Here is a 110138-nt window from a genome sequence, read left to right on the forward strand (position 1 = left end):
CCCGGTCGAACAGCAGCGCCACCTTCTCCGCGAAGCCCAGCGGCAAGGCGGCGAACGCCTCCGCGAGGTCCGGCGGCAAAGCGGGATCAAAGGCGAGCCGGCCGGAGGCAATCACCGCAGTGGACACCGTGACCACCACCGCCCGGCAGGCGATCGTGCCGCGCTCCGTCTCGATGGCGAGGCGACGGCCACTGCGATCGATGCGACGGACGGGACAGCCGAGCGTCACCTTCAGGTCGCCGGCCACCGCCAGCACCAGCGCGCCGTAGCCGTCGAGCACCGGCCAGTTGTCGTCGGTGTCGCGATAGAGCGCGAAATCCACGGACGAGATGTCCGCCGGCCCCGCCGCTGACATGAGCTCCAGCCAGTGCCGTGTGAGGACGCCATAGCGCCCGGTGCCCTGCTCCGAGATCACCTCGGCGGCGGAAATGTCCCGGCCAGCTTGGCCGGCGGCATAAATGGCGTCGAAGACGGCATCCACCTCCGCGTCGGCGGCATCCTTCTCCGCATCGGTGGAGAAGCGGTCGCCAAGCAGGAGACGCCGGCGCATCGGCGCGCCGCGCCCGACACGGAAGCCGCGCGCATCAGCGAGGGCGGTGAAGGGGTTGTCCCGCGCATCGTGCAGCCAGTGGCAGCCGAGGTCGAAGGGAACGTCGAGCGTTGTGGTGTCGGTCGCCGCCCGGCCGCCGGCGATCGGGGCGGCCTCGATGACCTCGAAGGGAATGCCCGCGGTCCTGAGCCGCGCCCCGGCCGCGAGGCCGGCGGCACCGGCCCCGATTACGACCACATCGGTTTCAGCGGTCACCCGGGCGGTCCGGCCGGCTACTTCTTGTTGCGGAAGACGTCGAGCTGCACCACCTGCGCGCCGCCGGCGGGCTTGTCCTCGCCCTCGGCGGAGGACACGGCGCTGGCCAGCGCCGGCTCGGAGGCGGCGCCGGGCGCGGGCTTGAGTGGGGTCGGGGCGTTCGAGGCGATGGGGGTCGAGCCGGGCGCATTGGCCGAGACAGGCGTCTCCAGCGGAGCGTCGTCGGTCTCTTCTCCGTCCGCGTCGGCGGTGAGGGTCTCGAACTGCAGGCCGAACTTCACGGCCGGATCGAAAAAGCCCTTCAGGGCGGTGAAGGGCACGAGCAGCCGCTCGGGAATGCCGCCGAAGGAGAGGCCGACCTCGAACGAGGTTTCGGTGACGATCAGGTCCCAGAACTGGTGCTGGAGCACGATGGTCATCTCTTCGGGATACTTCTCCTTCATCCGCTGCGAGAGCCGGACGCCCGGCGCGCGGGTGTCGAAGGAGATGAAGAAATGGTGGTCGCCCGGCAGGCCGGTCTTGGCCACGTCCGTGAGCACGCGGCGCACCACGGAGCGCAGGGCCTCCTGGGCGAGAAGATCGTAGCGGATGTGATCGACCGTCATGTGCCCGCTTAAGTCCCCTCCGGCCTGATGACGAGCCAGGCTCCGGAGACCTTCCGAATGGACCCGCGAACGGGTGGCCCCGCGGACGGCGCCGCAGCCGAAAGGACGAACGAAGGAGCGCGCTTCCCCCCTTCGGCCGGTCGGGAGGGAAGTGGAGGCTTCTGTTGCCAGGTGCCTCCGAACCCCGCCTATCCAGTGCTACCCGGTAGGACTTTGATTTCGATCGTCAAACCGCTCACGCGGCCTGAGCAACCGGAGCATAGTTGTCGTTGGCAACTATAAGTTTAGCCCGATAACGGCGGTACAATGCCGAGCGAAAGAATGCTCTTTACACCCTCGTCGATCCTATTTCGCCCCCGCCGGAGCCCGTCTCCCGGTGAGGGGATACGGGCTTTGGTGGAGGCGCCGGGTACCGCCCCCGGGTCCGAAAGGCTTATTCCAACACCGATTTATCGCCATAGCCGACTTGCGCCGGCCCGCTGAATATAGGCGCCGCCGCCGGCCGATGAAAGGGGCGCGGGGCAGAATGTCCCGCTCTGTCCCCGGTTCCGCGTCGCGGTGCCCACTGCCTCACGCCCATCCCCCTCAGGCTTTGGCACAGTGGCAGCCTTCCAGATGATCATCCACGAGGCCGCACGCCTGCATGGCGGCATAGACGATGGTGGGGCCAACGAACTTGAAGCCCGCCGCCTTGAGGCGTTTGGACAGCGCCTTCGATTCGGCCGTCTCTGCGGGGATGTCGGCGATGCGCCGGGGGCGGTTCACCTTCGTCTCGCCGTCCACCGCGTCCCACATGAGATCGGCGAAATCGACGCCCTTGTCCCGGAGGTCCAGATAGGCGCGGGCGGAGAGCACCGCGCCCTCCACCTTGGCCCGGTTGCGCACGATGCCGGCATCCTGCATCAGCGCCTCCACCTTGGCGGCGTCGTAGCGGGCCATGGTCTCCGGCTCGAAGCCGTCGAAGGCGCGGCGAAAATTTTCCCGCTTGCGCAGGATGGTGATCCAGGAGAGGCCGGCCTGGAAGCCGTCCAGCAGCAGCTTCTCGAACAGGGCGCGGCTGTCGCGCTCGGGCACGCCCCATTCATCGTCGTGATAGGCCATGTAGAAGGGATCGGTGCCGCACCAGAAGCAGCGGGCGTGCCCGTCTTCGTGCGCGATCAAGGGCTGGCGCACGGGCTTCGGCGCGGCATCATCCATTCTGTCCGGCTCCTGTGACTTGGAAAAATCAGGTGGGCTTGAACTTGGCGTCCAGCGCGCTGACCTTCTTTTCCCAGTCCAGCGGGAAGGTCGCCCATTCGGGCTTGCGCAATTCCACCTCCACCGCCCCGGCGGTCAACGGCACGCCCTCGGCGCGGGCGTCGGTGGCGCGGTCGAGGCGGACGGTGGCGATGCCCCGCCCCTCGGTGACGGAGGTGAGCTGGCCGACGCTCTTGTCGCCGGCCACGATCTCCTGCCCCACCGCCAGTGGGGCGGGGAAGATCACTTCCACCAGCCGGTTGCGCGGGGTGGAGCGGTGCTCCATGCGGCTCACCACCTCCTGCCCCACATAGCAGCCCTTCTTGAAATCCACGCCGCCGAGCTGGTCCATGTCGGCCTCGTGGGGGAAGGTGTCGCCATAGGTGAAATCGGCGCCGCCCTTGGGGATGCCGAGCGCGATGCGGTGCGCCTCATAGGCGGCAAGGTCGCTGGAAAGCCCCTCCGCCGCCGCCTTCTCCAGCACCAGCCGCTGGCCGAGGCCGGGATAGCGCGGATCGGTGAAGAGCCGGCCTTCCGGCAGGGCGCCGTGATCGCCGAACACGGCCGCCACCGCGAGGTCGGCCGCCACCTCGAACGTCACCTTGGCCCTGAGGCGATGGAAGATCAGCCGCTTGAGGAGATCCTCCGCCCGCTCGGCCGGGGCATCGAACAGGAAGCTCTCTTCTGCGAGGCAATAGAACAGGAAATCGGAGATGATCTTGCCCTGCGGGGTGAGCAGGCCGCCATAGCGGGCGTCTCCCGGCGCCATGGTCTTGACGTTGCAGGTGATGACACTGTGCAGCAGCTTCACCGCATCGGGGCCATCGGCACGAATGAGGGTACGATCGTTCAAATGAATGAGCGGCATGGGGGCCGTCCTTGTCAGCAAAATAAAAACCAGATTTAAGGCCGCCTGCCTGTCCCCTTCAAGAGCGAGCCCGTCCCATGCCCGTGACTTTCGATCTGCTGCTCAAGGGCGGCGCGGTCGCGACCCCCGCCGGCATTGCCGTTCAGGATATCGGCGTCACGGGCGGGCGCATCCGCGCCATCGGCGATCTTTCCGCCGCGAGCGCGGGCGAGGTGGTGGATGCCACGGGCCTGCACATCCTGCCGGGCGTCATCGACACGCAGGTGCATTTCCGCGAGCCGGGGCTGGAGCAGAAGGAAGATCTGGAGACCGGCTCCCGCGCGGCCGTCATGGGCGGCGTGACCGGCGTGTTCGAGATGCCGAACACCATTCCCCAGACCACCAACCCCTCCGCGCTGGAAGACAAGATAGCCCGCGGCACGAACCGCATGCACTGTGACTTCGCCTTCTACGTGGGCGGCACCCATGACAATGTGAAGGACCTGCCGGAGCTGGAGCGCCTGCCGGGCGCCGCCGGCGTCAAGGTGTTCATCGGCTCGTCCACCGGCTCGCTGCTGGTGCCGGACGATGACGGCGTGCGCAACATCCTCAAGGTCATCCGCCGCCGCGCCGCCTTCCATTGCGAGGACGAGCCGCGCCTGCAGGAGCGCAAGGGCCTGCGCGTGCCGGGCGATGCCTCCTCCCACCCGGTGTGGCGCGACGAGATCGCCGCGCTCACCGCCACCCGCCGCCTCGTCAATCTCGCCCGCGAGACCGGCGCGCGGGTTCATGTGCTGCACGTGACCTCGGCCGAGGAGATGGATTTCCTCGCCGATGCGCGCGACGTGGCCTCGGTGGAGGTGACGCCCCATCACCTCACCATGGCCGCGCCCGAATGCTACGAGCGGCTCGGAACGCTCGCCCAGATGAACCCGCCCGTGCGCGGCGAGCGCCACCGCGACGGGCTCTGGGCGGCGATCAGCAACGGCGTGGTGGACGTGCTTGGCTCCGACCACGCGCCGCACACGCTGGAAGAAAAGAGCAAGCCCTATCCCGAAAGCCCCTCGGGCATGACCGGCGTGCAGACGCTGGTGCCGCTCATGCTCGATCACATCGCCGCCGGCCGCCTGACGCTGGAGCGCTTCATCGACCTCACCAGCGCCGGCCCGGCGCGCCTGTTCGGCATCGCGCGCAAGGGGCGGATCGTGGTGGGCTACGACGCCGACTTCACCGTGGTGGACCTGAAGCGCCGCGCCACCATCACCAACGGCTGGATCGCCTCGCGCGCCCAGTGGACGCCCTACGATGGCAAGGAAGTCACCGGCTGGCCCGTGGGCACCTTCGTGCGCGGCCGCAAGGTGATGTGGGAAGGCGAGCTGACCGGACCGTCGAGCGGCAAGCCCATCGGCTTCCTGGAGACGCTTCAGCCGCAGGGGTGAGACGCCCCATCGAGACATTCAAATACCGTCGCCCTCCGGCTTGACCGGAGGGCCCACCGTTCCGCTTGGGGAAGCTTTCGAAAACTGGGGCGGACGGCACCCTGGGTCCTCCGGTCAAGCCGGAGGACGACAGCGCGTAAGACACAGGAAAAGGCGGAAGCCGCCCTTCACCCCTGCCGCGGCTGCTCGCGCACGCGGGTCAGCACGGCCTCGGGGCTGGCATAGGCTTCCTGCAGGTCGACGCTCCAGTACCGCAGCTCGTCGAGCGGAATGGTCTGCCCGGTCACGGCGCAGCGCACGAAGCTGCCGGGCCGCAGGATGCGGAATTCACCATCAAGGTAGCGCACTTCCGCCTCGCCATGGGGCTCGGGGAAGCGTTCGAATCTGTTCATCACCTGGGGAGCGTCCCGAAAACTGGTTTGTGACAAGGATAGCCCTTTGCGCCGCAACGCGAAAGGGGCGCACCATCAGGGGTCGAAAAGCGTCGGCCCCTCTACCTTCTTTGGCTTGCGCCCGGGGGCGCGAGGCGCCGGCCGGGGCGTTGCCTCCGGCGGGGGCATACCTTCTCCAGCCCGCACAGCGACGCGGCCATCGGCGAATTCGAGGCTCAGCGCCGCCCCCTCCGCAATGTCCGCCGCCCGCCGCACAGCATGACCACCGGCATCGCGCACCAGCGCGAAGCCGCGCCCCAGCACCTCCTTGTAGGAGAGTGCCTTGAGCAGTTGGGCAAGCGAGGCGAGGCGCGCTGTGCGGCGCTCCTTCTGCACGTCGAGCGCCCGCCGCATGCGCCCGTCCAGCGCCTCAAGGCGTTCGCCCGCCCGTGCCAGACGCGTGCGCAGCGCCTCCGGCGACAGGCGCGCGCGCACCGCCGCGAGCTGGAGCCGGTGGGCGGAGGCGTTGGCCCGCAGGGCGCGCGGCAGCCGCTCGGCGGCGAGGTCCAGGCGCTGGCGCGGCTGGGCCAGCAGGGTTTCGGCCGCCGGCAGGAGCCGGGCGAGGCCGCGCAGATCCGCCCGACGCCGGTCGAGGAGGCGCAGGGGCGCGGCGACGAGGCGCGCGCCGAGGTCTTCAACCGTGGCGATGAGATCGGTGCGCACCGGCACCACCATCTCCGCCGCAGCCGTGGGGGTTGGCGCGCGCACGTCGGCGGCGAAATCGATGAGCGTCACGTCGGTCTCGTGGCCCACGGCCGAGACCAGCGGGATCATGCTCTCCGCCGCTGCCCGCACCACCGCCTCGTCGGAAAAGCCGAGCAAATCCTCCAGCGCGCCGCCGCCCCGCGCCACCACGATGACGTCCGGCCGGGGAATGGGCCCGCCCTCGGGCAGATCGTTGAAGCCGCGGATGGCGGCCGCCACCTCCGCCGCCGAGGTCTCGCCCTGCACCCGCACGGGCCAGACCAGCACCCGCCGGGGGAATCGATCGTTGAGGCGATGCAGGATGTCGCGGATCACCGCCCCGGTGGGCGAGGTGACGACGCCGATCACCTTGGGCAGGAACGGCAGCTCCTGCTTGCGGGCGGGATCGAACAGACCTTCGGCCGCAAGGCGGCGCTTGCGCTCGTCCAGCATGGCCATGATGGCGCCGGCACCGGCGAACTCCAGCGCCTCGATGACGATCTGGTAGCCGGACTTTCCCGGATAGGTGGTGAGCTTGCCCGTCGCCACCACCTCCAGCCCTTCCTCGGGCTTGAGGCGCAGGCGCTGGAAGGTGCCCTTCCAGATCACCGCATCGAGCCGCGCGCCGGCATCCTTCAGGCAGAAATAGGCGTGGCCGGAGGAATGGGGGCCGCGATAGCCGGAAATTTCGCCCCGCACCCGAACGTGGCCATAGGCGTCCTCCACCGTCCGGCGCAAGGCGGCGGACAGCTCGGAAACGCTCCATTCGGGCGCATTGGCCCTGACTTCGGCATCATCGGTCATGCGAATCGAAACCCGGATGGGTGGCCAACCAGCATAACGGGAAGGTGCCCCATGCGGCGAGCGCAGAGCCCTGCCCCTTGTTTGCGCGGCCTTGAGCCGATAGGCGATGAGAGCAGAAAACCAAGATCGTCGGAAACCAAGACCGCCGGAAACTCGGGGGAGGCCGCATGAACATCCTGCTGCTCGGTTCGGGAGGGCGTGAGCACGCCCTCGCCTGGAAGCTGGCGCAGAGCCCCACCATTGGTCAGTTCTACGCCTTGCCCGGCAATCCGGGCATCGCCGAGTTCGCGGACGTGGTGGAAGGCATCCCCCTGTCCGCCCACGACACCATCGTGAAATGGTGCCAGGAGCACACCATCGACCTGGTGGTGGTCGGCCCCGAGGCGCCCCTTGTGGCCGGCCTCGTGGATCGGCTCGCCGCCGCCGGCATCCTCGCCTTCGGTCCCACCGCGGCGGCCGCCCGGCTGGAGGGCTCCAAGCTCTTCACCAAGGAATTGTGCAAGGCGAACGACATCCCCACCGCCGCCTTCGGCCGTTTTACCTCCACCGCCGAGGCTGCCGCCTACATCCGCGCGCAGGGCGCGCCCATCGTGGTGAAGGCGGACGGGCTGATGGCCGGCAAGGGCGTGGTCGTCGCCCTCACCGTCGAGGAAGCGGTGGATGCGGTGGAGCAGGTGTTCGCCGGTGGCGGCACCGAAGTGCTCATCGAGGAATTCATGGAGGGCGAGGAGGCGAGCCTGTTCGCCCTCGTGGACGGCGAAACCGTCGTCGCCTTCGGCAGCGCCCAGGACCACAAGCGCGCCTATGACGGCGACCTTGGCCCCAACACCGGCGGCATGGGCGCCTATTCACCCGCTCCGGTCCTGACGGAAGAGCTGGAGCGCCGGGCGCTGGAGGAGATCCTGATCCCCACCGCCCGCGCCATGGCCAAGGCCGGAACGCCCTATCGCGGCGTGCTCTATGCCGGGCTCATGCTCACCGCCACCGGCCCCAAGCTGGTGGAATACAATTGCCGCTTCGGCGATCCCGAATGCCAGGTGCTGATGCCGCGCTTTGCCGGGGACCTTGTGGAGGTGCTCCACGCCACCGCCGCCGGCCGCCTCGCCGAGGTGACGCCGCAGTGGGCCCCCGTCTCCGCCATGACGGTGGTCTATGCCTCGCGCGGTTATCCCGGCCCGCACCAGATCGGCTCGCCCATCGGCGGCCTCGGGGAGGCGTCGGCGCTGGAAGGCGTCACCGTGTTCCAGGCCGGCACGCGGATGAAGGGCGGCACGCTCGTCTCCAACGGCGGGCGCGTGCTGAACGTGACCGGCACCGGCGCCACGCTCGCCGAGGCCCGCGAACGCGCCTATGCCGCCATCGCCCGGATCGACTGGCCGGACGGCTTCTTCCGCTCCGACATCGGCTGGCGCGCGCTCGGAAAGGCCGGCTGATGGCCGAAAAGGCCCCCCTCCCCGTCCTCGACGACTTCCCGGTGAAGGCGCGGGATACCATCCGCTATGGCGACACCGACATGCTGGGCCATGTCAACAATGCGGTGTTCTCGACCTTCCTGGAGACGGGGCGCACCCACCTGCTGCTGACGCCGCGCCGGCTCGCCCCGCAGGGCATGGGCTTCGCCCTGGTCCGCCTCGTGCTCGACTACCGGGCGGAGATGCACTGGCCGGGCGAGGCGGAGATCGGCACGGGCGTCATCTCCCTCGGCCGCAGCTCGGTGGGCCTCAAGCAGGCCATCTTCCAGGATGGCCAATGCATGGCAACGGCCGAAACGGTGGTGGTGCTGTTCGATCTTACCGAACGCCGCGCCGCTCCCCTGCCCGACGACATGCGCGCCGCCCTCGAAGCGCTCCGGATGGCCTGACCGGCCTGAACGCCTGAACCGATCGCATTTGCTTTCGTAGGAGATGTCTTTCCGCGCGCTAAATTCACATATAAATTATGTTTTTGACGTGGATTCACATTCGATATTAAATTCGGCGAAATAGTCGAAAGTGAAATCCAAGAGGCCCACCATGACAGCGGTTCGCGGACAGGTCCTGCGGGACAGCCTGCTCTTCCTCACCGCCTACGGCATCATCGTCGCGGCGGTCATCTTCGGCTGAAAGGCCTGAGCTTAAACGGCTTTCGGCCGGGTAAGGCCGAATCGCGCGGCGAGGCGGTCAAAAGCCTCGGCGGTGGCGGGATCGATGGGAATGCCGTCCCGGCGGCGCTCGTCTGCCACCTTCCATTCCCGGTCGCCCGGCGCCATCACCATATCTCCCGGCGCCGCACGTGAATTGCGCAGGGTGTGCCGATAGCGCTGCATGGCGGCGTCGAACTCCTCCACCGGCAGGAAGGCCCCCGGCTTCATCGCCATCACGAAGGCCCCGACATTGCGCGGGGTGCCGAAATCCGGACCGCCCATGGGCGCGATGTCGAACGACAGCCGCGCGCCGGCCAGAACCGCGCTGAACACCTCCACCACGCCGGCCAGGGCCGCCCCCTTGAAGCCGAAGGCCGCCCCCAGCGGCGCCAGCATCTCCACCTTGTGCGGATCGGTGGTGTCGAAGCCGTCGCCATCGGAGGCGACTTCCGGCGGCAGGGATTGCTCCAGACTGCGGTAGAGCAGCACGCGGTTATAGGGGACAGCGCTGGTGGCCATGTCGAGGAACCACGGCGCCTCACCCTTCACCGGAACGCCCATGGCGATGGGATTGGTGCCGTGAAAGCGCTCCGCGCCGCCGTGCAGGCGCACGAAGCTGTCCGAATTGCAGAAGGCGAGACCGATGAAGCCTTTTTCCGCCGCCGCCAGCGCATAGGCCCCTGCAGCGCCGAAGTGGGACGAATTGCGGATGGCTACTGCGCCGATGCCGTAGAGGGCAGCGTTTTCCATGGCCCGTTCCATGGCCGCATAGGCAGCGCGCGCGCCGTGGCCGTGGCCGGCATCAAGCGTCGCCACCGCCGCCGCGCCCGCCCGGAAGTCGAGCGTGGGACGACCGTTCACCCGCCCGCCCTCGATGACGGTCACATAATGGTCGAGCAGCCGCACACCGTGGCTGTCCACCCCGAACCGCGAGCCGTGCAGCATGGCGCGGGCCGCCGCCTCGGCACTCGCCGGATCCGCCCCCGCCGCCGCGAGGGCCGCCGTGCAGAAGGCGAACAGCGCGTCCTCCCGGTGCCGTTCGAGGGAGCGGACAGGCGAGGGCGCGGGAGCAGGCGCGGACATGAGGGCAATCCTTGGGGGCAAACTTCGGGGTGGCGCTCAGACGTCGCCACTCAGTGTCTTATGTATGCACTGGACAGTAGAGGTGTAAACTTCTTTCATACCGCACTTGGTGCGGCATCGGGTCAGCCGGCAAACCATCGGGCAACCCGTTGGATAGCTTGGCACTTGCCCGTTGGTGGGGCACCTTGCCGCCGGGCCGTGACCGGTGCGGCGGAAACGACGGATGAGAGGCGTGAGCGGACGGAACGCGATGACTGACACCGCCACCGCGGCCCCGGCCAAGCCGACGCCCGGTGACGAAGGCCCCGCGCGCCCCGTGGCCGGCATCGCCCCGCGCCTGCACGAACGTGCCTTCGACATCCTCGCCGCGCAGATCGCCTCCGGCGCGCTCGTCCCCGGCGAGCGGCTGCTGGAATCCCGCGTGGCCGAGCGATTCGGCATCTCCCGCGCGCCGGCGCGGCAGGCGCTGGCGCGGCTGGAACGGGTGGGGCTGGTCAGCCGCAGCGACGGCCACGGCTTCGAGGTGATGCCCCTTGCGGGGCCAGCGCCCGCCGTTTCCTCGAAGGGCGTCAATGATGAGGCGCCGATCCAGCTCGCGCCCGAATCAACCTGGCAACGCATCTATGCGGACGTGGAACAGGAGGTGGTCTCGCGCACCGCGCTCGGCGCCTTTCGCGTGGTGGAGAACCATCTCGCCGCTTATTACGGCGTGAGCCGCACGGTTGCGCGCGAGGTCCTGTCCCGGCTCAACCAAAGGGGCGTCGTGCGCAAGGACAGCCGCCTGCACTGGTACGCCCCGGCGCTGACGCCCGCCTATGTGGCGGAGCTGTTCGAAATGCGCGCCATTCTGGAGCCGGCGGCGCTGCGGCTCGCCTTCCCGCGCCTTGCTCCCGGCCAGGTGGCGGCGCTGCGGGCAAACCTGCGCGATGCCGCCGCCCATCCCGACGCCGTGGACGGCGCCCGCCTCGGCGCGCTGGAGAACGAACTGCACGTCGGCCTGCTGGGCCGCTGCGGCAATGCCACGCTGATGGAGGCGCTGGCCATCTGCCAGACGCTGCTGGTCGCCCTCACCTTCCTCTATGCGCGCGCCCCCCAGCCCCACGGCCGCGAGCCCTTTATCGGCGAGCACCTCGATGTGGCCGAGCGTCTCGCAGCGGCGGACGTGGAGGGTGCTGCGGACGCCCTGCGGGACCATTTGCGGGGATCGTTCGGCCGCGCCGTGGAGAGGCTCGACCGGGTGCGGCGGGAGTTCTCCCCGGGCCCCCTCCCCTATCTCTCGCCGCTCTGAGCCCCTCACATCGCCGTGACAGGTCTTCCGATCGCGCCAAAACGGAACATTTCTTGATTTGAACGGGTGGCGAAGCGCGCGAACCCGGGTAAGATCACATTGTTCGTCGGCGCATCGGTCGCACCATCCTTTCGGAAATGTGCGGAAAACATGAGCTCCGGCGTGGTGGTGGAGGATTAAATGTCGTCCCTCGTTGCCGGTTCCGCCCTCGTCCTCGCTGGTCTTGCCGCGGTTGCGCTTGCGCAGCTCGCCGCCAAGCAGAGGCAGATGGTACCGGTGCGCGTGCGCGCCCGCCGCACCCATCGCTGAGGCGCGACGCGTCCGAACCTTCCGCCGTGACCCCGGCAGCCGGGCCTGATCCCGCAGGCTTCCCCATCGAGATTCGCGTCGAGCGGGTTCCGCAGCTCTTCAATATGCTGGACCCGTTTCCCTTCCGGGAACGCGACCTCGATACGGAGGCGGAAGCGTTCATCGTCGACTGGGCACGCGAGCTGCCACGTGGCGCGGCCCTCTCAATCGTCGTCCATCTGCCGCACGACGAGGCGGCAACGAGCGAGGCGGCGGGCCTGCCCGACGCCATCCGCGGCTATTTCGCCCTGAGGGCGCGGGCGCTTTCGGCGGAGCTGTCCGAGTTGTTCCGGGTCGGCCGCGTCTCGCTTGCCATCGGCATCCTCGTGCTGGCGCTCTGCCTCGGCATCGCCCGCCTCATCGCCGAGCCGCGGCTGGAAAACCTCGCCAGCCTTGCGACCGAGGGCCTGGTCATCCTCGGCTGGGTGGCCCTGTGGAGGCCAATGGAAATCTTCCTCTACGAGTGGTGGCCTGTCGCCGGGCAGCGCCGCCTCTACCAGCGCCTTGCCGCGGCCAGCGTCATCGTGCGCCCAGTGCCCTGATCGGGCACCGGGAGGAACAAGGCCGGCGGCAGGCGATTTCCCCTTGGACACGCGGGGCTTCCCCCCGCGACAAGGAGGCCCCCATGGCGCTCAACGCAGCACCCGACGACGATCTCGTCACCCTCAGCATCTCGCCCGAAACCGTCTGCTACATCATCGTCAAGGCCCGCGCCCGCGACGCGAAGGATGCGGTGACGGACCCCGATCCCGGCTCCGACGGCCCGGACGACGGGATGCGCGAAGTGCTTGAGGACCACCCCGACGACCCGGTGGACGAGGAACTGGCCGGCGCCATCACCGCGCTGAACGAGGACCAGCAGATCGATCTCGTCACCCTGGCTTGGCTCGGCCGCAGCGACGAGGATGTCTCCACCTGGGACGCCTTGCGTGCCGAGGCGGCGGCAAGCCGCGACGTGTCCGCCGCGCGCTATTTGCTCGGGATGCCGCTGGTGGGGGATTATCTGGAGGAGGGCCTCACCCGCCTCGGCTATTCCTGTGCCGATATGGAGCTTGGCCGGCTGTGACGCCGGCCGCTCTCGGCCGGTTCCGCGTCAGGCGACCGCCATTGCGTTGCGGGCATGGCCACGAATGCGCTCGACCATGGACCTCAGCCCGTTCGAGCGCTGCGGCGTCAGATGCCCCTCTAGGCCGATCTGCCGGAACACGCCGAGGATATCGGTCTCCATGATCTCCTTGGGGGTGCGTCCGGAGACAAGCGCGAGCAGCACCGCCACGAGGCCGCGCACGATGTGCGCATCGGAGTCGCCCTCGAACTCCAGCAGCGGGCCGGATGGGGTCTGCTTCACGTGCGAGATCAGCCACACCTGGCTGGCACAACCCTGCACCTTGTTGATGTCGTTGCGCTCGGCCTCGGGAAAGGGCGGCAGCTTCTTGCCAAGCTCGATCACATGCCGGTAGCGGTCTTCCCAATTGTCCAGAAATTCGAAATCCGCAATCAGATCGTCAGCGTTCATGAGGCCAATTCCTCGTCACCAGTTGACGGCCGGGAAAAAAGGCGCGGCCGCCTGTCCTTGCGCTGCAGCATAGCACAGCCGGCAAGCAATGCCTGCCTAATCCACATCCCGAACATGGTACCGGATTGGCACGGCGCAAGCCTTCGTGCCGGCGTCCTCAAGCCGGACGGCGGGGCGGCAGCGGCGGCAGGGGCGTCGGGGTCATGGTCTGCGCCGGCTGTCCGGCCACGGGCTGGAAGCCCTGCGGCACCACGAGCTTGGCCGCGTCGCCCCCGCCCCACAGGGGCATGAGATCCTGCGGCGTCAGATCGAGGGCACTGCCCTTCTCCGCCGAGCCTTTGGCCGGCTGGGCCGGTGCCGCGCCGGAGACAGGCGCGGGAGGAGCGCCTTCGTGATGGCCGATGGACTCATAAACCCAGCGCACGCCCACCTGGGCCTTCTCCACCAGGTGCCCGGCCATCTGCCCGCCCACCGCGCACGCCTGAGGCTGGCGATCGCAGAAGCCGCGCAGGTCCGCCACCAGCGCCTGGGCGGCGCCGAAGGCGTCGAACACGCTCACGTCCCGCCCGTCCGTGCCCTTGAGGCCGAAGGGGAGGAGGAGCAGGACGAGGCCGACCCAGAAGGCAAGGCGGAACAGGAAGAACATCGCTCCCTCGTGAAACGGCCGCGAAGCTGAATTCGCACCCTTCGACATTACCACCGGCGCGTCCGCGCGTGAGCCGCCGCGCGCCGGTCATGCCCCGACTTTTCAAGACATCGTTAACGCTGACGGCGCGCGATCCGCGCCGGCTTAGCGTTCGCTTAAAGCCCGCCGTGGCAGGATTTTGCGAAACGTCATGCCAGGGCGGCGACGCGCGCTGGCGAATTACGGCACTTGACAGGGGGCGACGTGGCTCACGTCTTCGGCGATGCAGCGGCCGGTGCGCGGCCCGTCCCGGCCCGCGACGGCGGGGACCGGGAGGCGCTGCCGCGCCTTGCCGGGCTCGGCCGGCTCACCGGCGCGGTGCTGAGCGGCCTCGGCCTGCTCGGTCTCGGCTCCGGCGGGCTGGTGCTGCTCGCCGAGGTCTCGGGCCTTGCCACCGGCGGCCTTCTCAACGCCACCACCCTGCTCGCCAGCGGCTTCGTCTGCGCGGCCCTCGCAGCGGTGGCGGGCGGCCTCTCCCGCGCCGCCACCAAGGCGAGCGCCGCTCCACCATCGGACATGCTGCTCGTGACCTGCCATGGCCCGCGCGGCGAGGTGGTGCGGGTGGAGCGCCAGGGCGGCCCCTTCGCAGCATCGCCGGTCGCGGCCCTTGAGGGCATGGCCCTGTTCGAGCGCGTCCTGGTAGCCGATCGTCCCGCCTTCCTCTCCGCCGTGGAAGCGGCCTCGCGCGGCCGTGCCGCGACACTGGAGCTGCGCCTGCGCTGCGATGCGGCCGGCGACGGCGCGCCCGCCTTCCTCGCCGCCGAGGTCCGGTGCCGCGCCATGCGGGGCGGCATGGTGCGCGTCTCCTGGCGGGCCCCCTGGCAGCAGGCGCAGACCGAGCAGATGAAGGCGGAGCGGCAGAAGGCCGACGCTGCCGCCCGCGCCCGCGCCGAGGCAGAGGCCGCCAATGCCGCGAAAAGCCGCTTCCTCGCCGCCATGAGCCACGAGCTGCGCACGCCGCTCAACGCCATCCTCGGCTTCTCCGAATTGCTCGCCACGCCCACCGGCACCCCGCTGGATGATGCCCGCAAGGCCGACTATGCCCGCATCATCCACGAGAGCGGCCAGCACCTGCTCGGCCTCGTCAACGACATCCTCGACCTGTCACGGGTGGAGGCCGGCGCCTATGTGCTGGAACGCGAGGCGGTGGATGTGGGCGCCCTGGTCGCCGGCTGCGCCGAGATGGTGGCGCTCGATGCCGAACGCACCGGCGTGAGCGTGAAGACCAAGGTGCCGGCGCGCCTGCCCCTGCTCGACGCGGACAAGCGCGCCCTGCGCCAGATCGTGCTCAACCTGCTCTCCAATGCGGTGAAGTTCACGCCCGCCGGCGGGCGGGTGCAGGTGGGGGTGCGGCTGCAGGGAGACGAACTCATCATCCGCGTCCGCGACACCGGCCCCGGCATGCGACCGGAGGATGTGGCGCGCCTCGGCGAACCCTTCTTCCAGGCCGGCGACTGCATCCAGAAGTCACGCGGCTCGGGCCTCGGCATCGCAGTGGTGAAGGGGCTGGTGAAGCTGCATGACGGCGACGTGCGGGTGGAAAGCGCGCTCGGCCGGGGGACCAGCGTTTCGGTGAGCCTGCCGGTGGCGGCAACAGCTGAAGCGAGGGGACAGGGACAGGGGGTCATTGCGCCGTTTCCGGCGCGGATCGAAGACACACGGGCAAAGAGGACAGCATGAAGCTGGAAACGGCCACCGCAAACGCAGCGCCCCCGGAACTCGCCGAGGCCGCCGAGGCGGAGGAGACCGCGCGGCAGGCGCGCCGGCTGCGCCGTCTCGACGTGATGGCGGCGCTGGTGGCGCTGGCGGGCAGCGGCGCCTTCCTCGCTAACGTCCTCGTCCTTCAGACGGCGCCGCCGAGCGCACCGCTGCCCATGGCGCGTCCGGCCGGAGCCGGCAAGATCAACCACACCACCGTCCCGCTCACAGCCACGGGCACGGGAACCGCGACCGCCTCCGCCCCGGCGCCCGCGGGCGGCGCCACCAGCGGCTCGCTCGGGTATCTCTCCATCCGTACCTCGGTGACGGGCACCGCTGCCCCGCTTGTCCCGGCCACCGGCGCGCGCTCCGCCGATGCCCGCAGCGAGCCGCCTCCCGCCCGTCCGCCCGCCGGGCTCGCGCCGGCCGGAGACATCACCGGGGCCGTGCGCCCGCCGGCGGACGTGGGTGCCTCGCCGCGCATCCTGTCGGTGCAGAAGGCGCTGGCGAAGCTCGGCTACGGCCCGCTGAAGGTGGACGGCCGGCCCGGCGGCGAGACCCGGGCGGCCATCGTGCGCTTCCAGCGCGATCGCAACCTGACCGCCGACGGCGAAATTACCGACAAGCTGGTGCGCGAACTGGGCGCTGTTTCCGGCATGGCGCTGAACTGATGGCGCGTCCCTGAATGCGCCTCAAGAGCGCGATCTTCGTCTCCGCCCTCATCCGCCGCTGCCAGGTGGAAGGGGCTTTCGCGGCCCTGCTGCGCAAGGGAGCGGAGGAAGCCGGCGCCATCTTCGTGAAGGTGGCCCGTCTCGACGGCACCGCCGCGCTCTACGGCCCGGCGCCGCAGACCGCCTTCGATGACGCCTTCCCGGCGGACCGCAGGTTCTCCGTCCTGGTCGCACCCGGCAGCCCGGAGGCGGATGCCGACGCCCGGATCGCCCGGGAGGCGAAGTTCGATCCCGACATCTTCGTGCTGGAGATCGAGGACCGCGCGGGGCGGCACTTTCTGGACCTGGTGGACTAGGAGGGGTCGCCCCTTCCTTAACGGCCGGTTCACCAAACGTTAAGCTTCACGAAACCATAAGGACCGCTGCGACGTTGTGATCACGGCTCTCGATGGAGGATCAGGGCATGAACACGGTCATTGCGTTTCCCGACACGGCCCGCCAGCCGGCGCGGCGCGGATCGTCCCGCCCGGATCGCGGCACCAGCCGACCGGAAGGGGCGGAGATCGTCATCCTGCCGGTGGTTCGCATCGAGCGGCACGTCTCGGCGCTGCCCGGACCGACGCCCGAGACGGGCTCCCTCTTCCGGCCGCGCCTCAGCCACTGAATTCCGGCAAACGCCGCGTCAGTTCAACGGCGCGCAGGTCGCGGCTTCGAGCTGCCGGCGTACCAGTTCCCGCATCCCGCGCTCGCGCACGAACGCGCGCACCGCGACGATCCCCTCACGCGAGGGGGATTCGATCACCAGCCGGTCGGCGGCGGTGATTTCTTCATCCTCGGGCAGGGCCGCCTTCTGCTTGGTGGTCATCAGGTCCAGTTCGATCACCTTGCCGGCCGCCTGGTCGCTCAGCGCATAGAAGGCGAGCGCCTCCGAAGTGTAGAAGGAGACGGAGGTGTAGTCGGCGGTCGCCGGCACGCGCACCTTCAGCGGCGCCCCCGACAAATCATAAAGACAGACGGCCGAGATGAAGGCCGGGTCCGTCATGGGCAGCGCCTGCTCCTGCGGGGTCGGGTCCGGCAGCAGGGTCAGCACGTTGGATTCCATCAATTCGGAGAGCCGCGCATAAGCGTTGCGCTCGGCCAGCGCCGGCATGGCGAGGATGGAAACGATATGGGCGATGGCGCCCAGCACCACCGAGAAGGCGATGAACAGCAAAAGCTGCCCCGGCGTGCCGAGGCGCGGCCGCACGAAGCGTGGCCGCGCGACGTGCGGACGCGGCAGCCGCGAGAACCAGCGGCCGATGAGCCGCCCGCCGCGCGCCGCGACCTCGGATGCCTCCCCCCGCAGATCACCGAGGGTGGTCACAGGCAGGCCTCCCGCGTGATGCGGGGCAGCACGGCGGCATCGGCGCCCGAGGTGAAGGAGAAGGGCGCATCATAGAGCCGCAGCGCCACTTTCAGCCGCGGCCGAGCTCCGGTGGGCAGCCAGTTGCCGGTGCGCGCGCGGGGCGAGAGCCGTACGTCGATGGCGCCGTTGTCGCGATAGACCACCTCGGCGCTGGTGAAGCCGAAGCGCCCGGCGTCGTTGGGAATGAGATTGCCGTCCTGGTCGGTGACGGTGAGCGTCCACAGCCGCGCCTGCGGCAGCACGCCGACAATGCGGGTCTCGCAGCGCCCGTCCAGCGGGTTGCCGGCATCATCCGTGGTGGCGAGGAAGACGAGGCCGTCGGCGAGTTCCAGCGGCAACTCCCCCGACCGCGCGACGAAGGCACGGGCATAGGGGTCGGCCTTCGAGGTGCCGGACCGCGGCCAGCCTTCCCAGGCGCCGACGCGCACGCTGTCGAGCCCCCGCGAGTGGGTCACGGAAAACCACGTGACGCCCAGCCCGAGGATGGTGGCGATGAGGAGCGTGAAGGCGAGCGGCAGTAGGCGCACGGGAGGTCCGAAGCTATCCGCCCCTATCTAGCCCACAAAGCTGGCGCGGGCAAAAGCCGGTGCCGGGCGGGCCAGACTTGCCCTCGAAGCTCATTTGCCCTCGAAGCGCGGCGGCGTCTTCTGCACGAAGGCTTTGGCGCCGGCGGCGAAATCCTCGGTGCGGGCGCTGGCGATGAAGGCGTCGCGCTCGGCATTGAGCTGCTCGGAGAGGCTGTGGCCGAAGGACGAGCGCAACAGGTGCTTGATGCGGCCATAGGCCAGCGTCGGCCCCTCGGCGAGGCGCTTCGCCAGCTTGTCGGTCTCCGCTGCGAGTTCGGCGGCCGGCACCACCTTGTTCACGAGGCCGAGCCGCAGCGCCTCGTCCGCCTCCACCGTGTCGGAGAGAAGCGCGATCTCCATCGCCTTGCGCAGCCCCACCACCCGCGGCAGCGAGAAGGTGGAGGAGCCGTCCGGCGAGGTGCCGATGCGAGTGTAGGCCAACGTCATCTTCATGTCGTCGGAAGCGATGGCGAGGTCGGCGGCCAGCGCCACCGAGACACCCGCCCCGGCCACTGCGCCGTGCAGGCTGGCGATCACCGGCGCCGGCATGGCGGCCAAAGCCAGAATCGCGTGGTGGAACGGCTCGATGATCGCGCTCACCACCTTGGGCGCATCCGGCCCCGCCGCGTGAAATCGCGCCACATCGCCGCCGGCGAGGAACGCCCGCCCCTCGCCCGAGAGCACCACGACGCGCACGGTTTCGTCTCGACTCACCTTGTCCACCGCCGCCGCGAGGGCCAGCACGGACGCCTCGTCCAGCGCATTCAACACGTGGGGACGGTTGAACCGGATGCGGGCAATCCCGTCCGCGATATCGAGGCGGACAGGGCTGTTCTCGGGCGTCATGGGCTGTTCCTCGGACGATTCTTGTCTGGCCGCGCGGGCGCGGGCCATCCCGCCAAGCTGCCAAAGGTACCCGCGCGCAGCAAGCCGGACCGAGGGGCGGAACCGCGCACCTTTTAAGTCTACTAATTCAGTCGATTTTACAATGTCGTGTGTGGGTTATTTCCCTATTGCGCATCAAAACGCGGTAATTTAGATTAAGACATAAGTTTTCTGGATAATTAGCGCTCTCCCGCTGTGAGTTGGGAATATGGGGCGCACGGAGCACGCCATGACCTCGCCTTTGCAGCGCAAGCTGAAGATCGCCGGCCCCACAGTTGTCACCGCCAACCGGCTCGCCGATGGCGCGGTGGTGTGGCTGAGCCCCGCCGGCGGCTGGACCGACAGCATCGGGGCGGCGGCCGTGGGTTCCACCAGCGAGGACGTACTCCGCCTGCTCGACATCGCCCATGGCGACGAGAACACAGCCGTCGGCGCCTACCCGGCCCCGGTCCGCATCGCTGCGGATGGCACGATCGAGCCGGCGAACCTGCGTGAGCGCATCCGTGTGAGCGGCCCCACCGTCGCGTTGCCGGCCGGCGCCTCCGCGGCCGCCTGAGGCCAGCGCACCGCCGCTCCCGCATCTGCCGATATCGAGCCCCGAGCCCCATCATGTATGTCTATGACGAGTTCGATCGCGCGTTTCTTCAGGAGCGCGTCTCCGAGTTCCGCGATCAGGTAGAACGTCGCCTCGCGGGCGAAGTGAACGAGGAGGAGTTCAAGCCGCTCCGCCTCATGAACGGCGTCTACCTTCAGCTCCACGCCTACATGCTTCGGGTGTGCATCCCCTACGGCACCCTCTCGGCGCGCCAGCTGCGCGCGCTGGCGGCTGTGGCGCGCAAGTATGACCGGGGCTACGGGCATTTCACCACGCGGCAGAACATCCAGTTCAACTGGATCAAGCTCGCCGAGCTGCCGGACGCCATGGCCGACCTCGCCGAGGTGGGCATCCACGGCATCCAGACCTCCGGCAACTGCATCCGCAACACCACCACCGACCCGTGGGCCGGCGCCGCCGCCGACGAGGTGGAGGACCCCCGCCTCTATGCCGAGGTGATCCGCCAGTGGTCCACGCTGCACCCGGAATTCACCTACCTGCCGCGCAAGTTCAAGATCGCCATCACCGCGGCGAAGCACGACCGCGCCGCCATCCGTGTCCATGACGTGGGCCTGCGCCTGCACAAGCGCGACGGCAAAACCGGCTTCGAGGTGAGCGTAGGCGGCGGGCTCGGCCGCTCGCCCTATATCGGCAAGACCATCCGCGACTTCCTGCCCGAGGAGGACCTGCTCTCCTATCTGGAAGCGATCCTGCGGACCTACAATCTGGGCGGCCGGCGCGACAACATCTACAAGGCGCGTATCAAGATCCAGGTCCACGAGATGGGGGCCGAAGCCTTCGCGCAGAAGGTCGAGGCCGAATGGGCCGAGATCCGCGACGGCGCGCTGAAGCTGGACGCGGCGGCCCTCGACGCCATCCGCGACCGCTTCCTGAACCCCGCGCTGGAAGATCTGGACGACGCGCCGGCGGCGCTGACCACTGCGCTGGCCGATCCGGACTTTGCCCGCTGGCACGCCAATTCCGTCGCCCCACACAAGGCGAAGGGCCACGCCATCGTCACCCTGTCGCTGAAGCCCGTAGGCGGCCCGCCCGGCGACGCGACGGCGGACCAGATGGACGCCATCGCCGACCTCGCGGATCAGTACGCCTATGGCGAGATCCGCGTCGCCCACGAGCAGAACCTCACCTTCCCCTATGTGCGCCAGAAGGATCTTCCGGCCCTGTGGGCGAAGCTGAAGGCCATCGGCGTCGCGACCCCGAACGTCGGGCTCATCTCCGACATCATCGCCTGCCCCGGCCTTGATTACTGCTCGCTGGCCAATGCGCGCTCCATTCCCGTCGCGCAGAAGCTCACCGAACGGTTCGCGGACGATGCCCGCATCGCCGACATAGGCCGGCTGCATCTCAATATTTCCGGCTGCATCAATGCCTGCGGCCACCACCATGTGGGCCACATCGGCATCCTCGGGGTGGAGAAGAAGGACGAGGAGTTCTTCCAGATCACCCTCGGCGGCAAGGGCAATTCCAAGGCCCGCATTGGTGAACTGATCGGCCCGGCCGTGTCCGAGGGCGAGGTGGTCGACGTGGTGGAGCGACTGGTGGAAACCTATCTCGACCTGCGCACCTCGCCCGCCGAAACCTTCATCGCCGCCGTCCAACGGCTCGGCATCGACCCCTTCAAGGAGCGCGCCTATGCCCCTCGTTAAGAACGGCGCGCCCGCCGCGGACCTCTTCACCGCCGTCGCCGATGACGCGCCCCTGCCCGACGGGCCGGTGCTTGTTTCCGCCGAGCGCTTCCTGAAGGAGGCCGACGCGCTCGTCGCGCGCAACGACGAGATCGGCGTGCTGTGGCCCAACAACAAGGATGTGGCGGAGCTGAAGCCCTACCTCTCCCGCCTCTCCGTGGTGGCGCTGACCTTCCCCAAGTTCCGCGACGGCCGCGCCTACAGCCAGGCCCGTCTGCTGCGCGAACGCTACGGCTTCAAGGGCGAGCTGCGCGCCGTGGGCAACGTGCTGCGCGACCAGGCGCTGATGATGGCGCGCGCCGGCTTCGATGCCTTCGCCTTCGAAAAGTCGGCTGACGCCGAAGCCTTCAACAAGGCGCTTGCCACCTATTCCCACTTTTACCAGCCGACCGGCGACGGGCGGGCCACTGCCCGCGACGTGCGTGTCGCGCGTGCGGAGGGATGATCTGAGATGAACGCCCTTGAGCGGGCCGCTCCCCGCCTCGATCTCGACGCGCTGAACGCGCGGCTGGAAAACGCCTCGCCGCTGGACGTGATCGCCGCCGGCCTCGCGGCCTTTCCCGGCCGCATCGCCGCGGTGTCCTCGTTCGGCACGGAATCGGCCGTGCTGCTGCACATGATTGCGCAGGTGGATCAGGCGACCCCGATCCTCTTCCTCGATACCGGACACCTGTTCGAGGAGACGCTGGCCTATCGCGACACGCTGGCCGGCCACCTCGGCCTCACCAACGTGCAGACCTTCTCGCCCGATCCCGCCGCGCTCGCCGCGCGCGATCCGGAGCGGGGCCTGTGGTCGGACAATGCGGACGCCTGCTGCGCCCTGCGCAAGGTTGAGCCGCTGGCGCGGGCCCTCGCCCCCTACGGCGCATGGTTCAACGGCCGCAAGCGCTACCAGGCCTCGACCCGCACCGCCATCGCCCTGGTGGAACAGGACGGGGAGCGGGTGAAGTTCAATCCCCTCGCCGCCATGGGCCGTGACGAACTCGTCGGCTACATGGACGCCCACGGACTGCCGCGCCATCCGCTGGAGAAGCACGGCTTCGCCTCGATCGGCTGCATGCCCTGCACCTCCCGCGTCCAGCCGGGCGAGGACCCTCGCGCCGGTCGCTGGCGGGGCAAGGCAAAGACCGAATGCGGTATCCATTTTGGCGATGGGATTTGAATTTAATTCCATCGAATTTGTGATATATGGGTTGACCAGTCGTCAGGCGGGTGCAATTGTTCGTCATATCGAACGATTGATCTAAATGACGAACGAACTCGCCGGAGGTCTTCCCATGTCGTCTCGCCGCACGTTCCTGCGCACCGGCCTTGCCGCCGCCACGGCGCTCGCGCTTTCGGCCGGCGCCGTCGCCGCAGCGGACATCACGCTGCTGAACGTCTCCTACGACCCCACCCGCGAGCTTTATGTGGACGTCAACAAGGCGTTCGCGGCCGAGTGGGCGAAGTCTCACCCCTCCGACACGGTGAAGATCAATCAGTCGCACGGCGGCTCCGGCAAGCAGGCACGCTCCGTCATCGACGGGCTCGAGGCCGACGTGGTGACGCTGGCCCTCGCCTACGACATCGACGCCATCGCCGAGAAGGGCTACCTCGCCGCAGACTGGCAGAAGCGCCTACCGGACAATGCTTCGCCCTACACCTCCACCATCGTCTTCCTGGTCCGCAAGGGGAACCCCAAGGGCATCAAGGATTGGGACGATCTGGTGAAGCCCGGCATCAAGGTGGTGACCCCCAATCCGAAGACCTCGGGCGGCGCCCGCTGGAACTATCTCGGCGCCTGGGGCTACGCGCTGAAGAAGAACGGCGGCGACGAGGCCAAGGCCAAGGACTTCGTGAAGGCGCTCTACAAGAACGCCCCCGTTCTGGACACCGGCGCCCGCGGCGCCACCGTCACCTTCGTCGAGCGCAACATCGGCGACGTTCTCATCGCCTGGGAGAACGAGGCCTATCTCTCGGTGAACGAGCTTGGCCCCGACAAGTTCGACATCATCACCCCCTCCGTCTCCATCCTCGCCGAGCCGCCGGTGGCCGTGGTCGACAAGGTGGTGGACAAGAAGGGCACCCGCGCCATCTCCGAAGCCTACCTGAAGTTCCTCTACACCCCGGCCGGCCAGGAGATCGCGGCGAAGAACTATTATCGCCCGCGCGACGAGCAGGTGGCGGCCAAGTACAAGGACAAGTTCGCGAAGGTGGACCTGTTCACCATCGATCAGGTCTTCGGCGGCTGGCAGAAGGCGCAGAAGACGCACTTCTCCGACGGCGGCGTGTTCGACCAGATCACCGGCAACTGATCCTGCCAACCATCCATCCTGCGGCCGCCACCTTCGATCCTGAGGGCGGTGGCCGCGGCCTTTAGAACGAGCGACGCAGAAGCGTCGCCGGATTATAAGCCTTCCATGAGCGCCTCATCGTCCCGCCTCAGATTCCGGCAGCCGAGCGTGATCCCGGGCTTCGGCCTCACGCTGGGCCTCACCTTGACGTGGCTGGGGCTCATCGTCCTGCTGCCGCTGTCGGCGCTCTTCATCAAGACGAGCGAACTGTCGCTGGAGCGCTTCATCGCCATCGTCACGGCGACGCGCACGCTCCATGCGCTGCAGGTGTCGTTCGGCCTCGCCTTCGTCGCGGCCCTCATCAACATGGTGTTCGGCGCCATCGTGGTGTGGGTGCTGGTGCGCTACGACTTCCCCGGCAAGAAGGTGGTGGACGCGCTCATCGATATCCCCTTCGCGCTGCCCACGGCGGTGGCCGGAATCGCGCTCACTTCGCTCTATGCGGAAAACGGCTGGGTCGGCGCGCTGCTCGCGCCGCTCGGCATTCAGGTGTCCTTCACCCCGCTCGGCATCCTCGTCGCCCTCGTCTTCATCGGCCTGCCCTTCGTGGTGCGCACCGTGCAACCGGTGCTGGCGGACCTCGACCAGGAGCTGGAGGACGCCGCCGCGAGCCTCGGCGCCACGCGCACGCAGGCCCTGATCCGCGTTGTGCTGCCCTCGGTCTGGCCGGCGCTGCTCACCGGCTTCGCCCTTGCCTTCGCGCGGGCGGTGGGCGAATACGGCTCCGTCATCTTCATCGCCGGCAATTTGCCGGGCGTATCGGAGATCGCGCCCCTGCTCATCGTCATCCGGCTGGAGGAGTTCCGCTACGCGGACGCCACCGCCATCGCCACCGTGATGCTGGTCGCCTCCTTCCTCCTGCTGCTCATCATCAACCGCCTGCAGCGCTGGGCGGAGCTGCGCGGGAGCAAGCACGGATGAACGCCCTCGATCAGACCTCCGGCCATGCCGTTGCTCACGGCGCCAGCGAGGGCCTGCCCTCGGCACTGGAGCAGTCCCACACCTATGCCACGCATCGCGGCCGACCGGTGCGCACCGAGCCGCGAGCAGTGCGGATTGCCCTCACCGTCATCGCCCTCGCCTTCCTTGGCCTGTTCATCGGCCTGCCGCTGGTGACGGTATTCTACGAGGCGCTGAAGCGGGGCTGGCAGGCCTATGTGGCGGCGCTCGTCTCTCCGGACGCCCTGGCCGCCATCCAGCTCACGGTCATCGTCGCGGCGATCTCGGTGGTGGCCAACCTGCTGTTCGGTCTCGTCGCCGCCTGGTCCATCGCCAAGTTCGAATTTCCCGGCAAGACCTTCCTCATCACACTCATCGACCTGCCCTTCTCCGTCTCGCCTGTCGTGGCGGGCCTCGTCTATGTGCTGCTGTTCGGCTCGCAGGGCCTGTTCGCCGCCTACCTTCAGGCGTGGGACATCAAGATCATCTTCGCGCTGCCGGGCATCGTGCTCGCCACCATCTTCGTCACCTTCCCCTTCGTGGCGCGCGAATTGATCCCGCTGATGCAGGAACAGGGCACGGCGGAGGAGGAGGCGGCCATCTCGCTCGGCGCCTCGGGCCTCTCCACCTTCTTCCGGGTGACGCTGCCCAACGTGAAGTGGGCGCTGCTCTACGGCGTGCTGCTTTGCAACGCGCGGGCCATGGGCGAATTCGGCGCGGTCTCGGTGGTGTCCGGCCATGTGCGCGGGCTTACCAACACCATGCCGCTGCACATCGAGATCCTCTATAACGAGTACCAGTTCGTCGCCTCCTTCGCGGTGGCGTCCCTGCTGGCGCTGCTGGCGCTCGTCACGCTGATCGCCAAGACCATTCTCGAACACCGCCTCGCCGAGGAAGACAGATGACCATCGACGTCGTCGGCGTCACCAAGCGCTTCAAGACCTTTGCCGCGCTCGACAATGTGAGCCTCACCATCCGCACCGGCGAGCTGGTCGCCTTGCTCGGCCCCTCGGGCTCGGGCAAGACCACGCTGCTGCGCATCATCGCCGGCCTCGAATGGCCGGATTCCGGCGAAGTCCGGTTCGACGGCGAGGATGCGCTCTCCCGCTCGGTGCGCGAGCGCAATGTGGGCTTCGTGTTCCAGCACTACGCCCTGTTCCGGCACATGAACGTGTTCGAGAACGTGGCCTTCGGCCTGCGCGTGCGCCGGGGTGCGGACAAGCTGCCAGAAGCGGCCATCCGCGAGAAGGTCAACGAGCTGCTCTCTCTGGTGCAGATCGACTGGCTGGCCGAGCGCTACCCCGCCCAGCTCTCCGGCGGCCAGCGCCAGCGCGTCGCGCTCGCCCGTGCGCTCGCCATCTCCCCCAAGGTGCTGCTGCTGGACGAGCCGTTTGGCGCGCTCGATGCCAAGGTGCGCAAGGAGCTGCGCCGCTGGCTCCGCCACCTGCACGAGGAACTGCCCGTCACGTCCGTGCTCGTCACACACGATCAGGAAGAGGCGCTGGAGCTGGCCGACCGTGTGGTGGTGATGGGCCATGGCAAGATCGAGCAGGTGGGCTCCCCCGGCGAGGTCTACGACAATCCCGCCACCGCCTTCGTCCACGACTTCATCGGCGAGACCATCGCGCTCCCCGGCGAGGTGAAGGGCGGCGCGCTCTATCTCGGTGGCCGGCCGCTTGGCCTCGATCCGCAGGGCGTCGCCGACGGGCCGGCCCGCATTCTCGCGCGGCCGCATGACGTGGATCTGGCGGACCCCTCATCGACCGCCATCTCCGGCAAGGTGCTCTCCGTGCGCACCTTCGGCCCGACGCGGCGTGCCGATGTGGAACTCAGCGGCAGTTCCGGCCCGGTGGTGGTGGAAGCCGCAGTGCCCCACGGCCAGGACCTCGCGCCCGGCACCGAAGTCGGCCTCAAGCCGCGCCGCTACAAGGTATTCGCCGCCTGAGCGGGCGGCCGCGGCACGTTTTCGCCATCACGACGTGCTGACGTACGGAGCATGGGGCGCACAATCGCGCCCCCTGACCGGAGTTTCCCGCCGTGCCGCCGTTCGTCGTCGTTGCCCTGGGTGCCATCGGCGCCGTGGCGCTCGCCAAGCTGATCTCGTCCGAGACGCGCCGGATCAACGAGGCCCTGGATCGCCGCCGGAAGGCGGAGGCCGGTGACCTGAAGACGGTGCGGCTGGAGCGCGATCCCGCCACCGGCGAATACCGCCCGCGCGGCTGACGCGCCCGCCGTCCTCTCTTTCGATCTGATTTCAGTCCCGAGACGGCGCGCAGGCTGCGGCCGGCTGGCAGCTGCCCGTGGCGAGACCGACGGCAGTGAGCTTGCGCTCGTCCTGCGCCGCGCGCCGCGCCGCACGGCTTTTCGCATGCTCGCGCTGGATGGCGTAGAGCCCCGCCCCCACCACCAGAACCATGCCGACGCTGGTCCACGCATCCGGCAGATCACCGAACACGAAGTAGCCCGAGACAAGCGCGCCGAACACGAGGAGGTAGCGCATGGGCGAGAGGGAGGCGATGGGCGCGTTTCGGAAGGCGAACACCAGCATCAGCGTGCCGCCGCCAAACGCCACGGCGGACGCGACCACATAGGCCAGCACCGGCGTGGAAGGCACCTTCCAGCTTTCGAACGGCGCGAGCAGAGCGGCTGCGAGGCAGAAGACCACGGAGCCGGTGAGGCCCACCACCGCGCCGGGAATCTCCGGCCCGATGCTGCGGGTGGAGATGTCGCGCGCCGCGCCGGTGAGGGCGGCCATGAGCGGCAGCAGGGCGATGAGGCTGAAGGTGGCGGGGTCGGGCCGCGTCACGATCACCGCCCCGCAGAATCCGACGATGATCGCCGACCAGCTGCGCCAGCCCACCTTCTCGCCCAGCAGCGGCACGGCCAGCGCCGTGGTGATGAGCGGCGTCGCCATGTAGATGGTGGTGGTGGAGGCGATGGGCATCACCGCCAGCGCGGCGACGTAGACGAAGGTGGTCACGGTATCGAGCGAGGAGCGCACCAGCACGCTGCGCCGAAACATGTAGCGCAGCGCCAGGAGATCGCCCGAGGCCACGATCAGCCCGAAGAACAGGAAGCTCACCATGGCGGTGCGCAGGCCGAGCCCCTCGCTGAGGGGCACCTCGCGCAATGCGAGCTTCATGAAGGTGTCGTTGGTGATGAACAGCGCCATGGAGCAGACCATGGCGATGAGGCCCTTCACCGCCGAGACCGGCAGGTGGGTGGCAGGGCGCTGCGCGGCCGCCTGGATGCTCATGCCCTCACTCCCGCGCCGGAGCGGCGAACGGAACGAACCATGGCGCCGGCGCAATCCCGGGGCAGTGTCACGTCGAACCTCGTAGATAGCGGGCGTCGGGGTGCGCCCCAAAACCGGCTTCAGGCCGTTGATTTATCTTCTCGGCCAGATGTAGCTGATTTCGGGTAAAGACGCCCTGCGCTTTGCGCCGGCTCTCGCACGGGAGCCCCTCGCGTGCGGCATGGCGCCGCCACCTCTTCGCCGCAATCTCGGCGGAACGCGCCGCCGCGCTTCAGCCGCCGGTGGTGCTCATGTGCCGCCCAACCGCGGGCTGGCGGGTCTTGCGGTCGATCACGAAATCATGGCCCTTGGGCTTGCGGAAGATGGCGTCGTCAATGGCCCGATGCAGCAGGGCGTCGTCGGCAGAGGCACGCAGCGGCGCGCGCAGGTCGGCGGCATCCTCCTGGCCGAGGCACATGTAGAGGGTGCCCGTGCAGGTCACGCGTACCCGGTTGCAGCCCTCGCAGAAATTGTGCGTCAGCGGCGTGATGAAGCCCAGCCGCCCCCCGGTCTCCTTCACCTCCACATAGCGGGCGGGACCGCCGGTGCGGTAGGCGATGTCGGTGAGGGTGAAACGCTCGGTAAGCTTTTCGCGCACGGCGGAGAGCGGCAGATACTGATCCACCCGCTCCTCCCCCACTTCTCCCAGCGGCATCACCTCGATGAGGGAGAGGTCGTGGCCCTCGCCATGGGCCCATTCCATCATGGAGCCGATCTCGTGCTCATTCACGTCCTTGAGCGCGACGGCGTTGATCTTCACCTTGATGCCGGCCGCCTGCGCGGCCTTCACGCCCTCAAGCACGCGGGCAAGATCGCCCCAGCGTGTGATGGCGCGGAACTTGGCCGGGTCCAGCGTGTCGATGGAGACATTGATGCGCTTCACCCCGCAGGCGGCAAGATCCGCCGCGTGCCGGGCAAGCTGCGAGCCGTTGGTGGTGACGGTCAATTCGTCCAGCCGGCCACTTTCAATGTGGCGGGAGAGGCTGCGGAACAGGGTCATCACGTCCCGCCGCACCAAAGGCTCGCCGCCAGTGAGGCGCAGCTTGCGCACGCCGCGCAGCACGAAGGCGCTGCACAGGCGGTCCAGCTCCTCGAGCGACAGCAGATCCTGCTTGGGCAGGAAGGTCATGTGCTCGGACATGCAATAGACGCAGCGGAAGTCGCAGCGGTCGGTGACGGAGACGCGCAGATAGGTGACGGCGCGGCCGAACGTGTCCACGAGCGGGCCGGCCTGCTGTGCGGCGGCCACCCCCGGACGGTCGATCAGATCCCTGAGAAGATCACTCACCACGCCACTCCCGAACCAGCCTTGCGTCTCCCGCGCCTAACCCTTCCCGCCGACTTGAGCCGGTCTCGAGGCAGCCCAGCGCCCCGGATGCGGCAGACGGCGGGCTTCGACGCTCGCCCTATATATCGTATGCAGGAGCGAGATGGATAGGGTCGCCGCCCGAACACGATGCCGTGTGAAATCAAAAGGCTCGGCCTTTCGCCCGATCGAAAAAGGACATCACGAAATGGCTCCCGCCTCTGCCCCCGCCGCCGCTCCCTGGCCCACCGAACTGCGCGTCATCGACGACCGCCACACGCTCTCCGTCACCTTCGAGGACGGGGCGAAATTCACCCTCCCCGCCGAGTATCTGAGGGTAGAAAGCCCCTCCGCCGAGGTGCAGGGCCACCAGCCGGAGGAGAAGATCACCGTACCCGGCAAGCGGCAGGTGCGCATCGCGCAGGTGGAGCCGGTGGGCAATTACGCCGTCCGCCTCATCTTCGACGACGGCCACGGCACCGGCATCTACACCTGGGACCTGCTCTACAGCTACGGCGTGAACCAGGAGGACAAATTCGGCGCCTATCTCAAGGCCCTGGAGGCGCAGGGGCTCGCGCGCGGGTGAGGGCCGCATGCACGATGCCGTGAGGGCGTAACCCGCAGGCACCGCAGGACGAAGGAGGACCGGGAGCGCCCGGTGGAAGCCTCATGTGGGCGGCATCCCGCAGGAGCCCCGCGCCATGGCCGAAACCCCCTCCACCTCCTCGCCACCGCCGCGCGAACCGCGCCGTCCGCCTCACGCGAAATGGGCTGCGTTCGCCGCGGGCGCGGCCATTCTGGCGTCCCTTCCGTGCGGCCCCGCCTCCGCCGAAACGCGGCAGAAACTCACGGTGGTGGAGCTGTTCACCAGCCAGGGCTGCTCCTCCTGCCCGCCGGCGGACGCCAACCTCATCGCCCTCACCCGCCGGCCGGACGTGCTGGCCCTGAGCTTCAGCGTGACCTATTGGGACCGGCTCGGCTGGCGCGACACATTCGGCAAGCCGGAATTCACCCAGCGCCAGTACACCTACGAGCCGATGCTCGGCGAGCACGGCCCGTTCACGCCGCAGATGGTGGTGAATGGGCGCCTCAGCCGCGTCGGCTACAGCCTGCCCGACATCGAGCGGGCGATTTCCTCCGCGGGTCCCGTCGTCGGGCCGGAAGTCGTCATCGGCCCCCGCGAGGTGGCGATCGGGTCCGGAACCGCGCCCGCGACGCCGGCGGACGTGTGGCTCGCGGAGTACGAACCCGGCGTCATCGAAGTGCCCGTCCGTCGCGGCGAGAACGCCGGCCGCACCCTGCCCCATGCCCGCGTCGTGCGGCGCCTGGAGCGGCTCGGCGGCTGGACCGGCACGCGCGCCCATTACCCCCGGCCGGAAGCCGCGCCCGGCCTGCGCACCGCCATCCTCGTACAGGCCCCGTCCGGCGGCCCCATCCTCGCCGCCGCCACCGAATGAAAACGGGCGGCCCAAGGGCCGCCCGTTCGATCTCTCAGATCTGAGAACTACGTCTCACTTCACCCGTTCGAGGATGGAGACGTAGTTGGCCACGGCAGCGCCGCCCATATTGAAGACGCCGGCCACCTTCGCGCCGTCGATCTGCATGTCGCCGGCCTCGCCCATGAGCTGCATCGCCGAGAGGACGTGCATGGAGACGCCGGTGGCGCCGATGGGGTGGCCCTTGGACTTCAGCCCGCCCGAGGCGTTCACCGGCAGCTTCCCGGTCTTCTCGGTGATGCCCTCGCGCACCACCTTGTAGCCTTCGCCGGGCTTGGCGAGGCCCATGGCCTCGTACTCGATCAGCTCGGCCACGGTGAAGCAGTCGTGGGTTTCGACCAGGCTGAGATCGTCCAGCGTGAGGCCGGCCTTCTCCAGCGCCTTCACCCAGGCGCGCCGGGCGCCCTCGAAGGCGATGGGATCGCGGCGCGACATGGGCATGATGTCGTTGACATGGGCGCGCGAGCGGAAGGCGACGGCGCGGCCCAGCGTCTCCGCCACATCAGCCGAGGCGATCACCAGCGCCGCGGCGCCGTCCGAAACCAGCGAGCAGTCGGTGCGGCGCAGGGGACCGGCGACGTAGGGGTTCTTCTCGGAGATGGTGTTGCAGAACTCGAAGCCGAAATCCTTGCGCATCTGCGCATAGGGATTGGCGACACCGTTCTTGTGGTTCTTGGCGGCGATGCGGGCGAGCTCTTCCGAGCGATCGCCATAGCGCTGGAAATAGGTCTGGGCGATGCGGCCGAACACGCCGGCGAAGCCGCCTTCGATGTCCGCCTCTTCCTTGCGGTAGGAGGCGTTGAGCAGGATGTCGCCCACCTCGGCGGTGGGCTTGGCCGTCATCTTCTCGGCGCCTACCACGAGGGCGATGCGGCCCTGCCCGCTCTCGATGTAGTTGAGCGCCGAATGGATGGCGGCCGAGCCGGTGGCGCAGGCGTTCTCCAGGCGCACGGCCGGCACATGGGCCAGCTCCGGCACGGAGAGGGCCGGCATGGCACCCTGGAAATCCTGCTTCTGGAAGCCGGCGTTGAACACGCCCACGTGGATGGAATCCACATCCTGCGGGGACAGGCCCGCATGCTCGATGGCGGCACCGGCCACCCGGCTCATCAGGGCCTCGGTGTCCGCGTCCTCAAGCTTGCCGAAGGGCGAATGCGCCCAGCCCACGATGGCGGCCTTGCTGTCCATGCTCGTCTCCCGCGGCGTGACACCGCTTTGGTTTTGATGGCGTTCAGATAGGGATGCGCGGCGCCTTGTGCCACCGCCGCGTTGAGATCACGACAGGCCGGCGATGAAGCCGTCCGGCATCACGAAGATGTCGTGGGCAGCCGGCGCGGAGGGCAGGCCCGGCATGGTCATGATGTCGCCGGCGAGCGCCACCACGAAGCCGGCACCGGCGGACAGGCGCACCTCGCGAATGGGCAACGTGTGCCCGGTGGGCGCATTGCGCGCGGAGGGATCGGCGGAGAAGGAATACTGCGTCTTCGCCATGCACACGGGCAGGTCGCCGAAGCCCGCCAGCTCGTATTCCTTGAGCTTTGCCGTCGCGGTGGAGGAGAATTCGACCCGCTCGGCCCGGTAGATCTCGCGGGCGATGGTCTCGATCTTCTCCCTGAGCGGTAGCTCCGAGGGATAGAGGTATTCAAACTTCGGCCGGCGGGCGAGAAGGTCGAGGACGGCGCGGGCGAGGTCCAGCGCGCCCTCCCCGCCCCGGGCCCAGTGGCCGCAGGGGAAAACATCGACACCTTCCGGCGCCAAAGCGGCGCGCACCGCCTCCAGCTCCTCAAGCGTATCGCCGGTGAAATGGTTCAGCGCGACCACCACGGGCAGGCCGAACTTCTTCAAATTCTCCACGTGCCGCTTGAGGTTGCCGCACCCGAGCGCCACCGCGGCCGCATCCGGCGTGCCGAGCTCCTTGAGCGGGACGCCGCCGTGCATCTTGAGCGCGCGCACGGTGGCCACCACCACCGCTGCCGAGGGCACGAGCCCGGCCTGCCGGCACTTGATGTCGAGGAACTTCTCCGCGCCCAGGTCGGCACCGAAGCCGGCTTCCGTCACCACCACGTCGGCGAGGCCGAGGGCGGTGCGCGTCGCCATCACCGAATTGCAGCCGTGGGCGATGTTGGCGAACGGTCCGCCATGGACGAGAGCCGGCGTGCCCTCCAGCGTCTGGACGAGGTTCGGCTGGAACGCGTCCTTGAGCAGCGCCACCATGGAGCCGACGCCGCCCAGTTCCTCCGCCCGCACCATGCGGCGGCCGCGGGTCTGGCCGATGACCATGCGCGAGAGACGCGCCTCCAGATCGGCGAGGCTGTCGGCGAGGCACAGGATGGCCATCACCTCGCTCGCCACCGTGATGTCGAAGCCGTCCTCGCGCGGATAGCCGTTGGCGGGGCCGCCGAGGCCGATGGTGATCTGGCGCAGCGCCCGGTCGTTGAGATCCATCACCCGGCGCCAGCTGATGCGCCGGGCGTCGAGGTCGAGGGCATTGCCCCAGTGGATATGATTGTCGATCAGCGCCGACAGCAGATTGTGCGCAGCGGTGATGGCGTGCAGGTCGCCGGTGAAATGCAGGTTGATGTCCTGCATGGGGATGATCTGCGCCCGTCCGCCGCCGGTGGCGCCGCCCTTGGCGCCGAACACCGGGCCAAGGGAGGGCTCGCGCAGGCAGACCGCCGTCCGGGTGCCGAGCCGCGAGAGGGCGTCGCCGAGGCCGATGGTGGTGGTGGTCTTCCCCTCCCCCGCCGGCGTGGGATTGATGGCGGTGACGAGCACGAGCTGGCCGCGGGGGCGCGATTCGGCCTCGGCCACGAAGTCGAGGCTGATTTTCCCCTTGTGCGGGCCATAGCGATAGAGCGCGTCCGCCGGAATGCCGAGGGTCGCCGCCACGTCCTCTATGGGGCGCGGCGTGACGCTCGCGGCAATGGCCGCGTCGGATGTGGGGTCGAGCGGTCGGGCGCTTCTGTCATGCATGGATCGGTCCCCAAACGGGCGCCGACCCTAACGGCTCGGCCCGCGACTGAAAAGCGCGGGCCGGGGCAAAATTGCCTTGCCCCCGGTTTCGGCGCGCGTTCCCGGGGACGATTCCGGGCGGCCAGGGCCACCCGTCGCGCCGCAGAGGGGCTCAACCGCCCTTCTGCTGCTCCTCGGCCTTGCGGACCGGCGCGGGCTGATCGACCGAATCGAGTCCCTTGTCGATCTTCTGCACGATCTTGGCGAGGTCGTCGGGCTCCGGCTTCAGGTCGCGGGCGTGGTTCCACTGGAAACCGGCCTCGAGCTTGCGGCCAACCTTCCAGTAGGCGTCGCCGAGATGGTCGTTGATGACCGGATCCTGCGGCATCAGCTCGATGGCGCGCTCAAGCTGCACCACGGCCTCATCGTAGCGGCCGAGCTTGTAGTAGGCCCAGCCCAGGCTGTCCACGATGGGGCCGTCGTCGGGCCTCAGCTTCACCGCCTTGCGGATCATGTCGACGCCCTGATCCAGGTTGATGCCCTGGTCCACCCACGAATAGCCGAGATAGTTCAGAACATGGGGCTGGTCGGGATTGAGTTCCAGCGCCTTCTTCAGGTCCGCCTCGGCCGCCGGCCAGTTCTTGGAGCGCTCGTTGCAGACCCCGCGGAAGTAGAACAGGGCCCAGTTGTTGCGCGAGGGCTGGGGGATGAGGGCGATGGCCTTGGAATAGGTGCCGGCGCACTCGGAGAACATCTTGCGCGTCTGCTGAATCTTGCCCAGCGCGATGATGGCCTCGATGTCCTTCGGATCGGCCGCGATCATCTTCTCCAGCTGCGCGCGGGCTTCCTTGTCGTGGTCCGTCGCGTCGAGGTTGACCGCGAGCTGCACCTGCGCGTTGCGCTTGAGCGGCGAGGAGTCCGGAACGGTCTCGTAGACCTCGATGGCCTTCGCCGGCTGCTTCAGCTGCTCGTAGAGGTCGGCCAGCGTCAGGCTGGCGAACGGGTGCTCGGGATAGAGCCAGATGGCGAGCTGGAGATAGACGAGGGCGAGATCCTCGCCGCCCTGCCGGCCGAGCGTCGCGCCGAGGCCGTAGAGCACCTCGGAGGAGCCTTCCTGCGCGGTCTTCACCAGCGGCGGCAATTGCTTGCCGGCCTTCAGCTCCTTGATCGCCGCGAGGACGATGGGGTGGTTCGGAAGCTGCCTGTCAAATGCGGCATAGGCGGCGAGCGCCGCCTCGGTATTGTCGTTGCGCGAGGCCCAGCGGGCATAGGCATCGATGGCGCGCAGGGAGCCGGGATCCGCCTTCATGGCCGCTTCCAGCCGGCGTCCGGCCTCCTTCTTCTGCCCGGCGGCGTCGAGGATAAGACCGGCGTGCAGCTCCTTCATGGGCGCGTACCAGTCCGGTCCCTCGAGCCGGTCGATCAGCTCCACCGCGCCCTTGGTGTTGCCGGAGCCGAAGAAGGTCCAGGCGGCCAGCAGCGTGGCGGTGAGATCGCCGATGGGGCCGCGCACCGAGAGTGCGAGGTTGGTGCGCGCAGTCTGGTAATGGCCCTTCTTGATCGAACGCACCGCGAGCGCGAGCCGCGCGACGCGATGGGTGCGGTCGATCTTCACCAGCCGGTCGGCGAGCTTCATCGCGTCGTCGATCTGGCCGTCCATGAGCATGGCGAAGAAGGTCCGCTCCAGGATCTCCTCGTTGCGCGCATCGAGCTTCATCAGGTTGCGCAGATAGACGACGGCCGCGTCCTGGTCGCGCTCGGTGCTCGCCAGCCGGGCGGCGAGGTAATTGCCGGCCAGCGACGTATCGAAATCAGGCACAGCCTCGGCCCGGGCGAGGCCCGGCGACAGAGTGAGCACCGCAGCAAGGCCGGCCGCCAGGGCCGCGGAGAAGGTGGGGCGTCGTGTCGTCACCGATGATCTGTCCTGAAAGCCGGGCCCTGCGGGCGGAATAGCGCGAAATCCAAGCGGGGCGAGATGGCGGGAGGATGGCGGCTTTCCTGTGGCACCGCAAGTTACGTGGGAGTCATGAATCGCCGGTGTTCCCAAGGGCCGGTTGCGGCGACGTGTGCGGCGCGGCATAAGCCGGCCATGGAAACCTTGCGCACGCGCGCCCCGGCGAAGATCAACCTGACCTTGCGCATCGTCGGACGGCGCGCGGATGGGTTTCACGATCTCGCGAGTCTCGTGGTCTTTTCCGGCGCCGCGGATCTGCTCTCGCTCACGCCTGACGCAGCGCTATCCCTTGTGGTGAAGGGCCGTACCGCTGCGGCAGCGGGGCCGGACGCGGACAATCTGGTGCTGCGAGCGGCCCGCGCCTTCGCCGCCCAGGTGCCCGGGGCGCAGCTTGGCCATTTTCTTCTGGAGAAGCGGCTGCCGGTGGCAGCGGGGCTCGGCGGCGGCTCGTCCGATGCCGCAGCCGCGCTGCGGCTGCTGGCCCGTCTCAACGGCCTTGCCCCCGATGACCCGCGCCTGTTCGCCGCAGCCCGCGCCACGGGGTCCGACGTGCCGGTGTGCCTCGATCCGCGGGCCCGGCTGATGGAAGGGGTCGGCGATGTGCTTTCCCCGCCCCTTGCTCTGCCGCCGCTCGCGGGGGTGCTGGTGAATTGCGGCGTGGCGGTGCCCACCGCCGCCGTGTTCCGACAGCTCGGCCTTGCGCCCGGCGCGGCGTTCGATGGCCCGTCCCTACCCGACGCCCTGCCCGCTGGCCGCGCGGAGCTGATGGCGGCCATCGCTGCCGTGCCTAACGATCTGGAACCGCCCGCAGTGACGGTGGCGCCGCAGATCGCGGCGGTCATCGACCGCCTCGCGGTCCAACCAGAGGCGCGGCTGGTGCGCATGTCCGGCTCGGGCGCCACGGTCTTCGCGCTGACCAACGACTGTCGCGCCGCCGCCGCGCTGGCACGGCGGGTGCTTGCCGAGGAGCCCGGCTGGTGGGTGAAGCCCACCATCCTGCGATGACCCTGCCGGAAAGGTGAAAGCCATGGCGCTGCCGCTGTCGACGCTCATCGCCTTCGTGGTCGCCGCCGTGTGCGAGATCGCCGGCTGCTTCGCCTTCTGGCAGGTGGTGCGCCACGGCGTGACGCCCCTCTGGCTGGCGGCGGGGCTTTTGAGCCTTTCGGCCTTCGCCTGGGCGCTGACCTTTGTGGACTCGGAAGCCGCGGGCCGCGCCTTCGCCGCTTATGGCGGCATCTACATCATCGCCTCGCTGGCGTGGCTGTGGAGCGTCGAGGGCGTGCGGCCCGACCGCTGGGACGCGGCCGGCGCGCTGCTGTGCCTCGCGGGGGCGGCGGTCATCGTGTTCGGCCCGCGCGGGTAAGCCTCAGGACGGGTCAGGCGGGGCTCCGCCCGGCGCCGTGGCAACCTTCTCCCGCGCCAGCAGGCGCTGGTAGACCCAGCCCATGGCCACCAGCACCAGCCCGAGGCCGATGAAAGAGACGGCCCGCAGCACGCCTTCCAGGTCCGCCATATCGGAGAGGAAGACCTTCAGCACGGTCGCCACCATCACCGCAGCCGAGGCGAGGCGCAGAGTGCGCGAGCCGCGCCACAGGCCGAGGGCCAGCAGCACCATGCCGAACACCAGCCACGCCGCCGACCACGCATACCATTCGGCGGAGGAGATGGCGTCGCCCGCCAGCACCGGCCCTTGGAACAGGCGGCTCACCTCCAGCGTGACGTAAGCCAGCGCCAGCACGCCAGCGATCACCCGCGCCGTCGTCCGCACCCGGGGCCGCGCCTCTGGCTGAGTCGCGGCGAAGGCCACGGCGAGGCCCGCCGGAAGCGCGTAGGCGATGAGGAGATCGTTGAACACCGGACCGCCGACGGCTTCGCCCGTGGTGAACGGGTTGGTCTCGAACAGGCCGTTGAGGGCGCAGACCGTCGCCGCGGCTGCGACGATGTCCGAGAACAGCCGGTAGAAGCCGCGCCCGGTGACGTTGGCGAGGCGCGAAAGTCCCACCGCATAGGCGCCATAGACCACCGCCAGCAGGCCGGTCTCAAATAGCCGGGTGCCGACCGCATAGATGTCGCCGCCATGTGCAAGGTGGCGCACCTCGGTGGCTGCCAACAGCATGGCGAAGATGAGGGCAAGGCACTCATGCACCCGCCGCGCCCAGTCATCCTTTCCTTTGGCGAGGAACCAGGCCGCGCCGGCGAAGGCGAGGGCCGGCACGCCATAGCCCCACAGCAGCCAGTTGAGGATGGGCGTCTGGCCCGGCTCGACGGCGATGGTGGGCAGCCAGATGATGCGCGACAGCACCACGACCCCGAGGGCCGCCGAGAACTGCCGCAGCCCCGGCAGGGGGCGAATGGTGGAAACCCAGGCGACGCCGCAGGCGGCGAGCGCGAGGCTCACCGTGAGCCAGCCCTTCTCCAGCGCGAAGGTGAGCGCCAGCGACAGACTCACCACGCCGGCCGCGGCGAACACGGTGGCGGCGTGGGTGCGCGCGGCGTTCAAGAGCCGTTCCGCCCCGAGGGTGAAGAGGAAGGCGAGCGCCAGCGCCAGCGCCGCAAAAGGCAGGCTGCGCTCCAGCTCCGTGAGGCGCGCATAGGCGGCGATCAGCATCAGCACCGGGCCGACCGTTGCCGTGACCGCCCAGCCAAGCACCGTGCGGCTGCGTCCACCCCGCAAGGCGCCGAGCGCGCCGGCGGACAGCATCAGCGCGCCCATGGCGAAGGCGAACACCATGAAATGGCCGATGGACAGGTGCTCCGGCTCGGCCACCGCTCCGGCCATGGGGCCGGCGGGCGCCAGGGTGGAGCCGGCATCGGGCGGGAACACCCATTGGGTGAGGATGGCGGGGGCCAGCAGCGCCACCGCGAAGGTCGCGAAGGTCATCGGCCGAACCCGCCATGCCAGGGCGAGCACCCCCACGGCGCCAACGACGAAAACGGCAAGCGGCCCGGCAGCCACGTTCCCGTCCACCGCCGCAGCCGCCGTGACCACAAGCGCACCCACGGCCCCGAGGATGGAGACCGGCTCCGGCCGTTCCCCGGCCTCCGGCCCCCACAGCAGTCCGGGCGCCAGAAGCGCGGCGGTGAGCGCCAGCAGGACGAGGCCGAGGGCGCCGGAGGCGGTCACCGCCTGCGGCACCTCGAAGGCGATCAGGGTGAGGCCCCAGGCCACCATGCCGGCGATGGCGAGGAGCGCGAGCCCCCGCCAGCGGCGGATTCGCGCGACACCCAATGCACTCGCCCCGACCACGGCGATGAGCAGCGCCACGCCCCAGGCGTTGGGCTCACTGGTGGTGACGAGGAACGGAGTCAGTGCCGCGCCGACAAAGCCCAGCGCGCCCAGCGCCGGCCCATGCAGCAACGCCGCGAGAAGCGTGGCAACACCGGTGGCGGCGAGCAGCAGGAAGGCCGCCTGCGGCGGGATGAGGTGATAAAGCTCATAGGCAGCGAAGATGCTGCCGAAGGCGGTCATGGTGCCGGCGGCGGTGAGCACGCTCGGCACGTCTGGCACCAGCCCGCGCAGGCTGGTGATGGGCGCGGCCGGGTCCTTGCCCTCGCGCCGGCGCAGCCATTCGCCGGCACCGAGCAGGAAGAGCGCCAGCAGCAGGCCGAGGCTGACGCGCATCCCCGGCCCGATCAGGTCCTGCTCCACCGCGAAACGCACGAGGAAGACGCCACCCAGCGCCAGCGCCAATCCACCCACCCACACCGCCCAGCGCGCGCCGACCTTTTCCTCGAAACCGGCCAGCCGCTCCTTGAGCTTGGCAGCATCGATCGCGTGCGCAGGCGGAAGGGCGGTCTGCGTCGATTCGGGCTGCGGGCGTGCGGGCGGTACGGCGGGAGTCTCGCTCCCCTCCGCGGCAGGAGCGACCGGCGCCGAAGGCTCGGGCGGCCGGACGAGCCGCGCCAGCGGGCTTTCCTTCGGCTGAGGCATCTCAGCCGGCGGCATGTGCGTCCATGCCGGCGAGGCGGCGGCCGGCGCAAGCCCCGCATGGGCCTCGAGCGCCGCGACCCGCGCCTCCAGCAGGCGGATGCGCCCCCGGCTGCGCAACGCCATGATGAAGCCCACGAGGGCCATCACCGGAAAGGCGAGGACCACCAGAACAAGAAGCGCCCACTCATCCATCGCGACCAGCCCGGTTGTGACCGGCGCAACCGTAACGTCAGCGGTGCGTCGTGGCTAGACACCTCCGGCTAAGTGCAAACAGCAAAAAGAAAAATCCGGGCAGCCGCGCGATGGTAGGATGGCGCCTCCCTCGACGGTCATGCGGCGACTCTATAATCTCCGCCGCCACCACACCCTCGGCAACGAACGGGTCTTCCGCGACACGCGCCTCCACCTCAGTCCGGGAGGCGGCGGTGGCGAGGATGGCCCCGCCGGCCTTGGGCTCGATGCCGCCCGCGAGCAGGAAGCTTCCCTCCTCGAACCCCTTCCGGAGCCAGGCATTGTGCCCCTCCATCAGGCTGGGGGCAGCGGCGCGGTTGGCGGCGAAGCGGAGCAGGACGACGAACATGGTTTCCCCCTTGTCTGTTCAGGCGTGGGCGGCGGGACGGCGATGGGCGGCGACGAAGCCGCGCATCTCGGCGACCTCGGCATCGATGAAGGCCGCGTCACCGATGGAACTGGCGAGGGTCGCCACCCCCTGGCTGCGGGCGAGGAGGTGCATGGCGACGCGGTCGGCCTGCTCCCCGCTGTGCCCAAGCGCGCGGAACTGCCGGGCGAGCCAGTCGCGGAACAGGGTGAAGAGCCGCGCGGCGTCGGCGCCCGCGGCATGGTCGAGCTTGGCGAGTTCGTTGCAGAGCGTGCCAACCGGACAGCCGAAACGCATGATCTTGGCGCGGTTGGCGATGAGGATGCCGATGAAGCTCAGGATGCGCGCCTCGGCATCCGCCCCATCTTCCTCCCATCGCTCCAGCATCTGCCGGGTGCGCTCCAGCCGCAGCGCGATCACGGCGGCGAGGATCTCGTCCTTGCTCTTGAAATGGTAATAGAAATTGCCGCGCGAGAGCTTCACCGCGGCAGCGATGTCCGCGAACGAGGTGGACGCGAAGCCGGTCTCGTAGAACAGCCGGTCCGCCGCCTCGACGATGGCGGCACGGGTGTCGCTCGCAGGCATGGAAAATCCTAGGTCGAATGTCCTAATGCAGGATTTAGGACATCTGACCTAGGGCCGTCAAGTTCGCCGTCCTAGACCTCGCGGAAGCGGTTGGTGATGGGATAGCGGCGGTCGCGGCCGAAGTTGCGGCCGGTCACCTTCACGCCCGGCGCGGCCTGCCGGCGCTTGTATTCGGCGCCCGCCAGCAGGCGCGCCACGCGGGCCACGGTGGCGGGGTCGAAGCCGTCGGCGACGATCTCGTCCACCGCGCTTTCTCCCTCCACCAGCCGGGCGAGGATGGTGTCGAGCACGCCGTAGGGCGGCAGCGCGTCCTCGTCCTTCTGGTCCTCGCGCAGCTCCGCGCTCGGCGGCTTGTCGATGAGGCGGTCGGGGATGACGGTCCCGTCCGGCCCCAGCGCCTCCGCCGGCTTCCAGCGGTTGCGCAGGCGAGCGAGGCGCACCACCTCGGTCTTGTAGAGATCCTTGATGGGGTTGAAGCCGCCGTTCATGTCGCCATAAAGCGTGGCGTAGCCCGTGGACAATTCCGATTTGTTGCCCGTGGTCAGCACCATGGCGCCGAACTTGTTGGAGACGGACATGAGGAGCGTCCCGCGCACGCGGGCCTGGAGATTTTCCTCGGTCACGTCGCGCGCCGTGCCCTCGAACAGGGGCGCCAGCACCGCTTCCAGCCCCTCCACCGCAGGCGCGATGGGCACGACCTCGTAGCTCACTCCCAGCGCCTCCGCCACGGCTGCGGCGTCCCTGAAACTGTCCTCCGACGTGAAGCGATAGGGCAGCATCAGGCAGCGCACCCGCTCCGGCCCCAGGGCATCCACCGCCATGGCCGCGCACAAGGCGGAATCGACGCCGCCCGAGAGGCCAAGCACCACCCCGGGAAAATCGTTCTTGTTCACATAGTCCCGAAGGCCGAGGACGCAGGCGGCATAGTCCGCGTGATCGCCCTGGAGGGGCTCCACCAGATTGCCGCCGACACAGCGCCAGCCGTCCTCGAAGCGCCGCCATCTGGTGAGACGCACGCGCTCGACGAAGCTCGGAAACTGCAAGGCAGGGAAGCGATCAGAATTGAGGACGAAGGAGGCGCCATCGAATACGAGTTCGTCCTGCCCGCCCGCCTGGTTCACGTAGAGCAGCGGCAGGTGGCTTTCCACCACGCGCGCGACGACCGTGTTCTCGCGCTCCGCGTAGACCGAGCGGCGATAGGGCGAGCCGTTTGGCACGATGAGGATTTCCGCGCCTGTCTCGGCGAGGCATTCCACCACGTCCGGGCCCCAGATGTCCTCGCAGATCGGAACGCCAAGGCGCACGCCCTTGAACGGGATCGGTCCCGGCAGAGGCCCCGCGACGAATACCCGCTTCTCGTCGAACACACCGTAATTCGGCAGATCGACCTTGTGCCGCACGGCGGAGATCTTCCCCGCCTCCAGCAAGAGCACGGAATTGAAGAGCTGCCCCTCCTCCACCCACGGCGCGCCGATGAGCACTGCGGCGCCGATGGCGGTTTCGGCGGCCAGCGCCTCCACCGCCTCCTGGCAGGCGGCAAGGAACGCCGGCTTCAGCACCAGATCCTCGACCGGGTAGCCCGAGATGAAGAGTTCCGGGAATACCACGAGGTCGGCCCCCGCCTCGCCCGCCATCGTCCGTGTCCGGCGGGCAATGGCGAGGTTGCCGGAGACATCGCCGACGGTGGGGTTGAGCTGGGCAATGGCGATGCGGAGGGTATCGGCGGGCTCGGTCATCCGTCGGGTGTAACCTCGCCCCGGACAAGGCGAAAGGGCAAGAAACCGGCAAGCGCCGGTTCTGCCTTATCAATCAGCAAAGAGCCGGGCGCGCCGGTATCCGGGCAAGCAACAGGTGGCTCGCGTGACCACGCGCGGCACAGCGCAGGGCCACGCAGCGGTTCGCTCTCGGCCTGCCGCGCGCCTAGATCCCCAGCCGGCTCCACAGGGCGCGTTCCTCCACCGCCGCGGCGGCGCCCAGCGCAGCTTCGCGGGCGAGCGCGCCGGCAAAGCCCGTGGGACGCTTCGGCAGGAAGCCGGAGGAGCCCTGCACCAGCTTCAGGGTCACGTCCGTCCCGTAGCGCGCTTTCAGGATGCCGCGCACGTCACCGAGGCCATCCACGAGGCCGAGGCCCACGGCCTGCGTCCCCAGCCAGAACTCGCCGGAGAACAGCGTCTCGTCATCCCCCACCAGCGCATCGCCGCGGCGCGACTTCACGAGGTCGGCGAACACCGTGTGCAGTTCCTTGAGCAATTGGTCGAGCCGCTCCACGTCCTCCGGCTGGGTGGGGCGGAAGGGGTCGAGCGTCACCTTGCGCGCGCCGGCGGTGTAGACGCGCCGCTCGATGCCCAGCTTCTCGATGGCCCGGTCGAAGCCGAAGCCCGCCGTCACCACGCCGATGGAGCCGACGATGGAGCAGGGATCGGCGAAGATCTCATCCGCCGCGCAGGCGATCATGTAGCCGCCCGAAGCCGCCGCATCCTCGATGAAGGCGAAGACGTGCTTCTCCTTCTCCTCCGCCAGCGCGCGGATGCGCCGGAAGATGAGGTGGGACTGCACCGGAGAGCCGCCCGGCGAATTGATGAGCAGCGCCACGGCGGGCGCGTCCTTCATGGCGAATGCCTTCTCCAGCGCCTGCGCCGTGCTCCCGAGCGACATGCTGCGCGAGAAGGGCGAGGTCATGCCGATGGGGCCGGAAAGCCGCACCACCGGCACCACGGGCGCATCCGAGCGCCATTTTCTGGGAAGGAGACCGCGAGCGCGGCGCGACAGGGAGGAGAGGAATTCGGCCATGCCCGAGATGTAGGGGCTCCAAATGGCGCGCTCAAGGCGCCACTCCGCGCAAAGACCGCGCCCTGATCGCGCTTCAGCCCAGCGCGGCTCCGTCGCGCAGCACCGCCTCGGCCTGCGGCATTGGTGCGCCGTCCGCTCCGGCGAGCACGAGGCCGGGCAGGAGCGCGGGGGGCGTGCGCCGCCCCTTCACCGCCCGTATGAGGAGGCGCACCGCCGGCCGGTCGGGACGCGGATGGACGGGCAGGATCTCCACCGCACCGAACCCCCTGGCCAGCGCGGCGAGAACCTCCGCAAGCGCCTCCGGCCGATGGATGAGGCAGAGCACGCCCCGCGCGCCCAGGCAGCGGTCGGCAGTGCGCCCCCATTCCGAGAGGAGGTCGGCATCCGCCATGTGGGCGCGGGCGCGGGCCGCATCGGGTGACGTGCGGTGGCGGGCGTCGGCATTGAACGGTGGATTGGCGAGCACAAGGTCGGCTGCGCCTTTCTCCGGCCACGGAGGGCCGGAGGGCCGGCCGAGGGTGGCCACATCCGCCACCACCACCTGCGCCCGCGTGTCGAAGCCGTTGAGGGCCACATTTTCCGCTGCCAGCGCAGCGAGGGCCGGATCGATCTCCACCAGCGTCGCGCGCGCGTCCGGCACACGGGCGAGGAAGGCGAGGCCGGCACTGCCCACCCCCGTCCCCAGGTCCACGGCGACACCCCGGTCGGCCGGCGCGAAAGCCGCGAGCAGCAGCGCGTCGTGACCGACTCGGTGCCCGGAAACCGGCTGCCGTAGCGTCAATTTTCCACCCAGCACGCTGTCGGTGGAAAAGGCGGAGGCTTCAGTCGGCATCGCGCAGGGCCGCGCCGAATCCCGCCTCCACCAGCAGGCGGCGGGCACGCGTTACATCCTCGTCCACAACCAGCAGGCGGCGCGGAAAAACCCCGATGGAGCCTTCCAGCACGCTCATATGGGCATCCGCGACCATGTGACCGATATCGGCCGACGTGAGCAGCGCCTCTATGGCGCCGAGCAGCACGAGATCGTTGGTCCGCACCATCTCCTGCATCGTAAAGACCTCCGATCGCGGCGACGTGCGCGCCCGGTGCAGCCGAAGGCCGGCGGCCAAAGCTTGCACGGGACCCGTCCGCATCCCTATGGTGCGCCCCAAAGATTGACAAGCGGGAGCGTTTCTTGGCCGTCGTCCTTCCGTTCGAGCCCAACGAGCCGTCGCTCGAGGCGCTGGTCGCCTTGGTGAAGACGGACATGGAGCGGGTCAACGCCGTCATCCTGGCGCGGACCGGCTCCGACGTGGCCATGATTCCCGAGGTGGCGAACCACCTCATCTCCTCCGGCGGCAAGCGCTTGCGGCCCATGCTGACGCTCGCCTGCGCCGCGCTTGCCGGCTACCGGGGCGAGGGCCATGTGAAGCTCGCCGCCTCCGTGGAGTTCATGCACACCGCCACCCTCCTCCACGACGACGTGGTGGACGAGAGCGACATGCGCCGGGGCAAGCTCGCCGCGCGCAAGCTCTGGGGCAACGAGGCGAGCGTGCTGGTGGGCGACTTCCTGCTCGGCCAGGCGTTCAAGATGATGGTGGAGGTGGGCTCCATGACCTGCCTCGACATCCTGTCCACGGCCGCCTGCGTCATCGCCGAGGGCGAGGTGATGCAGCTCGCCGCCGCCAAGAACACCGCCACCTCCGAGGACGACTATCTCGCCGTCATCCGCGGCAAGACCGCCGAGCTGTTCGCCGCCGCCTGCGAGGTGGGTGCCGTTCTCGCCCAGCGGCCGAAGGCCGAGCAGGCGGCCTGCCGCTCCTATGGCATGAATCTCGGCATCGCCTTCCAGCTGGTGGACGACGCGCTCGACTACGGCGGTTCGCAGGCCAAGCTCGGCAAGAACGTGGGCGACGATTTCCGCGAGGGGAAGATCACCCTGCCGGTGCTGCTCGCCTTCCGCCGCGGCGACGAGAAGGAACGCGCCTTCTGGCAGCGGTGCCTGGAGAACAGCGAGGCGAGCGACGCCGACCTCGACCAGGCCATCGGGTTGATGACCAAGCACCGGGCCATTTCCGATACGGTGGAGCGCGCCCGCCATTATGGCGCCATCGCCAAGGATGCCCTCGCCCTCTTCCCCGCTGGCCCGGCCAAGGCGGCGCTGATGGAGGCCGTGGACTTCTGCCTCTCCCGCGCCCACTGAGGGCGCGGACCCTTCACGCAAAAAGGCCGGCTCCTCGCGGAGCCGGCCTTTTTGTTGTGTCGCAGAGATCAGGCGATGGCGGTGCGGCGGGTGGGCAGCAGCGCAGCGGGCTTCACCGCGAAGGCGCCTTCACCGGCCAGCGCCAGCACGATCTGGCCCACGATGAGGAAGGCGGGATATTCCCAGCCGCCACCGGGCGCCGAGAAGACCCAGCCGTTGGGCAGGTGATAGCTGAGCGCGCCGAGCATCATCGGAATGAGCAGGATGGCGACCTGCCGGGCATAGACGCCGCCGATGAGCAGCAGTCCGCCGACGATTTCCACGGCGATGAAGGGAAGGGCGAGAGCGCCGGGCAGGCCCATCTTGCTGGACAGGAAGCCGGCGAAGCCGGGAACGGTGAAGATGAAGATCTTCATCAGGCCGTGCGAGAGCCACATGATGCCGAGGGCAAGGCGGAGGATGAAGAGGCCGTAGGGAGCGGTGCGGGTGTCAACCATGGGAGTGAACTCCGGTTTAAGGTGGCACCACATCTAGCTTTCGCGCTCATGCACGGCCATACTCATCAAATCCTGATCGAGTTTGCATCGACGCAAATCACTTTCCCGAGGGTTGCCACTCCATGATACCGTGGGACGATTTCCGGCTGGTCCGGGCCATCGCCGAAACCGGCTCTTTGGCTGGCGCCGCCGAGCAATTGGCTGTCAACCACTCCACCGTCTTCCGCCGCCTCGGCACGCTGGAGCAGCAATTGGGCGCGCGGCTCTTCGAGCGGGCACGGGCGGGCTACGTGCCGACCCCCATGGGCGAGGAGATGGTGCGCCTCGCCGAGCACATGGCCGACGAGGTGCTGGCGGTGGAGCGCCGCATCACGGGACAGGATCTGCGTCCCTCCGGCGAACTGCGCGTGACCACCAACGACACGCTGCTGGTGCATATGCTCACGCCCATCTTCGCCTCGTTCCGGCAGGCATATCCGGAAATCCGCCTGGACGTGGTGATCTCCAACCAGTCGCTCAGCCTCTCGAAGCGCGACGCTGACGTCGCCATCCGCGCCAGCGACCGGCCGGGCGACACGCTGGTGGGGCGGCGCATGGCCTCCATCGCCTGGGGCATCTACGGCAGCGCGGCGCAGGACATCGCCGGGCCGCTCGATCCGGCGGACCTGAGGCGCCACGACTGGATTGGCTTCTCCGACAATCTCGGCGCCATCAAGCCCGCCAAATGGCTGCGCGAGCGGGTGGGCGAGGAGAAGATCATCTATCGGGTGAATACCGTGCTCGGCCTTGCCGAAGCTGCGGCGGCGGGCATGGGGCTGGCGCTGCTGCCCTGCTTCATCGCCGCGGTCACGCCGGGGCTCGTCCAGCTGATGGGGCGGCAGGCGGAGCTGGAGTCAGGTCTGTGGCTGCTCACCCATCCCGACATCAAGGCCACGGCGCGGGTGCGCACCTTCATGGAGCACGCGGGCCGCGAGATCGGCAAGCTCCGGGGGCGGATCGAGGGCGTCGAGGACCAGCCCGCGGCGGCCGTGGGCTGAGGAGGCGCAGTAAGACAAGCCTCAGTCGGCGGAAGCTTCAGCCGGGCCGCGACGGGACTTGGAGCGGCGCGAGGCCACCTGCTGGCCGTCGCCGCTGGTGCCGACGAATTCGCACCACATGGTCTGGATGCCGGCGAGCGAGCCGCGGAAGGAGTTCTGCCCGGTCTTCACCAGATCGAAGCAGGGCTCGAAGGTCATGCCCTTGACGAAGCCGCAGACATTCTCGCCGCGCACGCGCAGCGTATTGGGCGGCAGGCGCACAAAGCGCGGCGGCGCGTCGCGCAGGGTAATCATGCCGGCGACGGAGCCATCGGCGTAGACGCGCCCGGCCCCCTTGGAGCCTTCAAAGCAGGTGAATGAGAAGGTGCGCCCGACCACGAACTCGCGCGCCTGATCGGCCGAGAGCTGCTGCTGGGCGGCGGCGGGAGCCGGCGCCAGCGCGACCGGGAGGAAAGCGGCAAAGCCCAAGGCCGCGACGACGATGCTGCGCATGGCTTGTTCGCGATTGTCCGTTTGATCTTCGTTCACGTTGCGCAGACACCACCGGTTGTTGTCAAGGGCGGGAACAGTCAGGGAACACCGGCGCCGTGCGCACGGTGCCGAATCTTCCGGCACCGTGTTCCCAGAGTCGCGCTCAGACGGTTACCGGCCGATGAACAGGACGTTCCCTTATGGGCAGATTGATGGCCGCAGAGGCAAAGGAGAGCGCGACGGAGAGCCACCACACCCAGTCGTAGCTCTTGGTCGCCTCATAGATCTCGCCGCCGAGATAGACGCCGAGGAAGCCGCCTACTTGATGGGAAAAGAAGGCGAAGCCGTAGAGCATGGCCATGTAGCGCGTGCCGAACATGAGCATGACGAGGCCCGAGGTGGGCGGCACGGTGGAGAGCCACAGGAAGCCCATGGCGGCGCCGAACACGTAGCAGCTGGTGGCCGTAATCGGCGACAGGATGAATGCCGCGATGGCGATGCCGCGCCCGGCATAGATGAGCGAAAGCAAGACCTTGCGCGACATACGGTTGGAGAGGTAGCCGGCGGTCAGCGAGCCGAGGATGTTGAACAGGCCGATCAGCGCCAGCGTGTACGCGCCCACCGAGAGGCTCATGCCCTTGTCCACCAGGAAGGCCGGCATGTGGACGGTGACGAAGGCAAGCTGGAAGCCACAGGTGAAGAAGCCGAGCACCAGCAGCACATAGCTTGGATGCCTGAGCGCCTCGTTCAGGGCCGCGCCGATGGTCTGCTGCGGCGCCTGGGCCGCGCCGGCCGCAGACGGTGCCGCCGGGCGGGTGGCCAGCGCCAGCGAGAAGGGCAGCACGATGAGCAGCGAGGCGCCGAACACCAGCAGCGTCTCGTGCCAGCCGATGGTGTCCATCAGCCCGCGCGTGAGCGGCGGGAACAGGAACTGGCCGAACGAGCCGGCCGCGGTGGCAAGGCCGAAGCCGAGCGACTTCCATTCGTTGGGGAGCAGCTTGCCGAACGCCGCCAGCACCAAGTTGAACGACGCCGCCGACAGGCCGAAGCCGATGAGCACGCCGGCCGACAGGTGCAGCAGGCCGGGCGTCGTCGCATAGGCCATCAGCGCCAGGCCGGCCGCATAGATGAGCGCGCCGCAGCACAGCACCCTGACCGTGCCGAAGCGATCCGCCAGCGCCCCGGCGAAGGGCGAGCCCACGCCCCACAAGAGGTTCTGGATGGCGACGGCAAAGCCGAACACGTCGCGGCCCCAACCGAACTCCTGCGACATGGGCAGCAGGAACAGGCCGAACACCGAGCGCGGCCCGAAGGTGAGCAGGGCCACCGCCGAGCCGGCAATGAGAATGAGAATGGCTGGAACAGCGCCGCTCCGGCCGGAGGCGGCGGGCGGGGAGGTCGGGGCGGACATCGGGGTCGTCTCGCGTTGGGAGATGCACACGGGCGGTGCACGTTGATCCCATTCTACGAGCAGCCAACGTCCTTTGGAAAATCAATAATCGTCAACGGGCCCATGAGCCGCTCTCATGAATCGGCCTCTCACTACCTCCGAGAAATGGATAGGCGGAGCGGCCGAAGCCGCCCCGCCAGATCCGGTCTCAGTCGCGCGCCGGTCAGCCGCGACGCGGGCCATCGGCGTTGGGACCGCCATGCGGGCCGTGATGCCAGCCCCCGCCCATGCCACCGCCCATGCCTCGGAACTGCTGGTGCAGCACCATGTTGAGGCGCTGCTTCTGCGCGGTGTCCAGGGTCTTGTAGAGCGGGTCCGCCGCATCGGCGATCTTGCGCAGGTCGGCGGCACGGGCGTCCATGCGGTCGGCAGCCGCGCGCATCCGGGCGATGGGATCGGCGGGCGTGCCGGCCTGCCGCGCCTCGCGGGCGGCCTTGCGGTCGGCGGCCATCTGCTCGCGGCGCTGGGCCGCCTCTTTCGCCACGGACTTCAGCGTCTGCTCCACGCCCGGCCACAGCTTCTCCTGGTCGGGGGTCAGCTTCAGCGCGGTCTTGAGCGAGACGATACGGGCGTCGGTGAGGATCGCGCGATCTTCGGCGGTCGGCTGCCAGCGGTGCGGCGCATCCCCCGTCGCGTTGGTATTGGCGGCGTAGGTGGCCGCGGAACCGGCGATCAGCGCAGCGGCGGTTGCGGCAAAAAGAGCGCGTTTCATTCGTGGGTCCTCCTTCAGGGACGAAGGAAGCATCGTCCTCAACCCCACGCCGGGCAACTTAAACTTCGGTAATAGACATCTTGATACAAGTTGTTGCAAATAGATTATTCGTGTGACTTACGTCACGACACGCCCCACATTCTGCCACAACTTTCAGGCAACGGCGCCAGGCTCGAATAGTATTTGCGTGCCGAGGGTCGAAATACCCTCCGAATCCCTCGCGTAACCGCGCCGTTCCATTTCGCAGCGCCAGGCCCCCGGGCCGCCAGAGATACGGTAAAGGCAATATCCGCCGGCGCCGCGCTCATCCTGCGGCCCGGCCGAGGCGGAGGGTACGCCCACCACCGGAATGGGACCGACAGCGGAAGGGATATAGCCGAGGGAGGCGCGGTGGTCGTGCCCGTGCAGAACCAGCTCCGCTCCCGCCTGTGCCAGCACCGCGCGCACCTCCTCCGCATCGCGCAGGTCGCGGTGGAAGGGGCGTTCGCCGACCGGGGGATGGTGGATCATCACCACCCGGAACAGCCCTTCCGCCTTCAGTTGCTCCAGCAGCGCCGAAAGCCGGCCGAGCTGCGCCCGCCCCGCCTTCCCGCTGGCGAGGAACACGGCCGTGGGGATGGCCGTGGACACGCCCACCACCGCCACCTCGCCGCGCCGCCTGACGTAAGGGAATGAATCCACGTCCACCGGCGTATGGGGATGGCTGTCATCGCCCGCGAGAAACGGGGCCCAATGCTCCAGGTGGTAGTGCATGGCCGAGCGGACATAGGCGTCGTGGTTCCCCGGCACCACGCTCACCTGCGCGGGCGGCCCGAGGGAGGCGAGGAAGGTGGCGCCGGTATCGAACTCGGCCGGCAGGCTGACGTTCACGAGGTCGCCGGTGACGCAGATATGGTCCGGCTGCTGGGCGAGGAGGTCCGCCGTCAGGGGCGCCAGCGTCGATGCGCCGAAATTGCGCCGCCGCGCGCCGATCCAGTTCATCATCCCGAAGAAGCGCTTGCCCAGAAGCTCGGAGACGCGCGCCTCCGGGATCGGGCCGAGATGCGGGTCTGAGAGGTGGGCGATCACGGGCATGAGGCGGACCTTGGTGCGGCGGGAATGCGGCGCTTATAGCAGATCGCGTCGCACCCGCTCCGGTTCCCGCGTGCGATGCGGCAAGGCGCGCGGCCCGGGCCGGGTTGATGTTGCCGAAGCCATCCCGCACCCTGCATGCTGCAATGCGTCGATGTCCTCAGGCCAATGGCGAGTGAAGTCCGTGCGTCACGTTTTCGTCCTCCTGCTTCTTGCGCTGGTCCTCTCCCCTGCCCTCGTGCGGCAGGCCAAAGCCTCCCAGGTGGCGGTGCGCGGAACCGAGATCCTGGTGGATGGCAAGCCCTTCATTCCCCTCGGTGCCAGCGGAGAGGGGCGCTTTCCCGAGTTGAAGGCCCTCGGCGCCAATACCATCCGGACCTACGGGCAGGAGCCCGGCGAGATTCTGGATGCGGCGCAGCGGGCGGGGCTGAAGGTCATCGTCGGCTTCTGGCTCGCCCATCCGCGCCTCGGCTTCAATTATGCCGATCGCGGCGCGGTGACGGCCCAGCTCGACGCCCTGCGCCACATGGTCGAGCGCTACCGCACACATCCGGCGCTGCTCATGTGGGCGATCGGCAACGAAGTGGAGGTCGAGCTTCAGCCGGAGGAGGCCCAGGCCGTCTGGCCGGCGATCGAGGAGGCTGCGCGTCTCGTCAAGACGCTCGATGGCCAGCACCCCACCATGGCGGTGCTGGCCGAGGTTGGCCAGGACAAGGCCGCCATCCTCAAGGACAACGCGCCGGACATCGACGTGCTCGGCATCAACGGCTATGGCGACGGCCTTCTCACCGCCGCCGGCCGGGCGCGGGCACAGGGCTGGACCGGCCCCATCATTCTCACCGAGCTGGGCGCGCAGGGCCATTGGGACGCCCCGAAGGCCCCGTGGGGGGCGCCCATGGAGCCCACCTCCTCGGACAAGGCCACGCGCGTGCGGCGCTACCTGATGACCGCCAAGCAGGCGGGGGTTGGTGCCATGCCCTTCCTGTGGGGGCAGAAGCAGGAGGTGACGCCCTCCTATTATTCGCTGCTGCTGCCCACCGGCGAATGGACGGAGACGGTGGAGGTGATGGCCGATTTGTGGGGCGGGAAGGTGCCCGGCGGCCCCAACCGGGCGCCGCGCATCCTCGCGCTCTCCCTCATCGGCCCCGCCCGCTTCCCCACCGACGGGCAGACCGTGGTGCGCCTCGCCGCCACCGATCCCGATGGTGACCCGCTCAAGGCCGAATGGCAGATCATGGCTGAGACCACCGCCCGCAGCGTCGGCGGCGATCCCGAGCCGGTGCCGCCGAGCTTCCCCGAGGGCCTGCACGATGCCGCGCCGACCGGCGTGCGCATCTTCGGCCTGCCGCCCGGCCGCTACCGCGTATTCGTGACCCTGCGCGACGGGCGCGGCGCGGCGGCGACCGGCAACATCCCTTTCGAAGTCCAGTAGATCTTTTCAAAACGCCTTTTCAGCACAGCATTTTGCGGAGGATTTCATGCCCAGGATCGACCGTCTTCTGGTGGGAGAGGCCCTGGTGGGCGACGGCAACGAGGTGGCGCACATCGACCTCATCATGGGTCCGCGCGGTTCCTCAGCCGAGATCGCCTTCGTCAACGCCCTCACCAACAACAAGGACGGATTCACCGCGCTGCTCGCTGTGGTCGAGCCCAATCTGATGGTGAAGCCCGCCACCGTCCTCTTCAACAAGGTGACGATCAAGGATGCCCGCCAGGCGGTGCAGATGTTCGGGCCGGCGCAATATGCGGTCGCCAAGGCGGTGGCGGACTGCGTGGCGGACGGCATCATCCCCATCGAGGAGGCCGACGACATCTTCATCTGCGTCGGGGTGTTCATCCACTGGGACGCCAGCGACGATGCGCGCGTCCAGGCCTTCAACCACGAGGCGACGCGCCTCGCAATCACGCGGGCGGTCAGCGGGGCACCGAGCCCGGTAGAGGCCGTGACGCGCCGCGATACGGCGCGTCACCCGCTCGCTGTAGACTGACCGAGCCGCGATACGGCGCGTCACCCGAGGGAGGCGGCCGGCGACGGGCCGGCGCTGCGCAAGGCGCTATTGCGCGCCGTCCCCGCCCTCATGCGACAGGTCAAGGGCGAGCCCGCGGGCGAACCAGGCGCCCGTGCCGGCAAGCGCCGCGCCCGCGAGAAATGCAAGGGCGGTCCAGTGCGCCGCGGCGAGGCAGATCCCCACCAGCAGGCCGGAGAAGGAGCAGGCCATGGCCACGATCATGACCGAGGCGCGCTCGCGCGCGCCTGCGTCGCCCGCTGCCATGCCATGCGTCGTGAGCTGCCTGTGTGCCGTCAACTGCCCCAGCGAGCCCCCCGCAGGACCCGCAGAGGGCGGATGCGACCGCCTGTTTGATTGAAATGCCACGATCTTCCTCCCGCGCCGCCGACTGTCCGGCGGTCATTTGGAGGGATAGTAAAACAGAAAAGCTTCACCTCTTCATCAGGCGGAGACGCTGCTGGCTAAATTTTTCTTGTCCCAGCGTCATTGCACTGCAGCAAAGGGCCGAGATGCGGCCGAAAAGCGAGCATCAGCATCGCGCCGGCGAACACGATGGCCGCCAGCGCCATGAAGCCGGCATCGAACCGGCCGGTCGCCTCCCGCACGAATCCAACGAGATAGGGCCCGGCGAAGCCGCCGAGGTTGCCCACCGAATTGATGAGGGCGATTCCCGCTGCCGCCGCCGTGCCGCGGAGGAACTGCGGCGGCACCGACCAGAACGGCCCCAGCGCAGCATAGATGCCCATGGAGGCGAGGGAGATGGCGGCGATGGCCGCCATGTGCGTGGGCGCCACCACGCTGGCGGCCAGCCCCGCCGCCCCAGCGATGGCCGGAACCGCCACATGCAGCACCCGTTCACCGCGCCGGTCGCTGTGGCGGCCCACGGCGAGCATGGCGAGGGCGCTCAGCGCATAGGGAATGATGAGGATCAGGCCCACTTCGTGGGTGGAATAGCCCATGGCACGCACGATCTGCGGCAGCCACAGGCCGATGCCGTAGAGCCCCACCACGAGGCCCAGATAGACGAGGCAGAGCACGACGACCCGCACATCCTTCAGCGCCGGCAACAGAGCCTCGTGGGTGCCGGCGGGATGTGCCTGGTGCGCCGCATCATGGGTGGCATGGTCAGCGGCGAGACGCGCGGCAATGGCGGCCTTCTCTTCCGCCGACAGCCACCGGGCCTGTTCAGGACCATCCGGGAGCAGGGCGAGCACCACCAGGCCGAGCCCCACCGCCGGCAAGCCCTCGATGATGAACAGCCACTGCCACCCGGCGAGCCCGAGGAGCCCGTGAGTGTCGAGGATCCAGGCCGACAGCGGCGCCCCCAGCGCGCTGGAGATCGGCACCGCCGCCATGAACAGCGCCACGTAGCGCGCCCGCACCGAGAGCGGGAACCAGTAGCCGAGATAGAGGATCATGCCCGGCAGGAAGCCGGCCTCGGCGGCGCCGAGCAGGAAGCGGGCAATGAAGAAGCCGGTCGCGCCCGTCACGAAGGCGGTCGCCGCCGAGATCAGGCCCCATGTGACCATGATGCGGCAGATCCACAGCCGCGCGCCCACCTTCTGCAGCACCAGGTTGCTCGGAACCTCGAACAGGAAATAGCCGAAGAAGAAGATGCCGGCGCCCCAGCCATAGACCTCCGGCGAAAGGCCGAGGTCGGCATTCATGGTCAGGGCCGCGAAGCCCACGTTCACGCGGTCGAGGAAGCTCACCACGTAGAGCACCATCATCAGCGGAATCAGCCGCCGGACCGCCTTGGCGAAGGCGCGCGCCTCCACCGTCTGCTTCTCCGCCACCACGCGCCCCTCCCCTGCTGGCCGGGTTGTGGCGGCGGGCGCGGCGGGCGTCAACCGCCCGAAGGAGGGATGGCACCTGGGTCCGTTTGACTTTCGTCATGTTGGCGTCGCGCGCCGGGTGCGAGGAGATGCACGACTGCAACGCAAAGGGGCTTGCCCATGTTTTCGCTGAAGGGCCAGAAGGCGCTGGTGGTGGGCGTGGCCAACGACCAGTCCATCGCCTGGGGCTGCGCCAAGGCCCTGCACGAGCAGGGGGCGGATGTCGCCATCACCTATCTCAACGAGCGGGCCGAGGCGCACGTCCGTCCGCTCGCCGAGAGCATCGGCGCCGAGTTGATCCTGCCCCTCGATGTGAGCATTCCCGGCCAGCTCGAAGCGGTCTTTGGCGAGATCACGGCCCGCTGGGGCCGCCTCGACACCCTTTTGCACTCCATCGCCTTCTGCCCGAAGGAGGATCTGCACGGCCGGGTGATCGATTGCTCGGCGGAGGGCTTCGCCAAGGCCATGGACGTCTCCGTCCATTCCTTCCTGCGCATGATCCGCCTCGCCGAACCGCTGATGCGCGAGGGCGGCACCTGCATGACCGTCTCGTTCTACGGCGCGGAGAAGGTGGTCGAGCATTACAACATCATGGGGCCGGTGAAATCCGCCCTTGAATCCGTGGTGCGCTATGCGGCGGCGGAGATGGGCGAGAAGCGCATCTCCGTCCATGCCCTTTCCCCCGGCCCGCTGAAGACCCGCGCCGCCTCCGGAATCCAGGACTTCGACGAGTTGCTGAACGAAGCCGCCGAGCGGGCGCCGACCCACCTCCTTGCCTCTATCGAGGACGTGGGGGCTTTCGCCGCCTTCCTCGCCAGCCGCGAGGCCGCCAACGTCACCGGCGGAGTTCACCAGATCGACGGCGGCTACAGCATCATCGGCTGACGACGCCGGCCCTGCCCCTGCGGGACGCTTCCCTCTGCCGGATTCGGGCACTACCCTTGCACCTGCGGGCACGACCCGCCACGGCCGGACAGCAACGATCCGGCCGCAGACAACCGGCGATGGCCGGACGGAGGAACGCTCCAGCGCATCGGCCCGCCTGGCGGGCACGCGCGTGCGCCTGTCTTCGCCCGGCTTCCGCAAGGAAGGAGAGCGACCCCATGAATCTCGCAGCCAAGCTCCGCGCCCGCGCGGCCGAAGGCCGGCCGGTGCGCGTCGGCCTCATCGGCGCCGGCAAGTTCGGCTCCATGTTCCTGTCGCAGGTGCGCACGACGGTGGGCATGCACCTGATGGGCATCGCCGATCTTTCCGTCACGCGGGCGAAGGATGCCCTCGCCAACACCGGCTGGCCGGTGGACGACGCGCTCGCGACCGATTTCGACGACGCGCGCCGCACCGGTCGCACCGTCCTCACCGAGGATGCCGAGGCGCTCATCAAGGCGGACGGCATCGAGGTGATCGTGGACGCCACAGGCAGCCCGGCAGCGGGGCTCAGGCACGCGCTGCTCGCCATCGCCGCGCGGCGCCACATCGTGATGGTGACGGTGGAGGCGGACGTGCTGGCCGGCCCGCTCATCGCCCGCAAGGCGTTGGAGGCGGGCGTCATCTATGCGGCGGCGTATGGCGACCAGCCGGCGCTGGTGTGCGAGATGGTCGACTGGGCGCAGGCCTGCGGCTTCACCGTCGTGGCCGCCGGCAAGGGCACGAAGTATTTGCCGGCCTACCACGCCTCCACGCCGGATGACGTGTGGCACAATATCGGCCTTACCCCTGAGCAGGCGGCCATCGGCGGGATGAACCCGCAGATGTTCAACTCCTTCGTGGACGGCACGAAATCCTCCATCGAGATGGCCGCCATCTCCAACGCCACAGGCCTCAAGGCGCCCCGCGACGGGCTTCTCTTCCCGCCCTGCGGCGTGGACGACCTGCCCACCATCCTGCGTCCCCGCGACGCCGGCGGACTGCTGGAGGAGGCCGGGCAGGTGGAGGTGGTGTCCAGCCTGGAGCGGGATGGACGGCCGGTGTTCCGGGATCTGCGCTGGGGCGTCTATGTGGTGATCGAGGCCGATCCCTCGGCGCGGGGCGACTATGCCCGCCGCTGCTTCCGCGAATACGGCATGGCCACCGACCCGAGCGGGCGCTACACGGCGCTCTACCGGCCCTACCACATGATCGGGCTGGAACTCGGCATCAGCGTCGCCGCAGCGGCGCTCAGGAACGAGGCGACGGGCGCGCCCATCGGCTTCTTTTCCGACGCCGTGGCGGTGGCGAAGAAGGACCTCATCCCCGGCGAGATGCTGGATGGCGAGGGCGGCTACACCGTGTGGGGTCGCATCATGCGGGCGGAGGATTCGCTGGCGCGCGGCGCCCTCCCCATCGGCCTCGCCCACAAGGTGCGCCTCACCCGCCCCATCGCCCGCGGCGAGGTGGTCGGCTGGGCGGACGTGGAAATCGCCGACAGCGACACCGTGCGCCTCCGCCGGGAGATGGAACGCGCGTTCGCCGCCCCCGCCACGCGCCCCGCGGCAGCCTGAGAGGCAGGCCTGCCGCGACCGGCGCGGCGCGAGACCGCACCGAAGACCATACCGTTTTGCCGGCGCGGCGCGAGGCCGCACCAGTTTGGCCGGCCTGCGGCGAATGGGAATATTGATCCAGATCAAATGTCCGGCGAAGGATCGCCGGGTTCCGCACTGCGGGACGAGCCTAGACCCATGCGACCGGACCCTGCCCCATGCGAACCGCCACGCGCGCCGTGCTTCATGTTCCCGTCTTCGGCTGGCTTCTGCGCGATGCCATCTACGGGCTGCCCGACGCGAAGTATTTTTTCATGGCGAACCTCGTGTTCGCCTTCGGGTACCTGACCTATTTCTTCGGCTACGCCTTCATCATCATCTATGCGCTGACGGCGACCGCGCTCGCGATGACCGCGCTCATCGTCCTCACCGCCTCCGACTTGCTGGCCACCATGGCGAAGCGCAAGGCGGTGCGGCTCGCCCGCGGCATGTAAGCGACGGGGCGACAAGTCAGAGGACCGGCTCGGCCCTCAGTTCCCCGCCCAGCGCCAGCGCATGTAGTCCACGGCGAAGGGGGCCATGGCGGGGGTCAGGTCGGCTTCGCTCCGCACCACCGCCACGTCGGCGAGTTCCGGGTTCGCTTCTGCGGCGATGAAGGCGCGGATGCGCGCGGCAAGCACCTCGGCCGGCGCATCGAACACCAGGCGCCCGAGGAGCGCGACGCGCGGTCCGTCAAACAGGCCGGTGAAGCCGCCATCCCGAAGGATGTCCGAGGCAGAGAGGCCGGTTTCCTCCTCCAGCTCGCGCAGCATGGAGGCGTGGAGATCCACGCGGCCGTCCGGCGTGATGTCGGACGGGTCAGGGGTGCCGCCCGGGAAGTAGATGCGGCCGGCAGAGGCCGTCTGCGGCCCCATGACGCCCAGCACGAAGCCGCCGTCGGAGCCTTCGATGGCGCCGAGCGCGAAGGCGTTGACCATGCCCTCGTCCTTCCAGCCTTCGTCGCGCCAGAAGGTAAAGGCCGCGAAATCCGTCTGCCGGAAGGCACCGGAAAGCACGCCGTCCGAAAATCCGTGGCGGGCGAGGAGCAGGATCGGCCCGTTCCACAGATGTGGGTTATCGGCCGCCCGGCGGGCGAAATGCGCCTCGATCTCGGCCCGGCGCGGCGCCATCTCGGTCCAGCCGCCCGGCTCAAAGGCAAGATCGAGCCGATGGACCGGCGCAATGCGCCGGTCCACGGTCCAGTCCTGACCCCAGCCACCGCTCACGCGGCGGCGTCCTTCAGGGTCGGGTAGTCGATATAGCCCTTGGCGCCGCCGCCATAGAGCGTGTCGCGGTCCAGCTCGTTGAGCGGCGCATCGCGGCGCAGGCGCTCCACCAGATCGGGATTGGCGATGAACGGCTTGCCGAAGGCCACGAGGTCGGCCTTGCCTTCCCTCAGCACGGCGTTGGCCAGCGCGAGATCGTAGCCGTTGTTCACCATCCAGGCGCCGCTGTAGCGCTTGCGCAGCTCCTCGAACGAGAAGTCGGGCGCCACATCGCGCGGGCCGCCGGTGGCGCCTTCAACAACGTGGATATAGACCGGGTGGCGCTTCTCCAGCTCGTCGACCACGTAATTGAAGAGCGCCTGCGGGTTGCTCTCCGAGACGCCATTGGCCGGCGATACGGGCGACAGGCGCAGGCCCGTGCGGGTGGCGCCGATCTCGGCGACGATGGCGTCCATCACCTCCAGCAGGAAGCGGGCGCGGTTCTCGATGGAGCCGCCATAGGCGTCCGTGCGCTGGTTGGAGCCGTCCTTAAGGAACTGGTCGATCAGGTAGCCATTGGCGCCGTGGACCTCCACACCGTCGAAGCCAGCCTTGATGGCGTTGGCGGCAGCGCGGCGATAGTCCGCGATGAGACCGGGGATTTCGGACAGCTCGAGCGCGCGCGGCGCGGAGGTCTCGGCGAAGCCGTTGTTCACGAAGGTCTTGGTGGCCGCGGTGAGCGCGGAGGGAGCGACCGGCGCGCCGCCGTTGGGCTGCAGCGAGGTGTGAGAGACGCGGCCCACGTGCCAGAGCTGAATGAAGATGCGGCCGCCCTTGGCGTGGACCGCATCCGTCACCTTCTTCCAGCCTTCGACCTGGGCGTCGGTATAGATGCCGGGCGTGTCCTGATAGCCCTGGCCCTGCTGGGAAATCTGCGAGGCCTCGGTGATGAGGAGGCCGGCGTCAGCGCGCATGGCGTAATATTGCGGGGCAAGGTCGCTGGGGACGAAGCCGGCGGCGGCGCGGTTTCGCGTCAGAGGCGCCATGACGATGCGGTTGGGAAGCGTCAGATCGCCGAGGCGAAAGGTGTCGAACAGGGAGGTCGCGCTCATGAAGGGTGTCCTCTGGCTTGGGGCCGGGAGTGCTGCGATGCGGCAGACATAGGCGCGATCATGCCACTGCCAAGCCCGGGCGCCGGTGAAAGCGGGCCCAAATACGGCCTTCGACCGTGAGTAGTTTCAATGCCACGTATTGGCGACGCTCAATGATGGTGCCTTACCCATTGGCATCCTTCAAATATGCAGCACACCCTCGGCGATCACCACCGCGCCGCCGCCGATGGTGGCACCGGTGACCTGCCCGGCCTTCACCGTGAAGCCGAGATCGACCCGGCTCGGCCGGCCCATCTCGAACCCCTGGTCGATCCGCACCTTGTGATGGCCGTCCACACGGTTCTCCGCGTCCAGCAGCACCCAGGGGAAGGCGGCGGCGGCGGAGCCGGTGGCCGGATCCTCCTCCGTGCCGAGGCCCGGGGAGAACATGCGGGCACGGAAGTCCGCGTCGCCTTCCTCATCCAGCGTGTAGAGATAAAGCGCCTCGCCGAAGCCGCCGAGGGAGGCGATGAAGGCGGCTTCGTCCGGCCGCGCGCGGGCAAGCGCCGTCAGGTCGGCCAGCGGCACGAACAGGAAGGGCACGCCGGCATTGGCGACGATGGGGCGGTGGGCGTCGAAGCCGATGTCCCCCTCGTCAAGGTTCAGGGCCTCGGCGCAGGCGGCGCGGGAAATGTTCACCTCCTCGATCTCGCCCTTGCGCGGCGCGGTGAACACCGCCGATCCCTTGCGCGCGCCGGCCGGCGTCGCGCCCTGCGTCGTCACCTCGCAGGTGATGGTGCCGATCGTCTCCTCGATGCGCAGGGTGCCCGTGGCGAGCTTATCCTCCAGCGCCAGGAGCACGGCCGCGCCGACGGTCGGATGGCCGGCGAACGGCATTTCGTGAGCGACGGTGAAGATACGGATGCGGGCGCGGTTCGCCTTGTTCTTCGGCGGCAGCACGAACACCGTCTCGGAGACGTTGAACTCCCGCGCGATCTGCTGCATGGCCGCGTCGTCGAGCCCCTGCGCATCGAGCACCACGGCCAGCGGATTGCCGCCGAAGGGGCGGGTGGTGAACACGTCCAGGGTCACGTACCGGCGCGGCATCTCAGCTCTCGAACGCTACAAGAGCACCCGCGCCCCCACGCCGGCCTCTCTACTCTCTGCCACAATTTAGCCTCAGATCGGCGAGGCCGGGAAGAGCTGGGAGGGGGTCACGAACTCCTCCTGCGCTTCCACCAGCAGCAATTCCCGAGACTGTGCTTTTTCGGTCCGCGACAGCACCCCGTAAATGGAGGATGCGGCAAGGGAAACCGCCTGCGCCGTAGAGCCCGTGCGCAGCACGTGGAAGAAGAACAGCGCGGCGATCGCATCGCCCGCGCCGTTGAGCGAGACGGCGAGGCGCGGCGTGCGCACCAGGAAGCGCCCGTCCGGGCCGCAGGCGAGAAGGTCGATGGAATCGGGTGGCGTCTCGCCCACATGCAGGCTGGTGACGAGGATCACCTTCGGCCCCAGCGCATGCAGCGCGTCGCAGGCGGCGATGGCCTCCGGGAGCGTCGCGCAGGTGCGGCCGGTGAGCAGCTCCAGCTCGAACTGGTTGGGGGTGATGACATCGGCGGCGGGCACAGCCTGTTCGCGCATGAATTCCGGGATGCCCGGCCGCACGAAGATGCCGCGGCCCACGTCGCCGATCACCGGATCGCAGCAATAGGCGGCATTGCGGTTCGCCGCGCGCACCCGCGCCACCGCATCGAGAATGGCGGCGCCGATATCGGCCGAACCCATGTAGCCGGAGAGCACGCCGTCGCAGCGCGACAGCACGCCGCGCTCGGCGATACCCTCCACCAGATCGCCGATGGCGGCGGCCTCGAACACCTGCCCGCGCCACGCACCGTAGCCAGTGTGGTTGGAAAACTGCACCGTATTGATGGGCCACACCTCCACGCCCAGCCGCTGCAGCGGGAACACGGCGGACGCATTGCCCACATGGCCGTAGGCGACGTGCGACTGGATGGAGAGGATGTTCATGGGGCCGTTCCGGGGAGCGCTGGAACAGCCGGTTAACCCGATGGAGCGTCCGCCGACAAATGGAATCTGTTGATGCACCCCCGCGGCCCCGCTGATGTTTCCCCGCGCAACAGCAAGTGACCGGCACCCCATCGTTCGGCCACTGGAAATGCGCCGCGCACAGGACTAAGCCGGGGCGCCGCCGTCCGATGGCGACGCTTTGTGCCGGTGACGCCTTGCCCTCGACCCGACTGCCGCTCCGTCCCCTCCTCGCCGCGCTGGCGCTTGCTGCGCTGGCAGTGCCCGCTTACGCCGCCGGCCCGGCCTGCTACCCGCCCCAGGCCCTGGCGGCGAAGCCGGGGGAGGAGATCGTTCGGCCGCACACCGGCGGGCCGGGTCAGCTGCCGGACATCTCGGTGCCCACGGCGGCGCCCGTGCCAGCCGCCCTGCGCGGCTCCATCCGCCGGGTGGACCTGCCGCCGGGCGTGAAAATGGTGGCCCTCACCTTCGACCTCTGCGAGGCCTCCAGCGAGACCTCGGGCTATGACGGCGCGCTCGTGGATTACCTGCGCAGCGAGGGCGTCGCCGCCACCTTCTTCGCCGGCGGCAAGTGGATGGTGAGCCATCCCGAGCGCGGCGGGCAGCTCACCGCCGATCCCGGCTTCGAGATGGGCAACCACACCTGGTCCCACGCCAACCTCACCGTGAAGACCGGCGAAGCCATGCGCCGGCAGGTGGACGACGCCGACATCGGTCTCGCCCTCGGCCGCAAGCAGGCGGAAGCCAAGGGCTGCATGCTGCCGAAGCCTCAAGCCATCAGCCTGTTCCGCTTCCCCTATGGCTCGTGCAGCGCCGAGTCGCTGAACTATGTGAACGACACCGGCCACCTCGCCATCCAGTGGGACGTGGATTCCGGCGATCCCGCCTTCATCGGCGCCAAAGGGATGGCCGACGACATGCTCCGCGGCATCAAGCCCGGCTCCATCGTGCTGATGCACGCCAACGGCCGCGGCAAGCACACGGCCGAGGCGCTGAAGATCCTCATCCCGGCACTGCGCGCCAAGGGCTACCGCTTCGCCACCGTCGGCCAGCTGCTCGCCGCCGGCACGCCGGTGATCGCCCAGACCTGCTATTCCCTCAAGCCCGGCGACACCCGCATCTATGACGAGGCCGCAAGGACCGGAAAGCGCATCCTGCCGGTGCAGTAGGCGGCCCCTCGGCAAGCCCCGACGGGGCCGGAACGGCCGCGCTCGCGCGGCGAAGGCGCGGACGTGCAAACCGAGCCCCATTGAGCCGCCGCAGCGGCCGGGCCAAGATCGCGGACACGACGCGATCACGTTCCCCTCCCCGCCCGCCGGAGATGCCCGTTTGACTGCCCCTGCCCCAGACCCCGACGCCCGCCGGTCGGCGCCCGCGACGCTCAAGAACCGCGGCCCCATCGGCGACCTTCTGCTGCCGCTTTTGCCCCGCTCCGGCACCGTGCTGGAAATCGCCAGCGGCACCGGCGAGCATGTGGTTCATTTCGCCCGCCGGGCGCCGCATCTCGTCTTCCAGCCGTCCGATCCCTCCCCCTTCGCCCGCGCCTCCATCGCCGCCTGGACCGCCGCCGAAGGTCTTTCCAACGTGCGCGAGCCCCTCGCCCTCGATGCGGCGGGCGAGGACTGGCCGGTGGGCAAGGTGGATGCCGTCGTCTGCATCAACATGATCCACATCAGCCCGTGGGAAGCGACCGTGGGCCTGATGCGCGGCGCCGGTGCACGCCTCCCGGCGGACGGCATTCTCTTCACCTACGGCGCCTATCTGCGCGACGAGGTCGAGACAGCGCCCAGCAATGTCGCCTTCGATGCGGACCTCAGGCGGCAGGACCCGCGCTTCGGCCTCAGGCACCTCGCGGAGGTTTCGGCCACGGCCGCGCAGCACGGCCTCGCTCTGGCTCGGGTGGAGGAAATGCCGGCGAACAATCTTTCACTGGTCTTCCGCAAGGTCGCGACTGTTTCGCCGCGCGGTGTCCCTGTGCCATAGTCGACACTGGCGCTTGCCAGAGGCCGGGCCTGATTCTCCGGCCTTTATCCCCGTGGAGGGCTTCCCGAGCGGAGGCGTTGCCGGGGCCCTTCAGCGTTCGAGGGACACACTCGCTCGGGGAGAACCATGGCGCGCGTCGTCGATCCGTTCATCAAGCTGTCCTCGCCCCGCATCTTCCTGGTACGGATGCTGGTGTTCCTGGCCCTGTGCGCGGCGCTGGCGGCCGTGCTGCACCGGCAGATCGTTGCCGCCTTCCTCAACAATCCCGGGCTGAACGGCGTCATCTTCGGCGTGCTGGCGGTGGGCATCATCCTTTCCATCAGGCAGGTGTCACGCTTGTTCCCCGAGGTGGACTGGGTGAATTCCTTCCGCCTCGCCGATCCCGGCCTTGCGGTATCGCGCCCACCGACGCTGCTTGCGCCCATGGCCGCGCTTCTGGGCGAGCGGCTGGGCCGGATGGCTATCTCGCAGGCCACCATGCGCTCCATCCTCGATTCCATCGGCACCCGCCTCGATGAGAGCCGGGACATGGGGCGCTACCTCACCGGCCTGCTCGTGTTCCTCGGCCTGCTCGGCACCTTCTGGGGCCTTCTGGAGACGGTCTCCTCCATCGGCGCGGTCATCGGCGCGCTGCAGGTGGGGCCGGACGTGGGCTCCATCTTCGAGGACATGAAGAGCGGCCTTGCCGCCCCCCTCGGCGGCATGGGCACGGCCTTCTCGTCCTCGCTGTTCGGCCTTTCCGGCTCGCTGGTGCTGGGCTTCCTCGACCTTCAGGCGGGCCAGGCGCAGAACCGCTTCTACACGGACCTGGAGGACTGGCTCTCCACCACCGTGCGCGACCTCGATGACGGGCCGCGCGACCGCGCCCTCGCCGCCGATCGCGAGGCCGCCCCGCGCGTGCCGGCTGCCCCGGCGCAGATCGCTGCTGCCGCGCCGCTGGCGCTGCCTCCGCCGGTGCTGGATCTCGATCCATTGGTCTCGGCCATGGGGCGGCTGGAGAAGACCATGACGGAGGCCGGCTCCCAGCGTGTGACCTCCGCTCTGGCGCAGCTTGCCGAGAGCCTGCAGGGCCTCGTCACCCACATGCGCTCGGAACAGGCGCTGCTGAAGCAGATGATCGAGCAGCAGCAGGCCCAGCAGGAGCAGATGCGGCGCCTGCTGGCGCGGGTCGAGGACGACGCCGGTCCGCGGCGCAACTGAGCGGAGGCGGCACCCATGGCCCTCGGAAGGCGCGGCCGCGACCGCCACATCGATTACTGGCCGGGCTTCGTGGACGCCCTGTCCACGCTGCTGCTCGTCTTCACCTTCCTGCTGTCGGTGTTCATCCTCACCCAATTCTTCCTCACGCAGGAAATGGCGGGCAAGGACGACGTGATGCAGCGCCTGCAGGCGCAGATCCGCCAATTGACCGACCTGCTCTCACTGGAGCGGGCCAACATCCAGTCGTCCGAGAGCGAACTTGCCTCCGTGCGTGCCTCGCTCGAAGCCAGCGAGAGCGAGCGCGACAAGCTGCGCGGGCAGGCCGTCGCCGTGCCCGCCCCCTCCGATACGGGCCGCGCCAACGCTTTGTCCCGCGAACTCGACAGCCAGAAGGACCTCGCCGCCCGCGCCGCCGCGCAGATCGAGCTTCTGAACCAGCAGATCGCGGCCCTGCGCCGGCAGATGGCGGCGCTGGAGGAGGCGCTCAACATCTCCGAGAAGCGCGATCAGGAGAGCCAGGCCAAGATCACCGACCTCGGCCGCCGGCTCAACGTGGCGCTGGCCCAGCGGGTGCAGGAATTGACCCGCTTCCGCTCGGAATTCTTCGGTCGCCTGCGCGACATCCTCGGCAACCGGCCGGACATCCGCGTGGTGGGCGACCGCTTCGTGTTCCAGTCGGAAGTGTTCTTCGATGCCGGCTCGGCGGTGATGAAGCCGGAGGCCATCGCCTCCCTCGACAAGCTGGCGGGGGCCATCCTCGACCTTGAGAAGTCCATCCCGCCGGACATCTCCTGGGCTCTGCGCATCGACGGCCACACCGACAACAGGCCCATCTCCAACGCCCAATTCCCCTCCAACTGGGAACTCTCGGCGGCGCGCGCCATCGCGGTGGTGCAGTATCTCATCGCCAAGGGGGTCAGCCCCAACCACCTCATCGCCGCCGGCTTCGGCGAATACCAGCCCCTCGACACCGGCACCTCCGACGAGGCCCGCGCCCGCAACCGCCGGATCGAGCTGAAGCTGACGGAGCGGTAGTCCTTTTCTTGCCAACGTCATGGCCGGGCTTGTCCCGGCCATCCGCGGGGCGTAGCCGCGAACACCATCAGGCATCGTCCCATCGGCCCGACGTGGATGCCCGGCACAAGGCCGGGCATGACGGCGGTGAGGGGGGAACGGCCTCCGATCCTCACCCCCGCGACGGCCCAGCCGTCGCCGTTCCCCGGACAAGCGACGGCGCAGCCGGAGCGCCGATCCGGGGTCCAGCGCGGGACTTCCGCGCAGCGGGGCAATGCCTGAGGGCGGTGGGGTTCGGAAGCGCCTGCGGCGGGTCGTTGCGCTGGGCACCGGCTCTCCTTCCCCTGCGCTACGCTCCGTTTCAGTCGGCCGGGGCGCGAGGGTGGCATAGGTGCGGGGGCTTGCGGATGGGGGAGAAGGTGGCAAGCTGGGAAGTTGCAACTTTCACTAGTCCGTATCGCTGCGGGAGCTGATCGAGGGCAAAGCGAGAAGCAGGAACTTGCGGCATAAGTCGCTGAGAACGCTTGGCGGGCGCAGAAGGCGGGGTGAGCAATAAGCAATGAAAGCACTTACCTATAGGGTGACTAAACACACCTTACCCAATTGCGCCCCTTTGCACGAAAAATGCCCGCGAGGGATGGCATATGAGACAGACTCTCATTTCGTGCATGTTTTCGGCGAGGATCGTGGCCTCTGGATTGTATCGCCTGGCCTCACTGTGACCGAGGCCCGCTCAGGCACATTACCCGAGTGGATTGATAGAACTTTCGGCGCCACCGATGTAAAAGAGTCGCTCAACGACGTAGGACACTCCGTGCGCGGAGTTTGGCGGCCAGGACTATTATTTCCAAACGAAATATTACAGGGACTCGACACAACAGATGCTTCCCTTCGGAGAGCGGAACAATCATTAATTATTTTAATTGATAAACTAGACGAAATTTTTCTATTTGTTGAGCCATCAGACAAAAATCTGATGGCATTCAGTCATAAAATAAGGGAGCTATTAATATTGTCCGCGACTGAAGCCGAGAACGCATGGAAAGATTTCTTAAGAATTTCAAATAGTTCACCGCCAGCGAATGGGCACTTCAATACAAATTCCTATGTTAAGCTTGCTGATCCGCTCTATTTGGCCGAATTCCAAATACCCTTTCCTCAGTACGAGGAAATCCCGCCAATTCGACCTTTTTTAGGCTGGTCTGCCGCCAGCCCTACAGGCTCTTTAGTCTGGTATGACGCGTACAATAAAACAAAACACGATAGAAACAAGTCATTCTCTGACGCCACGCTTTTATCATGCATTCAGGCCGTTTCAGCCAATATTATATTGCTCACCGTTCGATACGGTCCGTTTAAGTTATTTAACGGAGGTGGACGGCTGTCCACCCTAATAAATCATCTTATCAAACTTGATCTCCTAAACAGCGATCCGGCGTCTTTTTACATTCCTCAAATACGACTCGACCCGAGGCAGAGGCCCGATTTGATTTGCTACGGCGCTCACGAAACAATTTGCCCTTGGGTAGTTGATCCGCTGAAATTGTAGAGGGGGGCTCTTATAGTCCGAGAGAGCCCCCTCCCTCACCTCACCGCGAAAACTTCTTATACTGAATCCGCTTCGGGATCACCGAATCCGTCCCCAGCCGGCGCTTCTTGTCCTCTTCGTAGTCCGCGAAGTTGCCCTCGAACCATTCCACGTGGCTGTCGCCCTCGAAGGCGAGCATATGAGTGGCGACGCGGTCCAGGAAGAAGCGGTCATGGGAGATGATGACGGCGCAGCCGGCGTAATCCTCCAGCGCCTCTTCCAGGGCGCGCAGGGTGTCCACGTCGAGGTCGTTGGTGGGCTCGTCGAGGAGCAGCACGTTGCCGCCGCGCTGGAGCACCTTGGCGAGGTGGACGCGGTTGCGCTCACCGCCGGAGAGCATGCCCACCTTCTTCTGCTGGTCGCCGCCCTTGAAGTTGAAGGCCGCGCAATAGGCGCGCGAGGGAATCTCCTTCTTGCCGACGTAGATCACCTCGTTGCCGTCGGAGATTTCCTCCCACACGGTCTTCTTGTCATCCAGCGCGTCGCGGCTCTGGTCCACATAGCCGAGCTTGACCGAATCTCCGATGGAGATGGTGCCGCCGTCCGGCTTCTCCTGCCCGGTGATCATGCGGAACAACGTGGTCTTGCCCGCGCCGTTCGGCCCGATGACGCCGACGATGCCGCCCGGCGGCAGCTTGAAGGAGAGATCGTCGATGAGCATCTTGTCGCCGAACGCCTTGTTCAGGTGATCGAAGGCGATGACGTTCTGCCCCAGCCGCTCGGCGACAGGGATGACGATCTGGGTGGCGGAGGGCTGGCGCTCGGACGCGCGCTGCAGCAGTTCCTCGTAGCGCTGGATACGCGCCTTGTTCTTCGCCTGGCGCGCCTTGGGGCTGGCGCCGATCCACTCCTGCTCGCGGGAAAGGGCGCGCTGGCGGGCCTCGTCCTCGCGGCCCTCCTGCTGGAGGCGCTTCTGCTTCTGGCCGAGCCAGGAGGAATAATTGCCCTCGTAGGGAATGCCGCGGCCGCGATCCAGCTCCAGGATCCAGCCGGTCACGTTGTCGAGGAAGTAGCGATCGTGGGTGACGATCAGGATCGCGCCCGGATAGGTGCGCAGGTGGCCTTCCAGCCAGTTCACCGTCTCGGCGTCGAGATGGTTGGTGGGTTCGTCGAGCAGCAGCAGTTCCGGCTGCTCCAGCAGAAGGCGGCACAGAGCGACGCGGCGGCGCTCACCGCCCGACAGGCGCGTCACCTCCCAATCGTCCGGCGGGCAGCCCAGCGCGTTCATCGCCTGCTCCACCTTCGAATCGAGATCCCAGAGGCCCTGCGCCTCGATCTCGTCCTGGAGCTGGGTCATCTCGTCCGCGGTCTCGTCCGAGTAGTTCATGGCGAGTTCGTTGTAGCGCTCCAGAATGGCCTTCTGCTGGGCCACCCCGTCCTCAACGTTCTGCCGCACGGTCTTGGTGGGATCGAGCTGCGGCTCCTGCGGCAGGTAGCCCACGCGCACGCCTTCGGCGGGACGCGCCTCGCCCGTGAAATCCTTGTCGATGCCGGCCATGATGCGCAGCAAGGTGGACTTGCCCGCGCCGTTGTTGCCCAGCACGCCGATCTTGGCGTCCGGGTAGAAGGAGAGGTGCACGTTATCGAGCACCTTCTTGCCGCCGGCATAGGTCTTGGTCATGCCGTGCATGTGGTAGGCGTACTGATAGGGGGCCATGGGCCGCCATCTCCTGAAAAGGGGTGCGGGAAAGTTGGCGCCGTTCTAGCCTCGCAGGCGAGGCGCGGCAAGGTTTGCGAGACGAAAGCGACCGGCGCGCTCTGGAGGAAAAGATGGGTTCCGACCACCACCACAAGGACTGGCGCACCGACGGCGTGCAGGTGATCCCCGGCGACAGCCTCGATCCCAACACCGCCCAGACCCCCGGCATGAACCGCGCCACCGCCATCAACCGCGCCCGCGCCGGCGCCGAGAAGATCTGGGCCGGCACCGTCCACATCCACCCGGATGCCAAGACCGGCGCCCACCACCACGGCGATCTCGAAAGCGTCATCTACGTGGTCAAGGGCCGCGCCCGCATGCGCTGGGGCGAGAATCTGGAGTTCGTGGCCGAAGCCGGGCCGGGCGACTTCATCTTCGTCCCGCCCTATGTGCCCCACCAGGAAATCAACGCTTCCGCCGACGAGACGCTGGAATGCGTGCTGGTGCGCTCGGGGCAGGACCCGGTGGTGGTGAATCTCGACATCGAGCCGGCGGAGAAGCCGGAGGCGGTCAAGTGGATCGACCCGATCCATCGGGAGTGAATGCGCGTGCAGCCTTGTGCTGCAAGGCTTTTCGGCCGCGCTGCGGCCAAGCCATCCACAGGCCGGCGGAGAAAGAATGCAAAGGGGTGTTGCATTCGCCGCCGGCATTTTCTATAGAACCGCACCTGCCGCCGACACACTGTCTCGCCGGCAAATGGATGCGGGTGTAGCTCAGGGGTAGAGCACAACCTTGCCAAGGTTGGGGTCGTGGGTTCGAATCCCATCGCCCGCTCCATAACTCTCAAAATAATCAATAGTTTATAGCGATGCCGCCGAGAGGCGGTTTTGCCGTTTTCGGCTTGGTGACCACTTGGTGACCACCGATGTGGGAGTGTCCACCATCTCTCCCCCTGTGGAGAACTGCGCGCCTCTATCTCGAAACGAGGTGGCTCGCAACCTCACACAGTTAATACCGCCTGTCATTGCAATCAAACCGGCCGCCAATCCCGCTGTCGGCGACTCTCGGCCCTACGAGTTCATCTGCAAATGCTGAACAAACGAGCCGGATCGATTCAGGCTCAGTCCCATCCATCAAATGCCAGCACTGAACACCTAAAGGCTCCAATAGTCGACGAATTGCGGGCTGGCGGCGCTCGCCGGCCGCCAATCCCCAACGTCATGCCAACCCGGCCACGAGCCCGTAGATCAACCCCAGCGCCGAGCAGCCCGCGAGCACCGTCAGCACTCCAAGATGGAAGCGGAAGACGGCGATGATGGCGGTCAGCGCGAGGAGCAGGGATGCAGGCCGGATCGAAGAGAGCACTGGCACGTCCAGGCTCAGCCCAAGCGCATCCAGAGTGGTCATCTCCCGGAACAGCACGTGCATGGCGAACCATACCGAAAGATTGAGGATCACACCGACGACGGCGGCGGTAATCGCAGAGAGCGCTGCCGACAGCGCCTTGTTGTTGCGCATGTTCTCCATGAACGGCGCACCGAGAAGAATCCACAAAAAACAGGGAACGAACGTCACCCAGGTCGTCAGCAATCCCCCCAGCGTGCCGGCGAGCAGAGGGCTCAATGCCCCCGGTGAGCGATAAGCGCCGAGGAAGCCGACGAACTGCGTCACCATGATCAACGGGCCGGGGGTTGTTTCAGCCAAGCCGAGACCATCAAGCATTTCGCCAGGCTTCAGCCAACCATAGTGCTCGACCCCTTGCTGAGCGACGTAGGAAAGAACCGCATAGGCGCCGCCGAAGGTGACCATCGCCAGTTTGGAAAAGAAGATGGAAATGTCGGTGAAAACATTTCCTGGCCCGAGGAACACCAGCAGCACGAGGACCGGCCCGCCCCAGACCAGGGCTCCGACCGCGGCGACCTTGAACGACCAAGAATGAGGAGGACGAGCATGGTCGGGAACTCCTTCGCCGAGCGCGGTGTCGATGTCCGCGACCTGTTTGCCGCTGAATTTGCGGTGGCTCCCGCCGACGAGAAACGCCTTCCATCCGGCCCGCCCGCCGACATAGCCGATCAAACCTGCCCCGAAAACCACGAGGGGGAACGGTGTCTGGAAAACGGTCAAGGCAATGAAGGCTACCGCCGCAAGTCCGATCAGGACATTGTTCTGGAGAGAGCGCCCACCAATGCGAATAACGGCTTCGAGAACGATCGCCAGCACCGCGGCTTTCAGTCCAAAGAAGAGGGCCTGAATGGTGCCCACATTGCCAAAAATCACATAGATCCAGCTCAGCGCCATGATGGCAATCGCGCCCGGCAGCACGAACAGGATTCCGGCGACAAGGCCGCCCTTGGTCTTGTGCAGGAGCCAGCCGATATAGATGGCGAGCTGTTGTGCCTCTGGCCCCGGCAAAAGCGTGCAGTAGTTCAGTGTGTGCAGAAAACGCGTGTCGCCGATCCAGCGCTTCTCCTCGACGAGGATCCGGTGCATCACCGCGATCTGCCCCGCCGGCCCCCCGAAGCTGAGGGCAGCCACTCGTGCCCAGACGCGGCAGGCCTCGCCGAAGGAGATGCCGTGCCCCGCAGGGGCGGTCTGAGGGGGTGCTTCGTTGCGTCCCTGGCCCGGCACAGCTGGGCTCAGGGCCGACGCCGGAGCGGCGCCGTCCAGATTGGCCATGATGTCTCTCCCTGGGTCTGCGCGCTTGCCGCTAGGGGCGCCGGGCGCGGAAATAGTCGTAGAGCGTGTCGAATACTCCAGCGCCCTTGACGAGGCGCAGAGCGTCATCCGGCTCGCTCAGGGCGATGCCGGCGATGAGGCTCGAGATGCCGCCGGCCTCCTCGCGGCCGAACTTGCCGTCCTTGAGATCAATGTCGTGGACGATCTCTCCGACCGACTGCAAAGCGGGATCAGCAAGGCCGGTGCGGCCGAGCAGCACCTCGAAGCTGCAGCGGTCCCCCTCATGGGTGATCTCGCCCTCGAACATGTCGAAGCGCAGCTCTCCAGGCTTCGGCACATAGCCCTTGCCGGGAACGAAACGGATCTGGGCATCTGGATCGATGAAGCGCCGGATCAGCCAGCCGCAGGCGATGCGGTCCACATGCACGTCGCGCCGCGTCACCCACACATGCCTCTTAAGGGCGGCGAGAGGATCGGGATCGGCTGGGACGATGGCAGACGGGGGTGCCATGGGTGTGTCCTCCGCGGTTCGGGCCTCAAGGGCAGCGATGAGGCCTTCAGCGACGATGCGGCCGGTAGAGCCAAAAAAATCGATGGTGGCGATGTCGACGATCCGCCGTCGCAGGCGGCCGGTCTGGGTGCGCGCCTCGGCCCGCTTCTCGGCCCCGGCGTCCGCATCGAGCGCGGCGGCGATGCCGCGCGCCTCTTCCGAGATCGCGCTGTAGTCCGTGTCCCGCGCCGCGTCGAACAGGGCCCTCACCTGGGCGTCGGTCAGGCCGTCCACGAGCCTCGCCTCGCAGACCATCGCCTCACCGCCACCGGCCGCGATCTCCTTCACGAGCCACTGGAAATCCTCCTGCGTCTCAGCCGATGCCGGCAGCGCATACACCGAGCTCTTCACCGCCACGGCGCCGATGCCCTGCAGCCGCCGCCAGATCTTCACGCGGAAGTAGGCCGGCTTGGTCGGGAGCTGGTGGATCAGCAGCAGCCAAAGCTGCCCGGAAGGGGTCTCATCATCGCTCATGAGAAAATCGTATCATCTAAAATTGAAAATGCAACACTTGTATCATAACATATTCGGACGTAGCCTTCATCTCGTGCCCTGAGCGAGGACGCCATGCACCGGATCCAGCCATTGCCGTTCAAGCCGCCCCGCCTCGACGGGCTCTCCGAGCGGCTGTTGGCGAGCCACTACGAGAACAATTACGGCGGCGCCGTCCGGCGCCTGAATGCCATCGAGCGCCGCCTCGGCGAGTTGGACTGGGGTACAGCTCCGGTCTTCGATATCAACGGCTTAAAGCGAGAGGAGCTCGTCGCGGCCAATTCGGCGATCCTGCACGAGATCTATTTCGACGGGCTCGGCGGTTCGGGGGATGCGGCCGGTGATCTCGCCGCGGCCCTGGAGCGGGACTTCGGCAGCGTCGCCAGCTGGCGTGCCAAATTCACGGCTTGCGCCAAGGCCCAGGCGGGCGGTTCGGGCTGGACCTTGCTCGCCTGGTCGGAGCGCCACCAGCGCCTCATGATCCAATGGGCGGCAGACCACACGAACTGCCTCGCCGGCAGCGTGCCGGTCCTGGCGCTCGACATGTACGAGCACGCCTACCAACTCGATTTCGGGGCCAAGGCGGGGGCGTATGTGGACGCCTTCATGAGGAACATCCATTGGGAGCGGGTCGGTGCGCGCTTCCGGCGCCTGGCCGAGCGGCGATCCGAGGTGCCGTGGATCGAGCCAGCGGCGGGCGACGACGGCGTTGCTCCCGAGGACCTGCTCGGCCGCCTCGATCGGCGGGAAGATCTCCTCGTGCTCGATGTCTGCCTCGCCGAGGATCTACCGAAGCGTAGCGACATGCTGCCAGGCGCGCTTCTGCATGTGTCGGAGACGATAGCCGACTGGGCCGACGCCCTGCCCAGGGACAAGCCGATCGTCGTCTATTGCCTCTACGGCTTCCAGGTCAGCGGGGATGCCGTTGCCGAACTCCGCCGCCGTGGCCTCGATGCGCGCATGCTCCGCGGCGGGATCGCCGCCTGGCACGCCATCGGCGGGCCGACCGTCCCCTTCACTCGCGGCGACGGGAGGAGCGCGTCATGAAATGGACCACCCACGTGCCCATGCCGAAGGAAGGGCCCGTGACCCTGCGCACAGTGATCGCATCGGCACTAGCGCTTGCCGCGGTGACTGGCCCGGCTTCCGCCGAGACGATCACCTTCGCCGGCGCGCAGCCTGACGCTCTCCCCCAGGCATTCGTCTCCGCGCTGACGGGGAGTGGCATGCCCGGCCGCTGGGCCGTGGTCGAGGACGCCTCGGCCGAAGGCAACCGGGCCTTGGCCCAGTTGAGCGAGGACAGGACTGACAACCGCTTCCCCCTGGCCATCTACACGCCGACCTTTCCGGGCGATCTCGAGGTCCGCATCCGCTTCAAGGCGGTTTCCGGAGCCGTCGATCGGGCCGGCGGCGTGGCGCTCCGGCTCCAGGATGCCCGGAACTATTATCTCGCCCGGGCCAACGCGCTCGAGGACAATGTGCGCTTCTACCGTGTGACGGATGGCTGGCGCGAGGAACTGGCGGGGGCGAACGTCAAGGTCACGGCCGGCGCGTGGCATACCCTGTCACTTTGGGCGCAGGGGAGCCGGTTCATCGTCTCCTTCGACGGCACGGTGCTGATCGACGCGCGGGACGAGACCTTCTCGACGCCAGGTCAGGTTGCCCTGTGGACCAAGGCGGACAGCGTGACCCGCTTCGACCGGATCGAGATCATGCCGCTGGCCGATGGAGCGAAGCCATGAGGGGGCAGAGTGGATCTCGTGTCGAGAGCCCCCGGGCCCCAATTCCGGCGTGGGCCGCCACTGCCGGGCTCCTACTGGCCCTCTTCGTCGGCATGGGCCCGTCCTATGCCGGCGATGCCTTCCGGCAGCTCAAAGGGGCGCGGATCCGGACCGCGTTCTCCGGAATGGAGTTCACCGACGAGGTGCACTGGGTCGATCTTTATCGCCGCGACGGAACGCTTTCCTCGGCTTCGATGGGGCTGAAACGCACGGGGCGCTGGCGGCTCGATGGGGACAGCCTCTGTCTCGAATGGAAGGATGAGGAGACGCGCTGCTACGAGGTCTGGATTTCAGGCAAGTCGGTACAGCTTCGCCAGCCTGGTCACCCTGTGATTGACGAAGGCATCCTCCGCCCGCCCGCCGGACAACACTGACCGGTTCGTACTGGGTGGGTGAATCTCGCCTCTCGCAATGGCATCCGGCGCCGGCGCCGTGTGCCGGCACCACTACTGCCCTTTTGGGCTCGATCAGGAAACGCATCATGAAATGGCCGGCTTCCGCGCTGGCGATCACTGGCACCGTGGTCGTGATTACACTGGCTCATGGATCGGCCGCACATGCGCAGGCCGACTTCAAGCTGCTGGCCGAGAAGGACATTCGAGCCCGGGTCGTCGGTAAGGACATCACCGATTCCTCGCATTGGGCAAGCTATCTCCGCCCGGATGGCAAGCTCCTGAGCGATGAAATGGGTCGCACGTGGAGCGGGGTCTGGGAAATCCGGAAAGGCAGGCTCTGCATGTCGAATCCGACCAGTGCCACGCTTGATTGCTACGAAGTCTGGATGTCCGGCCCAACGATCCGGCTCCGAGGAGACAAGGGGGAAGAAACCCTCGACGCCGTCGTGGAGAGGCATCAAAGCCGCGATTGAAGCATCCAATAGGAGACTGCCCATGAAATGGATCACCCGCGCCCGTCCGGTCATCGACCGCATCGCCTGCCCCTGGCTCATCGCGCGCTTCATCGACGCGGCGCCGGAATTCCTGTTCGCGCCGCCTGAGGATGTGATCCGCAAGGCCGAGGAGACCGGCGCGACGCCGTTCGACCTGCCCGGCGTCGCCTTCGGCCATGCGGGGGACAAGTGCAGCTTCGATGCCTTCGTCGCAAAGTACGGGCTCGATCGTGACCCGGCCATCGTTGCCCTCGCCGACATCGTGCGCGGCGCCGACACCGGCCGGCCGGACCTGACGCCCCAGTCGGCGGGCCTGCTCGCCATCTCCAAGGGCCTGCGCGAGGTGACGCCGGACGACCACGACCTCTTGAAGCGTGGTTTCGTCATCTACGACGCGCTCTATGCCTGGGCCGGCGGAAAGAGCGCGACGTATCCGGCTGCGGCCTGAAGAGGAATTGGTGCGGTGCCCCGAGCCCTGAACAATCCGGCGGCCGAGGATGAAGGCCTGTTCTCTCCCGTCTCGTCGCTCTATGCCGCGCGGGCGCTCCGGGATTTCGGCGACGGCTTCGTCGCCGTTCTCCTGCCGGTCTATCTCTCGGCGCTCGGGCTCGGCGCATTCGAGATCGGCGTGGTGGCGACCGCTGCGCTGTTCGGCTCGGCGCTGATGACATTCGCCATCGGCTTTCTTGGCCATCGCATCGACCGGCGCACGCTGCTGATCGCCGCGTCGGGGCTCATGGTGACGACGGGGCTCGCCTTCACCCAGTCGGCAAGCTACGGGGCCGCGCTGCAGGTGGCCTTCTGCGGCACCATCAATCCGTCGTCCGGCTCGGTCAGCATCTTCGTGCCCATCGAGCACGCAACGCTGTCCCATCTGGTGGTGGACAAGGCGCGGACCTCGGCCTTCGCGCGCTACAGCCTCGTGGGGGCCCTTGCCGCCGCGGTGGGCGCGCTGGCGGCCATGAGCCCGGACCTGATGGCGCAGTTCGGCCTCTCGCGCCTCGGCGCACTGCGAGCCATGTTCGCGCTCTATGCGCTGCTGGGCGTGGCCGGCGGCCTCTTTTATGCCCGCATCCCGCGCGCACCCGCCACCGAAGACAGGCCTGCCGCGGCGCTCGGTCCGTCGCGTGGTATCATCTACCGGCTGGCGGCATTGTTCTCCATCGATGCGTTTGCTGGCGGGCTGGCGGTGCAATCGCTGCTCGCGCTCTGGCTGTTCACGCGCTTCGGCCTGTCGCTCGCCGAGGCGGGCACGTTCTTCTTCGTCTCCGGCGTGCTGTCCGCCTTTTCCTTCCCGGTGGCGGCGTGGCTTGCCCGTCGCATCGGGCTCGTGAACACCATGGTGTTCACCCATATTCCCTCCAGCCTATGTCTGATCCTGGCCGCAGTGGTGCCAAGCCTCGAGGTGGCGCTCGGCCTGCTGCTGGTGCGCTCCGCTCTGTCGCAGATGGATGTTCCGACCCGCTCGTCCTACGTGATGGCGGTGGTAACACCACCCGAGCGTCCGGCCGCCGCCAGCATCACCTCGGTGCCGCGCAGCCTTGCGGCGGCCCTAAGCCCCGCGCTGGCCGGCGCCCTGTTCGCCGCCGGCCATGAGGCATGGCCATTCATCCTCTGTGGGGTGCTGAAAATCCTCTACGATTTCGCTCTGCTCTGGGCCTTCCGGCACATCAGGCCGCCGGAAGAGCAGTAGCAGCGCAGGCTAGACGCCTGGCAGAGCGATCCGCTGTGCGAGCAGCTTGTCGATCCGCCGGCCGTCCATGTCGACGATCTCGAAGCGCCAGCCCTCATGCTCGAACTGTTCTCCGGTCTCAGGCAGGTGCCCGAGGCGCGCCAGGGCGAAACCGGCGATGGTGTGGAAGTCACCAGCCCCGGCGTGCGAGCGGAAGCCGAGGCGCTCAAAAGCCTCGTGGGCGGGCATCATGCCGTCGATCAGAAGGGAGCCATCGTCCCGCGCGATGATGTCCGGCTCCTCATCCTCGGTAGCCGGAAGATCGCCGGCGATCGCCTCCAGGAGGTCGGTCTGGGTGACGATGCCGTCGAGGCCGCCATATTCGTCGATGATGAGGGCGAGACGGACCGGCGCCGTCTTGAACTGCTCCAGCACACGAAAGATAGGCGTCCCCTCCTGGACCACCACCGGCTCCCGCATGGCCGCCAGCGGGTCGAGCGGCTTGCCATCCAGCACCTGGTCGAGGAGATCCTTCTTCAGGATCATGCCAAGCGGCTCGTCTACGTCTCCCCGCCCCACCAGCAACTGCTCGTGCCGGCAGGCGCGGATGGTGCTCAGGATTTCGTCCTGCGGGTCGTCGGCGTCGATCCATTCCACGTCGCGGCGCGGCGTCATGATGTCCCCAATGGGGCGGTTGCCGATGGTCAGGACGCGTTCGACCACCTCCTGCTGGGCGTGCTGGAGCAGGCCCGCCTCCTGGCTCGCCGCCACCAGCAGCTTCAGCTCTTCAGGGGAATGGAGGGAATCTTCACCCGTCCCAGGACGCAGGCCCGCCAGCCTCAGGACGAGATTGCCGAGGCCGTTGAGAGTGACGATGGCCGGGCGCAGCATGAACAGAAACAGGCCCAGCGGTCGCACCACCCATAGCGCTGTACCCTCGCTGCGCTGGAGCGCGAGGCTCTTTGGCGCCAGCTCGCCGAGCACGATGTGCAGCGTGGTGATGATGATGAAGGAGATGACCACGGCGACGGCATGGGAGCCGGCGGTGGCGAGCGCGCCCGGCAGTGCGTCGAGCAGCGGCGCGATCAGGTGGGCGATTGCCGGCTCGCCGATCCAGCCGAGGGCGAGGGAAGAGATGGTGATGCCGAGCTGGGTCGCAGCCAGATTGGCGTCGAGATTGTCCACCGCCCGTTGCAGGGCCGAGGCGTTCATCCGCCCGGCGGCGACGAGTTCAGCCACCCGGCTGCGGCGAACGGCGACGAGGGAAAATTCAGCCGCGACGAAAAATCCATTGGCGGCCACGAGAACAAGCACCGACACGATCCCTAGGATATCGGCCAAGCTACTACTGCCATCCCTGCTGGGCATGGTCTCCTCTCGAGTTGGCAGCGCGAACCGCGCGCCGCTGGCATGAAAAAGGCGGCAACCCCGAGGATGCCGCCGCGACGAGAATGCCGCTGGGAGCACCGGCGGCATGACTTCCATGATAATGGCTCCGGACGCCCAGGGATAGACCACCGAGGCTTTCGTCCCGGCTGGTGGAGTGGACACGGCCCCTCCCTGCTCTCGCTGTCGGAAGGTTCTCCGAGGATGCCGCGAAAGGATTGGCAACCGCGTTTCGCGTCCTCATCGAGGGCGAAGGAAGGCCCGCTCGTGGACCCGGAACTTCGGGGGGAGCAGCGACGGCTTCGGCCTCACGTCTCGGCAACGATCTTGCCAATGTCGGTGATGTCGTACCCACCGATGCTCTTGAATTCGTTCTGGAACCGCTCCGAGCGCAGGATCTTGAGCATGGTCGCCACCTCCGGCGTGTCGAGCTGCTCTTTCCTGACCACGAGGTCGTAGCGTTCCCTCTTTAACGGGATGAAATCGACGTTCTCCACCTGGCGGGCGACCTTCTCCATGCCCACCGCCACGTCGGCGTCGCCGCGCCCAACCGCGCTAGCCACGGCGAGGTGGGACTGGTTCTCGTTGTCGTAGCCCTTGATCCGGCTGCCGTAGAGACCGTCGAGCTTGAGGTTCTCGTCGAGCAGCACCCGTGATCCCGCGCCCTTCTCGCGGTTGATCAGGGTGATGTCCCCGCGCGCGAGGTCCTGCCACGTTTGGATGGCCTTCGGGTTGCCTTTGGCGACATAGAGACCCTGCATGCGGTAGGTGACGTTGACGATCGCGCAGCGGATGCCCGGTAGCAGGGCGCGGACATAAGGCACGTTGTAGTCGTCGCCGGCGCTGTCCCATAAATGTGCGCTCGCCACTGAAACCTTGCCGTAATAGAGCGAGACGAGGCTGTCGTAGCTGCCGATATAGGCCCTGAGCGCCATGACGCCGTGCAGGCGCATGAAATTGGACAGGATGTCGAGGATGAGGTCCTGGCCGCAGATGATGAAGCCGTCTCCGGCCCGGCGCTCCGCCGAGAGGTCGAAATACCGGTTCTCGTCGAATGCCGGGCGGCCTATCGGCTCGGGGGAGCGCGCGGCGGTGCCGGAGCGCTCGATATAGTCGCGCACATGGGCCTCGGTGAAGCGGATCTTGCGGCCGACTTTGTAGAAGCCAATCCCGCCATTCTTGATCAAGGCGTAGATGCCGCTGCGGCTGACATTGAGCCGCTCGGCCACGTCCTCGACCGTCAAAGCATTGCGCGTGTCCATGGGAATGTCCCGCATATCACTTCATATCATTTCGTCCAGTTTAGTACAAAGATGCGCTCATGAGCCATCGCCTGGATTGCATTGCCTTGGCAAACGCATCGATATTCGCAACATCTGACACCGAAGGCCAAATCATTGCCCATTCATCATTCATTTTAGTTCATTTTCATATCAGTTCGTGCCTGACGACGGCTTCGGCCGGACGCTCATGGCCCGGAGGCTCGTCCATGTCCCATCAATCTATTCCGCTGCCACCGGATCGTGCGGACGCCGGCAACGTGCTGGGTTCCGCCCCCGGCCCCCGGCCAGTGCCGGCCTTCACCGGCGGCGCGGCCATCGGGATGCTCGGCGGCCTCATCGGCCTTGGCGGCGCGGAGTTCCGCCTGCCGCTGCTCATCGGCCCCTTCCGCTTCCGCGCGCTCGAAGCCGTCATCCTGAACAAGGCCATGAGCCTGATCGTCGTCGCCTCGGCGCTCCCGTTCCGCGCCGCCGCGGTGCCGTTCGGAGCGATTGCGGACAATTGGGCGATCGTCGTCAATCTGCTGGCAGGCAGCCTGCTCGGCGCCTGGCTCGGCGCCGGTTGGGCGATGCGCCTCAGCTCCCGTACTCTCTACCGGGTACTGGCGGTGCTGCTGGTGCTGATCGCTGTCGCGCTCCTCTTCGGGCACGGATCAACCACGGCGTCTGCGTTGCTTTCGGGACCCTGGCTGATCGTCGCCGGAGTGGTGGCGGGATTCGCCATCGGAGTGGTCGCCTCGCTCATGGGCGTCGCCGGTGGCGAACTGCTGATCCCGACGCTGGTGCTTCTCTTCGGCGCCGACATCAAGCTCGCGGGCAGCCTGTCGCTGGCGGTGAGCTTGCCCACCATGCTCGTCGGCTTCACCCGCTACAGCCGCGACAGCGCGTTCGCCACGGTCGCGCGAAACAAGGTGTTCGTGGCCGTGATGGCAGTCGGCTCCATCGTGGGGACCTTCATCGGCGGGCATCTCCTCGGCCTCGTTCCCGACCAGGTGCTGCTCCCCATCCTGGCGCTGATCCTCGTCGTCTCGTCGGTGAAAGTGTGGCGGCACGGATGAAGCTCTTTGGGCGGAACCTGCGGACCCATGGGTTCATGCCGGACAACCGTCATTTTCGAGGGCCGCCCTGAGCCAACTCGTGGGCATCCCCATCAACCCTCAGTCCCGCTCTATGAACGGACGAGAGGCCAGAGGCCGAGCAGGATCACCGCAAGGGCCGCCCCAACCTCGAGGATGTGCCCGGTCCGGGCCCGCAGCACTTCGGTCCGCGCCAACAGCGGCATGAGCCGGGTGCGCAGCAGCACCGCCAGCAACGGGAACGACGCCACGGTGACGATCATGCCGACAGCGAAGGTGCCGGAGAGGACAAGGCCCGACACCAGCACGCCATGGGCCAGCGCATAGGTCATGATGAAGGTAGTGAGGGGGCATGGCACGAGGCCTGTGACGAAGGCGAGCGCCGGGCCGGACCGGTCGTGATCATGCGAGTGCGGCCGCACGGCGCGCCACAGCAGCCACAGGCCCACCAGGACGATCAGCATCTGGCTGGCCTGCTCCAGCATGGGCGCGCGGCCGGCACCGCCGATGGTGTTCCGCAGCACGGCGAACCCGCCGAGCACCAGAAGCACGGCCGAGCCCACATGGGTGAGGATGAGAACCGCGCTTGCACCGAGTGCGCCCAGGATGCGTCCGTCGCCGGCATAATGAGAAGCAAGCACCGCCTTGCCATGGCCAGGCAGGAGCGCGTGCAACATGCCGAAGCCGAAGGCGGCGCCGATGAGCGCCGGCAATCCGCCAATGCCCACGGTGCGCAAAGCGTTCAGCGCGTCAAGGGCGCCGCCATAGAGCCAGCGCTGCAAATCGAGAAGTGTTCCCATCAGAAGGAGCCTTGCCAGCCCGTGATGGCTGTCTCGTGACAACGTCTCATGCGAGTTGAAGTGTGAGTATGGCCAACACGAGATAGCGCCCGATCTTGGCGACGCCGACGAGGAGAAGGAACATCGGTAGGGGCTCTCGCAGCACGCCAGCAACCACGGTCAGGGGGTCCCCAATGATCGGCGCCCAGCTGAAAAGCAGTGACCACTTTCCGAAGCAGCCATACCAGCGCTGGGCCCGCGCGAACGCCGCCTCGCTCACCGGGAACCATCGCCGCCCCCGGAAGCGCTCGATCCCCCGGCCGAGCAGCCAGTTGATCACCGATCCAAGCACGTTGCCTGCGCTCGCGGTGGCAAGCAGCGGTAGGGGAGCGTAGCCAGCAATCAGAAAGCTCGCGAGCAGCGTTTCCGACTGCATAGGCAGAATGGTCGCAGCCGTGAGCGCAACAAAAAAGAGCGAGGCATAAACGGTAAAATCCACCATGGGGACGATGATTGGCGCAGCAGTTTCGGTGTTTTCCATGAACGGACGGGCGGCAGAAAGTGATTTCGCCGCCCGCGGATTTGTCACAGGATCGGGCTCCGATTGAACGAGCCGGTCCGCTTTAAATCACCTTAGCCGCGCGTGCCCGCGTGGCCATGGGCTTCGGAATGATGGGCCGCATGGGGTGCAGCCGTGACCGCGGGGCTCGGAACCCGAGATTCGAACTCCCCGCTGAAGATCTTGCCGCCAGGATAGTTCTCCGTCTGCACATGATAGAACTCGTGACGCTCTTTTTCGCGGTCACTTATCGTCGAGGGGTAGGTGTCTGCCTGCGCGGTGAATGACACGAAGGCAGCGGCACACACGATAGCAAAGCGTTTCATGTTCATCTCATTTCGTTTGATTGAAGGTATGGGAGGTGAACGCGCTCATGTACCGGGGTGGCGGAGTTGGTGTCTCAGACTGCCACGTCTTAGGCGCCCACCAGCGGGATGCCCAATCCTCACCCGCGCGGGGGAAATCCGAAGTCCATGTCGATGCAGGCAGCAACGTGTGAATGCAATGGCAGGCGATGCCTGCGCGCGGGTCCTCCTCTGGCTCCTCGTCGGCTTCTGCGCTGGTGGACAGCCAGGAGGACACCTGCACAGAGAATTTAGCCTCGGGGCCGGCGGATCCGGCACTTGCCAGCATAGACAGCAAACCCGCCGCCATCAGAACTATCAGCCAGCCGTGCAAGGCCACAGACCAGCCGTCCCGTCCTGGCTTTTTATCCCTCCTTCTTGCCAGCATTTCTGCATGTCCTCGATTTGCATATTCACATATTTTATAGATTAATTGATATTTCATTCCTATATATGTGTCGTATTTCTATTATTAAACAATATTACATTGGCGCTTTCGCTGAGGCAATCATACCCATCAGCATATCGTGTCGCTCATCGTGAAATCTAACATACGCCATCACGTCATTTGGGATGGACTGCGTGCACCATGCTGAAATGAGTTGCTTTTCGCGCTCCCGATCAGCTTGGTAAAATCGTCTGATTGCCATGAGTGCACCCGCCCTCGCAGCGTCTGCCGAGCGTTGGACGACAAGACCCGCTTCCTCTGGCGGCAGACCATCGATAATTTTTTCTCTAATGTGCTGCGCGAATTGAGATATGTCGCCCTGCTTTCCCGTTGTTATTCGCAGAATTTCGGGGTTGAACTGGGCGCAATAGATCGTGAGATTTTGAGCCACGAAGGCTCTTGTCAAGATGCGGACCAGAGTCTCATCATTTGCCGCCAAAGACTGATCCGCGCTGAACGTGATGAGCATCATAGCGCAGAAGTGCTTCCATCGTGGCGATATGCGGATAACTGACATGGTGGCACCTCAGCTTCCGTTCCACAGGCGCATGCATTGATCGAACCGAATATTGCAATGCGTAATTTCATGCGGCCTAACTCGGCGATTTTGATCGTAGCAGTCGCTACGCGTCTTGAAGCAAGAACGCTGATGCTCCGCCTCATTGCTGTGCGAGCAAAGTATATCGAGTGGCCTGGAGCGGGTGGGCGTCGCAGCCGCGGGCGACGGATCGGCGGGATGCGTAACCCCCCGCTGCACGTCGCGAAAGACATGGCGTTGCCGCTCGCGGTAGCCCTTAGGCATGATCCCATCGGCAAACGAGACGGGAACCATGGTGACCCACACCGTGGCGGCGAGACCCGTGATGCACAGCATCTTCCGACAATTCGAATAAAACGTCTGCATGGCAGATCCTTTCCATGGGGCTTGGAGAGCGGCCTTCTCCCGCATACGACACGGGAGAAGGAATGCGCTCACGGCAGGTCAGTGGGAGGCGATCGGCGCTGCCGCCGGCTGCTTTGTCTGCACCTTCTTGCGGGTGCGGCCTGGCTGATGGACCAGGCGGTAAAGCGCAGGCAGGACGAACAGCGTGAGCAGCGTCGATGATGCGATGCCGCCGATGACCACCGTCGCGAGCGGGCGCTGGACTTCCGATCCGGCACCGACATTGAAGGCCATGGGAATGAAGCCGAGGCTGGCGACAAGCGCGGTCATCAGCACCGGACGCAGGCGCGTCAAGGCTCCCCGCCGGATCGCCGCATCCAGGTCGAGCCCCTCTTCCAACAGGCTCTTGATGAAGGAGATCATGACCACGCCGTTCAGCACGGCGACGCCGGACAACGCGATGAACCCCACGCCGGCCGAGATGGAAAGAGGCATGTCCCGCAACGCGAGCGCCGCAATGCCGCCGGTCAGCGCCAGGGGCACACCCGAGAAGACGATGGATGCATCCCTCAGCGATCCGAACAGGCCGAGAAGGAGCCCGAAGATCAGGATCAAGCCCAGCGGCACGACGACCTGGAGGCGTTGAGCCGCCGAGATAAGCTGCTGGAAGGTGCCGCCATATTCGGTCCAGTAGCCGGCGGGAATCTTCACCTTGTCCCGGACACCCGCCTGCACCTCGGTGACAAACGACCCGAGGTCGCGGCCGCGCACGTTCGCGGTGATGACCACCCGCCTCTTGCCGTTCTCGCGGCTGATCTGGTTCGGCCCGACCACCGTCTCGATCTCGGCGATCTCCGAGAGCGGCACGAAGATGCGGGTGCCTTCACCGTTGCGCGCCGGCAATGGAATCCGCAGGCGGCCGATTTCATCAGCCTTCGAGCGCTGCTCCTCTGGCAGGCGAACGATGATGTCGAAGCGCCGGTCGCCTTCGAAGATGCGTCCCGCCTGCGTGCCGCCGATGGAGGCCCGGATCACGTCCTGGACATCGGCGACGTTCAGCCCATACCGCGCCATGGCCTTGCGGTTCGGCGTGATCTGCAGGACCGGCAGGCCGGTGAGTTGCTCGACCTTGGCGTCCTGTGCCCCGTCCACCGCGGCGAGAATGCCTTCGATCTCGTTGCCAAGGCGCAACAGCTCATCCAAGCTGTCGCCAAACACCTTCACGGCGACGTCGGAGCGCACGCCCGAGATGAGCTCGTTGAACCGCATCTGGATCGGCTGGGTGAACTCGTAGTTGTTGCCGGGGATCTTCGCGACAGCGGCCTGCATCTGCGCCACCAGGTCGAACTTCGGCTTGCGTGGATCGGGCCATTGCTCGCGTGGCTTCAGCATCACGAACGTGTCGGCGACGCTGGGTGGCATGGGATCGGTCGCGACCTCGGCCGTGCCGATCTTGGCGAAAACCTGATCGACCTCGGGAAACTCCTTGAGCCGCGACTCGATAGCCGCCTGCATGCCGATGGCCTGCTTCAGCCCGGTGCCGGGCACGCGCAGCGCGTGAAGGGCGATGTCGCCCTCGTCGAGGTTGGGGATGAATTCCGAGCCGAGCCGCGTCGCCAGATGCGCAGACCATCCGACCAGCACCACCGCGAGGACCACGGTGAGCCAACGGGCGCGTAGCGCGACTTCGAGCGCAGGACGGTAGAGCTTTCGCGCGCCGCGCATCAGGAAACTGTCCTTCTCGCTCACCTTGCCGGTGATGAAGAGGGCCACGGCGGCGGGAACGAACGTGAGCGACAGCAGGAGCGCCGCAGTGAGCGCGATGACCACCGTGAACGCCATGGGGTGGAACATCTTCCCTTCGACGCCGGTGAGGGCGAAGATGGGCAGGTACACGATGGTGATGATGAGCACGCCGAACAGGCTCGGGCGGATCACCTCCGCCGTCGCACTTCCCGCGAGGGCAAAGCGTTCGTCGCGGTTCAGAAGGCGGCCGTGATGGTGCTGGGCTTCCGCGAAACGGCGCAGGCAGTTCTCGACGATGATGACGGCGCCGTCGACGATCAGACCGAAATCCAGCGCGCCCAGGCTCATGAGGTTGCCGGAGACCTTGCCCTGGACCATGGCGGTGATGGTGACCAGCATGGCGAGGGGGATCATCGCCGCCGTGATCAACGCTGCCCGCAGGTTGCCGAGCAGCAGCAGAAGGACGACCACGACGAGCAGCGCGCCTTCGGCGAGGTTCTTCTCGACCGTGCTGATAGTCCGCTCCACGAGCACAGTGCGATCGTAGACCGGCTTGGCAATCACGCCGGCGGGCAGCGAGCGGGCAGCCTCCTCGAGCTTGGCGGCGACAGCGTGGGAGACAGTGCGGCTGTTCTCCCCGATCAGCATGAACACGGTGCCGAGCACCACTTCGCGCCCATTCTGGGTGGCGGCGCCCGTCCTCAGCTCCTCGCCCAGAATGACGTCGGCCACGTCGCCGATACGGATCGGCACCCCGCCACGCTGCTCGACGACGATGTTGCGCAAGTCCTCGATGCCGGCTGCCTGACCGGCGACGCGCACGAGCTTCTGTTCGCCATAGCGCTCTACATAGCCCGCGCCCACGTTGGTGTTGTTGCGCTCCAGGGCGTTGATGACGTCGGTCATCGTCAGCCCGTAGGCGGTGAGCCGCTGGGGCCACGGCGTGACGTGATACTGACGCTCGTAGCCGCCGATGGTGTTGACCTCGGTCACGCCCGGCACGTTGCGCAGCTGCGGCCGGATCACCCAGTCCTGGAGGGTCCTCAGATCCTCGGCCGTCCATGCCGCACCATCGGGGCGGCGAGCTCCTGGGCTCGGCTCGATGGTGTACATGAAGATCTCGCCGAGGCCGGTGGCGATGGGTCCGAGCGAGGGATCGACTCCCGACGGCAGCTCGCTGCGGACACTCTGCAGGCGCTCGTTCACGAGCTGCCGCGCGAAATAGATGTCCGTGCCATCCCGGAAGATGACGGTCACCTGGGACAGGCCGTAGCGCGAGATGGAGCGCGTGTATTCGAGCCCCGGTAGGCCGGCGAGAGCCGTCTCGATGGGGAAGGTGATGCGCTGCTCCACCTCCATCGGGGAGAAGCCCTGCGCCTCGGAATTGATCTGCACCTGGACGTTGGTGATGTCCGGCACGGCATCGATGGGCAAGCGCTGGAAGCTCCAGATCCCCAGCGCCGCGAACCCCAGGACCGCCGCCAGCACGATCCAGCGAAAGCGGATCGACAGATGAATGATGCGTTCAAGCATGGGCCCCTCCTCAATGGTCGTGGGAGGCGCCGGACTTCTCGACGTCGGCGCGGATGAGGAAGGCGTTGTCGGATACGTAGACCTCGCCTGGATCGATGCCGCCGAGCACTTCCACCCATTCGGGCGTCCGGCGGCCGAGCTTGAGCATGCGAACCTCGTAGGTGTCGCCGACCTTGGCGTAGACCACCGTGAAGTCGCGGAAGCGCTGGAGGGCGCGTGTGCGGACGGCGAGCGGCACCTTGTCGGCAGCGACCGTCACGATCCCCTCGACGATCATGCCCGGGCGCCAGACGCCCTCGGGATTGGGCAGTTCGGCGAAGATGGAGGTGGTCTGCGTGGCGAGGTCCGTGCTCGGCAACAGCATCTGGATGGTGGAGCGTGCCGTCTGGCCGGCGAGGCCCTTGATCTCGACCGCCTGACCGGGCCGCAGAAGCTCCGCATCGCGCGGGAAGGCGAAGAAGGCGGCCTGGAGCCGGGAGGTGTCGGCGATCACGTAGATCGCTTGTGTCGCCACATCTCCGACATTGGCGTTGCGCTCGGTAATGACACCGGAAATGGGTGCCGTGATCGGATACGTGCGCAGCGTGTCGCTCGCCTCGATGCGGACCAGCACGTCGCCCTGCCGCACCGGCTGGCCGATGGACTTGGTCATCTCCACGATCCGGCCGGGATACCAGGCCCGCACTTCGGCCCGCGCCTGGGGATGCAGCATCACGCGCCCGGAGAGGTCGACGACCTCCTGGATCACCGCGGCCCCCGCCGGCTCAGCCTTGACCCCGCCCGTTTCGGCAGCCGCGGCCTCGATGGTGGTGCGCCCCTCGTAGGACGAGAAGGACCAGTCGTGCGTCTTCCCTTCATAGTCGGCCCGGATCGCGACATCGAAGGAGTGTGGCTCCTTGACCGCGCCATCTCCCCGCAGAAATTCGCCATCCGGCTTGAAGTCGATCGTATCGACGCGGCCGCCAAGGCGTGAAAGGGTAATTCGTGCCTTCACCAGCGCCGGATCGAGGGGCCGATCGCCCTGGAATGGATAGAGGTGGAATTCGGGTTCCTGGCCTTCCTCGAAGATGGTGAGCTCGAGAGCGAGGTCGCCGGAGCGCAGGAGGCGCCCGCCATGCGGGCCGCGCTCGTACTCCGCGCTTGCCGCCGCAGGCGCTTCTGCCGTGCCCGCGGACTTCTGAGCCTCGCCCTGGCCGCATGCCGCGAGCGCGAGAACGAGCGCCATCATGGCCGGAACGGCCTTCAGACGGGGATTCATCGGGTCAACCCTTGATGTTCAGACGGGAATGCCGGCCGGTCAGGCGGCTCACCGTCGCGTTGTCCTGGTGAAAGGCGCGCAGGGCTTCGATGCGCCTCAGGCGGGCATCGTTGAGGGTGCGCTGCGCATCCATGAACTCGACATAGCTGAAGGCGCCGCGCTCCATCCCTTCGCGGATCAAGCGGACCGCCTGTTCCGCCTTGGGGACGACTTCGCGCTGGATGCGACGCGCCTCCGCGGCGCTGGCAGCAAGCCGGGCCCCGAGCCGGGTCAGCTCACGCTTCAAAGTGGCGCGGGCTGCCTCCACGTCGAGCTCCGCCGCCTGCCGCTCGGCGCGGGCTTTCTCGATGTTGTCCTGGTTGGTGTCGAAAAGCGGCAGCGGAATTGCGATGCCGGCCACGAGGGCACCGTCGTTGGTGTCGGCGAAATGCCGGACGCCAAAGCGGAGCGCCGGGTCCTGCACCGCGCGGGCCTGCTCCAGCCCGATGCGGGCCGTGGCGACCTCCCGTTCCGCTTCCAGGAGCGCGACATCGGCGTTGAACGGCTTGCTTTCGGCGCCGACAACGGCGTTCTCGAAGGCAGGCAGGTCCACGGCGAAGTCGGGACTGCCGCGCCAGTAGCCTGCGAGGTTTGCGCGGGCGATCCGCGCGTTCGCCTTGGCCTGGTCGACCGCGATCTGCTCCAGGGCAACCTGGGCCTCGGCGCGGCTCTGCGTGAACAGCGGATCGCGTCCGGCATCCGCCCGGCGGGCGATTTCCGCCTGGAACTGCTGGGCGATGACAAGGCGTTCCTGCGCGACCTTTTCCTGGGCGGCGGCAACCAGCACCTCGATCCATGCGAGCTCCACCTCCCGCATGAGATCGAGGACCCGCACGGCGCTCCGCGCCCGCGTCGCTTCCAGCTCCGAGCGTGCGACGCCGGTTCGGGCGCCAGCCTTGTCCCCGAGCTCGAAGGTCTGCTGGAAATAGACCGTGGTTTCGGGCTGGTTCAGTGCCTGGTAGGGGCCGGATCCGGCGAAGTTCTCGCTCTCGATGCCCACGGTGGGGTTCGGGCCACGGCCGGCCTGCCGGATTCCCGCTTCACCCGCCTGGACGCGCGCGCCGGCGGCGGGCAGCGCAAACCCAGCGTTTACTGCGCGTGTGATCGCGTCGGATACCGTCAGAGGCTTCTGGGACTTGGCGTGCGCGGGCATCACGCCGCATGCGAGCACCACCGCCACGACGAATCCCTTTCGCCGCGCGCGAGCGCCCGCACCCGCGAAGGTGCGTTTATCCATTGAGAAATGCCTTGATCGTCGAGAGCTGGATCAGGCCACGAAGGCCTGCGCTAAGGACAGATCAGGCTCTGGGGGGACGATCGAGAGCGCTCGGGCCAAGCCCTTGGGCAAAGAGGCCGTGCATCGGCCAGGATAGGCCGCTCTTCGCGAAGGAGGCACCAATGCCGTGACCCGACGCAGCCGTGAAACCGGAAGACGGGTCGCCATGGTGATGATGCGAGGCGGCGCGACCGTCGCCGTCATGCGGCTGCCGCTCACATCCCTCGGAAGACATCTCGCAATAATGCACGATGTCCTCTCCGGTGGAGACGGCATGGGCAAGCTCGAGAGCGTGGTCGAGATCCACAGTAGAGGCCGAGATCGCCCGCATGGGCGACAGGCATGCTGCCACCATGCAAAGCATGGCGATCAAGCGCCTCAGGCCTGTCATGCGGGAATCGATCACGCGTACATCTCCTCAATGACGCCTTCTACATGATGTTGAGTTCGCGGGCAACGCCGGCGCAGGCGAGTGCGCGGATCCAGTTAAAGAAACGCAAAACTACAGGTGGCGGGCTACTCGCGAACGTCGAAGCTGGCTAGAAATCCTTCTCGATGATGGATTTGTTGCTTCCAAGCTCTGTCAGGGCCATCTGGAGGCGCGCGACAATCGAGCGCACAAAGCTTCCTGTCATTTTGCATTTGGCCAAATTGTCGGCTGTATCCTTTTGCAGCGCTTCGGCTGTCGCCTGACCGACCGGAGCCGCGATGAGCCAGGCTCGCTCCACGTCGATGCCGACGTCCCGAGCGGCGGTGTCCGCATTGGCCGTGATCCGTTTGACATCGTCGAAGCTCACCGATGGCAGAAACTCGGGCTTGGAAAGATCGCGCGCAGCCGTCGTGCAGCCCCTGACGGCAAAATACATCGTATAGAGGAACCTCAGGTCGCCCTCGACGGCCTTGCGGCGATCCGCGGCGGCGGACGGTTGGGTTCCTTCCTGGGATGATGCCGGCGGCGCGGCGACAGCTGTTGTCGCTGGGCCGGCGAGGGCAGCTAACAGCGCAAGCGTGGGAGACAGGGACGTAGACATGGCGATACCCATCGGGCTTTGACAGGGGGAACGCGCGGCGGCGCCGCGATGCGAGAAGCGCGCACGGCGCATCCCGAGTTTCAGGAGCTTGGCCTATTCGACCCATCGCCTGGAGCGCGCTCGCGGCTCGGCGTCGTTACATCACGAAGGGACGCAGACTACTTTGCGGCGGCAAGGCCTTTGCGCCATGCGTGAGCGCTCCGCACCTGGAACGGCGCCTTTTTCAACGCCATAGGCGCTGAACGCAGAAGCAGGTTGGCGACGATCGGCGCGAGGGCAGATCAGGCTTTCGGGGGGCGTTCCGGGGCAATCTGGCCGAGGCCCCTACCCATCGCGGCGGGGGTGGACCAGCCGGTGGCGTTCACCGACAAAGGCCCGGCGGGGGCCACAGACGAGACAGCCACACAGCCGGAAGCCGTGTCGCCATGGTGGTGATGGGAGACGCCGCCGGACTCCTCATGCGCCGGCTCGCGCTCACATGTGGGCGCCACGTCGCAATAATGCACCACGCCGCCCACATCCGCGGCATGCGCGAGCTCAAGGGCATGTTCAAGGTCGGAATTGGCAATAGAAACTGCCCGAAGCGGCGACAGACAGACCACCGCCATGCAGATCATGGCGATCAAGTCTCTCAGGCCGATTGTCCGGACATTCGTCACGCGCACGACTCCCTAGAAACGGCTTCTACATGACGCAACGTCGGCCGACAACGCATAGACAGACTTCTGCCGGAAGACCTCGCCTCATCCCGCCCTCGGCCATTCGGAATGGTGGCTGTCGATGACGAAGGCATGGCTGTGGCGCCGCCCATCACCCGCTCCCATGGCGCCTGCAAGATGCGGATGGTTGGCGTCGAGCGTCTCATGAATATGCTCGATCTCGTCCGGATCATTCGACGGCCACAACCGGATCGCCACGAAGACGGCTGCGGCTGCGATCAAGCCGAGCACCGCGAAGGTGGAGGGCAAGCCGGCCTTCGATCCCAGCCACCCCGCCACGGGATAGGTGATGAGCCAGCACACGTGCGACAGGGCGAACTGCGCGGCGAACAGCGAAGGACGGTCTTCCGGCTGGGAGGAGCGGCGCAGCAGGCGTCCGGATGGGGTCTGGGTCAACGAATAACCGAGACCCAGCGCGAACCAGAGCGGCAGCAGAAGCCCGTAGCCCGGCACGAAGGCTCCGATGAACAACCCCGCGGCGAGCACAGAGGCGCCGGCGAGCATCGCCCGCCGGTCGGGGATCGTGTCGAGGAGACGCGGCAAGAGGAGCGCGGCGATCATCGACCCGCCGCCGAAGGCGGCGAGCGCAATCGCCGTCGCGCGCTGGCTGAGACCAAACCCCGCCTGCACCAGCACCACCGTGTTGACGATTACCATGGCGCTCGCGGCAGCCACCGCGAGATTGAGCGCCAGCAAGCCACGCAGGCGCGGCGTGGCGAGATAGATCTTGAGCCCTCGGGTCGTGCGATCGTAGATGCCACGATGCTCGCTCGCCTTGGGGCTCGGCAGCACGACGGAGACCACCAGTGCGGCGGAAGCCAGAAAGCCGACGGCGGTGCCGGCGAAGAGGCTGTGGAAGTTGATGAGGGTGAGAAGCCCGGCGGCCAGCATCGGGCTGGCGACGCTTTCGAGGTCATAGGCCAGCCGGGACAAGGAGAGCGCCCGCGTATAGTCCCTTTCGTCCGGCAGCACGTCGGGAATGGTCGCCTGAAAGGTGGGCGTGAAGCCTGCCGAGGCGGACTGCAGCAGGAAGATCAGCACATAGACCTGCCAGACCTCGGTCACGAAGGGCAGGAGCACAGCCACCGCCGCCCGCACGAGATCGAGGCAGACGAGCATCGTGCGCCGTGGCAGTCGCTCGGCGAAGGCAGCCGCCACTGGCGCCACCCCCACATAGGCGACCATCTTGATCGCGAGCGCGGTGCCGAGCACCGCCCCCGCATCCGCTCCGGCGATATCGTAGGCGAGAAGGCCAAGCGCCACCGTGGCAAGGCCAGTCCCGACCAGCGCGATGACCTGCGCGAGGAAAAGATGGCGATAGGTGCGATGGCTGAGAACCTGCAGCATGGCGAAGGACTTTCGGTTCCATTCCCATTGGCGTTCGTCGATCGAGGGCGATATCAGACTCCCGGGATCTTCACCCGGAGCAGCTTCACCGAATTCAAGAACACCAGGACGTCAGGTCCGAGGTGCAGAAACGCCGCCTGGATGGGACCGATCCAGCCCATCAGCGCGGCCGTGATGCCGAGCACGTGAACCACGCCGACACCCACCCATAGATTCTCCTGGATGGTGCGGTAGGCGCGCTGGGCGATGTTGCGCGCCGCGACGATCTTGCCAAGGTCATCCGTCATCAGCGCGATGTCGGCGGCTTCGAGCGCCGCCTGAGTGCCCCCTCCTCCCATGGCGATGCCCACCTCGGCCCGTGCGAGGGCGGGAGCGTCGTTGACGCCGTCGCCGATCATGGCGACCTTGAAACCCTGCTTCTGCAATTCGGCGATGGCCGTGACCTTGTCCTCCGGCATGAGGTCGGCCTTGACCTCGTCGACGCCGATCTCCGAGGCGATGGCCCGCGCCGTGGCGGCGTTGTCGCCGGTCAGCATGACTGTGCGCTTCACCCCGCCTTGCTTGAGCGCGGCCAGCGCCGCGCGCGCACCGGGGCGCACGGTGTCGGCGATGAAGATCACCCCCGCGAGCCTGCCGTCCACCGACACATAGACCGGCGTGCTGGCGGCATCCTCCACGGCCCGGTCGATGGAAACCCCCGCCTCGCGCAGCAAGGCTGGATTGCCCACCAGCACCCGCTTGCCTTCCACCGTCGCCTTGACGCCGCGCGCCTGCAACTGCTCGAAGCTGTCCGGCTCGGGAACCGCTATGTTCCGGCGCGCGGCGCCCGCCACCACCGCCTTGGCGAGGGGATGGGCCGAGCGCCGGTCCGCCGCCGCCGCCAGCCTCAGGAGATCCGCCTCGGTGATAGCCGCGTCGAACGGCTGGACCTTCACCACCTCCGGCTTGTTCGCCGTCAGGGTGCCGGTCTTGTCGAAGACCATGGCGTCGGCTTTGGCGAGCAGCTCCAGGTAGAGGCCGCCCTTGATCAGGATGCCGCTGCGCGCGGCGCGTGCGATCGCCGCGATCATGACCAGCGGCGTCGCCAGGCCGAGCTCCGCCGGCGAGGTGAAGATCAGGAGGGTGACAACTTTTGAGACATCGCGCGTGACCAGGAACACGCCGATGAGGAAGACGAGGACCACCGGGATCAGCCAGCTCGCCACCCGGTCCGCCAGCTTCTGGACCGGCGCCCGCTCGGACTCGGCGTCCTCCACCAAGGCGATAATCCGCGAAAAGATGGTGTCGCCACCCACCTTGTCGGTGCGGACGTCAATCGCGCCGGATTCGACGATGGTGCCGGCGAAGACCTGCGCGCCCTCCGCCTTGTCCTGGGGCACGCTCTCGCCTGTGATGGGTGCCTGGTTGACCGCAGCGCCGCCCCCGACGACCACGCCATCCACCGGGATTTTTTCTCCGGTGCGGACCAAAACGATTTCGCCGGGCCTCACTTGGGCGATGGGCACCGTGCGCTCGCCGCCGCCCTCACGGACGAGGGCGGTCTGCGGCACCGAGCCGATAAGCGATTTGATCGAGGCCCGCGCCCGGTCCGTGTTCAGCTCGGCAATGAACTCGGCGATCAGGATGATCACCATGAGGACCGCGCCCGCGACGGTTTCCCCGCCGAACACGGCGACCAGGGTCGCGATGGTCACGAAGATCTCGGTGCCGATCTTACGTTCGGTGAAGAGGTCGGTCAGGCCGGTCTTGACGAGGGGGTAAAGACCGATGGCAACCGCTGCCCAGAGCACATAGAGCGGAACGAGCTGCTGCCAATACAGAAGCGCGATCACGCCGGTCAGCACGATGCGCCCGATCTCGATCCATCGCTCCCGGGTCATCAAGCTCATGATGCCTGGGTCCGCGGGGCCAGGGGTGAAACCTTCGGCGACGTCCACGACGCTCATGTCCCACCTCGCTCAGCCATTGGTCGAAATTGTTGAGGCGGGCGCCGCATAGGCAGAGAGCCCCGTCCAGCCGTGCCAGCCCACATAAAGGCCAACGGCGACGACCAGGACACCGGAGAAGTAGGGCGCCTTCCGTGCGAACGCACCGAACCAAGAGAAGCGCTTCGCCGCATGGCGCACGCTGAGCGCGGCCGCCGCACCCACGGTGACAAGGGTGAGCGCGAGCCCGATGGAGAAGCACAGCACCAGGGCAAATCCCAGGGTGAAGGCCTTCAGCTGCAGGCACAGCAGCAGCACCGTGATGGCCGCCGGGCAAGGAATGAGCCCACCCGTCAGGCCGAACATGACGATCTGCCAGGTGGTGACATTGCGGTCCGCGAACCGGCGGCGGATGTCGTTGGCGTGGGCCAGCTCGTGGGCGTCCTGATAACCGCCGGTGGCGACGTCGAGGCCCTCCAGTTCCTCGTGCATGTGGTCGTGACCCTCGCCCTCCACGAACGAGAGGTCATAGTCGTGGGTGTGGCCGCCATGGCCGAGGCTGACCCGCGCCATGAACTCATGCGGCTCGGGAATCTCCTGGAGGGATTCGAGATACGAGCCGCGGTCGGCGAAGGTGAAGGCCTGCCGCGTCCCGTCGGGCCGCTCGGTGGCGACCGTCACCTCGTCCGCGGCCCAGCCGTGGCCGCTCTCGGTGCGGATGCGCCAGCGGGGCGGCACCCCGTCCTCGAACACCTCGACCGCCACGACGCCATGGCCCGTGTCGATGCGGCGGATATCCGCGCCATGGGTGTGGCCGTGATGATGGGCATGACCATGCTCGTGGTCTCCCGCCGCCTCCTGGGCCCGCCGCTGTTCCGAAAAGGTCCGCCACAGCATCCACGCGGCGATGGCGATGATGATGGCCGCCGAGGCGAGCTGGAAATACGGTTCGAAGGCTCCGGCATCGACGCCTTGCCACAGATACATCCCGCCGAGCGCGATGCCCCAGACCACAAGGGTGTGGGACAGGGTTGCGGCGAGGCCGAGCAGCACCGCCTGCGAAACGGTGCCGCGAATGGCGACGATGAAGGCCGCCATCATGGTCTTGGAATGGCCCGGCTCCAGCCCGTGCAGCGCACCAAGCAGAATTGCACTCGGGATGAACAGCCAAGCATGGGCGGAGCCCTGCTGGATCAAGTCGGCGAACGAGGGCATGCGCGGCTCACAGATATTTGGTGATTTCCTTGAACTCGTCGATGGAGCGGCGCTGCTCCCGTCCGAGCGGACCCACCACGTCTTCGAGGCAATGGTCGAGGTGATCCTGGATCAGGGTCTTCTTGGCCTGGGCGATGGCCTTCTCCACAGCGTGCAGTTGCTGCGCGATATCGAGGCAGGGGCGGCCCGCCTCGATCATCTCGATGATGCCCTTGAGATGGCCATCGGCGCGCTTCAGCCGCTTGACGATGTCCGGATGGGTTTCGTGGAGATGGGCCTGCTGGGTCATGACTTGATGCTATCCCCCTGGAGGGGATATTACAAGGCAGTAGGACAGCGAGTCTGTCCGACAACGTTTTGTTAAGATTTTGGGGGATAGTCCCAGAGCATGCCGAATTGGACCTGCAGCTCAGCCTTCCGCCTCGTCGTCGCGTTCGCGATGACGCTCGGCCTGCTGATGTCGGCCGTCGGTCGTTCTGCGTCCCACGACCCGATCGCGCTGGCGGCCGCCGAGGCTGCGCGGCATGCCGAGCTGGCGGCTGAGATCGCTGACCACGGCCATGTCCATGACGATGGGTCGGAGGGCGAGAAAAGCCCGGGCCATTCCCATGGCCACAACCCGGCCGACCATTCGCATGAGACGCCGAACACACTGTCGCTGGTGACAGCACCCATGATCCCCGTGGGCAGTGACTGGCACGCGCATCCACCGGTCTTCGCCCATCTCGGCACCTCGTTCCGGCACGAACGCCCGCCGCGCTCCGTCTTCCCCGCGTGATCGCGGCCGCGCAGGCGGCCTCCCTCATCCACGAAGATCGGAACACTCATGCACGGACCTGTCCATCAGGGCCCGCCGCGCCCATGCGCGCACCGGCGGCTCGCCCGCTCCCTGTTCGCCGCCTTCCTGGCCTTGCCGCTCCTCGCCGGCGCCGCCTTCGCGCACGCCGTGGCCGAGGGCGATAAGGGCTATATCCAGGAAATCACGGGCATCAACATCCTGCCCTTCATCTATCTCGGCGCCAAGCACATGGTGACGGGATATGACCACATCCTGTTCCTGCTCGGCGTGATCTTCTTCCTCTACAGGATGAAGCACATCGGCATCTATGTGAGCCTCTTCGCCCTCGGCCACTCCACCACCATGCTGCTCGGTGTCTATTTCAACGTCGGCATCAACAGCTACATCATCGATGCCATCATCGGCTTGTCGGTGGTCTACAAGGCGCTCGACAATATGGGCGCCTACCAGCGGTGGTTCGGCTTCCAGCCCAACACGAAGATTGCGACGCTTATCTTCGGCTTCTTCCACGGCTTCGGCCTGTCGACGAAGATCATTGACTACAACATCTCGCCCGACGGCCTGCTGCCGAACCTACTCGCCTTCAATGTGGGCGTGGAGATCGGCCAGCTCCTGGCGCTCGCCGCCATCCTGATCGTCATGGGCTTCTGGCGCAGGACCCCGAGCTTCTTCCGCCACGCCTACACCGCCAATGTCGTCATGATGACCGCCGGGTTCGTGCTGATCGGCTATCAGCTCACCGGCTGGTTCGTTTCCTGATCTTCCCGAAAGGACCAACCATGTACAATACCGACATCCCCACCCGCGCCGAGCTGCCGACCTCCGCCCAGCTCCTGCGCTCGACCGTCATAGCGATCCTCGCCGCGGCGGCGATCCTCGTCACCATCGTGCTGCCGGCGGAATACGCCATCGATCCGACCGGGATTGGACGCATGATGGGGCTGGCAGAGATGGGTCAGATCAAGGCCCAGCTTGCCGAGGAGGCTGAGAAGGACCGCGCGGCGGGCCAGCAGGGGGCGGCTCCAGTTGCCGCTCCCACCCCGGGCCGGCGCTCCGGCCTCCTCGACAGGATCTTTGCCGAACTCCTGATCGGCCCTGCGGCGGCCCAGACTGCGCCGGCACGCCGGAGCGACGAGATGTCCATCACCCTGAAGCCTGGTGAGGGCGCCGAGGTGAAGATGGTCATGATCCAGGGCGCGAAGGTGAACTTCTCCTGGACCGTCGCTGGCGGGGTCGTGAACTACGATCTCCATGGCGATGGCGGTGGGCAGGAGACCAGCTACCAGAAGGGCCGTGGTGTGCCCGGTGCCGACGGGCTGCTGGAAGCATCCTTCGATGGCAAGCATGGCTGGTTCTGGCGCAACCGAGGCACCTCGGATGTGACGGTGACGCTGCGCACCAGCGGAAGCTACACTGAGATCAAGCGGGCACTCTGAGCAGATGCCGGATGAAGGGAACGTCGCTCTGAAGAGCGGCGCTCCCTGATGCGCCAAACAATGTCTGACGGAGTTTGACGATATCCTGCGGTCGCACGCAGTATAGGTGGTGTCGAGGGAGAACATGCGGCCGCAGAGAATATGGCTTCACGAGAAGGCGGTGCTGATGCGTCGCCTTCTCGTGAAGCCTCGGGCGACCCGATCGGTAGGGGAACGATATTCCGCTTGGACGCGATCGGCTCCAGCGCGGAATGCGGCAGGGTGAGGAGGCTCAGCGCCTCATCCGCAACGTCCCCGAAGTCGACAAGGCCACAGCTATCGCGGACGACTTCCCGCCGGCCGTTAATGAGATAGTGATGGCAGACCACCTTGGCCCAATCGAGAAGGACGCGTGCCGAATCATGTGGGTGTCCCGCTATCACGGCCTCTTCTTCAAGCGAAACGGGCCTGCTGTCGCCGGCGTGCCAGTCTCGCAAGTGTTGAACGGGTTCCTATCCGGCAGTGGTCGCGCACGGAGCGATATCGGCTCCCTCATTCTGTGCCCAACGCGCCTCATCGACCATGGTCGTTTCGCCACTGCACGTAATTGATACGTGCCTGTCATTGCATGATCGAGCCTGCCACCGATCCTGCTCCGATGGAGAGACGGCCGAGGTCCTCACCATCTCCACTGTCTCCACCGCTCCAAGACCATATGGCGAGCTGCGCTCGCTTTGTCCTGATCGGCTGCGGCTGAAGCCTTGCCGATCCCGAAAGGGGAGAGATGGTCTTAGCCCTCTCTCCCCCGCGACCGCCGCCTGCGCGAGGGCGGGGCCGCGCGTTCGCAAGGCGGCGCATAGCTACCATTGTACCAACTCCTTCCGATCCACCCCGCTCGCGGCGCAGCCCAGCCCAGCTCGCCGGCAGCCGCCCCCCTCTCTGCCGCGCGCTCACGCGCCCCCGGAAGGCATGTCGGAGGACATGCCTTCCGCATTTACGGAGAAAGGATCGGAACAATGGCCAGGACATCGAAGAAGGCACAGGCCGTCACCGAGACGATGGCGGATCAGGTTGCGGATGCGGAAGTCCGTAGCGTCGGGGAAGCGGCGACGGAAATCGTCGGCACGCTGCCCGCACCGGAGGTGGAGGCCGCGAGCGGCGCGGTGGATTTCATTCCGCTCAACAAGTTGAAGAAGTCGCCGCGCAATGCGCGGAAGACCCCGCACAGCGAAGCGATCATCGAGGCGCTGGCCGCCAGCATCACGGTCAAGGGCCTGCTGCAGAACCTCGTGGTGGAGCCCGAGCTTGACGCGGCGGGCGAGCCCACGGGCAGCTATTTCGTGACGGTGGGCGAAGGCCGCAGGCTCGCCCAGCTTCTCCGCGTGAAGCGCAGGGAGATCAGGAAAACCGAGCCGGTGCGCTGCGTCATCGACACGGCGAACGACCCGCACGAGATCAGCCTTGACGAGAACGTCACCCGCGAGGCTATGCATCCGGCCGACCAGTTCGAGGCGTTCCGCGAGCTTGCGGAAAATCGCGGGTGGGGAGCGGAGGAGATCGCCGCGCGCTTCGGCGTGACGGCGCATGTGGTGCGCCAGCGCCTGCGGCTCGGCGCTGTCAGCCCCAAGCTGTTGCAGGTGTACCGCGACGGCGGCTTGAATCTCGACCAGTTGATGGCCTTCGCCATCGCCGAGGATCACGGGCGGCAGGAGCAGGTTTTTGCGAACCTCTCCTACAACCGCGAGCCGTGGATCATCCGCCGCGACCTCACCAAGGCACACATTCCGGCGACGGACCGCCGGGCAATCTTCATCGGCCCGGAGGCCTACGCCGAGGCGGGCGGCACTATCCTGCGCGATCTGTTCACGGAGGATCGTGGCGGCTTCTACGAGGACGCCGCGCTGCTGGACCGGCTCGTCACCGGGAAGCTGGAGCGGATCGCCGCCGAGGTTCAGGCGGAAGGCTGGAAGTGGGTCTCGGTCCACATCGACTATCCCCATGCCCACGGCCTGCGCCGCGCCTATCCGCAGCCGGTGGAGCTTTCCGAGGAAGATGCCGCCGCCTATGCCGCTGCGCAGGAGGAATACAACCGGCTGTCGGAGGAATGGGACGGCGCAGAGGAGCTCCCCCCAGAGGCGGACGAGCGGTTTGGGGTGCTCGAAGCGGACATGGAGCGCATCGACGCGCTCCGGCACATCTATGACCCGGATGACATCGCGCGCGGAGGCGTGTTGGTCGTGCTGTCGCATGACGGCACTACCCGCATCGAGCGCGGCTTCATCCGGGCCGGGGACGAGAAGCCCGAGCCGGAAGAAGCCGCAGAGAACATGCGCGTCACCGAGGATGGCGAGATCATCGAGGACGGCACGGATGACAAGGATGGAAACCCCGTTTCTGCGTTCGATGCCGAGGACGCGGACGCCGGGGATGCGGGCAAGCCGCTGTCCGACCTTCTCGTACGAGACCTCACGGCCCACCGCACGCTCGGCCTGCGCCTCGCCCTTGGCGAGCAGCCGGACATGGCGCTGGTCGCCGTCACCCATGCCTTCGCCACGCAGACCTTCTATCGCGGCGCGGAAGCGACGTGCCTCGAAATCCGGCCGACGAGCAGCACACTTACCGCGCACGCGGACGGCATCGAGGACACGGCGCCGGCGAAGGCGCTGGCGGATCGTCATGCCGGATGGGCAGCGGATATGCCGCGCGATGTGGCTGACCTGTGGGGCTTCATCGCCGCGCTGGATCAGGCGAGCGTGCTGGCTCTGTTTGCCCATTGCGCTTCACTCACCGTCAATGCGGTGAGGCTGCCCTGGGACCGCAAGCCCCGCGTCCATGAGACGGCGGACCGGCTAGCGACCGCGCTTGCCCTCGACATGACGGCGCACTGGACGCCCACGGCACGGACCTACCTCAGTCGAGTGACCAAGGCGCACATCGCCGCCGCCGTGCGGGAGGCCGTCAGCGACGAGGCCGCCGACCGGATCGCCGGCATGAAAAAGCAGCCCATGGCGGAAGCCGCCGAGCAGCTTGTCGCCGCCACCGGATGGCTCCCCGCACTCCTGCGCACCGAACAGCCCGCATGGCTGGATGCCCCGGAGGCTGACGCCGGAGTGGTCCTAAATGCGCCGACCGCGACCAGTCGCGACGATACCGGCACTGTCGAGGACGGCGCAGCCTTCAACCACGCCGCCGAGTGAGCCCCACGGCCGGAGCCGCTTCGGCGGTTCCGGCCAGTCTCTCGACAGCATCGAGCATTTTCCGGCCGCGCCGATACGGCGCGGCCGGAGACCTCGACTGCGCGAGAGCAGGAACCATGACCATGAGATATATCAAGCAGCGGTCGCAATGATGATCGCTCCGTTCCCTGAAATCCGCTTTTGCGGATTTCAGGGAGTATCGCAGTTTGAATTTCGGCTGAGGGCGGACATGCCCACAAGGTCTCCTGCCTGATCAGCCGAGCTCCCATGGCGGAAGCAGCGAGTATGCCGAGTTGCGCGGCGAGAAGGCTTCCTACGACGCGCGGGCCCGAGAGCTGGGCGCGAAGAGGCTGCTCTGGATTAACGGGCGCGCCGATAATGCATGGCGACGGCGCCGCTGCGGAGCGGCGTGGCCGAGATCAGCTCGAGCCGTCGCGTGCTGGGCACCCCGCCCTGGTAGAGGGTTGGGCCGTGGCCGGCGATCCTGGGTTGGACGAGGAGATTGTACTCGTCGATCAGATCCAGCCGGTCCAGTTCGGTCGCAAGCTTGCCGCTACCCAGGAGCACGCCGGCCGGGGTCGCGTCCTTGAGCCTCTGCACGCCCGTGCGCAGGTCGCCGGCGATGTGGTGGCTATTGGTCCACGGGAAGGCCTTTCGCGTCGACGACACGACGTACTTCGGCTTGGCCTCCAGCTTGACCGCCCACTCGCGTATCGCCGGCGGCGCTTCCTCGTCGCCGCGGGCGACTGCTGGCCAGTAGCTCTCCATCATCTCGTAGGTGACGCGACCCCACAGCATCGCCCCGGCCTCGTCCATGAGGCGAGTGAAGAAGGCGTGCGTCTCGTCGTCGAAAATTCCCTCCTGGTGGTCGACGCAGCCGTCCAGGGTGACGTTGATGCTGAAGGTCAATAGTCCCATGCGGCGAGTCTAGGCCATACAATTGAAAACACGTAGGCCAATTGCTCGTGGTTGATGTTGAACTTCCGCAATGGGTCGAGAGCGAATATTCAAACTGAGACACTACCGGATTTCAGACGGCCTTGACGATGCCGACCACAACGCCCGCCACAGCACCGGCCTCGTCGGCAAACGGCAAATAGAGCCGGACGATGCGGGCAGGCCCACCCGGAAGCTGCGCCTGGTCTTCCATCATCAGCGTGCGCCCGGATGCGAGAACGATGGCCGCCTCATTGTCCGCATCCGCGCTCGACGGCGTGAGCCGGCCGACTGGCTCGCCGGCCAAAGCAACTCCATAGAGCCGGTCGACATCCTTGCCGCTGCGCTCGATCCTCAGCGTCTCATCCGATTCGGACGGGCGCCGGATCACGACGATCACATCATCCAGATCGGCCAGACGCTCGGTGATATTCCCAGCCGGCGGCATGGCCACGCCTTCACCGCGCGCAAGCCAGACGCGATAAAGCTGACCTAGCGCTGGATGTCGGTCCGCCAACAATCGAGAATCCATGCCGGAATCCGTCGCGCCAAGGCTAACCAGATTTTCTGGTTATCTGTATTTCGGTTTAATTGATCTGCCGGTTTCGTCAATGACCGGCAGGGCATATGCAAAAAACGCTTCGCTCGCCAAGGCATATGCGTCTGGTTCAGATCATCGTCGACAAGCGCCGGGAAGCCGGCATGAGCCAGTCCGATCTGGCCGAAGCGCTCGGCCGATACCAGTCCGTCGTTGCCGCCATTGAATCCGGCGGCCGTCGCATCGATGTCGTCGAGTTCCTTGATCTGGCCGAAACGATCGGCTTCGATCCCCATGACGTCATCCGCGAAGTATCTGAAATTGCGACGAAGCGCAAAGCGAAGCGAAAGACGTGATGATCGAACATCAGTGCAATTTTCGCAACGCTAACACATTCTCACCTCCTATATTTCTGAGATGCTAGGCGTCGCCCTTCGGGCCGGGCTCTACGCGCCTCCTGCGGTGGCTTCCGAAGCCCCTTAAGGGTCTTCGCCTCCGGTAACGATCCCTGACGCGCGGGACAGCGGCGGTGGGCATTCCCACGATGAAATCCTCCGCTTTCGCGGGGCTTCCCTTGTGACGACCGGCGTCACTCGGCAAATCGTGATGACGTAAGGGAATGAGGACGATCCTACCCCCAAATGTCGGTCTCGACCGTGCCCGCATTGCATCGAACGGATCGGGAAAGCCCGTATCGTCCGGGCGCTTGTGGAGGCGAGGCAGCCACGTCCCCACGCGGGAGCAATGTCGTTTCTTGCACGCCGCCCCGAACTCGGTGGCAGGCAAGGAGCGGAGAGGGTTCAGCCCGCTCTCATCGTCGCCGGCCCATCGTCAGGGAGAACCGATCACTTCGCCTCGCCGGTGAGGCTGAGGGCCTGTCCGGCCCTCTCAGAGAAGCCCTTGGCGGTGGCAGTGAAAGCGTCGTTCCGATTGCAGCTATCAGGCGGTTCCTCCTGTCCGCCTGTCTCAAGCCGCGTCCATCTCGTCCTCGATAGGCAGGGGTCTGACCGAAGACCGGCGACGCTGGCGTCACCTCGATCTTGAACCCGCAACACGCCGCCTGCGGCTTTTTCCCGCCGCCGGCCAGAGCCGGCTTTGCACCGCGAAGCGAAAAAGTCCTCGCCGGATGTTGCGGGCCGATCGTCCCCGGTCTGCCGACCCCCATCGAAGCCGCGATGGGCGCGGCCCGGTCAGCAGAAGGAACCACCGCAATGGCCACCATCGGCACTTTCACCGCCACCGCCAAGGGCTTCAAGGGCGCGGTCAAGACCTTGAGCCTCAACGTCAAGGCGGTCGAATTCGTCCCCGCCGAAGGCGACAACGAAAAGGGGCCGGACTTCCGCATCTTCTCCGGTGCCACCGAGTTCGGAGCGGCGTGGAAGAAGACCTCGCGCGAGGGCCGCGACTACCACTCCGTCAAGCTGGACGATCCGTCATTCCCGGCTCCGATCTATGCGAGCCTGGTCGAAACGGAGGCCGAGGGCGAGTTCGCACTCATCTGGTCCCGCCGCGCCGCCGAGTGATACCGGCCGCCACAGGGGGAGCCCCGCGAAAGCGGGGCTTCGCCATGTTCAAGTCCGCCGCCGCCCGAAGGAGATACGGCGAGCCGTGCTCCCTTTGCCCTGATCGGCTGTGAAGCGTCCTAACGGCGCTTCTTCGCCGCCTCATACACCTCGGAACGCTCGCGCTTCCCCACAGCGACGACGACCACCGTGACCCTTTCATCCTCGACGCGATAGACCAGCCGATAACCGGCCGAGCGCAGCTTGATCTTGTAGTGATCCGGCATGCCGCGCAGCGCGTCGGCCTGCACATGCGGTTGGCTCACGCGCTCCGCTAGCTTCTTCTTGAACTGTTCGCGCAGCGTCGCGCCGAGCTTGTCCCATTCCTTGCGTGCGGAAGGCAGGAACTCCAGCCTATAAGTCATCGAGGCTGACCGGCACACCCTTCTCGCTCGCGCGCGCCTTGGCGATTTCGACGAGCGCCTGATCGTCGAGCGCGTCCATCATCGCCTCATAGGTATCGGCCGGTACCATATAGGCCATGACCCGGTTGTGGTTCAGGATCGCGACCGCGCTGCCCCGCGCGCCATCGACGATGGCGGTTGGGTTCTTCTTCAGGTCGGAGACGCTGACGGCGATTTCGGCTTCCACGCGCTGCATGGCCTCGTCCTCGAATAACGGCATCAAAATCAGGTCCGATTTCGATATTGAATTTCGAACTATATAGCCCGTCTCCGCGACGATTGCGAGAGGCGGACGGCCATCGACCGGGGCTGACGAAGTCTCCCACAGCCAGCATCGAGTATGGCGAGCTGCGCTCCCTTTGTCCTGATCGGCCGCAGCCGGAGCCTTGCCGATCCTCGGGGGAGCCAAGGGGGACTTTCCCCTTGCTCCCCGCAAATGCCGCCTGTTGCAGAGCAGGGCCGCCGCCTCGCAAGGTGGTCATGACGGTCATCCTTCCCATCATCGGACCCACCTCGCTCGGCCTGGCAGTCCGGCTCCGCGCGCCGGCATGTGCCCCCTCCATTCCCGCGCGCTCTCGCGCCCCCGGAAGGCATGTCGGGGGACATGCCTTCGGCATTTACGGGAAAAGGAGCAACGACCATGAACATCATCAGCACCAGCCAGAATGGCCAGCCCGTTGAAAGCGGCTTCCGCGTGGACATTTCTCGCGGCGAGCGGATCGGCCGCGTGTCTTCGGAATGGTTCTCGCGCCCCGACGATGAGCGCTATCTGTCGCTCACCGAACTATATGACGCCGTGAAGTCCCGCGCAGATCGCGCCACCGCCCGCACCGTGGAGAGCCGCGCCGTGCGCGTGGAGGCGAGCCGGGAGGATACCGAGCGGCTTTCGCTGATCGTCCCCGGACAGGAGGAGCCCATTGCCCCGACGCATTGGAGCTTCGGGCAGTTGTGCAGCCTTGTCGGCGCGCCCGCCACCTATATGCGCCAGCTTCCCGCGCCGCTCGCCGGCATCAACCTGCAGCACGGCTTGCTGTCGCATCGCGCCGAGCTTGTGAAGACGCTGGAAACGGAGGACGGCCGCGTCGAGCTTCGCGCCGTGACCGGCCCGGACTATGGCCGCATCTGGGATCACGAGCTTGTCGCCGCCGTCATGCGGATCGCGGGCAACGGGACGGGCGACACGATGTGGAAGGTGCCGGGCGTGCTGGATTGGGCGACCATGACGCACAATCCCTTTGTGGATGTCACCAAGGACACGACGACGCTCTATGCCAGCGACCGTGACGTGTTCCTGTTCCTGGTGGACGATACCCATCCGATCGAGGCCGGACGCCTATCGAACGGAGAACCGGATTTGTATTTCCGAGGCTTCTATTGCTGGAACAGCGAAGTCGGATCGAAGACGCTGGGCATCGCCTCCTTCTACCTCCGGGCGGTTTGCATGAACCGCAACCTTTGGGGCGTGGAGGGCTTCGAGGAGATCAGCATCCGGCACAGCAAGTTTGCCGCGCAGCGTTTCGCCCATGAGGCCGCGCCCGCCCTGACCAGCTTCGCCCATTCTTCGCCCGCACCTTTCGTCGCCGGCATCAAGGCCGCGCGCGAGCGGATCGTCGCCCGCACCGACGAGGACCGCGAGACCTTCCTGCGTAAGCGCGGTTTCAGCAAGGCCGAGACGGGGAAGATCATCGAGACCGTGTTGCAGGAAGAAGGCCGCCCGCCGGAAAGCATCTTCGACTTCGTGCAGGGCATGACCGCGCATGCCCGCACCAAGCCCCATCAGGACGGGCGGCTTGAACTGGAGGCCAAGGCAAAGACCCTACTGGAGAAAGCCGCATAACCACAGATGCCGCGCGGTCGGTCCATCGACCGTGCGGCTTTCCGTATCCGGAATTTTCCGCCGATCCGTAAATCCGGGTCGGCGGCGCGGCCACGCCTCAACAGCACGGCCGCCGCTCGCCGGGCTCCGCCCGGCTCGCAAAGTCATAGCTGGAGCGGCCTCAACAACCCGAACAAGTGCCGTTTGCAATCGACCTCTCCCGACGATGCACGACACCTTAACTTTAGCCGCCTCATTTTGGGGAACACGGTGCGTGCTCTTGAAAACAGAAGCTTTCCGAAACAGACGGAGGAAACATGCCCCACACGCAAGACTGGATGGCCAACGCCGCCTATCTCTACATCCTCTTTCTCGACCGTCCGGCCGTCGCCTGGGAGCACCTGCGGCGCAATCCCGGCTATCGGAACGACTGGCGCCGCTTTGGCACGAAGCGACGTCCATCGTTGAGCGCACATGCGCAGAATTGGGGGTTACGATTTCTTCGAGAACCCCAAACACGACGCGCGCGATGCGCTGCCATTCTGGCGGCCTGATCCAGACATCGCCCTGCCGATCGTGCCGGACGAAGACCCGGAAACTGTCGCACCGGTCTTCGACCTCTGGACCTTTCCCGGCCGCAAGGCGATCGGCCATGATGGTGGCCGCCTCGCGCTGAAGCTCACCCGGCGCGGCCGCTCCTGGCATGTCCATATCGCCGGCGCGCTCGACGCCACCATGCCTTTCACCTTTGCGATCGCACCGGACGACCGGGCCGATGCCCGCTTGCGCGAGGCCAAGGAGCTGCTGGCCGTGATCGCCACCCGCCAAGCCGGATTTGCCGGCCAGCGCGGCTCGGCCGAGCCGATCATCACCATGCAGTCCTTGCAGGCCCTCGACGGTCATCTCGCCGGAGCTAGCGAGCGCGAAATCGCCATCGCGATTTTCGGCGCACGCATCGTGAAGGAGAAATGGCATGGTGACAGCGAGTTGCGCGCCAGGGTCCGCTATCTCGTCCACCGTGGCCGCGCCCTGATGAACGGCGGCTATCGCCGTTTCCTTTGGGGAGCGACCGCGCGTCGAGCCGGCGAGTATCCCATGCCCGCCGCCGCCCCGTGAGGGAGAAAGCCTACCGGCCAGGATTCTCCATACGCGGCAGGACAGGCTTTCCCCAAGCTGCCTCCCAACCGCTGGACCGGACTTCGCTCGGCCAGCCTGAGACGGAGGCAGCTTCATGGATCGTCCCGAATCCAAACCGGCCAGCCGCTACCTCACCAATGAGGAAGCGGCCGCTTATCTCAAGCTCTCGCCCCACACGCTGAACAAGAAGCGCGTCATTGGCGGCGGACCGAAGTTCCGCAAGCTCGGCTCCCGCGTCGTCTACGCGATCGACGACCTCGAAACCTGGATCGAGGCACGCGCTTGCAACACCACCTCAGATCCCCGCTACGCCCAAGCGCGCTGACGGCAACGCATGGCGGCGCGCAGACACATATCCGAGCGCGACCAGCTCGAACTGTTCCGATCGCGCCCCGGCGACATGGCGACCCGCGACTCGCAGGATCTCATGGCCTATCCCTTCTTCTCCCTCGCCAAGTCGAAGCGCGTCCAGCCGATCAAATTCGAGGCCGGCGACGTCCGCATCCACGTCGAGGCCCCGGCCGAGTTCGGCTTGGCCACCATCTGGGACGCCGACATCCTGATCTGGGCCGCCTCGCAGATCATCGACGCCCGCGACCTCGGCCTGCGCACCTCGCGGCTGATGGCGACGACCCCTTATGAAATCCTGACCTTCATCGGCCGCGGCACATCCGTCCGCGACTATCAGCGCCTCAAGGCCGCGCTCGACCGTTTGCAAGCCACCACCGTCGCCACGTCGATCCGCCAGCCATCCGAGCGGCGCCGGCATCGCTTTTCCTGGATCAACGAATGGAAGGAAAGGCTCGATGCCAAAGGCCGACCGCTCGGCATCGAGCTGATCGTGCCGGACTGGTTCTATGAAGGCATTCTCAACAACGCCCTGATCCTGACCATCGACCGGAATTACTTCGATCTGCTCGGCGGCATCGAACGCTGGCTCTACCGCCTTGTGCGCAAGCATGGCGGACACCAGCCCGGCGGTTGGAGCTTCGATTTCCATCATCTCCACGCCAAGTCCGGCAGCCTCTCGCGCTTCTCGAACTTCGCCTGCGACTTGCGCGACATCGTGCGCCGCCAGCCCTTGCCCGGCTATCGGCTGCGCATCGACCGGCTCGACAACGGCCGCGAACTGCTCGTCTTCGTGCGGGCCACACCGCTTCTGTCCGCTCGTTCAAGGGAGGCTGTGGAAAGGCTGTGAATAGTCTCGTGCTATCGAAGGCATTCGGACTCGTGCTATCGGAGGCGCGACACTCGTGCTATCAAAGGCGCAAATGCGCGCTAAGCAATTGTGGTGCTTTGAAAAAGCCATCCCCTAACTTCTCTAATATGGAATCTAACTTTCTTTATTTATCTAGCGAAACTGTTGATAATTACGACAAATTTCAACTTACAATATACGATTATGTCTCAAGTTATACGAATAAGTACGCTCATGAGAAATCCCATACGATCGTCGCGCAGCCTATCGCGCCAGCGCCCCCCCAAGGGCGACTAATACCCGGATATGACGCCCCTACCTGCTTGGAGGGCGCGTCATGATCGTGGCGCTCCTCAACCAGAAGGGTGGCGTCGGCAAGACGACGCTTGCCACCCATCTCGCCGGTGAGCTGGCGGCCGCTGGCGCGCGTGTCGCCGTCGTCGACGCCGATCCACAAGGCTCAACGCTTGACTGGTCGCAGCGGCGCGCGGAAAGCGGCCTGCCGCGCCTATTCGGCGTTCTCGGGCTGCCCCGCGAGACGCTGCATGCGGAAGTTCCCGACATCGCCCGCGGCGCTGATCACGTCATCATCGACGGGCCGCCGCGTGTGACCGCGCTGGCGCGTTCCTCGATTCTCGCCGCCGACCTGGTACTGATCCCGGTCCAGCCATCGCCCTATGACGTCTGGGCCAGTGCCGAGATCGTAGCGCTTGTCGGCGAAGCGCGACTGTTCAAGCCGCAGCTCCGCGCCGCCTTCGTCGTCAACCGCCGCATCGTCGGCACCATCATCGGCCGCGACGTGCGCGCCGCGTTGCCGGAGGGCTTGCCCGCGCTCACCGCCGACATTGGCCAGCGCGTCGTCTTCGCCGAGAGCGTCGCCACTGGCCGTCTGGCCCGCGAGCTGGAGCCCGGCGGCGCGGCCGCACAGGAGATCAACGCACTCGCTGCCGAGATCATGGGAGGCAGCTCATGAGCGGCAAGCGCGTCACCTTCGGCGCGAAACCCGCCGCACCCACAGTCGATGCCTGGGTGCAGCAGGGCAACGGCGTCGAGGTGGCCGTTCAGGCAACACCGCCGACTTCGGCAGCGAAGGCCGAGATCTACACCGC

Annotated in this window: 116 protein-coding genes, 1 tRNA gene and 1 other RNA gene (2 of these 118 cut by a window edge); 58 read left to right on the forward strand and 60 right to left on the reverse strand. The window is 67.1% G+C overall.

The features are described 5' to 3' along the window. The 5 genes from ACT54R_RS18075 to ygfZ form a co-directional block, all read right to left on the reverse strand. On the reverse strand, positions 1-805 hold the 5' portion of the coding sequence (locus ACT54R_RS18075; RefSeq protein ID WP_476328577.1) for a flavin monoamine oxidase family protein. Its footprint begins 461 nt before the window's first position; the window shows 805 of its 1266 coding nt (coding positions 1-805); the start codon lies at positions 803-805; its stop codon lies off the left edge, out of view. Positions 806-822: 17 nt separating this feature from the next. Then, positions 823-1410 (reverse strand): SspB family protein, encoded by a 588-nt coding sequence (locus tag ACT54R_RS18080; protein ID WP_476328579.1) that lies wholly within the window; start codon positions 1408-1410, stop codon positions 823-825. Positions 1411-1560: 150 nt separating this feature from the next. Further along, positions 1561-1925: a transfer-messenger RNA gene (gene ssrA, locus ACT54R_RS18085) on the reverse strand. A 70-nt stretch (positions 1926-1995) separates the two neighbouring features. Further along, positions 1996-2607: a DNA-3-methyladenine glycosylase I gene (locus ACT54R_RS18090; RefSeq protein ID WP_476328581.1), complete on the reverse strand. Its 612-nt coding sequence runs from the start codon at positions 2605-2607 to the stop codon at positions 1996-1998. Positions 2608-2635: 28 nt separating this feature from the next. Next, a complete protein-coding gene (ygfZ, locus tag ACT54R_RS18095; RefSeq protein ID WP_476328583.1) occupies positions 2636-3514 on the reverse strand; it encodes a CAF17-like 4Fe-4S cluster assembly/insertion protein YgfZ in 879 nt (292 codons plus the stop codon). A gap of 77 nt (positions 3515-3591) precedes the next feature. Here ygfZ and ACT54R_RS18100 point away from each other — a divergent pair, with 77 nt between their 5' ends. Further along, on the forward strand, positions 3592-4932 hold the full coding sequence (locus ACT54R_RS18100; protein WP_476328585.1) for a dihydroorotase: 1341 nt from the start codon (positions 3592-3594) through the stop codon (positions 4930-4932). Between the two features lie 167 nt (positions 4933-5099). Here ACT54R_RS18100 and ACT54R_RS18105 read toward each other — a convergent pair whose 3' ends face one another. Beyond that, positions 5100-5324, reverse strand: a complete 225-nt coding sequence (locus tag ACT54R_RS18105; protein WP_024277804.1) for a DUF2093 domain-containing protein — start codon at positions 5322-5324, stop codon at positions 5100-5102. Positions 5325-5399: 75 nt separating this feature from the next. Next, positions 5400-6851: an exodeoxyribonuclease VII large subunit gene (gene xseA / locus ACT54R_RS18110; RefSeq protein ID WP_476328587.1), complete on the reverse strand. Its 1452-nt coding sequence runs from the start codon at positions 6849-6851 to the stop codon at positions 5400-5402. A gap of 167 nt (positions 6852-7018) precedes the next feature. On the opposite strand from xseA, the gene purD reads away from it, so the two are divergent. Beyond that, complete coding sequence (purD, locus tag ACT54R_RS18115; protein ID WP_476328589.1) at positions 7019-8284, forward strand: phosphoribosylamine--glycine ligase; 1266 nt, start codon at positions 7019-7021, stop codon at positions 8282-8284. Next, complete coding sequence (locus ACT54R_RS18120; protein WP_476328591.1) at positions 8284-8712, forward strand: acyl-CoA thioesterase; 429 nt, start codon at positions 8284-8286, stop codon at positions 8710-8712. The genes purD and ACT54R_RS18120 overlap by 1 nt, the downstream gene beginning before the upstream one ends. A gap of 252 nt (positions 8713-8964) precedes the next feature. Here the strand turns inward: ACT54R_RS18120 and ACT54R_RS18125 are convergent, their stop codons facing one another. Beyond that, positions 8965-10056, reverse strand: a complete 1092-nt coding sequence (locus ACT54R_RS18125) for an Ldh family oxidoreductase (RefSeq protein ID WP_476328593.1) — start codon at positions 10054-10056, stop codon at positions 8965-8967. Positions 10057-10306: 250 nt separating this feature from the next. On the opposite strand from ACT54R_RS18125, the gene ACT54R_RS18130 reads away from it, so the two are divergent. The 4 genes from ACT54R_RS18130 to ACT54R_RS18145 all read left to right on the forward strand — a co-directional run bounded on the left by ACT54R_RS18130 (position 10307) and on the right by ACT54R_RS18145 (position 12758). Continuing rightward, positions 10307-11344, forward strand: coding sequence for a GntR family transcriptional regulator (locus ACT54R_RS18130; protein ID WP_476328595.1), 1038 nt, complete (start codon positions 10307-10309; stop codon positions 11342-11344). Between the two features lie 180 nt (positions 11345-11524). Further along, on the forward strand, positions 11525-11653 hold the full coding sequence (locus ACT54R_RS18135) for a hypothetical protein (RefSeq protein WP_476328597.1): 129 nt from the start codon (positions 11525-11527) through the stop codon (positions 11651-11653). A gap of 26 nt (positions 11654-11679) precedes the next feature. Further along, on the forward strand, positions 11680-12234 hold the full coding sequence (locus ACT54R_RS18140) for a hypothetical protein (RefSeq protein WP_476328599.1): 555 nt from the start codon (positions 11680-11682) through the stop codon (positions 12232-12234). 83 nt (positions 12235-12317) lie between these two features. Beyond that, positions 12318-12758, forward strand: a complete 441-nt coding sequence (locus ACT54R_RS18145; protein WP_476328601.1) for a DUF3775 domain-containing protein — start codon at positions 12318-12320, stop codon at positions 12756-12758. Between the two features lie 27 nt (positions 12759-12785). Here ACT54R_RS18145 and ACT54R_RS18150 read toward each other — a convergent pair whose 3' ends face one another. After that, positions 12786-13208: a SufE family protein gene (locus tag ACT54R_RS18150; RefSeq protein WP_168461986.1), complete on the reverse strand. Its 423-nt coding sequence runs from the start codon at positions 13206-13208 to the stop codon at positions 12786-12788. Positions 13209-13365: 157 nt separating this feature from the next. Next, the gene (locus ACT54R_RS18155) at positions 13366-13854 is read right to left on the reverse strand and encodes a DUF5330 domain-containing protein (protein WP_476328603.1); all 489 of its coding nucleotides are present in this window, start codon (positions 13852-13854) and stop codon (positions 13366-13368) included. 243 nt (positions 13855-14097) lie between these two features. On the opposite strand from ACT54R_RS18155, the gene ACT54R_RS18160 reads away from it, so the two are divergent. From ACT54R_RS18160 to ACT54R_RS18175, 4 genes are all read left to right on the forward strand, one after another. Next, the gene (locus ACT54R_RS18160) at positions 14098-15573 is read left to right on the forward strand and encodes a sensor histidine kinase (protein ID WP_476328605.1); all 1476 of its coding nucleotides are present in this window, start codon (positions 14098-14100) and stop codon (positions 15571-15573) included. Further along, on the forward strand, positions 15570-16262 hold the full coding sequence (locus ACT54R_RS18165; protein ID WP_476328607.1) for a peptidoglycan-binding domain-containing protein: 693 nt from the start codon (positions 15570-15572) through the stop codon (positions 16260-16262). The genes ACT54R_RS18160 and ACT54R_RS18165 overlap by 4 nt, the downstream gene beginning before the upstream one ends. 14 nt (positions 16263-16276) lie before the next feature. Further along, a complete protein-coding gene (locus ACT54R_RS18170) occupies positions 16277-16618 on the forward strand; it encodes a DUF1491 family protein (protein WP_476328609.1) in 342 nt (113 codons plus the stop codon). Between the two features lie 107 nt (positions 16619-16725). After that, complete coding sequence (locus tag ACT54R_RS18175; RefSeq protein ID WP_476328611.1) at positions 16726-16926, forward strand: hypothetical protein; 201 nt, start codon at positions 16726-16728, stop codon at positions 16924-16926. An 18-nt stretch (positions 16927-16944) separates the two neighbouring features. On the opposite strand, the gene ACT54R_RS18180 is transcribed toward ACT54R_RS18175, so the two are convergent. The 3 genes from ACT54R_RS18180 to ACT54R_RS18190 form a co-directional block, all read right to left on the reverse strand. After that, entirely contained in the window at positions 16945-17508 is a 564-nt protein-coding gene (locus ACT54R_RS18180; protein WP_476329227.1) for a DUF1254 domain-containing protein, read from the reverse strand. 113 nt (positions 17509-17621) lie between these two features. Then, positions 17622-18194, reverse strand: a complete 573-nt coding sequence (locus ACT54R_RS18185) for a DUF1214 domain-containing protein (RefSeq protein ID WP_168461992.1) — start codon at positions 18192-18194, stop codon at positions 17622-17624. 90 nt (positions 18195-18284) lie between these two features. Next, positions 18285-19079 carry an enoyl-CoA hydratase/isomerase family protein gene (locus ACT54R_RS18190; protein WP_476328613.1) on the reverse strand — a complete coding sequence of 265 codons (795 nt, stop codon included), beginning with the start codon at positions 19077-19079 and terminating at the stop codon, positions 18285-18287. Between the two features lie 268 nt (positions 19080-19347). On the opposite strand from ACT54R_RS18190, the gene ACT54R_RS18195 reads away from it, so the two are divergent. The 9 genes from ACT54R_RS18195 (at position 19348) to ACT54R_RS18235 (ending at position 26914) form a co-directional block, all read left to right on the forward strand. Continuing rightward, positions 19348-19674, forward strand: coding sequence for a DUF2849 domain-containing protein (locus tag ACT54R_RS18195; protein WP_476328615.1), 327 nt, complete (start codon positions 19348-19350; stop codon positions 19672-19674). Positions 19675-19727: 53 nt separating this feature from the next. Beyond that, positions 19728-21380, forward strand: coding sequence for a nitrite/sulfite reductase (locus ACT54R_RS18200; RefSeq protein ID WP_476328617.1), 1653 nt, complete (start codon positions 19728-19730; stop codon positions 21378-21380). After that, positions 21367-21864: a DUF934 domain-containing protein gene (locus tag ACT54R_RS18205; RefSeq protein WP_476328619.1), complete on the forward strand. Its 498-nt coding sequence runs from the start codon at positions 21367-21369 to the stop codon at positions 21862-21864. Before ACT54R_RS18200 ends, ACT54R_RS18205 begins: the two co-directional genes overlap by 14 nt. A 6-nt stretch (positions 21865-21870) precedes the next feature. Beyond that, on the forward strand, positions 21871-22581 hold the full coding sequence (locus ACT54R_RS18210; RefSeq protein WP_476328621.1) for a phosphoadenylyl-sulfate reductase: 711 nt from the start codon (positions 21871-21873) through the stop codon (positions 22579-22581). 115 nt (positions 22582-22696) lie between these two features. After that, complete coding sequence (locus tag ACT54R_RS18215) at positions 22697-23713, forward strand: sulfate ABC transporter substrate-binding protein (protein WP_476328623.1); 1017 nt, start codon at positions 22697-22699, stop codon at positions 23711-23713. Positions 23714-23818: 105 nt separating this feature from the next. Further along, positions 23819-24673, forward strand: coding sequence for a sulfate ABC transporter permease subunit CysT (gene cysT / locus ACT54R_RS18220; RefSeq protein WP_168461998.1), 855 nt, complete (start codon positions 23819-23821; stop codon positions 24671-24673). After that, positions 24670-25596: a sulfate ABC transporter permease subunit CysW gene (cysW, locus tag ACT54R_RS18225; RefSeq protein WP_476328625.1), complete on the forward strand. Its 927-nt coding sequence runs from the start codon at positions 24670-24672 to the stop codon at positions 25594-25596. The genes cysT and cysW overlap by 4 nt, the downstream gene beginning before the upstream one ends. Next, positions 25593-26636 carry a sulfate/molybdate ABC transporter ATP-binding protein gene (locus ACT54R_RS18230; RefSeq protein WP_168462000.1) on the forward strand — a complete coding sequence of 348 codons (1044 nt, stop codon included), beginning with the start codon at positions 25593-25595 and terminating at the stop codon, positions 26634-26636. The genes cysW and ACT54R_RS18230 overlap by 4 nt, the downstream gene beginning before the upstream one ends. A gap of 92 nt (positions 26637-26728) precedes the next feature. Next, positions 26729-26914 (forward strand): hypothetical protein, encoded by a 186-nt coding sequence (locus ACT54R_RS18235; protein ID WP_476328627.1) that lies wholly within the window; start codon positions 26729-26731, stop codon positions 26912-26914. A gap of 31 nt (positions 26915-26945) precedes the next feature. Here the strand turns inward: ACT54R_RS18235 and ACT54R_RS18240 are convergent, their stop codons facing one another. Next, positions 26946-27947 carry a DMT family transporter gene (locus ACT54R_RS18240; RefSeq protein ID WP_476328629.1) on the reverse strand — a complete coding sequence of 334 codons (1002 nt, stop codon included), beginning with the start codon at positions 27945-27947 and terminating at the stop codon, positions 26946-26948. A 271-nt stretch (positions 27948-28218) separates the two neighbouring features. Further along, a complete protein-coding gene (gene moaA / locus ACT54R_RS18245; protein ID WP_476329229.1) occupies positions 28219-29253 on the reverse strand; it encodes a GTP 3',8-cyclase MoaA in 1035 nt (344 codons plus the stop codon). Between the two features lie 247 nt (positions 29254-29500). Between moaA and ACT54R_RS18250 the strand changes: the two genes are divergently transcribed. Both ACT54R_RS18250 and ACT54R_RS18255 read left to right on the forward strand, forming a co-directional pair. Continuing rightward, positions 29501-29878 carry a gamma-butyrobetaine hydroxylase family protein gene (locus ACT54R_RS18250; protein WP_476328631.1) on the forward strand — a complete coding sequence of 126 codons (378 nt, stop codon included), beginning with the start codon at positions 29501-29503 and terminating at the stop codon, positions 29876-29878. A 115-nt stretch (positions 29879-29993) separates the two neighbouring features. After that, entirely contained in the window at positions 29994-30749 is a 756-nt protein-coding gene (locus tag ACT54R_RS18255; protein ID WP_476328633.1) for a DUF1223 domain-containing protein, read from the forward strand. A gap of 54 nt (positions 30750-30803) precedes the next feature. On the opposite strand, the gene ACT54R_RS18260 is transcribed toward ACT54R_RS18255, so the two are convergent. From ACT54R_RS18260 to ACT54R_RS18270, 3 genes are all read right to left on the reverse strand, one after another. Beyond that, positions 30804-31976 carry an acetyl-CoA acetyltransferase gene (locus tag ACT54R_RS18260; RefSeq protein ID WP_476328635.1) on the reverse strand — a complete coding sequence of 391 codons (1173 nt, stop codon included), beginning with the start codon at positions 31974-31976 and terminating at the stop codon, positions 30804-30806. Between the two features lie 87 nt (positions 31977-32063). Beyond that, positions 32064-33761, reverse strand: coding sequence for a formate--tetrahydrofolate ligase (locus ACT54R_RS18265; protein WP_476328637.1), 1698 nt, complete (start codon positions 33759-33761; stop codon positions 32064-32066). Positions 33762-33912: 151 nt separating this feature from the next. Further along, positions 33913-35652 carry a tetratricopeptide repeat protein gene (locus ACT54R_RS18270; protein WP_168462007.1) on the reverse strand — a complete coding sequence of 580 codons (1740 nt, stop codon included), beginning with the start codon at positions 35650-35652 and terminating at the stop codon, positions 33913-33915. A 177-nt stretch (positions 35653-35829) separates the two neighbouring features. Between ACT54R_RS18270 and ACT54R_RS18275 the strand changes: the two genes are divergently transcribed. Together ACT54R_RS18275 and ACT54R_RS18280 are read left to right on the forward strand one after the other, a co-directional pair. Next, complete coding sequence (locus ACT54R_RS18275; protein WP_476328639.1) at positions 35830-36699, forward strand: 4-(cytidine 5'-diphospho)-2-C-methyl-D-erythritol kinase; 870 nt, start codon at positions 35830-35832, stop codon at positions 36697-36699. A gap of 22 nt (positions 36700-36721) precedes the next feature. Then, on the forward strand, positions 36722-37057 hold the full coding sequence (locus tag ACT54R_RS18280; RefSeq protein WP_476328641.1) for a YnfA family protein: 336 nt from the start codon (positions 36722-36724) through the stop codon (positions 37055-37057). A 3-nt stretch (positions 37058-37060) separates the two neighbouring features. Here ACT54R_RS18280 and ACT54R_RS18285 read toward each other — a convergent pair whose 3' ends face one another. The 7 genes from ACT54R_RS18285 to ACT54R_RS18315 all read right to left on the reverse strand — a co-directional run bounded on the left by ACT54R_RS18285 (position 37061) and on the right by ACT54R_RS18315 (position 44647). Beyond that, entirely contained in the window at positions 37061-39817 is a 2757-nt protein-coding gene (locus ACT54R_RS18285; protein WP_476328643.1) for a DUF2339 domain-containing protein, read from the reverse strand. Positions 39818-39854: 37 nt separating this feature from the next. After that, a complete protein-coding gene (locus ACT54R_RS18290; RefSeq protein ID WP_476328645.1) occupies positions 39855-40205 on the reverse strand; it encodes a YciI family protein in 351 nt (116 codons plus the stop codon). 18 nt (positions 40206-40223) lie between these two features. After that, positions 40224-40808: a TetR/AcrR family transcriptional regulator gene (locus tag ACT54R_RS18295; protein ID WP_476328647.1), complete on the reverse strand. Its 585-nt coding sequence runs from the start codon at positions 40806-40808 to the stop codon at positions 40224-40226. A gap of 71 nt (positions 40809-40879) precedes the next feature. Next, positions 40880-42544, reverse strand: a complete 1665-nt coding sequence (locus tag ACT54R_RS18300; RefSeq protein WP_476328649.1) for an NAD+ synthase — start codon at positions 42542-42544, stop codon at positions 40880-40882. A gap of 184 nt (positions 42545-42728) precedes the next feature. Continuing rightward, complete coding sequence (locus tag ACT54R_RS18305; RefSeq protein WP_476328651.1) at positions 42729-43598, reverse strand: S49 family peptidase; 870 nt, start codon at positions 43596-43598, stop codon at positions 42729-42731. Between the two features lie 73 nt (positions 43599-43671). Beyond that, positions 43672-44430 (reverse strand): tRNA1(Val) (adenine(37)-N6)-methyltransferase, encoded by a 759-nt coding sequence (locus ACT54R_RS18310; RefSeq protein WP_476328653.1) that lies wholly within the window; start codon positions 44428-44430, stop codon positions 43672-43674. Beyond that, positions 44420-44647, reverse strand: a complete 228-nt coding sequence (locus ACT54R_RS18315) for a putative signal transducing protein (protein ID WP_168462016.1) — start codon at positions 44645-44647, stop codon at positions 44420-44422. Before ACT54R_RS18315 ends, ACT54R_RS18310 begins: the two co-directional genes overlap by 11 nt. 125 nt (positions 44648-44772) lie before the next feature. On the opposite strand from ACT54R_RS18315, the gene ACT54R_RS18320 reads away from it, so the two are divergent. Then, positions 44773-45780, forward strand: coding sequence for a polyprenyl synthetase family protein (locus tag ACT54R_RS18320; RefSeq protein ID WP_168462017.1), 1008 nt, complete (start codon positions 44773-44775; stop codon positions 45778-45780). 68 nt (positions 45781-45848) lie between these two features. Here ACT54R_RS18320 and ACT54R_RS18325 read toward each other — a convergent pair whose 3' ends face one another. Next, complete coding sequence (locus ACT54R_RS18325; RefSeq protein ID WP_168462018.1) at positions 45849-46277, reverse strand: DoxX family protein; 429 nt, start codon at positions 46275-46277, stop codon at positions 45849-45851. A gap of 122 nt (positions 46278-46399) precedes the next feature. Between ACT54R_RS18325 and ACT54R_RS18330 the strand changes: the two genes are divergently transcribed. Beyond that, positions 46400-47314 carry a LysR family transcriptional regulator gene (locus ACT54R_RS18330; RefSeq protein WP_476328656.1) on the forward strand — a complete coding sequence of 305 codons (915 nt, stop codon included), beginning with the start codon at positions 46400-46402 and terminating at the stop codon, positions 47312-47314. 21 nt (positions 47315-47335) lie between these two features. On the opposite strand, the gene ACT54R_RS18335 is transcribed toward ACT54R_RS18330, so the two are convergent. From ACT54R_RS18335 to ACT54R_RS18350, 4 genes are all read right to left on the reverse strand, one after another. Next, positions 47336-47806, reverse strand: a complete 471-nt coding sequence (locus ACT54R_RS18335; protein WP_476328658.1) for a hypothetical protein — start codon at positions 47804-47806, stop codon at positions 47336-47338. A 142-nt stretch (positions 47807-47948) separates the two neighbouring features. Next, positions 47949-49196, reverse strand: coding sequence for an MFS transporter (locus ACT54R_RS18340; protein WP_476328660.1), 1248 nt, complete (start codon positions 49194-49196; stop codon positions 47949-47951). 202 nt (positions 49197-49398) lie between these two features. Next, positions 49399-49947: a Spy/CpxP family protein refolding chaperone gene (locus ACT54R_RS18345; RefSeq protein ID WP_476328662.1), complete on the reverse strand. Its 549-nt coding sequence runs from the start codon at positions 49945-49947 to the stop codon at positions 49399-49401. A 153-nt stretch (positions 49948-50100) separates the two neighbouring features. Beyond that, positions 50101-51021: a metallophosphoesterase family protein gene (locus tag ACT54R_RS18350; RefSeq protein ID WP_476328664.1), complete on the reverse strand. Its 921-nt coding sequence runs from the start codon at positions 51019-51021 to the stop codon at positions 50101-50103. A 181-nt stretch (positions 51022-51202) separates the two neighbouring features. Between ACT54R_RS18350 and ACT54R_RS18355 the strand changes: the two genes are divergently transcribed. Both ACT54R_RS18355 and fae read left to right on the forward strand, forming a co-directional pair. Then, the gene (locus tag ACT54R_RS18355; RefSeq protein ID WP_476328666.1) at positions 51203-52450 is read left to right on the forward strand and encodes a glycoside hydrolase family 2 TIM barrel-domain containing protein; all 1248 of its coding nucleotides are present in this window, start codon (positions 51203-51205) and stop codon (positions 52448-52450) included. Between the two features lie 46 nt (positions 52451-52496). Continuing rightward, positions 52497-53006, forward strand: coding sequence for a formaldehyde-activating enzyme (fae, locus tag ACT54R_RS18360; RefSeq protein WP_476328668.1), 510 nt, complete (start codon positions 52497-52499; stop codon positions 53004-53006). Positions 53007-53072: 66 nt separating this feature from the next. Here fae and ACT54R_RS18365 read toward each other — a convergent pair whose 3' ends face one another. Together ACT54R_RS18365 and ACT54R_RS18370 are read right to left on the reverse strand one after the other, a co-directional pair. Continuing rightward, positions 53073-53291 carry a hypothetical protein gene (locus ACT54R_RS18365; protein WP_476328670.1) on the reverse strand — a complete coding sequence of 73 codons (219 nt, stop codon included), beginning with the start codon at positions 53289-53291 and terminating at the stop codon, positions 53073-53075. Between the two features lie 197 nt (positions 53292-53488). After that, positions 53489-54826, reverse strand: a complete 1338-nt coding sequence (locus ACT54R_RS18370; RefSeq protein WP_476328672.1) for an MFS transporter — start codon at positions 54824-54826, stop codon at positions 53489-53491. 156 nt (positions 54827-54982) lie between these two features. Between ACT54R_RS18370 and fabI the strand changes: the two genes are divergently transcribed. From fabI to ACT54R_RS18385, 3 genes are all read left to right on the forward strand, one after another. Further along, positions 54983-55747 (forward strand): enoyl-ACP reductase FabI, encoded by a 765-nt coding sequence (gene fabI, locus ACT54R_RS18375; RefSeq protein ID WP_476328674.1) that lies wholly within the window; start codon positions 54983-54985, stop codon positions 55745-55747. A gap of 218 nt (positions 55748-55965) precedes the next feature. Then, positions 55966-57339: an NAD(P)H-dependent oxidoreductase gene (locus tag ACT54R_RS18380; RefSeq protein WP_476328676.1), complete on the forward strand. Its 1374-nt coding sequence runs from the start codon at positions 55966-55968 to the stop codon at positions 57337-57339. A 197-nt stretch (positions 57340-57536) separates the two neighbouring features. Next, positions 57537-57812, forward strand: a complete 276-nt coding sequence (locus ACT54R_RS18385; RefSeq protein ID WP_476328678.1) for a hypothetical protein — start codon at positions 57537-57539, stop codon at positions 57810-57812. Positions 57813-57848: 36 nt separating this feature from the next. On the opposite strand, the gene ACT54R_RS18390 is transcribed toward ACT54R_RS18385, so the two are convergent. From ACT54R_RS18390 to pdxY, 4 genes are all read right to left on the reverse strand, one after another. Further along, a complete protein-coding gene (locus ACT54R_RS18390; protein ID WP_476328680.1) occupies positions 57849-58583 on the reverse strand; it encodes an NUDIX hydrolase in 735 nt (244 codons plus the stop codon). Further along, complete coding sequence (locus ACT54R_RS18395; protein WP_476328682.1) at positions 58580-59674, reverse strand: alkene reductase; 1095 nt, start codon at positions 59672-59674, stop codon at positions 58580-58582. Before ACT54R_RS18395 ends, ACT54R_RS18390 begins: the two co-directional genes overlap by 4 nt. 180 nt (positions 59675-59854) lie before the next feature. Then, on the reverse strand, positions 59855-60760 hold the full coding sequence (locus ACT54R_RS18400) for a PhzF family phenazine biosynthesis protein (RefSeq protein ID WP_168462031.1): 906 nt from the start codon (positions 60758-60760) through the stop codon (positions 59855-59857). Between the two features lie 72 nt (positions 60761-60832). Continuing rightward, positions 60833-61681 carry a pyridoxal kinase PdxY gene (pdxY, locus tag ACT54R_RS18405; protein WP_476328684.1) on the reverse strand — a complete coding sequence of 283 codons (849 nt, stop codon included), beginning with the start codon at positions 61679-61681 and terminating at the stop codon, positions 60833-60835. 215 nt (positions 61682-61896) lie between these two features. Between pdxY and ACT54R_RS18410 the strand changes: the two genes are divergently transcribed. From ACT54R_RS18410 to ACT54R_RS18430, 5 genes are all read left to right on the forward strand, one after another. Next, positions 61897-62868 (forward strand): polysaccharide deacetylase family protein, encoded by a 972-nt coding sequence (locus ACT54R_RS18410; RefSeq protein ID WP_476328686.1) that lies wholly within the window; start codon positions 61897-61899, stop codon positions 62866-62868. A gap of 160 nt (positions 62869-63028) precedes the next feature. Next, on the forward strand, positions 63029-63682 hold the full coding sequence (locus ACT54R_RS18415) for a DUF938 domain-containing protein (RefSeq protein WP_476328688.1): 654 nt from the start codon (positions 63029-63031) through the stop codon (positions 63680-63682). A 126-nt stretch (positions 63683-63808) separates the two neighbouring features. Further along, on the forward strand, positions 63809-64882 hold the full coding sequence (locus ACT54R_RS18420; protein WP_476328690.1) for a flagellar motor protein MotA: 1074 nt from the start codon (positions 63809-63811) through the stop codon (positions 64880-64882). A 15-nt stretch (positions 64883-64897) separates the two neighbouring features. After that, on the forward strand, positions 64898-65917 hold the full coding sequence (locus tag ACT54R_RS18425; RefSeq protein WP_476328692.1) for a peptidoglycan -binding protein: 1020 nt from the start codon (positions 64898-64900) through the stop codon (positions 65915-65917). Between the two features lie 538 nt (positions 65918-66455). Next, complete coding sequence (locus ACT54R_RS18430; RefSeq protein ID WP_476328694.1) at positions 66456-67445, forward strand: hypothetical protein; 990 nt, start codon at positions 66456-66458, stop codon at positions 67443-67445. Between the two features lie 40 nt (positions 67446-67485). Here ACT54R_RS18430 and ettA read toward each other — a convergent pair whose 3' ends face one another. After that, on the reverse strand, positions 67486-69141 hold the full coding sequence (ettA, locus tag ACT54R_RS18435; RefSeq protein ID WP_476328696.1) for an energy-dependent translational throttle protein EttA: 1656 nt from the start codon (positions 69139-69141) through the stop codon (positions 67486-67488). Positions 69142-69254: 113 nt separating this feature from the next. Here ettA and ACT54R_RS18440 point away from each other — a divergent pair, with 113 nt between their 5' ends. Continuing rightward, on the forward strand, positions 69255-69725 hold the full coding sequence (locus tag ACT54R_RS18440) for a cupin domain-containing protein (protein WP_476328698.1): 471 nt from the start codon (positions 69255-69257) through the stop codon (positions 69723-69725). 160 nt (positions 69726-69885) lie between these two features. Next, a tRNA-Gly gene (locus tag ACT54R_RS18445) sits at positions 69886-69960 on the forward strand. Between the two features lie 381 nt (positions 69961-70341). Here ACT54R_RS18445 and chrA read toward each other — a convergent pair. Together chrA and ACT54R_RS18455 are read right to left on the reverse strand one after the other, a co-directional pair. Then, positions 70342-71799 carry a chromate efflux transporter gene (gene chrA, locus ACT54R_RS18450; protein WP_476328700.1) on the reverse strand — a complete coding sequence of 486 codons (1458 nt, stop codon included), beginning with the start codon at positions 71797-71799 and terminating at the stop codon, positions 70342-70344. A gap of 31 nt (positions 71800-71830) precedes the next feature. Beyond that, a complete protein-coding gene (locus ACT54R_RS18455) occupies positions 71831-72823 on the reverse strand; it encodes a chromate resistance protein ChrB domain-containing protein (protein ID WP_332116997.1) in 993 nt (330 codons plus the stop codon). Between the two features lie 93 nt (positions 72824-72916). Between ACT54R_RS18455 and ACT54R_RS18460 the strand changes: the two genes are divergently transcribed. From ACT54R_RS18460 to ACT54R_RS18485, 6 genes are all read left to right on the forward strand, one after another. Next, positions 72917-73888, forward strand: a complete 972-nt coding sequence (locus tag ACT54R_RS18460; RefSeq protein ID WP_332116996.1) for a Fe-Mn family superoxide dismutase — start codon at positions 72917-72919, stop codon at positions 73886-73888. A gap of 38 nt (positions 73889-73926) precedes the next feature. Further along, complete coding sequence (locus ACT54R_RS18465) at positions 73927-74583, forward strand: hypothetical protein (RefSeq protein WP_332116995.1); 657 nt, start codon at positions 73927-73929, stop codon at positions 74581-74583. Next, positions 74580-74996 carry a hypothetical protein gene (locus ACT54R_RS18470; protein ID WP_476328703.1) on the forward strand — a complete coding sequence of 139 codons (417 nt, stop codon included), beginning with the start codon at positions 74580-74582 and terminating at the stop codon, positions 74994-74996. The genes ACT54R_RS18465 and ACT54R_RS18470 overlap by 4 nt, the downstream gene beginning before the upstream one ends. A gap of 107 nt (positions 74997-75103) precedes the next feature. Continuing rightward, entirely contained in the window at positions 75104-75490 is a 387-nt protein-coding gene (locus tag ACT54R_RS18475) for a hypothetical protein (protein ID WP_332116993.1), read from the forward strand. A gap of 22 nt (positions 75491-75512) precedes the next feature. Continuing rightward, positions 75513-75959 (forward strand): chromate resistance protein ChrB domain-containing protein, encoded by a 447-nt coding sequence (locus tag ACT54R_RS18480; protein ID WP_332116992.1) that lies wholly within the window; start codon positions 75513-75515, stop codon positions 75957-75959. Positions 75960-75974: 15 nt separating this feature from the next. Further along, positions 75975-77204: an MFS transporter gene (locus ACT54R_RS18485; protein WP_332116991.1), complete on the forward strand. Its 1230-nt coding sequence runs from the start codon at positions 75975-75977 to the stop codon at positions 77202-77204. A gap of 9 nt (positions 77205-77213) precedes the next feature. Here the strand turns inward: ACT54R_RS18485 and ACT54R_RS18490 are convergent, their stop codons facing one another. Further along, entirely contained in the window at positions 77214-78551 is a 1338-nt protein-coding gene (locus tag ACT54R_RS18490) for a hemolysin family protein (protein ID WP_332116990.1), read from the reverse strand. 326 nt (positions 78552-78877) lie between these two features. Beyond that, complete coding sequence (locus tag ACT54R_RS18495; protein WP_332116989.1) at positions 78878-79831, reverse strand: helix-turn-helix transcriptional regulator; 954 nt, start codon at positions 79829-79831, stop codon at positions 78878-78880. Positions 79832-80058: 227 nt separating this feature from the next. Here ACT54R_RS18495 and ACT54R_RS18500 point away from each other — a divergent pair, with 227 nt between their 5' ends. After that, positions 80059-80907 carry a sulfite exporter TauE/SafE family protein gene (locus ACT54R_RS18500; protein ID WP_332116988.1) on the forward strand — a complete coding sequence of 283 codons (849 nt, stop codon included), beginning with the start codon at positions 80059-80061 and terminating at the stop codon, positions 80905-80907. A gap of 110 nt (positions 80908-81017) precedes the next feature. Here the strand turns inward: ACT54R_RS18500 and ACT54R_RS18505 are convergent, their stop codons facing one another. The 15 genes from ACT54R_RS18505 to ACT54R_RS18575 form a co-directional block, all read right to left on the reverse strand. Beyond that, positions 81018-81725 (reverse strand): HoxN/HupN/NixA family nickel/cobalt transporter, encoded by a 708-nt coding sequence (locus ACT54R_RS18505; protein ID WP_332116987.1) that lies wholly within the window; start codon positions 81723-81725, stop codon positions 81018-81020. A 46-nt stretch (positions 81726-81771) separates the two neighbouring features. Beyond that, a complete protein-coding gene (locus ACT54R_RS18510; protein WP_332117004.1) occupies positions 81772-82206 on the reverse strand; it encodes a YqaA family protein in 435 nt (144 codons plus the stop codon). A gap of 131 nt (positions 82207-82337) precedes the next feature. Further along, the gene (locus tag ACT54R_RS18515) at positions 82338-82589 is read right to left on the reverse strand and encodes a hypothetical protein (protein ID WP_332116986.1); all 252 of its coding nucleotides are present in this window, start codon (positions 82587-82589) and stop codon (positions 82338-82340) included. A 500-nt stretch (positions 82590-83089) separates the two neighbouring features. Beyond that, the gene (locus ACT54R_RS18520; RefSeq protein WP_332116985.1) at positions 83090-83527 is read right to left on the reverse strand and encodes a hypothetical protein; all 438 of its coding nucleotides are present in this window, start codon (positions 83525-83527) and stop codon (positions 83090-83092) included. Between the two features lie 54 nt (positions 83528-83581). Beyond that, complete coding sequence (locus tag ACT54R_RS18525) at positions 83582-83959, reverse strand: hypothetical protein (RefSeq protein ID WP_332116984.1); 378 nt, start codon at positions 83957-83959, stop codon at positions 83582-83584. A gap of 78 nt (positions 83960-84037) precedes the next feature. Next, positions 84038-87217, reverse strand: coding sequence for an efflux RND transporter permease subunit (locus tag ACT54R_RS18530; RefSeq protein ID WP_332116983.1), 3180 nt, complete (start codon positions 87215-87217; stop codon positions 84038-84040). 10 nt (positions 87218-87227) lie between these two features. Next, a complete protein-coding gene (locus ACT54R_RS18535; protein WP_332116982.1) occupies positions 87228-88475 on the reverse strand; it encodes an efflux RND transporter periplasmic adaptor subunit in 1248 nt (415 codons plus the stop codon). Positions 88476-88479: 4 nt separating this feature from the next. Then, the gene (locus ACT54R_RS18540) at positions 88480-89751 is read right to left on the reverse strand and encodes a TolC family protein (RefSeq protein ID WP_332116981.1); all 1272 of its coding nucleotides are present in this window, start codon (positions 89749-89751) and stop codon (positions 88480-88482) included. A 61-nt stretch (positions 89752-89812) separates the two neighbouring features. Beyond that, entirely contained in the window at positions 89813-90196 is a 384-nt protein-coding gene (locus ACT54R_RS18545) for a hypothetical protein (protein WP_332116980.1), read from the reverse strand. A 133-nt stretch (positions 90197-90329) separates the two neighbouring features. Then, positions 90330-90821: a hypothetical protein gene (locus ACT54R_RS18550; protein WP_332116979.1), complete on the reverse strand. Its 492-nt coding sequence runs from the start codon at positions 90819-90821 to the stop codon at positions 90330-90332. Between the two features lie 281 nt (positions 90822-91102). After that, on the reverse strand, positions 91103-91480 hold the full coding sequence (locus tag ACT54R_RS18555; protein WP_476328710.1) for a hypothetical protein: 378 nt from the start codon (positions 91478-91480) through the stop codon (positions 91103-91105). An 84-nt stretch (positions 91481-91564) separates the two neighbouring features. Further along, positions 91565-92887 (reverse strand): MFS transporter, encoded by a 1323-nt coding sequence (locus ACT54R_RS18560; RefSeq protein ID WP_332116976.1) that lies wholly within the window; start codon positions 92885-92887, stop codon positions 91565-91567. Positions 92888-92940: 53 nt separating this feature from the next. After that, a complete protein-coding gene (locus tag ACT54R_RS18565; protein ID WP_476328712.1) occupies positions 92941-94776 on the reverse strand; it encodes a heavy metal translocating P-type ATPase in 1836 nt (611 codons plus the stop codon). A 69-nt stretch (positions 94777-94845) separates the two neighbouring features. After that, positions 94846-96027 (reverse strand): nickel/cobalt efflux transporter, encoded by a 1182-nt coding sequence (locus ACT54R_RS18570; protein WP_332116973.1) that lies wholly within the window; start codon positions 96025-96027, stop codon positions 94846-94848. Between the two features lie 7 nt (positions 96028-96034). After that, the gene (locus tag ACT54R_RS18575; protein WP_332116971.1) at positions 96035-96316 is read right to left on the reverse strand and encodes a metal-sensing transcriptional repressor; all 282 of its coding nucleotides are present in this window, start codon (positions 96314-96316) and stop codon (positions 96035-96037) included. Positions 96317-96415: 99 nt separating this feature from the next. Here ACT54R_RS18575 and ACT54R_RS18580 point away from each other — a divergent pair, with 99 nt between their 5' ends. The 4 genes from ACT54R_RS18580 (at position 96416) to ACT54R_RS18595 (ending at position 101438) form a co-directional block, all read left to right on the forward strand. Then, complete coding sequence (locus ACT54R_RS18580; RefSeq protein WP_332116969.1) at positions 96416-96805, forward strand: hypothetical protein; 390 nt, start codon at positions 96416-96418, stop codon at positions 96803-96805. A 48-nt stretch (positions 96806-96853) separates the two neighbouring features. Then, a complete protein-coding gene (locus ACT54R_RS18585; protein ID WP_332116968.1) occupies positions 96854-97585 on the forward strand; it encodes a HupE/UreJ family protein in 732 nt (243 codons plus the stop codon). Positions 97586-97605: 20 nt separating this feature from the next. Next, the gene (locus tag ACT54R_RS18590; RefSeq protein WP_332116967.1) at positions 97606-98262 is read left to right on the forward strand and encodes a transmembrane anchor protein; all 657 of its coding nucleotides are present in this window, start codon (positions 97606-97608) and stop codon (positions 98260-98262) included. Positions 98263-99257: 995 nt separating this feature from the next. After that, the gene (locus ACT54R_RS18595) at positions 99258-101438 is read left to right on the forward strand and encodes a ParB/RepB/Spo0J family partition protein (protein ID WP_332116965.1); all 2181 of its coding nucleotides are present in this window, start codon (positions 99258-99260) and stop codon (positions 101436-101438) included. Positions 101439-101798: 360 nt separating this feature from the next. Here ACT54R_RS18595 and ACT54R_RS18600 read toward each other — a convergent pair whose 3' ends face one another. Together ACT54R_RS18600 and ACT54R_RS18605 are read right to left on the reverse strand one after the other, a co-directional pair. Continuing rightward, positions 101799-102356, reverse strand: a complete 558-nt coding sequence (locus ACT54R_RS18600) for a dihydrofolate reductase family protein (protein WP_332116964.1) — start codon at positions 102354-102356, stop codon at positions 101799-101801. A 112-nt stretch (positions 102357-102468) separates the two neighbouring features. Then, positions 102469-102906, reverse strand: a complete 438-nt coding sequence (locus tag ACT54R_RS18605) for a PDDEXK family nuclease (protein WP_332116962.1) — start codon at positions 102904-102906, stop codon at positions 102469-102471. 170 nt (positions 102907-103076) lie between these two features. Here ACT54R_RS18605 and ACT54R_RS18610 point away from each other — a divergent pair, with 170 nt between their 5' ends. Both ACT54R_RS18610 and ACT54R_RS18615 read left to right on the forward strand, forming a co-directional pair. After that, positions 103077-103268: a helix-turn-helix transcriptional regulator gene (locus ACT54R_RS18610; RefSeq protein WP_332122589.1), complete on the forward strand. Its 192-nt coding sequence runs from the start codon at positions 103077-103079 to the stop codon at positions 103266-103268. Between the two features lie 855 nt (positions 103269-104123). Beyond that, a complete protein-coding gene (locus ACT54R_RS18615) occupies positions 104124-104435 on the forward strand; it encodes a DUF736 domain-containing protein (RefSeq protein WP_332117003.1) in 312 nt (103 codons plus the stop codon). Between the two features lie 119 nt (positions 104436-104554). Here ACT54R_RS18615 and ACT54R_RS18620 read toward each other — a convergent pair whose 3' ends face one another. Together ACT54R_RS18620 and ACT54R_RS18625 are read right to left on the reverse strand one after the other, a co-directional pair. Continuing rightward, entirely contained in the window at positions 104555-104839 is a 285-nt protein-coding gene (locus ACT54R_RS18620) for a type II toxin-antitoxin system RelE family toxin (protein ID WP_332116959.1), read from the reverse strand. Continuing rightward, complete coding sequence (locus ACT54R_RS18625; protein WP_237343761.1) at positions 104829-105074, reverse strand: type II toxin-antitoxin system Phd/YefM family antitoxin; 246 nt, start codon at positions 105072-105074, stop codon at positions 104829-104831. The genes ACT54R_RS18620 and ACT54R_RS18625 overlap by 11 nt, the downstream gene beginning before the upstream one ends. A gap of 444 nt (positions 105075-105518) precedes the next feature. Between ACT54R_RS18625 and ACT54R_RS18630 the strand changes: the two genes are divergently transcribed. The 7 genes from ACT54R_RS18630 to ACT54R_RS18660 form a co-directional block, all read left to right on the forward strand. Beyond that, positions 105519-106715 (forward strand): DUF932 domain-containing protein, encoded by a 1197-nt coding sequence (locus tag ACT54R_RS18630; RefSeq protein WP_332116958.1) that lies wholly within the window; start codon positions 105519-105521, stop codon positions 106713-106715. Between the two features lie 296 nt (positions 106716-107011). Next, positions 107012-107248, forward strand: coding sequence for a transcriptional regulator domain-containing protein (locus tag ACT54R_RS18635; protein ID WP_415453991.1), 237 nt, complete (start codon positions 107012-107014; stop codon positions 107246-107248). A gap of 22 nt (positions 107249-107270) precedes the next feature. Further along, entirely contained in the window at positions 107271-107810 is a 540-nt protein-coding gene (locus tag ACT54R_RS18640) for a DUF2285 domain-containing protein (RefSeq protein ID WP_476328719.1), read from the forward strand. Positions 107811-107925: 115 nt separating this feature from the next. Further along, complete coding sequence (locus ACT54R_RS18645; protein ID WP_183856692.1) at positions 107926-108156, forward strand: helix-turn-helix transcriptional regulator; 231 nt, start codon at positions 107926-107928, stop codon at positions 108154-108156. A gap of 9 nt (positions 108157-108165) precedes the next feature. Further along, positions 108166-109029, forward strand: a complete 864-nt coding sequence (locus ACT54R_RS18650) for a replication initiator protein A (protein WP_332116955.1) — start codon at positions 108166-108168, stop codon at positions 109027-109029. Positions 109030-109366: 337 nt separating this feature from the next. After that, a complete protein-coding gene (gene parA / locus ACT54R_RS18655) occupies positions 109367-110002 on the forward strand; it encodes a ParA family partition ATPase (RefSeq protein WP_332116954.1) in 636 nt (211 codons plus the stop codon). After that, positions 109999-110138, forward strand: the 5' portion of a protein-coding gene (locus tag ACT54R_RS18660; RefSeq protein ID WP_183856699.1) for a ribbon-helix-helix protein. Its footprint extends 136 nt past the window's final position; 140 of the gene's 276 nt are visible here — the first part of the coding sequence; its start codon is at positions 109999-110001; the stop codon falls past the right edge of the window. The genes parA and ACT54R_RS18660 overlap by 4 nt, the downstream gene beginning before the upstream one ends.

This window comes from Xanthobacter sp. DMC47 (assembly GCF_056313845.1).

What these genes read in the sequence shown, in the direction of transcription:
- ACT54R_RS18080 (WP_476328579.1), bottom strand. Translation starts at nt 1,410, where the DNA reads ATGACGGTCGATCACATCCGCTACGATCTTCTCGCCCAGGAGGCCCTG.
- ACT54R_RS18090 (WP_476328581.1), bottom strand. Translation starts at nt 2,607, where the DNA reads ATGGATGATGCCGCGCCGAAGCCCGTGCGCCAGCCCTTGATCGCGCAC.
- ygfZ (WP_476328583.1), bottom strand. Translation starts at nt 3,514, where the DNA reads ATGCCGCTCATTCATTTGAACGATCGTACCCTCATTCGTGCCGATGGC.
- ACT54R_RS18100 (WP_476328585.1), top strand. Translation starts at nt 3,592, where the DNA reads ATGCCCGTGACTTTCGATCTGCTGCTCAAGGGCGGCGCGGTCGCGACC.
- ACT54R_RS18105 (WP_024277804.1), bottom strand. Translation starts at nt 5,324, where the DNA reads ATGAACAGATTCGAACGCTTCCCCGAGCCCCATGGCGAGGCGGAAGTG.
- xseA (WP_476328587.1), bottom strand. Translation starts at nt 6,851, where the DNA reads ATGACCGATGATGCCGAAGTCAGGGCCAATGCGCCCGAATGGAGCGTT.
- purD (WP_476328589.1), top strand. Translation starts at nt 7,019, where the DNA reads ATGAACATCCTGCTGCTCGGTTCGGGAGGGCGTGAGCACGCCCTCGCC.
- ACT54R_RS18120 (WP_476328591.1), top strand. Translation starts at nt 8,284, where the DNA reads ATGGCCGAAAAGGCCCCCCTCCCCGTCCTCGACGACTTCCCGGTGAAG.
- ACT54R_RS18125 (WP_476328593.1), bottom strand. Translation starts at nt 10,056, where the DNA reads ATGTCCGCGCCTGCTCCCGCGCCCTCGCCTGTCCGCTCCCTCGAACGG.
- ACT54R_RS18130 (WP_476328595.1), top strand. Translation starts at nt 10,307, where the DNA reads ATGACTGACACCGCCACCGCGGCCCCGGCCAAGCCGACGCCCGGTGAC.
- ACT54R_RS18135 (WP_476328597.1), top strand. Translation starts at nt 11,525, where the DNA reads ATGTCGTCCCTCGTTGCCGGTTCCGCCCTCGTCCTCGCTGGTCTTGCC.
- ACT54R_RS18145 (WP_476328601.1), top strand. Translation starts at nt 12,318, where the DNA reads ATGGCGCTCAACGCAGCACCCGACGACGATCTCGTCACCCTCAGCATC.
- ACT54R_RS18150 (WP_168461986.1), bottom strand. Translation starts at nt 13,208, where the DNA reads ATGAACGCTGACGATCTGATTGCGGATTTCGAATTTCTGGACAATTGG.
- ACT54R_RS18155 (WP_476328603.1), bottom strand. Translation starts at nt 13,854, where the DNA reads ATGTTCTTCCTGTTCCGCCTTGCCTTCTGGGTCGGCCTCGTCCTGCTC.
- ACT54R_RS18165 (WP_476328607.1), top strand. Translation starts at nt 15,570, where the DNA reads ATGAAGCTGGAAACGGCCACCGCAAACGCAGCGCCCCCGGAACTCGCC.
- ACT54R_RS18170 (WP_476328609.1), top strand. Translation starts at nt 16,277, where the DNA reads ATGCGCCTCAAGAGCGCGATCTTCGTCTCCGCCCTCATCCGCCGCTGC.
- ACT54R_RS18175 (WP_476328611.1), top strand. Translation starts at nt 16,726, where the DNA reads ATGAACACGGTCATTGCGTTTCCCGACACGGCCCGCCAGCCGGCGCGG.
- ACT54R_RS18190 (WP_476328613.1), bottom strand. Translation starts at nt 19,079, where the DNA reads ATGACGCCCGAGAACAGCCCTGTCCGCCTCGATATCGCGGACGGGATT.
- ACT54R_RS18195 (WP_476328615.1), top strand. Translation starts at nt 19,348, where the DNA reads ATGACCTCGCCTTTGCAGCGCAAGCTGAAGATCGCCGGCCCCACAGTT.
- ACT54R_RS18200 (WP_476328617.1), top strand. Translation starts at nt 19,728, where the DNA reads ATGTATGTCTATGACGAGTTCGATCGCGCGTTTCTTCAGGAGCGCGTC.
- ACT54R_RS18205 (WP_476328619.1), top strand. Translation starts at nt 21,367, where the DNA reads ATGCCCCTCGTTAAGAACGGCGCGCCCGCCGCGGACCTCTTCACCGCC.
- ACT54R_RS18210 (WP_476328621.1), top strand. Translation starts at nt 21,871, where the DNA reads ATGAACGCCCTTGAGCGGGCCGCTCCCCGCCTCGATCTCGACGCGCTG.
- ACT54R_RS18215 (WP_476328623.1), top strand. Translation starts at nt 22,697, where the DNA reads ATGTCGTCTCGCCGCACGTTCCTGCGCACCGGCCTTGCCGCCGCCACG.
- cysT (WP_168461998.1), top strand. Translation starts at nt 23,819, where the DNA reads ATGAGCGCCTCATCGTCCCGCCTCAGATTCCGGCAGCCGAGCGTGATC.
- cysW (WP_476328625.1), top strand. Translation starts at nt 24,670, where the DNA reads ATGAACGCCCTCGATCAGACCTCCGGCCATGCCGTTGCTCACGGCGCC.
- ACT54R_RS18230 (WP_168462000.1), top strand. Translation starts at nt 25,593, where the DNA reads ATGACCATCGACGTCGTCGGCGTCACCAAGCGCTTCAAGACCTTTGCC.
- ACT54R_RS18240 (WP_476328629.1), bottom strand. Translation starts at nt 27,947, where the DNA reads ATGAGCATCCAGGCGGCCGCGCAGCGCCCTGCCACCCACCTGCCGGTC.
- ACT54R_RS18250 (WP_476328631.1), top strand. Translation starts at nt 29,501, where the DNA reads ATGGCTCCCGCCTCTGCCCCCGCCGCCGCTCCCTGGCCCACCGAACTG.
- ACT54R_RS18255 (WP_476328633.1), top strand. Translation starts at nt 29,994, where the DNA reads ATGGCCGAAACCCCCTCCACCTCCTCGCCACCGCCGCGCGAACCGCGC.
- ACT54R_RS18260 (WP_476328635.1), bottom strand. Translation starts at nt 31,976, where the DNA reads ATGGACAGCAAGGCCGCCATCGTGGGCTGGGCGCATTCGCCCTTCGGC.
- ACT54R_RS18265 (WP_476328637.1), bottom strand. Translation starts at nt 33,761, where the DNA reads ATGCATGACAGAAGCGCCCGACCGCTCGACCCCACATCCGACGCGGCC.
- ACT54R_RS18275 (WP_476328639.1), top strand. Translation starts at nt 35,830, where the DNA reads ATGGAAACCTTGCGCACGCGCGCCCCGGCGAAGATCAACCTGACCTTG.
- ACT54R_RS18280 (WP_476328641.1), top strand. Translation starts at nt 36,722, where the DNA reads ATGGCGCTGCCGCTGTCGACGCTCATCGCCTTCGTGGTCGCCGCCGTG.
- ACT54R_RS18285 (WP_476328643.1), bottom strand. Translation starts at nt 39,817, where the DNA reads ATGGATGAGTGGGCGCTTCTTGTTCTGGTGGTCCTCGCCTTTCCGGTG.
- ACT54R_RS18290 (WP_476328645.1), bottom strand. Translation starts at nt 40,205, where the DNA reads ATGTTCGTCGTCCTGCTCCGCTTCGCCGCCAACCGCGCCGCTGCCCCC.
- ACT54R_RS18295 (WP_476328647.1), bottom strand. Translation starts at nt 40,808, where the DNA reads ATGCCTGCGAGCGACACCCGTGCCGCCATCGTCGAGGCGGCGGACCGG.
- ACT54R_RS18300 (WP_476328649.1), bottom strand. Translation starts at nt 42,544, where the DNA reads ATGACCGAGCCCGCCGATACCCTCCGCATCGCCATTGCCCAGCTCAAC.
- ACT54R_RS18305 (WP_476328651.1), bottom strand. Translation starts at nt 43,598, where the DNA reads ATGGCCGAATTCCTCTCCTCCCTGTCGCGCCGCGCTCGCGGTCTCCTT.
- ACT54R_RS18310 (WP_476328653.1), bottom strand. Translation starts at nt 44,430, where the DNA reads ATGCCGACTGAAGCCTCCGCCTTTTCCACCGACAGCGTGCTGGGTGGA.
- ACT54R_RS18315 (WP_168462016.1), bottom strand. Translation starts at nt 44,647, where the DNA reads ATGCAGGAGATGGTGCGGACCAACGATCTCGTGCTGCTCGGCGCCATA.
- ACT54R_RS18325 (WP_168462018.1), bottom strand. Translation starts at nt 46,277, where the DNA reads ATGGTTGACACCCGCACCGCTCCCTACGGCCTCTTCATCCTCCGCCTT.
- ACT54R_RS18330 (WP_476328656.1), top strand. Translation starts at nt 46,400, where the DNA reads ATGATACCGTGGGACGATTTCCGGCTGGTCCGGGCCATCGCCGAAACC.
- ACT54R_RS18335 (WP_476328658.1), bottom strand. Translation starts at nt 47,806, where the DNA reads ATGCGCAGCATCGTCGTCGCGGCCTTGGGCTTTGCCGCTTTCCTCCCG.
- ACT54R_RS18340 (WP_476328660.1), bottom strand. Translation starts at nt 49,196, where the DNA reads ATGTCCGCCCCGACCTCCCCGCCCGCCGCCTCCGGCCGGAGCGGCGCT.
- ACT54R_RS18345 (WP_476328662.1), bottom strand. Translation starts at nt 49,947, where the DNA reads ATGAAACGCGCTCTTTTTGCCGCAACCGCCGCTGCGCTGATCGCCGGT.
- ACT54R_RS18350 (WP_476328664.1), bottom strand. Translation starts at nt 51,021, where the DNA reads ATGCCCGTGATCGCCCACCTCTCAGACCCGCATCTCGGCCCGATCCCG.
- fae (WP_476328668.1), top strand. Translation starts at nt 52,497, where the DNA reads ATGCCCAGGATCGACCGTCTTCTGGTGGGAGAGGCCCTGGTGGGCGAC.
- ACT54R_RS18365 (WP_476328670.1), bottom strand. Translation starts at nt 53,291, where the DNA reads ATGGCAGCGGGCGACGCAGGCGCGCGCGAGCGCGCCTCGGTCATGATC.
- fabI (WP_476328674.1), top strand. Translation starts at nt 54,983, where the DNA reads ATGTTTTCGCTGAAGGGCCAGAAGGCGCTGGTGGTGGGCGTGGCCAAC.
- ACT54R_RS18380 (WP_476328676.1), top strand. Translation starts at nt 55,966, where the DNA reads ATGAATCTCGCAGCCAAGCTCCGCGCCCGCGCGGCCGAAGGCCGGCCG.
- ACT54R_RS18385 (WP_476328678.1), top strand. Translation starts at nt 57,537, where the DNA reads ATGCGAACCGCCACGCGCGCCGTGCTTCATGTTCCCGTCTTCGGCTGG.
- ACT54R_RS18395 (WP_476328682.1), bottom strand. Translation starts at nt 59,674, where the DNA reads ATGAGCGCGACCTCCCTGTTCGACACCTTTCGCCTCGGCGATCTGACG.
- ACT54R_RS18400 (WP_168462031.1), bottom strand. Translation starts at nt 60,760, where the DNA reads ATGCCGCGCCGGTACGTGACCCTGGACGTGTTCACCACCCGCCCCTTC.
- pdxY (WP_476328684.1), bottom strand. Translation starts at nt 61,681, where the DNA reads ATGAACATCCTCTCCATCCAGTCGCACGTCGCCTACGGCCATGTGGGC.
- ACT54R_RS18420 (WP_476328690.1), top strand. Translation starts at nt 63,809, where the DNA reads ATGGCGCGCGTCGTCGATCCGTTCATCAAGCTGTCCTCGCCCCGCATC.
- ACT54R_RS18425 (WP_476328692.1), top strand. Translation starts at nt 64,898, where the DNA reads ATGGCCCTCGGAAGGCGCGGCCGCGACCGCCACATCGATTACTGGCCG.
- ACT54R_RS18430 (WP_476328694.1), top strand. Translation starts at nt 66,456, where the DNA reads ATGAAAGCACTTACCTATAGGGTGACTAAACACACCTTACCCAATTGC.
- ettA (WP_476328696.1), bottom strand. Translation starts at nt 69,141, where the DNA reads ATGGCCCCCTATCAGTACGCCTACCACATGCACGGCATGACCAAGACC.
- ACT54R_RS18440 (WP_476328698.1), top strand. Translation starts at nt 69,255, where the DNA reads ATGGGTTCCGACCACCACCACAAGGACTGGCGCACCGACGGCGTGCAG.
- chrA (WP_476328700.1), bottom strand. Translation starts at nt 71,799, where the DNA reads ATGGCCAATCTGGACGGCGCCGCTCCGGCGTCGGCCCTGAGCCCAGCT.
- ACT54R_RS18455 (WP_332116997.1), bottom strand. Translation starts at nt 72,823, where the DNA reads ATGAGCGATGATGAGACCCCTTCCGGGCAGCTTTGGCTGCTGCTGATC.
- ACT54R_RS18460 (WP_332116996.1), top strand. Translation starts at nt 72,917, where the DNA reads ATGCACCGGATCCAGCCATTGCCGTTCAAGCCGCCCCGCCTCGACGGG.
- ACT54R_RS18470 (WP_476328703.1), top strand. Translation starts at nt 74,580, where the DNA reads ATGAGGGGGCAGAGTGGATCTCGTGTCGAGAGCCCCCGGGCCCCAATT.
- ACT54R_RS18475 (WP_332116993.1), top strand. Translation starts at nt 75,104, where the DNA reads ATGAAATGGCCGGCTTCCGCGCTGGCGATCACTGGCACCGTGGTCGTG.
- ACT54R_RS18480 (WP_332116992.1), top strand. Translation starts at nt 75,513, where the DNA reads ATGAAATGGATCACCCGCGCCCGTCCGGTCATCGACCGCATCGCCTGC.
- ACT54R_RS18490 (WP_332116990.1), bottom strand. Translation starts at nt 78,551, where the DNA reads ATGCCCAGCAGGGATGGCAGTAGTAGCTTGGCCGATATCCTAGGGATC.
- ACT54R_RS18495 (WP_332116989.1), bottom strand. Translation starts at nt 79,831, where the DNA reads ATGGACACGCGCAATGCTTTGACGGTCGAGGACGTGGCCGAGCGGCTC.
- ACT54R_RS18500 (WP_332116988.1), top strand. Translation starts at nt 80,059, where the DNA reads ATGTCCCATCAATCTATTCCGCTGCCACCGGATCGTGCGGACGCCGGC.
- ACT54R_RS18505 (WP_332116987.1), bottom strand. Translation starts at nt 81,725, where the DNA reads ATGGGAACACTTCTCGATTTGCAGCGCTGGCTCTATGGCGGCGCCCTT.
- ACT54R_RS18510 (WP_332117004.1), bottom strand. Translation starts at nt 82,206, where the DNA reads ATGGTGGATTTTACCGTTTATGCCTCGCTCTTTTTTGTTGCGCTCACG.
- ACT54R_RS18515 (WP_332116986.1), bottom strand. Translation starts at nt 82,589, where the DNA reads ATGAAACGCTTTGCTATCGTGTGTGCCGCTGCCTTCGTGTCATTCACC.
- ACT54R_RS18520 (WP_332116985.1), bottom strand. Translation starts at nt 83,527, where the DNA reads ATGATGCTCATCACGTTCAGCGCGGATCAGTCTTTGGCGGCAAATGAT.
- ACT54R_RS18525 (WP_332116984.1), bottom strand. Translation starts at nt 83,959, where the DNA reads ATGCAGACGTTTTATTCGAATTGTCGGAAGATGCTGTGCATCACGGGT.
- ACT54R_RS18530 (WP_332116983.1), bottom strand. Translation starts at nt 87,217, where the DNA reads ATGCTTGAACGCATCATTCATCTGTCGATCCGCTTTCGCTGGATCGTG.
- ACT54R_RS18535 (WP_332116982.1), bottom strand. Translation starts at nt 88,475, where the DNA reads ATGAATCCCCGTCTGAAGGCCGTTCCGGCCATGATGGCGCTCGTTCTC.
- ACT54R_RS18540 (WP_332116981.1), bottom strand. Translation starts at nt 89,751, where the DNA reads ATGGATAAACGCACCTTCGCGGGTGCGGGCGCTCGCGCGCGGCGAAAG.
- ACT54R_RS18550 (WP_332116979.1), bottom strand. Translation starts at nt 90,821, where the DNA reads ATGTCTACGTCCCTGTCTCCCACGCTTGCGCTGTTAGCTGCCCTCGCC.
- ACT54R_RS18560 (WP_332116976.1), bottom strand. Translation starts at nt 92,887, where the DNA reads ATGCTGCAGGTTCTCAGCCATCGCACCTATCGCCATCTTTTCCTCGCG.
- ACT54R_RS18565 (WP_476328712.1), bottom strand. Translation starts at nt 94,776, where the DNA reads ATGAGCTTGATGACCCGGGAGCGATGGATCGAGATCGGGCGCATCGTG.
- ACT54R_RS18570 (WP_332116973.1), bottom strand. Translation starts at nt 96,027, where the DNA reads ATGCCCTCGTTCGCCGACTTGATCCAGCAGGGCTCCGCCCATGCTTGG.
- ACT54R_RS18575 (WP_332116971.1), bottom strand. Translation starts at nt 96,316, where the DNA reads ATGACCCAGCAGGCCCATCTCCACGAAACCCATCCGGACATCGTCAAG.
- ACT54R_RS18580 (WP_332116969.1), top strand. Translation starts at nt 96,416, where the DNA reads ATGCCGAATTGGACCTGCAGCTCAGCCTTCCGCCTCGTCGTCGCGTTC.
- ACT54R_RS18585 (WP_332116968.1), top strand. Translation starts at nt 96,854, where the DNA reads ATGCACGGACCTGTCCATCAGGGCCCGCCGCGCCCATGCGCGCACCGG.
- ACT54R_RS18590 (WP_332116967.1), top strand. Translation starts at nt 97,606, where the DNA reads ATGTACAATACCGACATCCCCACCCGCGCCGAGCTGCCGACCTCCGCC.
- ACT54R_RS18595 (WP_332116965.1), top strand. Translation starts at nt 99,258, where the DNA reads ATGGCCAGGACATCGAAGAAGGCACAGGCCGTCACCGAGACGATGGCG.
- ACT54R_RS18600 (WP_332116964.1), bottom strand. Translation starts at nt 102,356, where the DNA reads ATGGGACTATTGACCTTCAGCATCAACGTCACCCTGGACGGCTGCGTC.
- ACT54R_RS18605 (WP_332116962.1), bottom strand. Translation starts at nt 102,906, where the DNA reads ATGGATTCTCGATTGTTGGCGGACCGACATCCAGCGCTAGGTCAGCTT.
- ACT54R_RS18610 (WP_332122589.1), top strand. Translation starts at nt 103,077, where the DNA reads ATGAGCCAGTCCGATCTGGCCGAAGCGCTCGGCCGATACCAGTCCGTC.
- ACT54R_RS18615 (WP_332117003.1), top strand. Translation starts at nt 104,124, where the DNA reads ATGGCCACCATCGGCACTTTCACCGCCACCGCCAAGGGCTTCAAGGGC.
- ACT54R_RS18620 (WP_332116959.1), bottom strand. Translation starts at nt 104,839, where the DNA reads ATGACTTATAGGCTGGAGTTCCTGCCTTCCGCACGCAAGGAATGGGAC.
- ACT54R_RS18625 (WP_237343761.1), bottom strand. Translation starts at nt 105,074, where the DNA reads ATGCAGCGCGTGGAAGCCGAAATCGCCGTCAGCGTCTCCGACCTGAAG.
- ACT54R_RS18630 (WP_332116958.1), top strand. Translation starts at nt 105,519, where the DNA reads ATGAACATCATCAGCACCAGCCAGAATGGCCAGCCCGTTGAAAGCGGC.
- ACT54R_RS18635 (WP_415453991.1), top strand. Translation starts at nt 107,012, where the DNA reads ATGCCCCACACGCAAGACTGGATGGCCAACGCCGCCTATCTCTACATC.
- ACT54R_RS18645 (WP_183856692.1), top strand. Translation starts at nt 107,926, where the DNA reads ATGGATCGTCCCGAATCCAAACCGGCCAGCCGCTACCTCACCAATGAG.
- ACT54R_RS18650 (WP_332116955.1), top strand. Translation starts at nt 108,166, where the DNA reads ATGGCGGCGCGCAGACACATATCCGAGCGCGACCAGCTCGAACTGTTC.
- parA (WP_332116954.1), top strand. Translation starts at nt 109,367, where the DNA reads ATGATCGTGGCGCTCCTCAACCAGAAGGGTGGCGTCGGCAAGACGACG.